General features: G+C 73.6%; 104 protein-coding genes and 1 pseudogene (1 of these 105 only partly in view). 58 read left to right on the forward strand and 47 right to left on the reverse strand.

Going from position 1 to position 105,491, the window contains the following annotated elements:
- Both ACZ6IM_RS18130 and ACZ6IM_RS18135 read right to left on the reverse strand, forming a co-directional pair.
- Window positions 1-457 carry the 5' portion of a Type 1 glutamine amidotransferase-like domain-containing protein gene (locus ACZ6IM_RS18130; protein WP_052840345.1) on the reverse strand. It extends 284 nt beyond the left edge of the window, so only the first 457 of its 741 coding nucleotides appear in the window; its start codon is at window positions 455-457; its stop codon lies beyond the left edge, outside the window.
- 10 nt (window positions 458-467) lie between these two features.
- Complete coding sequence (locus ACZ6IM_RS18135) at window positions 468-1,403, reverse strand: LysR family transcriptional regulator (protein WP_052840346.1); 936 nt, start codon at window positions 1,401-1,403, stop codon at window positions 468-470.
- Between the two features lie 94 nt (window positions 1,404-1,497).
- Here ACZ6IM_RS18135 and mdlC point away from each other — a divergent pair, with 94 nt between their 5' ends.
- The 3 genes from mdlC to ACZ6IM_RS18150 all read left to right on the forward strand — a co-directional run bounded on the left by mdlC (window position 1,498) and on the right by ACZ6IM_RS18150 (window position 5,926).
- Complete coding sequence (gene mdlC / locus ACZ6IM_RS18140; protein WP_469557501.1) at window positions 1,498-3,078, forward strand: benzoylformate decarboxylase; 1,581 nt, start codon at window positions 1,498-1,500, stop codon at window positions 3,076-3,078.
- Window positions 3,079-3,121: 43 nt separating this feature from the next.
- The gene (locus tag ACZ6IM_RS18145; protein WP_052840348.1) at window positions 3,122-4,576 is read left to right on the forward strand and encodes a benzaldehyde dehydrogenase; all 1,455 of its coding nucleotides are present in this window, start codon (window positions 3,122-3,124) and stop codon (window positions 4,574-4,576) included.
- A gap of 87 nt (window positions 4,577-4,663) precedes the next feature.
- A complete protein-coding gene (locus ACZ6IM_RS18150; RefSeq protein ID WP_052840349.1) occupies window positions 4,664-5,926 on the forward strand; it encodes an MFS transporter in 1,263 nt (420 codons plus the stop codon).
- Window positions 5,927-6,002: 76 nt separating this feature from the next.
- Here ACZ6IM_RS18150 and ACZ6IM_RS18155 read toward each other — a convergent pair whose 3' ends face one another.
- A complete protein-coding gene (locus ACZ6IM_RS18155) occupies window positions 6,003-6,770 on the reverse strand; it encodes a PepSY domain-containing protein (RefSeq protein WP_052840350.1) in 768 nt (255 codons plus the stop codon).
- A 110-nt stretch (window positions 6,771-6,880) separates the two neighbouring features.
- Entirely contained in the window at window positions 6,881-7,867 is a 987-nt protein-coding gene (locus tag ACZ6IM_RS18160; protein WP_052840351.1) for a LysR family transcriptional regulator, read from the reverse strand.
- 215 nt (window positions 7,868-8,082) lie between these two features.
- Between ACZ6IM_RS18160 and snpA the strand changes: the two genes are divergently transcribed.
- Together snpA and ACZ6IM_RS18170 are read left to right on the forward strand one after the other, a co-directional pair.
- On the forward strand, window positions 8,083-8,766 hold the full coding sequence (gene snpA, locus ACZ6IM_RS18165; RefSeq protein ID WP_052840352.1) for a snapalysin: 684 nt from the start codon (window positions 8,083-8,085) through the stop codon (window positions 8,764-8,766).
- Window positions 8,767-8,903: 137 nt separating this feature from the next.
- On the forward strand, window positions 8,904-9,164 hold the full coding sequence (locus tag ACZ6IM_RS18170) for a hypothetical protein (protein ID WP_052840353.1): 261 nt from the start codon (window positions 8,904-8,906) through the stop codon (window positions 9,162-9,164).
- Between the two features lie 19 nt (window positions 9,165-9,183).
- Here the strand turns inward: ACZ6IM_RS18170 and ACZ6IM_RS18175 are convergent, their stop codons facing one another.
- Window positions 9,184-9,870, reverse strand: coding sequence for an adenosylcobinamide amidohydrolase (locus ACZ6IM_RS18175; RefSeq protein ID WP_469557505.1), 687 nt, complete (start codon window positions 9,868-9,870; stop codon window positions 9,184-9,186).
- A 174-nt stretch (window positions 9,871-10,044) separates the two neighbouring features.
- Between ACZ6IM_RS18175 and ACZ6IM_RS18180 the strand changes: the two genes are divergently transcribed.
- Window positions 10,045-10,395: a hypothetical protein gene (locus tag ACZ6IM_RS18180; RefSeq protein ID WP_052840355.1), complete on the forward strand. Its 351-nt coding sequence runs from the start codon at window positions 10,045-10,047 to the stop codon at window positions 10,393-10,395.
- 48 nt (window positions 10,396-10,443) lie between these two features.
- On the opposite strand, the gene ACZ6IM_RS18185 is transcribed toward ACZ6IM_RS18180, so the two are convergent.
- Complete coding sequence (locus tag ACZ6IM_RS18185; RefSeq protein ID WP_469557507.1) at window positions 10,444-11,640, reverse strand: globin domain-containing protein; 1,197 nt, start codon at window positions 11,638-11,640, stop codon at window positions 10,444-10,446.
- A gap of 39 nt (window positions 11,641-11,679) precedes the next feature.
- The gene (nsrR, locus tag ACZ6IM_RS18190) at window positions 11,680-12,159 is read right to left on the reverse strand and encodes a nitric oxide-sensing transcriptional repressor NsrR (RefSeq protein WP_469557509.1); all 480 of its coding nucleotides are present in this window, start codon (window positions 12,157-12,159) and stop codon (window positions 11,680-11,682) included.
- Between the two features lie 149 nt (window positions 12,160-12,308).
- Here nsrR and ACZ6IM_RS18195 point away from each other — a divergent pair, with 149 nt between their 5' ends.
- Window positions 12,309-12,749: a hypothetical protein gene (locus ACZ6IM_RS18195; RefSeq protein ID WP_052840358.1), complete on the forward strand. Its 441-nt coding sequence runs from the start codon at window positions 12,309-12,311 to the stop codon at window positions 12,747-12,749.
- A 5-nt stretch (window positions 12,750-12,754) separates the two neighbouring features.
- On the opposite strand, the gene ACZ6IM_RS18200 is transcribed toward ACZ6IM_RS18195, so the two are convergent.
- A complete protein-coding gene (locus ACZ6IM_RS18200; protein WP_052840359.1) occupies window positions 12,755-14,476 on the reverse strand; it encodes an MFS transporter in 1,722 nt (573 codons plus the stop codon).
- The gene (locus ACZ6IM_RS18205; RefSeq protein WP_469557511.1) at window positions 14,473-14,967 is read right to left on the reverse strand and encodes a MarR family winged helix-turn-helix transcriptional regulator; all 495 of its coding nucleotides are present in this window, start codon (window positions 14,965-14,967) and stop codon (window positions 14,473-14,475) included. The genes ACZ6IM_RS18200 and ACZ6IM_RS18205 overlap by 4 nt, the downstream gene beginning before the upstream one ends.
- Before the next feature lie 155 nt (window positions 14,968-15,122).
- On the opposite strand from ACZ6IM_RS18205, the gene ACZ6IM_RS18210 reads away from it, so the two are divergent.
- Window positions 15,123-15,527, forward strand: coding sequence for a hypothetical protein (locus tag ACZ6IM_RS18210; protein ID WP_052840361.1), 405 nt, complete (start codon window positions 15,123-15,125; stop codon window positions 15,525-15,527).
- A gap of 18 nt (window positions 15,528-15,545) precedes the next feature.
- Here ACZ6IM_RS18210 and ACZ6IM_RS18215 read toward each other — a convergent pair whose 3' ends face one another.
- A complete protein-coding gene (locus tag ACZ6IM_RS18215) occupies window positions 15,546-16,703 on the reverse strand; it encodes an enolase C-terminal domain-like protein (RefSeq protein WP_469557512.1) in 1,158 nt (385 codons plus the stop codon).
- 154 nt (window positions 16,704-16,857) lie between these two features.
- On the opposite strand from ACZ6IM_RS18215, the gene ACZ6IM_RS18220 reads away from it, so the two are divergent.
- The gene (locus ACZ6IM_RS18220; RefSeq protein ID WP_052840363.1) at window positions 16,858-17,661 is read left to right on the forward strand and encodes a YihY/virulence factor BrkB family protein; all 804 of its coding nucleotides are present in this window, start codon (window positions 16,858-16,860) and stop codon (window positions 17,659-17,661) included.
- A 20-nt stretch (window positions 17,662-17,681) separates the two neighbouring features.
- On the opposite strand, the gene ACZ6IM_RS18225 is transcribed toward ACZ6IM_RS18220, so the two are convergent.
- From ACZ6IM_RS18225 to ACZ6IM_RS18235, 3 genes are all read right to left on the reverse strand, one after another.
- Window positions 17,682-18,725: an SDR family oxidoreductase gene (locus ACZ6IM_RS18225; protein WP_052840364.1), complete on the reverse strand. Its 1,044-nt coding sequence runs from the start codon at window positions 18,723-18,725 to the stop codon at window positions 17,682-17,684.
- Window positions 18,722-20,524 carry a thiamine pyrophosphate-requiring protein gene (locus ACZ6IM_RS18230; RefSeq protein WP_052840365.1) on the reverse strand — a complete coding sequence of 601 codons (1,803 nt, stop codon included), beginning with the start codon at window positions 20,522-20,524 and terminating at the stop codon, window positions 18,722-18,724. The genes ACZ6IM_RS18225 and ACZ6IM_RS18230 overlap by 4 nt, the downstream gene beginning before the upstream one ends.
- Before the next feature lie 106 nt (window positions 20,525-20,630).
- Entirely contained in the window at window positions 20,631-21,689 is a 1,059-nt protein-coding gene (locus tag ACZ6IM_RS18235) for a LacI family DNA-binding transcriptional regulator (protein WP_469557515.1), read from the reverse strand.
- 186 nt (window positions 21,690-21,875) lie between these two features.
- Between ACZ6IM_RS18235 and ACZ6IM_RS18240 the strand changes: the two genes are divergently transcribed.
- The 7 genes from ACZ6IM_RS18240 to ACZ6IM_RS18270 all read left to right on the forward strand — a co-directional run bounded on the left by ACZ6IM_RS18240 (window position 21,876) and on the right by ACZ6IM_RS18270 (window position 31,074).
- Window positions 21,876-22,802, forward strand: coding sequence for a carbohydrate ABC transporter permease (locus ACZ6IM_RS18240; RefSeq protein WP_052840367.1), 927 nt, complete (start codon window positions 21,876-21,878; stop codon window positions 22,800-22,802).
- 7 nt (window positions 22,803-22,809) lie between these two features.
- Window positions 22,810-23,760 (forward strand): carbohydrate ABC transporter permease, encoded by a 951-nt coding sequence (locus ACZ6IM_RS18245; RefSeq protein ID WP_052840368.1) that lies wholly within the window; start codon window positions 22,810-22,812, stop codon window positions 23,758-23,760.
- Window positions 23,761-23,843: 83 nt separating this feature from the next.
- Complete coding sequence (locus tag ACZ6IM_RS18250; protein ID WP_469557517.1) at window positions 23,844-25,199, forward strand: ABC transporter substrate-binding protein; 1,356 nt, start codon at window positions 23,844-23,846, stop codon at window positions 25,197-25,199.
- 26 nt (window positions 25,200-25,225) lie between these two features.
- Window positions 25,226-27,271 (forward strand): beta-galactosidase, encoded by a 2,046-nt coding sequence (locus tag ACZ6IM_RS18255; protein ID WP_469557519.1) that lies wholly within the window; start codon window positions 25,226-25,228, stop codon window positions 27,269-27,271.
- A 126-nt stretch (window positions 27,272-27,397) separates the two neighbouring features.
- Complete coding sequence (locus tag ACZ6IM_RS18260; RefSeq protein WP_469557521.1) at window positions 27,398-29,437, forward strand: RICIN domain-containing protein; 2,040 nt, start codon at window positions 27,398-27,400, stop codon at window positions 29,435-29,437.
- Window positions 29,438-29,527: 90 nt separating this feature from the next.
- Window positions 29,528-30,172 (forward strand): sugar O-acetyltransferase, encoded by a 645-nt coding sequence (locus ACZ6IM_RS18265; protein WP_469557523.1) that lies wholly within the window; start codon window positions 29,528-29,530, stop codon window positions 30,170-30,172.
- Window positions 30,173-30,282: 110 nt separating this feature from the next.
- Window positions 30,283-31,074, forward strand: a complete 792-nt coding sequence (locus ACZ6IM_RS18270) for an SAM-dependent methyltransferase (protein ID WP_469557524.1) — start codon at window positions 30,283-30,285, stop codon at window positions 31,072-31,074.
- A gap of 28 nt (window positions 31,075-31,102) precedes the next feature.
- Here ACZ6IM_RS18270 and ACZ6IM_RS18275 read toward each other — a convergent pair whose 3' ends face one another.
- Window positions 31,103-31,288, reverse strand: coding sequence for a hypothetical protein (locus ACZ6IM_RS18275; protein WP_052840374.1), 186 nt, complete (start codon window positions 31,286-31,288; stop codon window positions 31,103-31,105).
- Window positions 31,289-31,501: 213 nt separating this feature from the next.
- On the opposite strand from ACZ6IM_RS18275, the gene ACZ6IM_RS18280 reads away from it, so the two are divergent.
- The 7 genes from ACZ6IM_RS18280 to ACZ6IM_RS18310 all read left to right on the forward strand — a co-directional run bounded on the left by ACZ6IM_RS18280 (window position 31,502) and on the right by ACZ6IM_RS18310 (window position 39,886).
- Window positions 31,502-32,065, forward strand: a complete 564-nt coding sequence (locus ACZ6IM_RS18280) for an MSMEG_1061 family FMN-dependent PPOX-type flavoprotein (protein ID WP_469557527.1) — start codon at window positions 31,502-31,504, stop codon at window positions 32,063-32,065.
- A 102-nt stretch (window positions 32,066-32,167) separates the two neighbouring features.
- On the forward strand, window positions 32,168-33,031 hold the full coding sequence (cdtA, locus tag ACZ6IM_RS18285) for a siderophore ABC transporter ATP-binding protein CdtA (RefSeq protein WP_469557529.1): 864 nt from the start codon (window positions 32,168-32,170) through the stop codon (window positions 33,029-33,031).
- Window positions 33,028-34,011: a siderophore ABC transporter substrate-binding protein CdtB gene (cdtB, locus tag ACZ6IM_RS18290; RefSeq protein WP_469557531.1), complete on the forward strand. Its 984-nt coding sequence runs from the start codon at window positions 33,028-33,030 to the stop codon at window positions 34,009-34,011. Before cdtA ends, cdtB begins: the two co-directional genes overlap by 4 nt.
- A gap of 7 nt (window positions 34,012-34,018) precedes the next feature.
- The gene (gene cdtC / locus ACZ6IM_RS18295) at window positions 34,019-36,100 is read left to right on the forward strand and encodes a siderophore ABC transporter permease CdtC (protein WP_469557532.1); all 2,082 of its coding nucleotides are present in this window, start codon (window positions 34,019-34,021) and stop codon (window positions 36,098-36,100) included.
- 57 nt (window positions 36,101-36,157) lie between these two features.
- Window positions 36,158-36,754 (forward strand): 3'-5' exonuclease, encoded by a 597-nt coding sequence (locus ACZ6IM_RS18300; RefSeq protein ID WP_469557534.1) that lies wholly within the window; start codon window positions 36,158-36,160, stop codon window positions 36,752-36,754.
- A gap of 158 nt (window positions 36,755-36,912) precedes the next feature.
- Window positions 36,913-38,250, forward strand: a complete 1,338-nt coding sequence (locus ACZ6IM_RS18305) for a lipase family protein (protein ID WP_469557536.1) — start codon at window positions 36,913-36,915, stop codon at window positions 38,248-38,250.
- A gap of 148 nt (window positions 38,251-38,398) precedes the next feature.
- On the forward strand, window positions 38,399-39,886 hold the full coding sequence (locus tag ACZ6IM_RS18310) for an MFS transporter (protein WP_469557606.1): 1,488 nt from the start codon (window positions 38,399-38,401) through the stop codon (window positions 39,884-39,886).
- Here ACZ6IM_RS18310 and ACZ6IM_RS18315 read toward each other — a convergent pair.
- The 5 genes from ACZ6IM_RS18315 to crtI all read right to left on the reverse strand — a co-directional run bounded on the left by ACZ6IM_RS18315 (window position 39,850) and on the right by crtI (window position 45,027).
- Window positions 39,850-40,785, reverse strand: coding sequence for an EamA family transporter (locus tag ACZ6IM_RS18315; protein ID WP_052840380.1), 936 nt, complete (start codon window positions 40,783-40,785; stop codon window positions 39,850-39,852). The genes ACZ6IM_RS18310 and ACZ6IM_RS18315 overlap by 37 nt on opposite strands.
- A gap of 172 nt (window positions 40,786-40,957) precedes the next feature.
- Entirely contained in the window at window positions 40,958-41,449 is a 492-nt protein-coding gene (locus ACZ6IM_RS18320; protein ID WP_052840381.1) for an MSMEG_6728 family protein, read from the reverse strand.
- 16 nt (window positions 41,450-41,465) lie between these two features.
- A complete protein-coding gene (locus ACZ6IM_RS18325) occupies window positions 41,466-42,518 on the reverse strand; it encodes a DUF5914 domain-containing protein (protein WP_052840382.1) in 1,053 nt (350 codons plus the stop codon).
- Window positions 42,515-43,513, reverse strand: a complete 999-nt coding sequence (locus tag ACZ6IM_RS18330) for a phytoene/squalene synthase family protein (RefSeq protein WP_469557539.1) — start codon at window positions 43,511-43,513, stop codon at window positions 42,515-42,517. Before ACZ6IM_RS18330 ends, ACZ6IM_RS18325 begins: the two co-directional genes overlap by 4 nt.
- Window positions 43,510-45,027, reverse strand: coding sequence for a phytoene desaturase family protein (gene crtI, locus ACZ6IM_RS18335; protein WP_052840384.1), 1,518 nt, complete (start codon window positions 45,025-45,027; stop codon window positions 43,510-43,512). The genes ACZ6IM_RS18330 and crtI overlap by 4 nt, the downstream gene beginning before the upstream one ends.
- 297 nt (window positions 45,028-45,324) lie before the next feature.
- Here crtI and ACZ6IM_RS18340 point away from each other — a divergent pair, with 297 nt between their 5' ends.
- Both ACZ6IM_RS18340 and ACZ6IM_RS18345 read left to right on the forward strand, forming a co-directional pair.
- The gene (locus ACZ6IM_RS18340; protein ID WP_469557541.1) at window positions 45,325-46,563 is read left to right on the forward strand and encodes a lycopene cyclase family protein; all 1,239 of its coding nucleotides are present in this window, start codon (window positions 45,325-45,327) and stop codon (window positions 46,561-46,563) included.
- Window positions 46,564-46,828: 265 nt separating this feature from the next.
- On the forward strand, window positions 46,829-48,400 hold the full coding sequence (locus ACZ6IM_RS18345) for an FAD-dependent oxidoreductase (protein ID WP_469557543.1): 1,572 nt from the start codon (window positions 46,829-46,831) through the stop codon (window positions 48,398-48,400).
- Between the two features lie 67 nt (window positions 48,401-48,467).
- Here ACZ6IM_RS18345 and ACZ6IM_RS18350 read toward each other — a convergent pair whose 3' ends face one another.
- The 3 genes from ACZ6IM_RS18350 to ACZ6IM_RS18360 form a co-directional block, all read right to left on the reverse strand.
- A complete protein-coding gene (locus tag ACZ6IM_RS18350) occupies window positions 48,468-49,346 on the reverse strand; it encodes an SDR family oxidoreductase (RefSeq protein ID WP_052840386.1) in 879 nt (292 codons plus the stop codon).
- Window positions 49,347-49,413: 67 nt separating this feature from the next.
- Window positions 49,414-51,033, reverse strand: coding sequence for a phytoene desaturase family protein (locus tag ACZ6IM_RS18355; RefSeq protein ID WP_052840387.1), 1,620 nt, complete (start codon window positions 51,031-51,033; stop codon window positions 49,414-49,416).
- Window positions 51,026-51,532 carry an SRPBCC family protein gene (locus ACZ6IM_RS18360; RefSeq protein ID WP_052840388.1) on the reverse strand — a complete coding sequence of 169 codons (507 nt, stop codon included), beginning with the start codon at window positions 51,530-51,532 and terminating at the stop codon, window positions 51,026-51,028. Before ACZ6IM_RS18360 ends, ACZ6IM_RS18355 begins: the two co-directional genes overlap by 8 nt.
- A gap of 259 nt (window positions 51,533-51,791) precedes the next feature.
- Here ACZ6IM_RS18360 and ACZ6IM_RS18365 point away from each other — a divergent pair, with 259 nt between their 5' ends.
- Entirely contained in the window at window positions 51,792-52,985 is a 1,194-nt protein-coding gene (locus ACZ6IM_RS18365; protein ID WP_052840389.1) for a S1 family peptidase, read from the forward strand.
- Between the two features lie 166 nt (window positions 52,986-53,151).
- Here ACZ6IM_RS18365 and ACZ6IM_RS18370 read toward each other — a convergent pair whose 3' ends face one another.
- Window positions 53,152-53,595, reverse strand: a complete 444-nt coding sequence (locus ACZ6IM_RS18370; RefSeq protein WP_052840390.1) for a hypothetical protein — start codon at window positions 53,593-53,595, stop codon at window positions 53,152-53,154.
- Between the two features lie 167 nt (window positions 53,596-53,762).
- Window positions 53,763-55,094: a cation:proton antiporter gene (locus ACZ6IM_RS18375; RefSeq protein WP_469557546.1), complete on the reverse strand. Its 1,332-nt coding sequence runs from the start codon at window positions 55,092-55,094 to the stop codon at window positions 53,763-53,765.
- Window positions 55,095-55,984: 890 nt separating this feature from the next.
- On the opposite strand from ACZ6IM_RS18375, the gene ACZ6IM_RS18380 reads away from it, so the two are divergent.
- On the forward strand, window positions 55,985-56,962 hold the full coding sequence (locus ACZ6IM_RS18380) for a terpene synthase family protein (protein WP_469557548.1): 978 nt from the start codon (window positions 55,985-55,987) through the stop codon (window positions 56,960-56,962).
- A gap of 21 nt (window positions 56,963-56,983) precedes the next feature.
- On the opposite strand, the gene ACZ6IM_RS18385 is transcribed toward ACZ6IM_RS18380, so the two are convergent.
- Both ACZ6IM_RS18385 and ACZ6IM_RS18390 read right to left on the reverse strand, forming a co-directional pair.
- Window positions 56,984-57,301 (reverse strand): CAP domain-containing protein, encoded by a 318-nt coding sequence (locus tag ACZ6IM_RS18385; protein ID WP_469557550.1) that lies wholly within the window; start codon window positions 57,299-57,301, stop codon window positions 56,984-56,986.
- Complete coding sequence (locus ACZ6IM_RS18390; protein WP_469557552.1) at window positions 57,280-57,636, reverse strand: hypothetical protein; 357 nt, start codon at window positions 57,634-57,636, stop codon at window positions 57,280-57,282. The genes ACZ6IM_RS18385 and ACZ6IM_RS18390 overlap by 22 nt, the downstream gene beginning before the upstream one ends.
- Window positions 57,637-57,806: 170 nt before the next feature.
- Between ACZ6IM_RS18390 and ACZ6IM_RS18395 the strand changes: the two genes are divergently transcribed.
- The gene (locus ACZ6IM_RS18395) at window positions 57,807-58,055 is read left to right on the forward strand and encodes a hypothetical protein (RefSeq protein WP_052840393.1); all 249 of its coding nucleotides are present in this window, start codon (window positions 57,807-57,809) and stop codon (window positions 58,053-58,055) included.
- Between the two features lie 46 nt (window positions 58,056-58,101).
- Here ACZ6IM_RS18395 and ACZ6IM_RS18400 read toward each other — a convergent pair whose 3' ends face one another.
- The 3 genes from ACZ6IM_RS18400 to ACZ6IM_RS18410 form a co-directional block, all read right to left on the reverse strand.
- Window positions 58,102-58,866, reverse strand: a complete 765-nt coding sequence (locus ACZ6IM_RS18400) for an ABC transporter permease (RefSeq protein WP_469557554.1) — start codon at window positions 58,864-58,866, stop codon at window positions 58,102-58,104.
- The gene (locus tag ACZ6IM_RS18405) at window positions 58,863-59,690 is read right to left on the reverse strand and encodes an ABC transporter ATP-binding protein (protein ID WP_052840449.1); all 828 of its coding nucleotides are present in this window, start codon (window positions 59,688-59,690) and stop codon (window positions 58,863-58,865) included. The genes ACZ6IM_RS18400 and ACZ6IM_RS18405 overlap by 4 nt, the downstream gene beginning before the upstream one ends.
- 208 nt (window positions 59,691-59,898) lie before the next feature.
- Entirely contained in the window at window positions 59,899-60,942 is a 1,044-nt protein-coding gene (locus ACZ6IM_RS18410; RefSeq protein ID WP_469557556.1) for a polyprenyl synthetase family protein, read from the reverse strand.
- Between the two features lie 860 nt (window positions 60,943-61,802).
- Between ACZ6IM_RS18410 and ACZ6IM_RS18415 the strand changes: the two genes are divergently transcribed.
- Together ACZ6IM_RS18415 and ACZ6IM_RS18420 are read left to right on the forward strand one after the other, a co-directional pair.
- Window positions 61,803-62,177, forward strand: coding sequence for an SH3 domain-containing protein (locus ACZ6IM_RS18415; protein ID WP_052840396.1), 375 nt, complete (start codon window positions 61,803-61,805; stop codon window positions 62,175-62,177).
- A gap of 33 nt (window positions 62,178-62,210) precedes the next feature.
- Entirely contained in the window at window positions 62,211-62,585 is a 375-nt protein-coding gene (locus ACZ6IM_RS18420) for a hypothetical protein (protein ID WP_052840397.1), read from the forward strand.
- A gap of 130 nt (window positions 62,586-62,715) precedes the next feature.
- On the opposite strand, the gene ACZ6IM_RS18425 is transcribed toward ACZ6IM_RS18420, so the two are convergent.
- The gene (locus ACZ6IM_RS18425; protein ID WP_052840398.1) at window positions 62,716-63,129 is read right to left on the reverse strand and encodes an SRPBCC family protein; all 414 of its coding nucleotides are present in this window, start codon (window positions 63,127-63,129) and stop codon (window positions 62,716-62,718) included.
- 133 nt (window positions 63,130-63,262) lie between these two features.
- Window positions 63,263-63,574 (reverse strand): hypothetical protein, encoded by a 312-nt coding sequence (locus ACZ6IM_RS18430; protein WP_052840399.1) that lies wholly within the window; start codon window positions 63,572-63,574, stop codon window positions 63,263-63,265.
- 151 nt (window positions 63,575-63,725) lie between these two features.
- On the opposite strand from ACZ6IM_RS18430, the gene ACZ6IM_RS18435 reads away from it, so the two are divergent.
- From ACZ6IM_RS18435 to ACZ6IM_RS18445, 3 genes are read left to right on the forward strand one after another with little or no spacing between them, the layout of a single operon-like run.
- On the forward strand, window positions 63,726-64,436 hold the full coding sequence (locus ACZ6IM_RS18435; protein WP_469557559.1) for a nucleotidyltransferase family protein: 711 nt from the start codon (window positions 63,726-63,728) through the stop codon (window positions 64,434-64,436).
- On the forward strand, window positions 64,433-64,738 hold the full coding sequence (locus tag ACZ6IM_RS18440; RefSeq protein WP_052840401.1) for a BON domain-containing protein: 306 nt from the start codon (window positions 64,433-64,435) through the stop codon (window positions 64,736-64,738). The genes ACZ6IM_RS18435 and ACZ6IM_RS18440 overlap by 4 nt, the downstream gene beginning before the upstream one ends.
- Window positions 64,738-65,463: a metallophosphoesterase family protein gene (locus ACZ6IM_RS18445; protein ID WP_469557561.1), complete on the forward strand. Its 726-nt coding sequence runs from the start codon at window positions 64,738-64,740 to the stop codon at window positions 65,461-65,463. Before ACZ6IM_RS18440 ends, ACZ6IM_RS18445 begins: the two co-directional genes overlap by 1 nt.
- A 23-nt stretch (window positions 65,464-65,486) precedes the next feature.
- Here the strand turns inward: ACZ6IM_RS18445 and ACZ6IM_RS18450 are convergent, their stop codons facing one another.
- Complete coding sequence (locus ACZ6IM_RS18450) at window positions 65,487-66,125, reverse strand: GNAT family N-acetyltransferase (protein ID WP_469557563.1); 639 nt, start codon at window positions 66,123-66,125, stop codon at window positions 65,487-65,489.
- Window positions 66,126-66,234: 109 nt separating this feature from the next.
- On the opposite strand from ACZ6IM_RS18450, the gene ACZ6IM_RS18455 reads away from it, so the two are divergent.
- The 4 genes from ACZ6IM_RS18455 (at window position 66,235) to ACZ6IM_RS18470 (ending at window position 70,568) form a co-directional block, all read left to right on the forward strand.
- Window positions 66,235-68,727 (forward strand): molybdopterin oxidoreductase family protein, encoded by a 2,493-nt coding sequence (locus ACZ6IM_RS18455; RefSeq protein WP_469557565.1) that lies wholly within the window; start codon window positions 66,235-66,237, stop codon window positions 68,725-68,727.
- Window positions 68,724-69,215: a hypothetical protein gene (locus ACZ6IM_RS18460; RefSeq protein WP_052840405.1), complete on the forward strand. Its 492-nt coding sequence runs from the start codon at window positions 68,724-68,726 to the stop codon at window positions 69,213-69,215. Before ACZ6IM_RS18455 ends, ACZ6IM_RS18460 begins: the two co-directional genes overlap by 4 nt.
- Window positions 69,216-69,378: 163 nt before the next feature.
- Window positions 69,379-69,912, forward strand: a complete 534-nt coding sequence (locus tag ACZ6IM_RS18465) for a DoxX family protein (RefSeq protein ID WP_052840406.1) — start codon at window positions 69,379-69,381, stop codon at window positions 69,910-69,912.
- 92 nt (window positions 69,913-70,004) lie between these two features.
- Complete coding sequence (locus ACZ6IM_RS18470) at window positions 70,005-70,568, forward strand: hemerythrin domain-containing protein (RefSeq protein ID WP_052840407.1); 564 nt, start codon at window positions 70,005-70,007, stop codon at window positions 70,566-70,568.
- Window positions 70,569-70,715: 147 nt separating this feature from the next.
- On the opposite strand, the gene ACZ6IM_RS18475 is transcribed toward ACZ6IM_RS18470, so the two are convergent.
- A complete protein-coding gene (locus ACZ6IM_RS18475) occupies window positions 70,716-71,753 on the reverse strand; it encodes an NAD-dependent epimerase/dehydratase family protein (RefSeq protein ID WP_469557568.1) in 1,038 nt (345 codons plus the stop codon).
- Between the two features lie 509 nt (window positions 71,754-72,262).
- On the opposite strand from ACZ6IM_RS18475, the gene ACZ6IM_RS18480 reads away from it, so the two are divergent.
- Window positions 72,263-73,483 carry an MFS transporter gene (locus tag ACZ6IM_RS18480; protein WP_052840408.1) on the forward strand — a complete coding sequence of 407 codons (1,221 nt, stop codon included), beginning with the start codon at window positions 72,263-72,265 and terminating at the stop codon, window positions 73,481-73,483.
- A gap of 46 nt (window positions 73,484-73,529) precedes the next feature.
- On the opposite strand, the gene ACZ6IM_RS18485 is transcribed toward ACZ6IM_RS18480, so the two are convergent.
- Window positions 73,530-74,057, reverse strand: coding sequence for a hypothetical protein (locus tag ACZ6IM_RS18485; RefSeq protein WP_052840409.1), 528 nt, complete (start codon window positions 74,055-74,057; stop codon window positions 73,530-73,532).
- 244 nt (window positions 74,058-74,301) lie between these two features.
- On the opposite strand from ACZ6IM_RS18485, the gene ACZ6IM_RS18490 reads away from it, so the two are divergent.
- Complete coding sequence (locus ACZ6IM_RS18490; protein ID WP_469557570.1) at window positions 74,302-75,642, forward strand: SLC13 family permease; 1,341 nt, start codon at window positions 74,302-74,304, stop codon at window positions 75,640-75,642.
- 40 nt (window positions 75,643-75,682) lie between these two features.
- On the opposite strand, the gene ACZ6IM_RS18495 is transcribed toward ACZ6IM_RS18490, so the two are convergent.
- Window positions 75,683-76,450 carry a maleylpyruvate isomerase family mycothiol-dependent enzyme gene (locus ACZ6IM_RS18495; RefSeq protein ID WP_469557572.1) on the reverse strand — a complete coding sequence of 256 codons (768 nt, stop codon included), beginning with the start codon at window positions 76,448-76,450 and terminating at the stop codon, window positions 75,683-75,685.
- Between the two features lie 86 nt (window positions 76,451-76,536).
- Window positions 76,537-76,872: a carboxymuconolactone decarboxylase family protein gene (locus tag ACZ6IM_RS18500; RefSeq protein ID WP_052840412.1), complete on the reverse strand. Its 336-nt coding sequence runs from the start codon at window positions 76,870-76,872 to the stop codon at window positions 76,537-76,539.
- 170 nt (window positions 76,873-77,042) lie between these two features.
- On the opposite strand from ACZ6IM_RS18500, the gene ACZ6IM_RS18505 reads away from it, so the two are divergent.
- Window positions 77,043-77,477 carry a cupin domain-containing protein gene (locus tag ACZ6IM_RS18505; RefSeq protein ID WP_052840451.1) on the forward strand — a complete coding sequence of 145 codons (435 nt, stop codon included), beginning with the start codon at window positions 77,043-77,045 and terminating at the stop codon, window positions 77,475-77,477.
- A complete protein-coding gene (locus ACZ6IM_RS18510) occupies window positions 77,474-78,331 on the forward strand; it encodes an aldo/keto reductase (protein ID WP_469557574.1) in 858 nt (285 codons plus the stop codon). The genes ACZ6IM_RS18505 and ACZ6IM_RS18510 overlap by 4 nt, the downstream gene beginning before the upstream one ends.
- Before the next feature lie 68 nt (window positions 78,332-78,399).
- On the opposite strand, the gene ACZ6IM_RS18515 is transcribed toward ACZ6IM_RS18510, so the two are convergent.
- Window positions 78,400-78,723, reverse strand: coding sequence for a hypothetical protein (locus tag ACZ6IM_RS18515; protein WP_052840414.1), 324 nt, complete (start codon window positions 78,721-78,723; stop codon window positions 78,400-78,402).
- A 271-nt stretch (window positions 78,724-78,994) separates the two neighbouring features.
- Between ACZ6IM_RS18515 and ACZ6IM_RS18520 the strand changes: the two genes are divergently transcribed.
- The 4 genes from ACZ6IM_RS18520 to ACZ6IM_RS18535 all read left to right on the forward strand — a co-directional run bounded on the left by ACZ6IM_RS18520 (window position 78,995) and on the right by ACZ6IM_RS18535 (window position 82,552).
- Window positions 78,995-79,864 carry a fructosamine kinase family protein gene (locus ACZ6IM_RS18520; protein ID WP_052840415.1) on the forward strand — a complete coding sequence of 290 codons (870 nt, stop codon included), beginning with the start codon at window positions 78,995-78,997 and terminating at the stop codon, window positions 79,862-79,864.
- Window positions 79,865-79,986: 122 nt separating this feature from the next.
- Window positions 79,987-80,655, forward strand: a complete 669-nt coding sequence (locus ACZ6IM_RS18525; protein ID WP_469557576.1) for a TetR/AcrR family transcriptional regulator — start codon at window positions 79,987-79,989, stop codon at window positions 80,653-80,655.
- Between the two features lie 10 nt (window positions 80,656-80,665).
- Window positions 80,666-81,466 carry an SDR family NAD(P)-dependent oxidoreductase gene (locus ACZ6IM_RS18530; protein WP_469557578.1) on the forward strand — a complete coding sequence of 267 codons (801 nt, stop codon included), beginning with the start codon at window positions 80,666-80,668 and terminating at the stop codon, window positions 81,464-81,466.
- Window positions 81,467-81,511: 45 nt separating this feature from the next.
- A complete protein-coding gene (locus ACZ6IM_RS18535; RefSeq protein ID WP_052840418.1) occupies window positions 81,512-82,552 on the forward strand; it encodes an NAD(P)-dependent alcohol dehydrogenase in 1,041 nt (346 codons plus the stop codon).
- Window positions 82,553-82,668: 116 nt separating this feature from the next.
- Here ACZ6IM_RS18535 and ACZ6IM_RS18540 read toward each other — a convergent pair whose 3' ends face one another.
- Window positions 82,669-84,198, reverse strand: a complete 1,530-nt coding sequence (locus tag ACZ6IM_RS18540; RefSeq protein ID WP_052840419.1) for a helix-turn-helix domain-containing protein — start codon at window positions 84,196-84,198, stop codon at window positions 82,669-82,671.
- A gap of 147 nt (window positions 84,199-84,345) precedes the next feature.
- On the opposite strand from ACZ6IM_RS18540, the gene ACZ6IM_RS18545 reads away from it, so the two are divergent.
- The 3 genes from ACZ6IM_RS18545 to ACZ6IM_RS18555 all read left to right on the forward strand — a co-directional run bounded on the left by ACZ6IM_RS18545 (window position 84,346) and on the right by ACZ6IM_RS18555 (window position 87,369).
- Window positions 84,346-84,966 (forward strand): L-threonylcarbamoyladenylate synthase, encoded by a 621-nt coding sequence (locus ACZ6IM_RS18545; protein WP_052840420.1) that lies wholly within the window; start codon window positions 84,346-84,348, stop codon window positions 84,964-84,966.
- A 51-nt stretch (window positions 84,967-85,017) separates the two neighbouring features.
- A complete protein-coding gene (locus tag ACZ6IM_RS18550) occupies window positions 85,018-85,773 on the forward strand; it encodes a dienelactone hydrolase family protein (protein WP_052840421.1) in 756 nt (251 codons plus the stop codon).
- A gap of 93 nt (window positions 85,774-85,866) precedes the next feature.
- A complete protein-coding gene (locus tag ACZ6IM_RS18555) occupies window positions 85,867-87,369 on the forward strand; it encodes a metallophosphoesterase (protein ID WP_052840422.1) in 1,503 nt (500 codons plus the stop codon).
- A 33-nt stretch (window positions 87,370-87,402) separates the two neighbouring features.
- Here the strand turns inward: ACZ6IM_RS18555 and ACZ6IM_RS18560 are convergent, their stop codons facing one another.
- Window positions 87,403-88,368, reverse strand: coding sequence for a TauD/TfdA dioxygenase family protein (locus ACZ6IM_RS18560; RefSeq protein WP_469557581.1), 966 nt, complete (start codon window positions 88,366-88,368; stop codon window positions 87,403-87,405).
- A 112-nt stretch (window positions 88,369-88,480) separates the two neighbouring features.
- Between ACZ6IM_RS18560 and ACZ6IM_RS18565 the strand changes: the two genes are divergently transcribed.
- Together ACZ6IM_RS18565 and ACZ6IM_RS18570 are read left to right on the forward strand one after the other, a co-directional pair.
- Entirely contained in the window at window positions 88,481-89,311 is an 831-nt protein-coding gene (locus tag ACZ6IM_RS18565) for an aldo/keto reductase (RefSeq protein WP_469557583.1), read from the forward strand.
- A gap of 54 nt (window positions 89,312-89,365) precedes the next feature.
- Complete coding sequence (locus ACZ6IM_RS18570) at window positions 89,366-90,007, forward strand: DNA polymerase ligase N-terminal domain-containing protein (RefSeq protein ID WP_469557585.1); 642 nt, start codon at window positions 89,366-89,368, stop codon at window positions 90,005-90,007.
- Window positions 90,008-90,038: 31 nt separating this feature from the next.
- Here ACZ6IM_RS18570 and ACZ6IM_RS18575 read toward each other — a convergent pair whose 3' ends face one another.
- The 4 genes and pseudogenes from ACZ6IM_RS18575 to ACZ6IM_RS18590 all read right to left on the reverse strand — a co-directional run bounded on the left by ACZ6IM_RS18575 (window position 90,039) and on the right by ACZ6IM_RS18590 (window position 93,961).
- Window positions 90,039-92,405, reverse strand: coding sequence for a SpoIIE family protein phosphatase (locus ACZ6IM_RS18575; protein WP_469557609.1), 2,367 nt, complete (start codon window positions 92,403-92,405; stop codon window positions 90,039-90,041).
- 61 nt (window positions 92,406-92,466) lie between these two features.
- Window positions 92,467-92,748 (reverse strand): annotated as a pseudogene (locus ACZ6IM_RS18580) (thioredoxin domain-containing protein).
- A 116-nt stretch (window positions 92,749-92,864) separates the two neighbouring features.
- Window positions 92,865-93,245 (reverse strand): DoxX family protein, encoded by a 381-nt coding sequence (locus ACZ6IM_RS18585; RefSeq protein ID WP_052840426.1) that lies wholly within the window; start codon window positions 93,243-93,245, stop codon window positions 92,865-92,867.
- 65 nt (window positions 93,246-93,310) lie between these two features.
- Window positions 93,311-93,961 (reverse strand): TetR/AcrR family transcriptional regulator, encoded by a 651-nt coding sequence (locus ACZ6IM_RS18590; RefSeq protein ID WP_052840453.1) that lies wholly within the window; start codon window positions 93,959-93,961, stop codon window positions 93,311-93,313.
- Between the two features lie 245 nt (window positions 93,962-94,206).
- Between ACZ6IM_RS18590 and ACZ6IM_RS18595 the strand changes: the two genes are divergently transcribed.
- From ACZ6IM_RS18595 to hemC, 4 genes are all read left to right on the forward strand, one after another.
- A complete protein-coding gene (locus ACZ6IM_RS18595; protein WP_052840427.1) occupies window positions 94,207-95,661 on the forward strand; it encodes an MFS transporter in 1,455 nt (484 codons plus the stop codon).
- A gap of 97 nt (window positions 95,662-95,758) precedes the next feature.
- Window positions 95,759-96,739, forward strand: a complete 981-nt coding sequence (locus ACZ6IM_RS18600) for an ATP-dependent DNA ligase (RefSeq protein ID WP_052840428.1) — start codon at window positions 95,759-95,761, stop codon at window positions 96,737-96,739.
- Between the two features lie 141 nt (window positions 96,740-96,880).
- Window positions 96,881-97,657, forward strand: coding sequence for an NPP1 family protein (locus ACZ6IM_RS18605; protein WP_469557587.1), 777 nt, complete (start codon window positions 96,881-96,883; stop codon window positions 97,655-97,657).
- A 72-nt stretch (window positions 97,658-97,729) separates the two neighbouring features.
- Window positions 97,730-98,665 carry a hydroxymethylbilane synthase gene (gene hemC, locus ACZ6IM_RS18610; RefSeq protein WP_052840430.1) on the forward strand — a complete coding sequence of 312 codons (936 nt, stop codon included), beginning with the start codon at window positions 97,730-97,732 and terminating at the stop codon, window positions 98,663-98,665.
- Window positions 98,666-98,684: 19 nt separating this feature from the next.
- On the opposite strand, the gene ACZ6IM_RS18615 is transcribed toward hemC, so the two are convergent.
- Window positions 98,685-99,209 carry a hypothetical protein gene (locus ACZ6IM_RS18615; protein WP_052840431.1) on the reverse strand — a complete coding sequence of 175 codons (525 nt, stop codon included), beginning with the start codon at window positions 99,207-99,209 and terminating at the stop codon, window positions 98,685-98,687.
- Window positions 99,210-99,511: 302 nt separating this feature from the next.
- On the opposite strand from ACZ6IM_RS18615, the gene ACZ6IM_RS18620 reads away from it, so the two are divergent.
- Window positions 99,512-100,303: a SigB/SigF/SigG family RNA polymerase sigma factor gene (locus ACZ6IM_RS18620; RefSeq protein WP_052840432.1), complete on the forward strand. Its 792-nt coding sequence runs from the start codon at window positions 99,512-99,514 to the stop codon at window positions 100,301-100,303.
- A gap of 12 nt (window positions 100,304-100,315) precedes the next feature.
- Here the strand turns inward: ACZ6IM_RS18620 and ACZ6IM_RS18625 are convergent, their stop codons facing one another.
- Window positions 100,316-100,642 carry an ANTAR domain-containing protein gene (locus ACZ6IM_RS18625; RefSeq protein ID WP_052840454.1) on the reverse strand — a complete coding sequence of 109 codons (327 nt, stop codon included), beginning with the start codon at window positions 100,640-100,642 and terminating at the stop codon, window positions 100,316-100,318.
- A gap of 182 nt (window positions 100,643-100,824) precedes the next feature.
- Here ACZ6IM_RS18625 and ACZ6IM_RS18630 point away from each other — a divergent pair, with 182 nt between their 5' ends.
- Complete coding sequence (locus ACZ6IM_RS18630; protein WP_052840433.1) at window positions 100,825-101,628, forward strand: VOC family protein; 804 nt, start codon at window positions 100,825-100,827, stop codon at window positions 101,626-101,628.
- A 10-nt stretch (window positions 101,629-101,638) separates the two neighbouring features.
- On the opposite strand, the gene glgX is transcribed toward ACZ6IM_RS18630, so the two are convergent.
- Together glgX and ACZ6IM_RS18640 are read right to left on the reverse strand one after the other, a co-directional pair.
- Window positions 101,639-103,786 carry a glycogen debranching protein GlgX gene (gene glgX, locus ACZ6IM_RS18635; protein WP_469557590.1) on the reverse strand — a complete coding sequence of 716 codons (2,148 nt, stop codon included), beginning with the start codon at window positions 103,784-103,786 and terminating at the stop codon, window positions 101,639-101,641.
- Entirely contained in the window at window positions 103,783-104,298 is a 516-nt protein-coding gene (locus ACZ6IM_RS18640; protein WP_052840435.1) for a hypothetical protein, read from the reverse strand. Before ACZ6IM_RS18640 ends, glgX begins: the two co-directional genes overlap by 4 nt.
- 279 nt (window positions 104,299-104,577) lie before the next feature.
- Between ACZ6IM_RS18640 and ACZ6IM_RS18645 the strand changes: the two genes are divergently transcribed.
- Together ACZ6IM_RS18645 and ACZ6IM_RS18650 are read left to right on the forward strand one after the other, a co-directional pair.
- Complete coding sequence (locus ACZ6IM_RS18645) at window positions 104,578-104,850, forward strand: DUF5133 domain-containing protein (RefSeq protein ID WP_052840436.1); 273 nt, start codon at window positions 104,578-104,580, stop codon at window positions 104,848-104,850.
- Window positions 104,851-104,912: 62 nt separating this feature from the next.
- Window positions 104,913-105,491, forward strand: a 579-nt coding sequence (locus ACZ6IM_RS18650) for a maltotransferase domain-containing protein (RefSeq protein ID WP_469557592.1), incomplete at its 3' end; no start/stop codon positions are given.

Below are 105,491 nucleotides of genomic sequence, written 5' to 3' on the forward strand. Positions count from 1 at the left end.
GTTCGGGCCCGAAGGAGTCGGTGGCGCCGCCCCGGAACCAGCACAGGGAGCCCGCGCTCACGCCGCTGAGCACGACGCCCGCCTCCCAGGCCCTGCGCATGATCCGGTCCAGGCCGTGCACGCGCCACACGGCCAGCAGATTGGCCACCGATCCGCCCATGACCCAGACGACGTCCTGGGCGAGCACGGTCTCCTCGACGTCCTCGACGTTGGGCATGGGGAACAGGTGCAGCGGTGTCAGGTCGAACCCGGCGACGCGGGCGGCCTCCGTCATGCGGGCGGTGAAGTGCTCGGCGTCTCCTATGGCGGTGCCCACGTACAGCACGCGGGGGCGTCGGCCGTGCGCGCCCGAGAGGTCCACCGCGTGGTGGACCAGGGCGTCGAAGGCCACCATGGTCCGGCCGCCCGCGCGGTGGCCGCCCGAGGTGGCGAGGATGGTGGGTTCCGGTGCCGTCATGGCGGTGATCCTAACGACGGCTCGACGGCGGCAGCTGGGCCGCGCTCACCTGCTCGCCCAGCACCTCCGCCAGGAACTGCACGAGCCAGCGCTGGGCCGGGCTGCGTGAGGACTCGTGGCGCGCGTACAGGGCGATTTCGATGGGCTCGGTCTCGAACGGCAGCCGCACCAGGCGCACCCGGTGGGAGGTCGTGAAGACCTCGCCGACGTACTCGGGGACGATGGCCACCAGGTCGGTCTGCTCCAGCAGGTAGGGCAGCATCGAGAAGCGGGTGGCGTCCACGGCCACCCGTTCCAGGAGCCCGTGGGCGCCCAGCAGGGCCCTGGGCGTGACGTGGCCGCTCGGTCCGAACACCGTCGCGTGGTGCTCGGCCGCGAGGTCCTCCGGCGTGACCGCGTCGCCGCGCACGCGCGGATGGTCCGCGGCGACCATCAGGACGTAGCGCTCGCGGAAGAGCGGGATGCGCACGGTGAGGTGCGAGGTGATCACCGGGGTGGCCACGAACGCGTCGAGGTCGCCGCGGCGCAGTTGTCCCTCGGCGTCCTCCACGTCGAAGGGGCGGACGGTGAAGGAGACCCCCGGCGCCCGCTCGCGGGCGGCGGCCACGAGCCTCGGCAGCAGCGTGGCCTCGCCGAGGTCCGACAGGGCGATGGTGAAGCGGCCCGACATGGTCCCGGCGTCGAAGACGTCGCCCTGGCGGACCGTCCCGTCGATCTCCGCCAGCGCGCGCTGGAGCGGCAGATACAGCCGCCGCGCGCCGGCGGTGGGGGTCAGGCCGCGTCCGTTGCGGCGGAACAGCTCGTCGTCGAAGTGCCGGCGCAGCTTGCCCAGGCTGTAGCTGACGGTGGGCTGGGTGACGTGGAGCGTCTCGGCGGTGGCCGTGACGCTGCCGGTCTCGTAGAGCAGGACGAAGACGCGGGCCAGGTTGAGATCGAAGGTGCCCATATCGACTGACTCTATATCGGAGTGGAGAAACATCTATTGGTGCCCATGTCGTGGGGTGCCTAGCGTGTGCCGCGTCACTTCGAAAGGAACGTCCGTGCCATCCGTGCGTCGTGTCTCCCACGATTTCCTGGAGCGCCAGGGGCTCACCACCGTCTTCGGCAATCCGGGCTCCAACGAGCTGCCCTTCCTCGCCGAGCTGCCCGACGGCTTCCGCTACGTCCTCGGTCTGCACGAGGGCGCCGTCGTCGGCATGGCAGACGGGTACGCCCAGGCGACCGGCCGCCCGGTGCTGGTCAACCTGCACGCCGCCTCCGGTTCCGGCAACGCGATGGGCGCCCTGACGAACGCCGTCGCCTCCCGTACGCCGCTCGTGGTGGTGGCCGGGCAGCAGGTGCGCCCCGCCATCGGCCCCGAGGCCAACCTGGCCAGCGTCGACGCCCCCGCTCTGATGAAGCCGCTGGTCGGCTGGGCTGCGGAACCGGCGTGCGCCGGGGACGTGCCGCGCGCGCTCGCCCAGGCCGTCTTCGAGGCACGGCTCCAGCGCCGGCCGACCTATCTGTCCGTGCCGTACGACGACTGGTCGGCCGAGGTCGACGACAACGCCCTGGCCGTGCTCGACCGGCGGGTGCTGCGGGCCTCGGTGCCGGACGGCGAGCAGCGCCGGTGGCTCGTGGAACAGGTCGCCGCGGCCCGGCGCCCCGCGCTCGTGCTGGGCGGCGACATCGACTCGGCCGGCCGCTTCGACGACGCCGTGCGGCTGGCCGAGCGGCTGGGCGGTCCGGTGTGGGCGGCGCCCTCGCAGTTCCGGCTGCCGTTCCCGAACCGGCATCCGCAGTTCCGGGGCGTGCTTCCCGCCGGGATCGCGCCGGTCTCGGCGGCCTTCGAGGGGCACGACCTGGTGCTCGTGCTGGGCGCACCGGTCTTCCGGTACCACGAACACCTCCCCGGCCGGTACCTGCCCGAGGGCACCCGGCTGATCCAGGTGACCGAGGACGCCTCCGCCGCCGCGCGGGCGCCGATGGGCGAGGCGCTGGTCGCCGACCCGGGCGCCGTCGTCGACGTACTCCTGGAGGCGCTCGACGCCGCCGACAGGCCCGCGGACCCCTACCGGCCCGTGCCCGAACCGCTCACCGCCGAGGGCCCGGGGCTCCACCCCGAGCAGGTCTTCGCCGCGCTGCGCGACGAACAGCCGCAGGACACGGCGTACGTCGTCGAGTCGACGTCGACCAACGCGGCGTGGTGGCGCCAGATGGACCTGCGCCGCCAGGGCTCCTACTACTTCCCGGCGGCCGGCGGGCTCGGTTTCGGGCTGCCCGGCGCGGTCGGCGTGGCGATGGCCCAGCCTGACCGCCCGGTCGTCGGCGTGATCGGCGACGGGTCGGCCAACTACGGCATCACCGCCCTGTGGACGGCCGCGCAGCACCAAGTCCCGCTGACCGTCGTCCTGCTGCGCAACGGCACGTACGGGGCGCTGCGCTGGTTCGGCGGTCTGCTCGGGGTGCCGGACGCGCCGGGGCTGGACATCCCGGGGCTCGACTTCACCCGCATCGCCGAGGGGTACGGCGTCCGGGCCCAGCACGTGGGCGGGGAGGCGGAGCTGCGTGCCGCGCTCGCCGAGGCCCCGGACCACCCCCGTCTGATCCAGGTGGACACGGCGCTGACCACGCCCTCCTGAACCAGCTCGAACCCGACCGAAGATCCCGACGAGAGGGAAGACGATGACACTCCTGGACAGCGCCGTCTGGGGCGGGAAGTTCCACAGCGACGGCTGGCGGGGCTCCCCCACCGAGCAGCCGGTGACCGAACCCGCCACCGGCGACCGGCTCGGCACGGTGGGCCTGGCCACGGCCGAGGACGTGAACCGCGCCGCCGCCCGAGCCGCCGAGGCACAGCGCGACTGGGCGGCGACCTCGCCGCAGCGGCGGGCCGCCGTGCTGCGCCGCGCGGGTGAGCTGTTCACCGAGCACGCCGCCGAGATCGAGGACTGGCTGGTGCGGGAGGCCGGCTCGGTGCGCTCCAAGGCCGCCTTCGAGGCGGGGCTGGCGATCGGCGAGTGCTTCGAGTGCGCCGGACTTCCGACGCACCCCCAGGGCGAGGTGCTGACTTCGGAGGACGCCCGCTGGTCGCTCGCCCGGCGCCGCGCCGCCGGTGTCGTCAGCGTGATCGCGCCCTTCAACTTCCCGCTCATCCTCGGCCTGCGTTCCGTGGCCCCCGCGCTGGCGCTCGGCAACGCGGTGCTGTTGAAGCCGGACCCGCGCACCGCGGTGAGCGGCGGTGTCGTCATCACCCGGATCTTCGAGGAGGCGGGGCTTCCGGCCGGTGTCCTGCACCTGCTGCCGGGCGACGGGTCGGTCGGCCGGGCGGTCGTGGAGGCGCCCGAGGTCCGGGTGATCTCGTTCACCGGTTCCACTCCGGTCGGGCGGGCGATCGGCGAGCAGGCGGGGCGGCTGCTGAAGCGGGCGCACCTGGAGCTGGGCGGCAACAACGCGCTGGTCGTGCTGCCGGGCGCGGACGTGGCGAAGGCGGCCTCGGCGGGCGCGTTCGGCTCGTACCTGCACCAGGGGCAGATCTGCATGACGACCGGCCGGCACATCGTGCACGAGTCGCTGGTCGAGGAGTACACCGCCGCGCTCGCCGCGAAGGCCGAGGCGCTGCCGGTCGGTGACCCGGCCCGGGAGGACGTGGCGCTGGGCCCGATCATCGACCGGCGGCAGCTGGAGCGGGTGCACGGCATCGTCACCGACAGCGTCGCGGCGGGCGCGAAGGTCGCCGCGGGCGGCGAGATCGAGGGCGCCGGCTACCGCGCCACCGTGCTGACCGGTCTGACGACGGACATGCCGGCCTGGCGCGAGGAGATCTTCGGCCCGGTCGCCCCCGTCATCTCCTTCGCCACGACGGAGGAGGCCGCGCGGATCGTCAACGACTGCGAGTACGGACTGTCCGTCGGCATCCTCGGTGACGTCGGCACGGCGATGAAGCTCGCCGACCGGATCGACTCCGGCAAGGTGCACATCAACGAGCAGACGGTCAGCGACGAGCCCAACGCCCCCTTCGGCGGGGTCAAGGCCTCCGGCACCGGCTCCCGGTTCGGCGGCGCCGCGGCCAACGTCGAGGCGTTCACCGAGACCCAGTGGCTCACGGTCCGCCCGGACATCGCCGACTACCCGTTCTGATCCCTCCGTCACCCGTACCGGTCCCACCCGGCCGCTCCGGCGGTCCGGCTCCGCTCACTCACACCCGTCCCCGGGGGGAGAGTCATCATGGCTTCCACCACCACGTCCGGCGCGCCCGCGCAGACCGGCCGCGCCGTCGGCGGCACCTGGACGGTGGTCCTGTGCTGGATCACCGTCCTGCTCGAGGGCTACGACCTCGTCGTCCTCGGCGCCATCATCCCCACCCTGCTCAAGACCCATCACCTCGGCATGACCGCGGGCGACGCGACCACCATCGCGACGCTCTCGCTCGTGGGCGTCGCCATCGGCGCGGTCTGCGTCGGTCCGCTGGCCGACCGGCTGGGCCGGCGTCGCCTGCTCATCGGCTCGGTCGTGCTCTTCTCGGTCCTGACCATCGTGGTGCCGCTGGCGAACTCCGTCGCCATGTTCGCCGCGCTGCGCCTCCTCGCCGGTCTGGGTCTGGGCGCCTGCATGCCGGTGTCGCTCACGATGATGGCCGAGCACATGCCCGCCAGCCGGCGGGCGCGGGCCAGCACCCTGACGATGACCGGTTACCACACCGGTGCGGTGATCACCTCGCTGCTGGCGCTGCAGGTGACGGACAACTGGGAGATCCTCTTCTATCTGCTCGGTGTCGTCGGCCTCGTGATAGCCGCGATCCAGTGGTTCAAGCTGCCCGAGTCGGAAGCCTTCGTTCGGGCCAAGCAGGACGGGGCACACCGCGTGCCGTTCACCGAGCTGCTGAGGCCGGCGTACCTGCGTGCGGGCATCGGCATCTGGGTGGCCTCGTTCATGGGACTGCTGCTGGTCTACGGCCTCAACACCTGGCTGCCCAAGCTGATGAACGACGCCGGCTACCCCGTGCCGACGGCCGTGACCCAGCTCCTGGTGCTCAACATAGGCGGCGTCGTCGGCCTGGTCCTCGGCGGGTTCGTGGCCGACCGGCGGGGCATCAAGGGCACCACCATGGTCTGGTTCGCGGTCTCGGTGCTCATGCTGGGGTGTCTGAGCATCAAGATGGAGAGCGACCTGCTGCTCAACGTCGTGGTCTTCTTCACCGGCGTGTTCGTCTTCTCCGCCATGGTGCTGGTCTACGCCTACGTGACGCACTACTACCCGGCGTCCGTGCGCGGCACCGCGCTCGGCTCGGCGTCCGGGATCGGCCGGATCGGCTCGATCGTCGGCCCGTCGATCACCGGCGCGCTGGTCGCTTCGGGGGTCGGACATCCGTGGGGCTTCTACTTCTTCGCCGCGGTGGCGGTCCTCGGCTTCCTGGCCGTGCTGACGCTGCCGCGCGACGGCGGGGGCGAGCCGGCCGAGGCCGCGGCGCCCGCGGCACCGGCCGGGTGATGCCCTGACGGCACGAGGAACGGGAGCAGGGGGCCGCACGGCCCACTGCTCCCGTCGGTGTCCGGAGGGGTGCGGCTCAGTCCTTGTCGACCTCCTGGCCCAGCACCTTGCCGTTGGCCGCGTCGACGTCGACGGTGGTCTTGTTCCAGTTGCCCTTGTCGACCACGTCGACGCTCCAGACGACCTGCTGGTCGTCGTTGTCACCGAGTTCGACGTGGGTGACGGTGCCCTTGGCCTTGGCGGTGGCCGCCTTGACCGCCTGCTGCGGCGTCTGCTTGGCCTTGTCCAGCCACTGGGTGACCTGGGTCTTGTCGTCGGAGTCCTGGTCCGGGTCGACCATGGTCCGGAAGACCTTGCCGTTCACCGCGTCGATGTCGATGCGGTGCAGGGTCCCGTCGGACTGGGCGACCTTGGCCTCCCACTCCGGGGCGCCGTCACTGGGGGCGGGGTTCGGCATGCTCGGGCTCGCCGACCCGGACGGCGAACCGCTCGGCGACGCGGTGGCGTCGGCCTCCGTGCGCTTGAGTTCGAGGTCCACGAGCTTGCCCTCGGGGACCTCCTTGACGGCGGTGTCGGCGGCCTTGTCCCAGGTGACCTTCGTCGCCGAGACGAGGTCCTTGCGCTCGGTCCGGTCCTCGTTCATCGAGGCCGACGGGGAACCCGAGGGGGAGGCGGACGCGGTATCGGTGGCGGACGCGGAGGGGGATTCGGTCTGAGCCGCCTCCGCGACGCTGGAACGGTTCGTATCGGCGTTCGTGCAAGCCGTCAGCAGCAGGACGGAGGCGCCCAGGGCACCCGTCACGGCCAGCGAACGCAAGGGGGGGAGTCGTCGTGCAGAGCTCATGATGCTGTCCGTAACCGCTCCGTCACGCAGACACACCGGTCCGGTATGAAAACCACCCTATTGGCCGGAGTGTGACGGCCCCGCGGACAGTGAGGCGCCGACAGGGGCTTTCAGCGGGCCCGCACGAACTCCACCCGACCGGTGCCCGTGGCGGTCACCGGGCACCGGGGCAGCGTCCGGATCCCGCCCCCTTCCAGCCACTCCCGGTACGCGGTGGACTGGCGGGCGACCTCCCAGTACGCGTCCTCCAGCGCCGGGAAGACGGCGTCCAGCTCGGCCCGGGTGCGGGCGGCCAGCAGCAGGCGTACGCCGAGGGGGTCGCCGTACAGACGCCGTACCGCCATGTCGGGGCGGGACTGGGAGCTGGGCTGGCAGACCGTGACGACCTCACCGGTGGCGACCAGCGAGGCGGCGGTGTGGTAGTCGCCGTGCAGCACACGGGGGTTGAGGCCGACGGCACGCAGCATGCGGTGCACACCGTCCCATTCGCCGTCCACGGTGGGATCGACCATCCACCGGTCGTCGGCGAGGTCGGCGAGCCGGACGACGGGCCGGACGGCCGCGGGGTGGTCGGCGGGCAGCATGACGAACTGCGGTTCGCGCTCGACCAGGACGCTCAGCCGCAGGCCCTCCGGGACGTGCAGCGGGCTGCCCTCGACCTCGTGCACGAAGGCGACGTCCAGCTGCCCTTCGGCGACCCGGCGCAGCAGCGCGTTGGCGGAGACGTCCATCTGCAGGGTGGGTTCCAGGCCCGGCCGTCTGAGCCGGCGCAGCCAGCCGGCCAGGGCGCGGCTGGCCGTGGAACCGACCCGCAGCCTGCTGTCGCCGCCGGCCGCCGCGGCACGCGCCTCGCGGACCAGCGTGCTCATGTCGGCCAGCAGCGGCCGGGCCCGGCCGAGGACCGTCCGGCCGAGCGGGGTGGGGCGGCATCCGGTGCGCTCCCGGGTGAACAGGGGGCCGCCCAGGGCCTGTTCGATACGGGTCAGTTGGGTGCTCAACGTGGGCTGCGCGACGCCCAGTTGGCGTGCCGCCCGGTGCAGGCTGCCGGCGTCGGCGATGGCGCACAGCGCGCGTAGGTGCCTCACCTCGAGCTCCATGCAGGGAGCGTAAAGCGGAACAGTTGGTTGCGCCAGGTGAACAAAAGGCGGCGGATCAGGGCGAGTTCTGCACTCTGGTCGAAGCCGCTACGAGTGGCCGGACGGCGGGTGATAGCCCGGCCCTATCACCTGTTGCCATCATCACAGCGGGCTCACGGGCGCCCCACACTCAGCGATGACGACTTCTCCCCACTCCCCCACTCTAGGAGTCATCGATGCGTATCAGCCTGCCCCTGCTGTCCACCGCGGTCGGTCTCGGCCTGACGGCGGCCGTGCTCGGCACCGGCCCCGCCGCGACGGCCGCGGCGCCCCAGGAGCCGGTCCGGGCGGCCCAGCTCGGCTACCAGCCCTCGGCCGGCTCGGGCGAGGACGCGGCCGCCAACCGGGCGTTCTTCGAGGCGGTCGTCAAGTCCGTCGCCGAGAAGCGCGCCGCCAACCCGTCGGCCACCGCGGCCGTCACGGTCTACTACAGCGCCACCAACGCGCCGAGCTTCCGTTCGCAGATATCCCGCTCGGCACAGATCTGGAACAGCTCGGTGTCCAACGTGCGGCTCGCGGAGTCGAGTTCCGGCGCGGACTTCGCGTACTACGAGGGCAACGACTCGCGCGGCTCGTACGCCTCCACGGACGGGCACGGCAGCGGGTACATCTTCCTCGACTACCGGCAGAACCAGCAGTACGACTCGACCCGCGTGACCGCCCACGAGACCGGGCACGTGCTCGGCCTGCCCGACCACTACTCCGGGCCGTGCAGCGAGCTGATGTCCGGCGGCGGCCCCGGCCCGTCCTGCACCAACCCCTACCCGAACGCCAACGAGCGCGGCCGGGTGAACCAGCTGTGGGCGTACGGCTTCCAGGCCGCTCTCGACAAGGCGCTGGAGAAGACCTCCCAGCGCTGACGCCGACGGCGGACCACCGCGGGGGCGGCCCGGCCGGGCTGCCCCCGCGCGCGTACGCGCCCCCTTCCCCTCCGCTTGCGCAACGTCCCCGCGGGTATGCGTGGTTCACCCTGCTGTGAGATCCGAAGGAGTGGGACGTGGACGAGCGGAAGGCACCTGCCGACGGCGGTCTGAGCGCGCTGGAGCCGGGCACGAGGCAGCGCGCGCAGTTGCGCGGTCGCGTCGCCGACATCGCCTGGACGGCCCTGTGCACGGTGCTCGCGCTGTGGGCCGTGTGGAGCGCCGTCGATCTCGTCCGGGGCGCGACGGCGTGGGTGTACTGCGCCGTGGCCTGGGTGCTGCTCGCCGTGACCCTGGGCCTGCGGGTGCCGGCGGTGAGGCGCAGGACCTCCCTGTAGCGGAAACCGGTTCCGGGGATCACCCGGCGGCGGGCAGCGCGGCGCCCACGGCCCGGTGGACGGCCCGGGCCAGCCGGGCGCCCCACTCGGACCGGGGGCCCGCGAAGGCGTTCACGTCCTCGCCGTCGCGCGGGGCCCGGACGGCGACGCACACCCCGTCCGTGGGGGTTCCGGAGCAGTCGAGACCGGCGTCGAGCAGCGCCTGGACCTTGGCCTCGGTCACCGTCATCACCGCGTTGACCAGGGCGGCGTCGCTCAGTGCGACGGGCAGCGCGGCGACGATGTTGATCGTTCCGGGCGGGACGGCCCCGGCGGCGCACTCCTCGGGCGCCGCCGCCCAGCCTCGTACCGAGACGCCGGCGGTCGCCACGGCCTCCGCGCCGCCGTCCCGTGCCCGGCCGTGGGCGGACACGTCGGCGGCGGTCAGCAGGCCCACGCCGGGGCCGCGGGCGCCGGCGGCACGTGCCAGGCCGGCCAGGTGCCGTGCGGGGTCGGTGCGCCGGTAGCCGTGGGCGACCTGGGCGTTGAGCACCCACGCGCGCTCGCCGATCCCGCCGCCCAGCACCGCGCTGCTGACCATCCGCCAGCCCGGCCCCGGGCGCCACAGCAGGGCACCCAGCCGTTCGCCGTCCTCCACCCGCCTCAGGTGTTCCGGGTCCGGCGGGCGGGCGGCCCCGGTGCGGGACGGCGGCAGGAGGGCGGGCACGGGGCGGGCTCCCAGCGGTGATCGGCGAAGGTCGGAGGCGGACCGGACGATCGTACTCAGTGCCGGTGTCCCGGCCGCCGCCGGACCGGTCGGGCGCGGGGCGCGTTGCGGAGCCGGATCAGGGCACCTTCACTGAACACAACTTCGCCGCCAGGCGACGGATCGGAGGCCGCGATGCTGTCCCACACCCTGGAGCATGGGGTCCTGGTCATCACGGTGGACCAGGACCCGGGGATCGCCGGGCGGGCCACGCTGACCACGCACATCACCAACCTGGTCGACGCCCATCAGCCGACCCCCGTCGTCATCGTCCTGACCGAGCGGGCGGGCGGCCATGCCGCGGTCAGCGCGGTGCTCCGGGCGCATCAGTGGTGCGGGCGGCTCGGTGTCCTGATGTCCGTGGTGACGCACAGCGCGCCGGTCCGGCGGCTGCTGGAGGACAACGCCGACACCTCGGGTCCGCGCCTGGTGGTGCACGCCCGCGTCGACACCGCGATCAGCACCGCGTTCACCGCGGCGGCCTAACGCCCCTACCGGAGTTCCGCGGCGGGCCGTCGGCGGCCGCGGACGCCGCTACTGCCGTCCGAGCCAGAGGTCGGGGCCGAAGACCTCGTAGTGGACGGCCTCGGCGGGCACGCCGCGGCGCAGCAGGTCGCCGCGGACCGCGCGCATGAAGGGCACCGGGCCGCAGAGGTAGGCCGTGAGGTTCTCGGGCAGGTCGAGGCCGGTGAGGTCGGCGCGGCCGGCGGACGCCTCCGGCGCCCGGTCGCCGGGCTCCTCGTACCACAGGTGGAGCCGGGCGTCGGGCAGCGCGCGCACCAGGTCGAGCTGCTCCTGCCGGTGGGCGTGGTCCTCGGGGGTGCGGTCGGCGTGCACGACGGTCACCGGGCGGGTGGAGCCGGTGGCGGCCAGGTGGTCGAGCATGGCGAGGATCGGGGTGACGCCGATGCCGGCGGAGGCCAGCAGCAGCGGGCCGCCGTGCTCCGCCAGGGCCAGGTCGCCGGCCGGCAGCGACACGCTGAGCACATCGCCCTTGCGGGCGTTCGCGTGCAGCCAGGAGGAGACCTCGCCGTCCGGCTGCCCGTCGGCCCGGACGCGCTTGACGGTGATGCGCAGGCCGGAACGGCCGGGCGCGGCGGACAGGCTGTACTGGCGGATCTGCCGGGCGCCGTCGGGCAGTTCGACCTGGACGCTGACGTACTGGCCCGGCTGGAAGGGTGCGACGGGACGCTCGTCGGCCGGGCCCAGGACGAGGGAGACCGCCTCCGCGCTCTCCTCGACCCGGTCGACGATCTCCATTGGGCGCCAGACGTCGCCGTCCGCGACGCCCTTGCGCGCGTAGAGCCGCGCCTCCAGGGCGATGAGCGCGTTGGCCAACAGCCAGTAGACCTCGTCCCAGGCCCGGGCGACCTCGGGGGTGACGGCGTCGCCGAGCACGTCGACGACGGCGGCCATGAGGTGCCGGTGGACGATCACGTACTGGTCGGAGGTGATGCCGAGTGAGGCGTGCTTGTGCGATATGCGCGAGAGCATCACGTCGGCGCGTTCGTCCGGGTTCTCCAGCAGCAGGCCGGCGAAGGCGGCGACGGAGCCCGCCAGGGCGCGCTGCTGCTCACCGTTGGCCTGGTTCCCGCGGTTGAACAGGTCCCGCAGCAGTTCGGGGTGGGCGTCGAAGAGCTTGCGGTAGAACAGGTCGGCGATGTCACCGATGGCCGCTCCGACGGCGGGGAGAGTGGCTCGGACCACGGGAACGGACTGTTCGGAGAGCACAGCGACTCCTTAATTGGTAGATGAGATTCGTGTTTTAGGTCACGGCTCGGCATTGCCGCCGGGGCGCCGGCCGTCACCCGGAGGGCGGTCGGTCAGGCCGATCAGGACCGGGCCGGTCGGTGAGGCCACCAGGTCGGACACGGTCAGCGGGTCGAGCGCGGCGTAGAACGCCTCCTGGGCGTCGCGGAGCGCTCCGCGCAGCCGGCAGGCCCCGCGCAACGGGCACGGACTGTCGCCCTCGCAGTCGACCACCTCGGCATCGCCTTCGAGTTCGCGCACCAGCCAGCCCACCGAGGCGTGCCGCCCCAGGTCGGTCAGGGTCAGCCCGCCCCCGCGACCGCGCCGCGCCTCCACCACGCCGAGGTGCTGCAGGCGGGTGATGGCCTTCGCCGCGTGGCTGTACGGCACACCGACGACCTCGGCCACCTCTCGGGTGGCCAGGGGTTCGTCACCGTCTCTCACCACCGCCAGGCGCATGACCGAACGCAGCGCCAGGTCGGTGAACTTCGTCAGCCGCACACCGGGACGCTATCAAATACGCATGCTAGGTTCGCCTTTACCCGCGCGGTCCGCCCTGTGCGGTGCGTCACTGGACGCCCGCACCCGGGACGGGCCGCTCGACGGGGCGGGGGAACGGCACGATCGGGCACACGGAACGGCGGCACCTGATGACAGCGGAGGACGGCGACTTCCGGGGCACGGCGGGTCCTGCCCTCCCCCGGGTGCTGTGCGACACGGCGGAACTCCTCTCCCTGGGGGGCGACGCGCCGGCCGGTGCCCTGTGGAAGCTCGCGGAACCGGGACGGCAGCTCGACGCCAACGTCGTCCGCCTCCCCGCCGGGGGCCGGGTGGGCACCCACACCGAGCCCGACCTCGACGTCCTGCTCCTCGTCCTCGACGGCGCGGCCCGCCTCGACTCCAGCGACGGCGAGCACCCGCTGCGCGCGGGCGTCCTGACCTGGCTGCCGCACGGCTCGGCCCGGGAGGTCCTCGCCGGGCCGGACGGGGTGACGTACCTGACCGTGCACCGCCGGCGTCCCGGCATGCGCATCCAGCCCCCCGAGGCCGCCGACCGGCTGAGGCGGTCCCTCGGCGGCGACGGCGCCTGAACCGCTCACCGTGTCTCGGAACGCAGCTCCGTGAGGGACCGTGCCGTCAGGGGGCGCGGTTCCGCGTCGGGGTCGACGAGGACGACGGTGCAGGTGGCCGCGTGGGTGAGGGCGCTGGTGAAGCTGCCGTCGGCGAACTGGGTCAGCGGACCGCGCGGGGAGCGCCCGACCGCGACCGTGCGGGCCCCGACCTCGGCTGCGTGCCGGGCCAGGACGCGGCCCGCCGCGGCGTGGTCGCCGACGCCGGTGAGGATGTGGCCGGTCGCGGCCACACCGAGGCCGCCCAGCCGGTCGAGGTGCGCGGTGACGGCGGCCTCCGCCTCGGCTTCGGTCTCGGTGTCGGCGGCCTGTTCCTCGACGACGGCGGTCTGCCGTACGTGGACGACGTCGAGCGGGCTCCTGGTGTCGCGGGCGAGGCGTGCCGCGGCGTCCACCACCGCGGCCGCCTCGCGGTGGGCGCCGACGGCCACCACCACGGGCGGCGCGTCGGTCGTGGCCGGGGCGCCGACGGGGGTCAGCGTCGGGGACACGGGCTCCTTCTCGCCGGTGTCCGTCTCGGCCCGACGCAGCAGCCGGTGCCCGCCGGCCAGGACCGGGATGGCGAGGAGGAAGGTGGCGGCACCGAGGTAGAAGGGGACGCTCAGGTCGGTGGCGTCGGCGAGCTTGCCTGCGACGTACGGGGCAAGTCCGCCGCCGATGAAGCGCAGGAAGCCGTACGCGGAGGAGGCCACGGGGCGCTCGACCGGCGAGACGAGCATGACGGCCTGGGTGGTGAGGGTGTTGTTGATGCCGATGAAGGCGCCACTGACGATGACCGCGACGATGACGGTGGTGGGGTCCGTGACACCGGCGGCTATGACGGCCATGACGATGCCGAGGCCGAGGAGGTTGGCGTAGAGGACGGGCGCGGTGCCGTAGCGGGCCTGGAGCCGGGGCGCGAAGAAGACGCTGAAGGCGGCGACCAGCAGGCCCCAGGCGGTGAAGACCAGGCCCAGCTCGTGGGCGTCCAGCTCCATCGGGTACGGGGCGTAGCCGAGCATGGTGAAGAAGCCCCAGTTGTACAGCAGGGCCATGATGCCCATGGTCAGCAGGCCGCGATGGCGCAGGGCCTTCAGGGGGGCGAGCGGTGAGGTGACCCGCTCGGGCCTGGGCAGGTCGGGGACGAAGGCGAGGGTGGCGACCAGGGCGACGGCCATCAGGGCGGCGACGCCGAAGAACGGGCCGCGCCAGCTGATGCCGCCCAGTTCGCCGCCGAGCAGCGGGCCGACGGCGATACCGAGGCCCAGGGCGGTCTCGTAGAGGATGATCGCGCCGCTGAAGCCGCCGCTGGCGGAGGCCACGATGACCGCGAGGGAGGTGGCGATGAACAGGGCGTTGCCCAGTCCCCATCCGGCCCGGAAGCCGACGATGCCGTTGATGGAGTCGGTGGCGCCGGCCAGCGCGGCGAAGACGACGATGACGGCGAGGCCGGTGACCAGGGTCCGCTTGGCACCGATGCGGCTGGAGACCCAGCCGACGAAGAGCATGGCGACGGCGGTGACGATCAGGTAGCTGCTGAACAGCAGGGAGACCTGGCTGGGGGTGGCGTCGAGGCTGTCGGCCAGGGCCGGCAGGATCGGGTCCACCAGGCCGATGCCCATGAACGAGATGACGCAGGCGAAGGCGACGGCCCAGACGGCCTTGGGCTGCCGGAAGGGGCCGGCGGCCTTTCCACGGGGTGCACTCATGCGCGGTCTTCCTCCGAGGGGTGCGGACGGTTGCGGATGACCCGGGCCAGGGCCGGCAGCGCGGTGGCGGTGGCCTGCCGCTCCGGCCCGGTCATGTCCTCCATGAGCTGCCGGAGCGCCCGGGCACGCTCGGCGCGCCGCGCGGCCAGGACCTCGGCTCCGGTAGGCGTCACCGCCACGAGCACGCCGCGACCGTCGCTCGCGTCTGCGGTGCGCCGGACCAGGCCCGCGCGTGCCAGCCGCGTGACGAGCTGGGTCATGTTCGGCTGGGAGACGCCCTCGGCCCGGGCCAGCTCGGTCAGCCGCCGGGGGCCCTCGCGACTCAGCCTGGCCAGCGTCGAGGAGGCGGCCGTGCTCAGACCGCCGGTCCGGGCGCTCTGCCGCACGTACCGGACCAACTCCTCCACGGCGATGATCAGGTCGTCGGGGGCCGCGTCCGGGTCGATCCGGTGCGGGGCGTTCCGGCCGGGTCCCTCCGTCGGCGCATCCATAAGCGCATGATGCATTTAGATGTAACGTGAAACAAGATGCCCCGCGGCGGCCTCTCCGCGTCCCCGTGGCGTGCAAGCCGAACACCGCGTGGGGCGTTTGCTTCCCATCCCTCGGGTAACTCCGGCATTCCGGACACCGATCCCCGGGAGTCGCCATGTGGAAGCGCAAGGGCAGGAAGGACCGCCGGGCCGCCGAGCCGGTCCCCATGGAGCTGTGCGACCTGTGTGCCAGGGTCTTCCCCGCGGACGAGTCCGTGAGCGGCTATGTGCCGGACTCCTCCTCGGTGCACGCCACCAACGAGTGGTTCGACGGGCTGCGGCTCATCACCACGTGCTCCGACGAGCACTTCGACGTGATCAAGGACGGGTACGCGCACCGGCCCTTCGTGGACGAGGAGCTGTGGGCGGCGAAGCTGACCCGGGCCCTGACCACCGGCCCGCCGGCCCTGTCGATGGACCAGCTCGGGTGCCGGACGGGCCTCCAGGAGCCCCAGATACGCGCGGCCGTCGCCTGGCACAACGAGCGGATGCGGGAGGCACAGGAGCGCAGCGACCCCTGAGGCCGGCGAGCCCTGCGGTCAGTGCGGAGGACGGACTCCGTGCACCCGGTAGGGCTCCGCGTCGGCCCACCTGACGTCCAGGCCGAGACCGGGCCGCGAGGTGTCGGGGCGCAGGGCCCCGCCCTCGGGCGACAGGGTGCCGTCGAACAGCAGCCGCTCGACGCGCACGTGGTCGTGGAAGTACTCCAGGTGCCTCAGCCGGCGCACGGCGCAGAAGACGTGGGCGGACACCGCGGGCGCGCAGTGCGCGGACAGGTCGAGGTGCCGGACGGCGGACAGACCGGCGACCTCCAGCACGCCGGTGACCCCGCCGCACCGGGTGAGGTCGGCCTGGAGGCAGTCGACCGCGGGCCCCTCGGTCAGGTTGGCGAAGTCCTGCGCGGTGAAGGCGTACTCCCCCGCGGTGATCTCCAGCCGGGCCGGGCCCCGCTCGCGCAGCATCCGCAGCCCCTGGAGGTCGGCGGAGGAGACCGGTTCCTCGAACCAGCGCACGTCCCACTCGTCGCGGAACCGGTGCGCCCAGTACAGGGCCTCCTTGCGGCCGAGCGCCCCGTTGGCGTCGGTGAACAGCTCCGTGCCGTCGCCCACCGCCCGGCGTACGGCGGTCAGGCGGCGCGGGTCGGCGTCCGGTTCCCGTGACGTCTTCAGCTTCACGCGTCCGATGCCCTGCCGCACCCATCCGGCGAGCTGGTCGGTGAGGCGGTCCAGGGGGTAGTTGGTGAAGCCGCCGCTGCCGTAGACGGGCACCCGGTCGTGGTGGGCCGGCAGGAGCTGGACCAGCGGCAGTCCGAGCAGCCGCGCCTTGAGGTCCCACAGCGCCACGTCGACGGCGGACCGGGCCATGGCCCCGGCGCCGGGCCGGCCGGCGTTGCGCATCGAAGCGCCCATCCGCTCCCACAGGGCGGGCGGCGAGGAGACGGGACTGCCCTCGACGACCGGCCTGAGCACGGAGTCCACGAAGGACGCCACCGAGACGTCCCCGTAGGTGTAGCCGAGTCCGGTGCTGCCGCCGGCGTGCACGCGCACCAGGACCACGGTCGTGGAGCCCCACTCCAGGGTGCCGTCCTGCTCGCGGCCCCCGGGGCCGTCGGTGGGGATCTCGAAGGCGTGCACGTCGACCGCGTCGACCACGCACTCGTCCAGTGCCCTCGCTTCCGGGCCGGTCACCGACGCCATCGCGCACTCCCTCGCCCTCGCGTTCCCGGGCCGGTTCCCCGCGCCGACGGGTCCATGCGCGGGCCGTCCGGGTCAACCGACGTTTGTCCGGGTGCGGGCCGGGTCACTCAGTTCCCCGTCGCGAGCCATCGAAAGGACGCCCGAGGAGCACCCTGTGAACCGGTTGTGGCGGCCGTTCCACCGTGCCTGGGACTGGTTGGCCGCGTCCGCCCTGGTCCGGCGCGGCCGGGACCTGGAGCTGATGCACAGGGCCATGGGCTTCGCCACCCTCGCCCTGGTCACGCTGGCGCCCCTGCTGATCGTGGTGGCCGCGGCCGACCCGCTGGGACGCGGGGGCTTCGCCTCGTGGCTGGCCGACGGCATGGGGCTGTCCGGGCGGTCGGCCAAGGTGCTGACCGACATCATCAGCCCGCCGACCAAGGTCGTCGGCACGACGAGCGTGTGGGGTGGAATCCTGCTCGGCGTGTTCGGCGTGTCCTTCGCGGCGAGCGTGCAGAACGGATACGAGCGCATCTGGGAACTGCCCTCCGGCCCGTGGCACCGCATCTGGCGCCAGATGACCTGGGTGATCATGCTGACCGCCTACCTCTACCAGGAGGTGCAGACGCGGACCGCGCTGCACGGTTCGGCGCGGATCGCGCTGTCGACCGCCGTCGGCATGCTGTTCTTCTGGTGGGGCCAGCACTTCCTGCTGGGCGGCCAGGTCCGCTGGCGCGACCTGCTGCCGGGGGCGTTCGCCACGATGGTGGGCCTGATCGGCCTGCGCGGCTTCTCGTACCTCTTCTTCACACCGCTGATCCTCGACAACGCCTTCAGCTACGGCGCGGTCGGCATCGTGCTGGTGGTGGAGTCCTGGCTGATCGGGGTCGGGTTCGTCGTCTTCGGCGGCGCGATGGTCGGGCACTGGTTCTGCGAGCACCACTGGTGGGCGCGGAACATCGACCGCAGGCCGGACTGACGCGAGCACCCTCGGGTCCGTCAACCGGCGCGCCGGCGCAGTCCGCCCGCGAGTGCCGCGGCCACCGCCCCCGTCGCGGCCGTGGCCAGGGCCAGCGGACGGCGGTTGCGGGACATCCAGAACTGGACGCTGCGCGGATGCGCCTCGTCGTCGAAGATCCCGTGGGCGCCGTAGTCGTCCGGGGCGGTGTCGTCCGGCGGCTTCCAGAGGTTCACCGGCCGCGACGGGTCGACGGGCCGGTCCGTCTGCTGCCCGTCGTAGCCGGTGCGGGCCAGGTAGCGGTCCAGGAGCCCCGGGGCGAACTTCTGGCCCAGCAGGGTGGCGACGGTGGAGCCGCCCACCCAGTACATGCGCCGCTCGGGGTGGTCCGCCGCGTGCAGTACGGCGCGGGCGGCGACCTCGGGCTGGTAGACGGGGGCCACCGGGCGCGGATGGCGGGGCAGCCGGGTGAGGACCCAGCTGAACTGGGGGGTGTTGAGCCCGGGCATCTGCACCATGGTCACCCGCACCCCGCTGCGGTCGTGCAGCAGTTCGCAGCGCAGTGACTCGGTGAACCCCTGGATGGCGTGCTTGGCCCCGCAGTAGACGGCCTGGAGCGGGACGCTGCGCTCGGCCAGGGCCGATCCCACCTGGACGATGGTGCCGCGATCGCGCGGTGTCATGCGCCGCAGGGCGGCCTGGGTGCCGTGGACGAAACCGAAGTAGGTCACCTCGGTGGCCCGTCGCAGTTCCTCGGCCCGGATCTCCGGCACGGGTGCGAAGACGGTCGAGAACGCGGCGTTCACCCAGACGTCGATCGGGCCGAGTTCCTCCTCGACACGGGCGGCCGCCGCGTCCACCGCGTCAGCGTCGGCGACGTCCACGACCAGCGGCAGAGCGCGCCCGCCGGCCTCGCGGACCTCCTCGGCCGCCCGCTCAAGGGCGTGCTCGCCCCGCGCGAGCAGGGCCACCGCGGCCCCGCGGGCGCCGAACGCCCGGACGGTGGCCCGGCCGACGCCGCCGGTCGCACCGGTGACGACGACGACCTCGGTGCCGTTCGTCCCCCGGTGCCGGGCGCCGCTCACTTCCTGCCCCGGCCGGGGAGGTGCTCGGCGTACTCGGTGAGCTTCTGGCGTACGCCCTTGGTGGCGATCCCGGTCAGCTCCGGGTCGTGCAGCGCCGCCTTGATGGCCTTCTTGCCCTGGTCCTTCATGATGTGCGGCGGGATCGGCGCGATCTCCGCGTCGACCTTGAACTCCAGGACCACGGGCCGGTCGGCGGCGAGCGCCTCGTCCCAGGCGGAGCCGACCTTCTTGGGGTCGGCGCAGACGATGCCCTTGAGGCCGAGGAGTTCGGCGTAGGCGGCGTAGGGGACGTCGGGGATGTCCTGGGAGCCGGGGTACTTGGGATCGCCGGCCATGGCGCGCTGCTCCCAGGTGACCTGGTTGAGGTCCTGGTTGTTGAACACGCAGAAGATGAGCGGCGCCGACCCGGACAGGCGGTCCAGGTAGCGCTTGACGGTGATCATCTCGTTCATGCCGTTCATCTGGAAGGCGCCGTCGCCGATGAAGGCGATCACCGGGCGCTCGGGGTAGGCGAACCGCGCCGCGATGGCATACGGCGTCCCCGGGCCCATCGTGGCCAGCGTGCCGGAGAGCGAGGCCTGCATGCCGTCGCGCAGCAGGAGGTGGCGCGCCCACCAGTTGGTGCCCGACCCGGAGTCGGCCGTCAGGATGACGTCGTCCGGCAGCCGCGGCGAGAGTTCGGCGGCGACGGCCTGCGGGTTGATGGTCTTGCCGAAGTGCTCGCCCGCCCAGCGGTCGCACAGGTCGTGCCACTCCCGTACGTCCTTCTCGATCTTCTCCCGCCAGCCGCGGTCCTCCTTGCGCTGGAGCATCGGGATGAGAGCGCGCAGCGTCTCCCTGGAGTCGCCGACCAGGTGGGCGTCCATGGGGTAGCGGATGCCGATCATGCGGCCGTCGATGTCGATCTCGACGCCCCGGGCCTGTCCCTCCTCGGGCAGCCACTCCGAGTAGGGGAAGCTGCTGCCGACCATGAGCAGGGTGTCGCAGCCCTTGATCATGTTGTCGCTGGCCTTGCTGCCCAGCAGGCCGATGGGCCCGGTGACGTAGGGCAGGTCGTCGGGCAGCACCTCGCGGCCGAGGAGGGCCTTGGCGACGCCGGCGCCGAGCAGTTCGGCGACCTCCATCACCTCGGCCTCCGCCTTCGCGGCACCCTGGCCGACGAGCATGGCGACCTTCTTGCCCGCGTTGAGCACGTCGGCGGCCTTGCGCAGTTCGTCGAGGTCGGGCAGCACCCGCGGCCGGCTCCAGCCCACGCTTGAGAAGACCGATCCGTGCTCCCTGGGCGGGGAGGGCTGGGCCTCCTCCTCCTGGACGTCGTTGGGGATGATGATGGTGGCGACGCCCCGGGTGGTCAGCGCGGTCTTGAAGGCCCGGTCGATGACGTGCCGGGCCTGGCCGGGGTGCACGACCATCTGGCAGTACTCGGACACGTCCGCGAAGAGCTGGTCGAGGGCGATCTCCTGCTGGTAGTGGGTGCCCAGCGACAGCCGCTTCTGCTGGCCCACCACCGCGACCACGGGCTGGTGGTCGAGCTTCGCGTCGTACAGGCCGTTGAGCAGGTGCACGGCGCCCGGCCCCGACGTGGCGACGCAACAGCCCACCTCACCGGTGAACTTGGCGTGGCCGCAGGCCATGAACGCGGCCATCTCCTCGTGCCTGGCCTGGATGAACTCCGGGTCGCCGTCGGCCCGGTCGAAGGCGCCGAGCAGACCGTTGATGCCGTCACCCGGATAGCCGTACACCCGCTGGACGCCCCACTCGGACAGGCGCTGGAGCACGTAGTCGGCGACTTGGGTCATGGAGCTCTCCCGGACGTGGGGGGACGACGGTCGGCTTGTGGGGTTACCCTCCCCGCCGCGCCTAAACCGGCCGTCCGTCCCCTTCGTCCGCTCCCGCGCCGAGCCCCTACGCGGGCGGCGGGGCCGTGCTCGCGCGGGTCACCAGCCGGGTCGGCACCAGTGTCGTGCCCCGCTCCGGACCGGCCGCGCGCATCTTGCGCAGCACGGCCCGCACGCACAGCCGGCCGACCTCGGCGAAGTCCTGGTGGACGGTGGTCAGCGGGGGCAGGAAGGAACCGGCCTCGGCGATGTCGTCGAAGCCGATGACGCTGACGTCCTCGGGCACGCGCCGGCCGCGTTCGTGCAGGGCGCGCAGCAGGCCGAGGGCCATCTGGTCGTTGGCCGCGAAGACGGCGGTGCACTCCTCGCGGCCGGCGAGCTCCAGGCCCGCCCGGTAACCGGACTCCGCCGACCAGTCGCCCCGGACGAGCGGCGGCGGGGTGCGGCCCGCCTCGGTGAGCGTCCGCCGCCAGGCGTCGGTGCGGCGCTGGGCGGCGAAGGACCCCTCGGGGCCGCCCAGGTGCCACACCGTGTCGTGCCCGAGGTCCAGCAGGTGGCGCACGGCGGCTCGGCTGCCGCCGGCCTGGTCGGTGTCCACGACCGTGTAGGTGTCGCCGGCGTCGGAGTCGACCACGACGACCTGGACGTGCGGCGGCAGGGTGAGGGACGCCGCGTCCAGGAGGTGGACCTCCATGATGACGATGACGGCGTCGACGGCCAGTTCCTCCAGGCGCGAGAAGGCGCCGCGCACCTCGTCCTGGGTGGGGACGGCGACCGGCAGCAGCGTCACCGCGTACCCCTCGCTCGCCGCGGAGACCGCGATGGCCTCCAAGGTGCGCACGTTGCCCGTGGTGGCCAGCGTGAAGGTGATGACGCCGATGGTGCGGAACTCGCCGCGCTTGAGGGCCCGGGCGGCGCTGTTGGGCCGGTAGCCCAGCTCCTTCATGGCCGCCAGCACCTGTTGGCGGGTCTCCTCGGTCACGCCCGCGTAGCCGTTGGAGACGCGGGAGACCGTCTGCGAGGAGACTCCCGCCAGCCGGGCGACGTCCGCCATGGACGCCGTGCGGTCCCGGCCGCGCCGGGCAGGCGCGGGTGCGCTCGTCGGGACTTCCTCAGCCGTGCTCACTCGCCGTCAGCCGCCTCTCTGTCGCTGCCGGGTCCTGGTGCGAACGGACCCTTGACCGTCGTCATCGGGGCAGTGTAGACATGCCGCCATCAGATGTTTACGTAAACATAACAGCTCGACGCCCTTTCGCGGCGCGCGATGTTTACGTAAACATCAGGTTCCAGGACGTGGACGAGCGAGGACGACATGACGACGCTGCAACCGCCGGCCGCCGCCGAGCCGCGGCCGGCCCCACCCCCGGTGCGGCGGGACCGCCGCTCCTGGACGGGGTGGGGCTTCCTCTCTCCCTTCGTGGCCGTGTTCGCCCTGGTGTTCCTCGCGCCCATCGCGTATTCGGTCTACCTCAGCCTCTTTCGCGACCAGCTGATCGGCGGGACCACCTTCGTCGGCCTCGACAACTACGGCGAGGCGCTGGGGGACGACCGGTTCTGGGCCTCGCTCGGCCGGGTCTCGCTCTTCCTCGCCGTACAGGTGCCGATCATGCTCGGCATCGCGCTGCTCGTGGCCCTGGCGCTGGACAGCGGACGCCTCTACGGCCGGGACTTCTTCCGCATCTCGATCTTCCTGCCGTACGCCGTGCCCGCCGTGGTGGCCACCCTGATGTGGGGCTTCATGTACGGCACCCGCTTCGGCCTGGTCGGTGACATCAACGGCGCGCTCGGCGTCTCGCTGCCCGACCCGCTCTCCCCCGACCTGGTGCTGGCCTCCATCGGCAACATCGTCACCTGGGAGTTCGTCGGCTACAACATGCTGATCTTCTACGCGGCGCTGCGGGTGGTCCCCCACTCGCTGTACGAGGCGGCCCAGATCGACGGCGCCGGCCAGATCCGCGTGATCACCGCCATCAAACTCCCGGCGATCCGCGGGGCCCTGGTGATCGCCACCATCTTCTCGATCATCGGCAGCTTCCAGCTCTTCAACGAACCCAGCATCCTGCAGCCCCTGGCGCGCAACGCGATCACCACGGACTACACACCGAACTACTACACGTACGCGCTGTCCTTCAACGGGCAACAGCACAACTACTCCGCGACGGTCGCCATCGTCATGGGGCTGATCACCATGGTCATCGCCTACGCCGTGCAGCTGCGCGGCATGCGCAAGGGAGTGTGATGCGGCGATGACCAGTCCCGTCGCCACCGTTTCCGGCCGTTCCGCGCCCGCGCCGTCCGGCTCGTCGGGCTCCGCGCCCCGACTGCGTACGCCCCGTCGCCGGCACTCCGCCGACAAGCCCCGGCGCAGCGTGCTGCTGACCGTGCTCACCTCACTCGTGCTGCTGTACAGCCTGGTCCCGCTGGTCTGGCTGGCCATCAGCGCCACCAAGACGCAGGAGGGCCTGTCCCGTTCCGCCGGTCTCTGGTTCGACGGCGACTTCGCGCTGTGGGACAACATCACCGAGACGTTCACCTACGACGACGGCGTCTTCACCCGCTGGCTGCTCAACACCCTGCTGTACGTGGGCCTCGGCGCGGGCGGCGCCACCTTCCTCGCCGTGCTCGGCGGCTACGCGCTCGCCAAGTTCACCTTCCCCGGCCGGCGTGCCGTCTTCGCCGTCGTCATCGGCGCGGTGGCGGTGCCGGGGACGGCGCTCGCGGTGCCGACCTTCCTGATGTTCAGCGAGATGGGGCTCACCAACACCCCCTGGGCGGTGATCATCCCGTCCCTGATCTCGCCGTTCGGCCTCTATCTGATGTGGGTGTTCGCCACCGAGGCCATCCCGGCCGAACTGATGGAGGCCGCCCGCATCGACGGGGCGGGCGAGGTGCGCACCTTCTTCCGGGTCGCCCTGCCGCTGCTGGCGCCCGGCATCGTCACCGTCCTGCTGTTCAGCATGGTGGCGACCTGGAACAACTACTTCCTGCCGCTGGTCATGCTCAAGGACCCCGACTGGTACCCGCTGACCCTGGGGCTCAACAGCTGGAACCAGCAGGCCGCGACCGCGGGCGGCGAGCCCGTCTTCAACCTCGTCGTCACCGGGTCGCTCCTGACCATCCTGCCGCTGATCGCCGCGTTCCTCCTGCTCCAGAAGTACTGGCAGTCCGGTCTCGCCGCCGGAAGCGTCAAGGAATAGCCCTCCCTCTCCCGCCCACCACCGACAACCCCGCCGGCCCTCGAAGGTGCCGGTTCCGGCCACAAAGAAGTGGAAGCACACCCATGCCCACACACCTGACCAAGCACTCGCGCCGCCTCCTGCGCGGCACGGTCCTCGTCTGCGCCCTCGCCCTGGGGGCGAGTGCCTGCGGCGACTCCGACGACGGGGGGTCGAGCCAGAAGGCGGTCTCCGAGGCGGATGTCCAGGCAGCCCTGAAGAAGGGCGGCACCATCACGGTCTGGGCGTGGGAGCCCACCCTCAAGCAGGTCGCCACCGACTTCGAGAAGGCGCACCCGGGCGTCAAGGTGAACCTCGTCAACGCCGGGACCAACAAGGACCAGTACACGGCGCTGCAGAACGCCATCTCGGCGAAGAAGGGCGTCCCGGACGTCGCCCAGATCGAGTACTACGCGATGGGCCAGTTCGCCCTGACCGAGCAGCTCACCGACCTCAAGTCCTTCGGCGCCGACAAGCTCTCCGCCCAGTTCTCCCCCGGTCCGTGGAACGGGGTGAAGGCCGGTTCGGACGGCGTCTACGCGCTGCCCATGGACTCCGGTCCGATGGCGCTGTTCTACAACAAGAAGGTCTTCGACAAGTACCACATCGAGGTGCCCACCACCTGGGCCGAGTACCTGGACGCCGCCCGCGACCTGCACAAGGCCGACCCGAAGGCGTACATCACCGCCGACAACGGCGACGCCGGCTTCGCCACCAGCATGCTCTGGCAGGCCGGTTCGCACCCCTACACGGTCGACGGCACCAAGGTGCGGATCGACTTCTCCGACCAGGGCGCCAAGACCTTCACGGACACCTGGCAGCAGCTCATCGACGACAAGCTCCTCGCCTCCGTCCCCGCCTGGACCGACGAGTGGTACAAGGGCCTGGGCGACGGCACCATAGCGACGCTGGCGACCGGCGCCTGGATGCCCGCCAACCTCGAGTCCGGCGCGAAGGCGGCATCCGGTGACTGGCGCGTCGCCCCGATGCCCCAGTGGACGGCGGGCGGCAAGGTCAGCGCCGAGAACGGCGGCAGCGCGCTCGCGCTCCCGGAGCTGGGCAGGAACGAGGCGCTGGCGTACGCCTTCGTCGAGTACGCGAACGCGGGTGACGGCGTGCAGACCCGGCTGAAGAACGGCGCCTTCCCGGCGACCACCGCGGATCTGCAGTCCACGAAGTTCCAGGACACCGCGTTCCCCTACTTCGGCGGCCAGAAGGCCAACAAGATCTTCGCCGAGTCGGCCGCGGACGTCCCCGACGACTGGTCCTACCTGCCCTACCAGGTCTACGCGAACTCGGTCTTCAACGACACCGTCGGCAAGGCCTACGTCTCCGGCACCACGCTCGCCGAGGGCCTGAAGTCCTGGCAGGAGGCCTCGGTCAAGTACGGCGAGGAGCAGGGCTTCACCGTCGAGAAGTAGCGCACGCCCCCACCGGAAGGACCGCCATGATCTCCACCCTCCACTCCCGCCCGCACCGCGGGACGGACGGTGCGCCCGCCCCCCGCCTCGCCTTCGGCGCCGACTACAACCCCGAGCAGTGGCCCCGGGAGGTGTGGGAGGAGGACGTACGGCTGATGCGCGAGGCCGGTGTCACCATCGTCTCGCTCGGCATCTTCTCCTGGGCCCGCATCCAGCCGGGCCCGGACACCTGGGACTTCGCCTGGCTCGACGAGGTGATGGACCTGCTGCACGAGCACGGCGTCGGCGTCGACCTGGCGACCGCCACCGCCTCCCCGCCGCCCTGGCTGACCACCGCGCACCCCGAGATCCTCCCGGTCACCGACCGGGGCGAGACGCTGTGGCCGGGAGCGCGCCAGCACTGGCGCCCGACCTCGCCCGTCTTCCGCGAGCACGCCCTGCGCCTGGTGCGCAGGCTGGCGACCCGCTACGCCGGTCACCCGGCCCTCGTCGCCTGGCACATCAACAACGAACTGGGCTGCCACAACGTCTACGACTACTCCGACGACGCGGCCCGTGCCTTCAGGGACTGGCTGCGCGCCCGGTACGGAACGACGGACGCCCTCAACCACGCCTGGGGCACTGCGTTCTGGTCGCAGCGCTACAGCGACTGGGAGCAAATCCTGCCGCCCCGGCTGGCCGCCTCACACCCGAACCCCACCCAGCAGCTGGACTTCAAGCGGTTCTCCTCGGACGCCCTCAAGGACCACCTGCGCGCGGAGCGCGACCTGCTGCGGGAGCTGACCCCCGACGTCCCCGTCACCACCAACTTCATGGTGATGCCCGGCACCAGGGGCATGAACTACGCGGACTGGGCCGGCGAGGTGGACTTCGTCGCCAACGACCACTACGTCGTCCCGCACCCGCAGGCCCGCGACGAACTGTCGTTCTCGGCGAACCTCACCAGCGGCATCGCCGGCGGCCGGCCGTGGTTCCTGATGGAGCACTCCACCAGTGCCGTGAACTGGCAGCCCGTCAACCTGGCCAAGGCGCCCGGTGAGATGGCCCGGGACTCGCTGACGCACGTGGCGCACGGCGCCGACGCGGTGTGCTTCTTCCAATGGCGCCAGTCGGCGGCCGGCGCCGAGAAGTACCACTCGGCGATGGTCCCGCACGCGGGCGCGGACAGCGACCTGTTCCGTTCGGTCGTCGCGCTCGGCGACACGCTGAGGACGCTCGCGCCGGTCGCCGGGAGCGAGCGGGAGCCCGCCGAGGTCGGCATCCTCTTCGACTGGGAGTCCCGGTGGGCGAGCGAGCAGGACTCGCACCCCACCTCGCTGCTCGACTACCACAAGGAGGCCCTCGACTGGTACTCGGCGCTGCTCGCCCTGGGCATCCGCGCCGACGTCGTCACCACCGGCTCCGACCTGAGCCGCCACCGGGTGCTGATCGCGCCGGTGCTGCACCTGGTCCCGGCCGAGCTGGCAAAGGACCTCACGCGCTACGCCGAGCAGGGCGGGCACCTGGTGACCACGTACTTCTCCGGCATCGTGGACGAGAACGACCACGTCTGGCTGGGCGGTTACCCGGGCGCGCTGCGGGACCTGCTCGGCATCCGCGTCGAGGAGTTCGGCCCGCTGCCCGACGGGCAGACCGTGGAGCTGGACGGCGCGGGCAGCGGGGACCTGTGGACCGACCGGATCACCGTGACCGCGCCGGAGACGGAGGTCCTGGCCCACTACCGCACCGGCACCCAGGCGGGCCGTCCCGCCGTCACCCGGCGTCCGGCGGGCAGCGGTTCGGCCGCCTACGTCTCCACCCGGCTCGGCGCCGAGGGGCTCGCCGCACTGCTGCCGAGGCTCCTCGGTCCGGCCGGGGTGAGGAGCGAACTGCCCGCCGGTGTACGGGGGCTGGTCGAGTCCACCGTGCGCCGTGGCCCCGGGGGACGCTTCCTGTTCCTGGTCAACCGGACCGACGAGGCCGTCACCGTCCCCGGACTCGCCGGAGAGGTCCTGCTGGGCGACACCGGTGACGAGGGCGCCGTCGTCCTCGCGGGCCGAGGGGTCGCCGTCCTGCGCACGCCCACCGACTGAGTCACACCGACGCGACATCCACGACTCCCCGGAGCGGCACGGCCCGCTCCGGGGCCGTCCCCTCCTGCCCGAATGCGGGCGGGAAGGGGCCACCGCAGCGACCACACCTTCCGTTGGGAGCACACGATGGCACCCCGTAACCGCAGCAGACGCCTCGTAGGGGCAGCCGTCCTGACCGCCCTGGCGACGGGCGCCGCCCTGACCGGCGTTCCGGCCCAGGCCGGGCCGGCCGCGGCCGCCGCCTCCGTCACGGTGCGTCCGGACCCCTCGTACCAGCAGGAGGCGTTCGAGGGCTGGGGCACCAGCCTGGTCTGGTTCGCCAACGCCACCGGCGACTACCCGCCCGAGATCCGCGAGAAGCTGGCCCGCCTGCTGTTCGGCGACGACGGACTGGGCCTCAACATCGCCCGCTACAACATCGGCGGCGGCAGCGCGCCGGACGTCCGGGACTACCTGCGGGCCGGCGGGGCGGTCGAGGGCTGGTGGAAGGCGCCCGCGGGCACCACGCGCGAGGACACCGACTGGTGGAGCGCCGACGACCCGGCCGACTGGAACGAGGACGCCGACGCCACTCAGCGCTGGTGGGTCGAGCGCATCAAGGACGACATCGACCACTGGGAGACGTTCAGCAACTCACCGCCCTGGTTCATGACCGTCAGCGGTTACGTCTCCGGCGGCTTCGACTCGTCCGCCGACCAGCTCGCGCCCGAGTCGGTCGACGACTTCGCCGCCTACGTCGCCGGGGCGACCAGCAGGCTGGAGAAGGCCGAGGGCATCGAGGTCGACACCGTCGACCCGTTCAACGAGCCCAACACCCCCTACTGGGGAACACAGCTGAACGCGGACGGCGAACCCGTCGGCGGCCGGCAGGAGGGCGCCCACATGGGCCCCGAGCTGCAGCGCAAGGTACTCCGGGCCCTCGCCCCCGCGCTGAGGAAGGCGAAGGTCGAGGCGGACATCTCGGCGATGGACGAGACCAACCCCGGCACCTTCGCCAAGAACTGGAGCGCCTACTCCGGGGCCGACCGCGCTCTGGTGGGCCAGATGAACGTCCACACCTACGGCACCGGGCAGCGCACCACCGTGCGGGACCTCGCCAAGGCCGCGGACAAACCCCTGTGGATGAGCGAGGTGGGGGGTGACTGGGGCGACGGCCAGGACTTCGAGGACATGCGGCCCGGCCTCGGTCTCGCCCAGCAGATCGTCGACGACCTGCGGGAACTGGAGCCCCGCGCCTGGGTGTTCTGGCAGCCCGTCGAGGACTACGACAACATGAAGCCCGGCGGCGAGTCCGCGAAGGGCGGCAACTGGGGCAGCATCCAGCTCCCGTTCGACTGCACCGCCCGGGACACCCTGGAGACCTGCCCGGTCCGGACCAACACCAAGTTCGACACCGCCCGCAACTTCACCCACTTCATCAAGCCCGGCGACCGGCTGATCAAGACGGACGACACCTCCAGCGCCGCCGCCGTCACCCGCGACGGCAAGGGCGCCTCACTCGTCCACGTCAACCGCGCCACCGAGGCCCGCACGGTCACCCTCGACCTGTCCAAGTTCCGTGACGTGAGCCGCCGGGCCACCGTCACCCCGGTCGTGACCAGCGCCGACGGCAAGCTGGAGCGACGGGACCCGATCGGGGTGAGCGACCGCGCGGCCACCTTCACCGTGCCCGCCCAGTCCGTCACCTCGTTCGAGATCAAGGGTGTCTCGGGCGTCGCGAAGGACGCCGCCGAGCCGCGCGAGGGGCACGGCTACACACTGACCGGCGTACAGAGCGGCAAGGCCGTCACCGTGGCCGCGGACGGCACGAACCTGGTGCTCGGCGCCGCGGAGGGCACGCGCGCCCAGCGGTGGCGCCTGAGCGAGGTGCGCCACGACAGCGGGGTCCGCGACCGCTACGTCTTCACCCGGCCCGAGGACGGCACGCGGCTCGCCGTACGCGACGACGTCCCGGTGGCCGAGCCCGACACGGGCGGGCGGGACAAGGCCGCCCAGTGGCTCATGTCGAGCACCGGGGACGGCACCTGGACCCTGGTCAACGCGGCCACCGGGCGCCTGCTCGAAGTGGGCGGCCAGGCGACCCACGAGGGCGCGGCCGTCACGACCTGGCCGCCCAACTCCGGGACCAACCAGCGCTGGACACTGACGGACGTGTCCGCCGGCTGATCCCTCCCCTTGCCGCTCATCCCGGGCGCACCGTCGGCCACGGTGCGCCCGGGACCGGCGGCCCGCCCCGTACGGACCCGAGGAGACCGCATGACCACCGACCCCCGTGAGCGCGAGGTCCGCCGCCGAATGGCGGCGCGCGAGCTGTACTCGGACGGCGCCCCCGGCCTGGAGGCCCTGGCGGAGGAGCGGCTGCGCGGCAAGGATCTGGCCGACGCCTACAACCGGACCGGCGCGCGGGACGAGGAGGGCCGTCGGGCTCTCCTGAAGGAGCTGCTCGCCTCGCTCGGCACGGGAGTGTGGATCGAGCCACCGCTGCACGTGGCCTACGGCAACCGGGTGCACCTGGGCGACGACGTGTATGCCAACTTCGGCCTCACCCTCGTCGACGACGTCGAGGTCTTCGTCGGGGACCGGGTGATGTTCGCCCCGCACGTGACCGTCAGCACCACCGGGCACCCCGTCCACCCGGACCTGCGCCGGGACGGCACGCAGTTCTCGGCACCGGTGCGTATCGAGGACGACGTGTGGATCGGGGCCGGCGCGCTGATTATTGCGGGGGTGACCGTCGGCCGGGGCTCGGTGGTCGGCGCGGGCAGTGTGGTGACGGCCCACGTGCCCCCGATGACGGTCGTCGCCGGGACGCCGGCCCGGGTACTGCGCGAGATCACCGACGCCGACCGCGAGTGGGCCTACCGTCCGCCCCGCACCCTTGGCCCGGCCCGCGGCGAGTGACCGGGTCGACCGCCAACTTCCGCCGCACGTCGGGCACATGACAGGCGTCGGCGCAGTACGATGATCCGGGACTGCGGCCGAGCGTCATCTCCCGGAGCACGGAGCCTGCCATGACCACGGACCACACCCGGCCTCCCCACATCGACACCGGCCGGGCCCACCCCGCGCGGGTCTACGACTGGCTGCTGGGCGGCAAGGACAACTACCCGGCCGACGAGGCGGTGGGCGCGACCCTGCCGCCCGAGGCACGGGACGGGGCGCGGCAGAACCGCGCGTTCATGAACCGCGCGGTGGCGTACCTCGCCGCGCGCGGCGTCGACCAGTTCCTGGACATCGGCACGGGCATCCCGACCGAGCCCAACCTGCACCAGATCGTCCAGCGGACGGTGCCGACCGCCCGGGTCGTCTACGCCGACAACGACCCGATCGTGCTGCGGCACGCGCAGGCCCTGCTGGCCGGCAGCCCCGAGGGGGCCACGGACTACATCCAGGCCGACGTCCGCGAGCCCGAGGACATCGTGCGCCACGCCCGCGGCATCCTTGACTTCGACCGGCCCATCGCGCTGTCGCTGATCGCGCTCATGCACTTCGTTCCGGACGACCAGGACGCCCACGGGATCGTCCGGGGTCTGGTCGGGACCCTCCCCCGGGGCAGCCACCTGGTCCTGTCGCACGCCTCGATCGACCTCTTCCCCGAGCTGGCGGAGCAGGTGATCGCCCAGTACGCCAGGGGCGGCATCCGCCTCGGCTTCCGCACCCGGGCGGAGGTCGCCCGCTTCTTCGACGGTATGGAACCGGTGCCGCCCGGCCTGGTCACGGCCACCGAGTGGTACGGCGAGGGCCAGGGGCCGCCCGCGCCGGAGGAGAGCGGTGTCTACGCGGGCGTGGCGCGTATCCCCTGACGGGTGGGCAGGGGTGCGGGGCGGCGGCTCAGCGGCGGCGCCCGCGCGTCGCCCAGCCGCTGCCGATCCCGGCGACGTGCAGGGCCAGCAGGGCGAGGCCGATGAGCATCACGTTGGTGGAGGTGAAGACGTCGTTGGTCGAGACCTCGGCCGCGTTGATCAGCCAGGCGATGAGGAACAGAACCGCCGCGATGATGGCGAGCACGGTGTACATCCCTTCGGATCGGCGGCACCGGAGCGGCGCCGTGTCTCGCGTATGCCCCCGACGGGCCGCCTGACACGACGGAGGGCGCGGCAACGACGGGCAGCCCGCGGGCCCTCCACAGGCATTAGGTAAGGCGAACCTAAGATCAGATAATGTTTCGTGTGCAACAACCTCCGGAAGCAACCCGTCCGGTGGTTCCGCGAGCACACTTGGGAGCCGGCCTTGCCGCACACGACCGACACGACCGGAGACCGGCCGGAGACCGTCACCGAAGAGGGCTGGGTCGAACTCGGCTCACGGGAGGAGCTGCGCGAGCTGCTGGGCGAACCCTGGCCCGTCGTCGTCGACAAGGTGCACGACCGGCTCACGGACGAGGACCGGGACATCCTGGCCCGCTCTCCCTTCTGCCTCCTGGCGACCTGTGACGCGGGCGGCAACTGCGACGTGTCGCCGCGCGGCGACACCCCCGGCTTCACCCACGTCCTGGACTCCAGGACGCTCGCCCTGCCGGACCGCCCGGGCAACCGGCGCGGGGACAGCTTCCACAACATCCTCGACAATCCGCACGCCGGCCTGCTGTACCTGATCCCCGGCGGCAAGCAGGTGCTCCGGGTCAACGGCCGGGCCCGCGTCCTCACCGAGGCGCCGTTCTTCGACGCGATGACACGGGACGGAAGGCGTCCGGACCTGGCGCTGCTCCTGGAGATCGACGAGATCTACCTCCACTGCCCGATGTCCCTGAACCGGGCGGGACTGTGGAAACCCCAGTCCTGGCAGACGAGTTGAGCCGTGCGGGCCGCCGGGGGGCGACGGACGGGGCAGCGGCCGCCAAGTCCGTGTGACCCCCGCCTCTACCAGCAGTTATTAGGTTAGGCTAACCTTCACTGCGTGAGAACTGGTGAAGACGCAGCCGGTACCCCGCGCCTGCGCGGTCATGAGCTGTCGGCAACGGGCGTGACCGTCGCGTACGACGGTGTCGATGTCGTGCACGACGCCGCGGTCAGGCTCAAGCCCGGCGAAGTGACCGTCCTGGTGGGCCCCAACGGCAGTGGGAAGTCGACGCTGCTGCGGACCGTCGCCCGGCTGCAGCGGGCCCGCAGTGCCGTGCTCAGCCTGGACGGCAGCACCGACGGACTGGCGCTGACGTCCCGTGAGTTCTCCCGGTACGTCGCCCTGCTGACGCAGGGTCGTCCCACGCCCGGCGGGCTGACCGTGCGGGACGTCGTCGAGTTCGGCCGCTATCCGTACCGGGGCCGCTGGGGGCGGCCCGACCCGGACGGCCCGGCCGCCGTCGACCGGGCGCTCGCGCTCACCGGCGTCGACGGCCTCGCCGACCGCGGCGCCGACCACCTCTCCGGCGGGCAGTTGCAGCGGGTGTGGCTCGCGAGCTGCCTCGCCCAGGAGACCGGCGTACTGCTCCTGGACGAACCCACGACCTATCTAGACCTGCGCTACCAGGTCGAACTCCTCGACCTCATACGCGACTTGGCGGACGACCACGGCATCGCCGTCGGTGTCGTCCTGCACGACCTCGACCAGGCGGCAGCCGTCGCCGACCGGATCACGCTCCTGGAAGCGGGCCGGATCGTCGCCGACGGCACGCCCGAGGAGGTGCTGACACCGGAGCGGCTGACCGCCGTCTACGGCATCCGGATCGACGTCGACACCGACCCCCTGACCGGCCGGCTGCGCACCCGCCCGATCGGCCGCCATCACATACGAACCCCCGAAAGGCTCGGCACCACCTCATGAGACGCCTCCTGCTCACCGCGGCCGTCACCACCGCCGCGGCGCTCACCCTCGCCGCCTGCGGCACCACCGAACCCGCCGCCGACAAGACGGAGAAGAAGGCCTCCGAGGCGATCACGCTCAAGGACGGCAAGGGCACCGAGGTGAAGCTCGACGGACCGGCCACCAAGGTCGTCGCCACCGAGTGGAACGTCGTCGAGAGCCTCGTCTCGCTGGGGGTCGACCCGGTCGGCGTCGCGGACGTCAAGGGGTACAACACCTGGGACAGCGCCGTTCCCCTCAAGAACGAGCCCAAGGACATCGGCACCCGCGGCGAGCCCAGCATGGACACCGTCGCCTCCCTCGCCCCCGACCTCATCGTCGCCACCACGGACCTCACCCCGGCGGCCGTGAAGCAGCTGCGCGAGGTCGCCCCGGTGATCGAGGTGAAGTCCGCCGACGGCACCGGTCAGATCGACCGGATGCTGGAGAACGTCGACCTCATCGCCAAGGCCACCGGCAGCTCGGACCGGGCCAGGTCGCTGCGCGAGGGCTTCGAGGCCAAGGTCGCCGCGGGCAAGAAGGCCCTGGCCGGCGCCGGGATGGCGGGCAAGGACTTCGCCTTCGCCGACGGCTACGTCGCCTCCAACCAGGTCTCGATCCGCCCGTACACCGCGACCTCGCTCATCGGCGAGGTCAACGAGGCGATCGGTCTGAAGAACGCCTGGACGGTGAAGGGCGACGAGGCCTACGGTCTCGGCACCACCGACGTCGAGGGTCTGACCAAGCTGCCGAAGGACACCCAGTTCGCCTACATCGGCAACGACGACGACCCGAGCGCCACCCCGTTCAGCGGTGAGCTGGCCAAGAACCCGGTGTGGAAGTCCCTGCCGTTCGTGAAGGCCGGCGACGTGCACCGGCTCGACGACGGCGTCTGGATGTTCGGTGGTCCCGGGTCGATGGAGGCGTACATCGACTCCGTCGTCGGCGCCCTGACGAAGTAGCGGGGCCATGGCCGTCACCGCAACCGAACCAGCGACCGATCCGGCGGCCCCTGCGTCGACGGTCCCCACGTCCCGGTCGGGCGCGGCCGCGGTGACGGCCGGAATCGTCCTGCTGGTCGCCGTGCTCGCCGTCGTCGACATCACCCAGGGCACCGCCGCCGTCGGACCGTCCGAGGTCCTCAAGGCCCTGACCGGGCAGGCCGATCCGGGCGACGCGTCCGTCGTCGTCGCCTCCCGGCTGCCCCGGATGACCGCGGGGCTCCTGGTCGGCGCCGTCCTCGGCATGGCCGGCGCCGTGCTCCAGGCGGTCAGCCGCAACGTGCTCGCCTCCCCCGACACCCTCGCGGTGAACGCCGGTTCCTACCTGGCGCTGGGGCTGGCCGGCGCCACCGGCGTCTCGCTGCCGATGCTCGCCTCCTCCGGCATCGCCTTCGCGGGCGGCCTGGCGGCGGCCGCGGTCGTGCTCGGGCTGTCCGGCCTCGGCACGGGCACCGTCCGGCTGGTGCTGGCCGGCACCGCGCTGATGCTGGGCCTGAACTCCATGACGGAGGGCCTGCTGCTGCTCTTCCCGGAGCAGACCGAGGGCCTCTACCAGTGGAACCAGGGCAGCATCGGCCAGAACGGCTTCGACGGCGTCCTGCAGATGCTGCCGATCGCCCTGATCGGACTGGCCGGCCTGATGCTGACGGCCCGTCGGGTGGACGCGCTGGCCCTCGGCGAGGACGCCGCGCGCGGCCTCGGCGTTCCGGTCCGGGCCACCCGGGTCACGGTCGTCGTGCTCGCGGCGCTGCTGTCCGCCGCGGCGGTCACGCTCGCCGGGCCCATCGGCTTCGTCGGCCTGTGCGCACCGGCCCTGGTGCGCCCGCTCGCCCGCCGGTTCCGCGGCTTCACCCGCTCCCGTACGGCGATGCCCGCGGCGGCGCTCACCGGCGCGGCCCTGGTGCTGGGCTCGGACGTACTGCTGCGGGCCCTGGTCGCGGACGCCCGTGCGGTGTCCGTGCCGACGGGTGTGGTCACCAGTCTGGTCGGCGCCGTGTTCCTGGTCGCGATGGCGCTGCGGGTGCGGGACACCGCCGGGGCCGGGGCCCCGGACCGGCTGCGGACCCCCGGCCGGGGAGTCTTCCTGGCCACGCTCGCCGTCCTGGCCGTGGTCCTGGTGGGGCTCGTGATCGCCGCCGTGCTGGTGGGCGACAGCAAGCTGCTGCTCGGTGACGTGGTCAACTGGCTTCAGGGACGGGCCGGGCGGACCGTCTCCTTCGTCCTGGACACCCGGGTGCCCCGGGTGCTCGCGGCGCTGTGCGCGGGCGCGGCGCTCGCCCTGGCCGGCACGCTCGTGCAGGCCGTCACCCGCAACCCGCTCGCCGAACCGAACGTCCTCGGCGTGACCGGCGGCGGCGCGCTGGGCGCGGTGATCCTGGTGACCACCGTGCCCGCCGCCGGGACCTGGGGCGTGGCGGGGGCCGCGTTCGCGGGGTCCGCCGTCACCGCCGTCCTCGTCTTCGGGCTCGCCGCCCGCGACGGTTTCCGGCAGAACCGGCTGGTCCTCGTCGGCATCGGCGTGGCCTCCGGGACGGCGGCGCTGATCAGCCTGCTGATCGTGCTCACCGACCCGTTCAACGCCAACAAGGCGCTGACCTGGCTGTCGGGTTCGACCTACGGGCGGACCATGCCGGACGTCGTGCCGGTCGCGCTGGCCCTGGTCGTCGGCATCGGCGTCGCCGTCGCCCGGCGCACCGAGCTGGACCTGATCTCGCTGGACGAGGACACGCCGCGGCTGCTCGGCCTGCGGCTGGCTCCCGGGCGCCTCGGCTTCCTGGTGCTGAGCGTCGTCCTCAGCGCGACGGCCGTGGCCTGCGCGGGCACCATCGGCTTCGTCGGGCTGGTCGCCCCGCACGCGGCACGCGCCCTGGTGGGCCGTCGGCACGTGCGGGTGGTGCCGGTCGCGATCCTCCTCGGCGCCACGCTCGTGTGCGCCGCCGACCTGCTCGGCCGCACGGTCATCGCCCCGGCCCAGCTCGGCGCGGGGCTGATGACGGCGGTAACCGGGACGCCGTACTTCCTGTATCTGCTGGTACGGAGCCGTCGCTAGGCATCGCAGGGGGATATCCGGGTGCCGGCGGGCCGGGTGCCCCCGTACGGTGCCGTCATGGACCGGCGCGCCGCGGACGGGGGCCACGCGGGCCTGCTGAACGTCATCGACCTCGAGGCCACGTGCTGGGACGGGCAGCCGCCGCCCGGCGAGGTGAGCGAGATCATCGAGATCGGGCTCGCCGTGGTCGACCTCGACGCCGGGGAGCGGGTGGCCCGGCACCGGATCCTGGTGCGGCCCGCCCGCTCCCGCGTCAGCCCCTTCTGCACGGAGCTGACCGGCATCACCCGGGCCGAGACCGACCGGGGCGTGAGTCTCGCCCAGGCCTGCGACACGCTGGTGCGTGAACACGGCGCGGGCGTGCGGCCCTGGGCGAGCTGGGGCGACTACGACCGCAGGCAGTTGGTCCGCCAGTGCGCGGCCGACGGGGTGCCCTACCCCTTCGGCCTCCCGGCCGAGCGCGCGCACACCAACGCCAAGGCCGTCTTCGCCGAGGCCCACGGGCTGCGCCGACGCCCCGGCATGGCACGGGCGCTGGAGATCGCCCGACTGCCCTTGGAGGGACGGCACCACCGGGGTGTGGACGACGCCTGGAACATCGCGGCGCTGGTGCTCCGGCTGGCCGACCGGGGCGACTGGCCCGGCTCTTGTTAGACGCGACGTCAAGTTACTGAACCGTAATGAGTCAGGTGCTACCGCTGGTAACCCCTGCGCGGTTACGGTCCCGTAGCCCCACAGGAGCAGCGCGACCACGGCCCTGACCCCACGGGACCGCGGACGACCGGATCCGGCCCTTCCCCAGGAGGTTCGCCATGCCCCCACGTCCCCGCATGCTCGCCGCGGCGATCGCCGCCGTCCTCGCCCTCGGTGCCCAGGCCGTCGCGGCCGCCGCGGCCGACGGCCCGGCCGGCGACTCGGCGCCCACCACGTCCCGCGGCGTCGAGATCCCCGCTTTCTACACCCCGCCGTCCGAACTCCCCGGCGCCGACGGCGCGCTGATCCGCAGCGAGCCGCTCCCCCTGGCGCTGAGCCTGCCGGGCATCGGCGGACCGCTCCCCGGCCGGGCGACCCGCCTGATGTACAAGTCCACCGACGCGAACGGCGAGGCGGTCGCGGTGACCGGCGCCTACATCGAACCGGCCGTGAAGTGGCGCGGCGACGGGCCGCGCCCTCTGGTCGCCGTCGCGCCCGGCACCATGGGCCAGGGCGACCAGTGCGCCGCCTCGATGGCCCTGGAGCACCCGTTGCGGCTCAACGGCCAGACGGTCTCGGTCGGTTACGAGGACCTGTCGGTCTACCGGCTGCTGCTGCGCGGCGTCGCCGTCGTCGTCACCGACTACGTCGGCCTGGGCACCACCGACCGGCTGCACACCTATGTCAACCGGGTCGACGGGGCCCACGCCGTGCTGGACGCCGTACGCGCCGCGCGCTCCCTCGACTCGGCGTCCGTCACCTCCGACTCGCGGGTGGGCCTGTTCGGGTACAGCCAGGGCGGTGGCGCCACGGCGGCCGCGGCCGAGCTCCAGCCCGCCTACGCCCCGGACGTCCGGTTGGCGGGCACCTACGCGGGAGCCCCGCCCGCCGACCTCACGGAGGTGACGGCGGCGATCGACGGCGGCGACCTCGCGGGCGCCCTGGGCTGGTCGCTCAACGGCTTCCTGCAGACCGAGCCCGCCCTGCGGCCCATCGCCGACCGGTACATCAACGAGGCGGGGCAGGAGGCCCTGAAGGACCTGTCGACCATGTGCGTGGGCGACGCGCTCTTCGGCTACGGCGGTGACAGCAGCACCGACTGGACGAAGACCGGGCAGTCCATCAGCGACGTCATCCGCGCCGAGCCCGTGCTGCAGAACTTCCTCGCCGAGCAGCGCATCGGCACGCTCAGGCCCGGCAGCCCGGTCCGTGTGGCCACGGGCGTCAGCGACGACCTGGTCCCGCACGGCCAGGCCCGCCGGCTGGCCGTCGACTGGTGCGCCAAGGGCGGGCAGGTGACCTACGTCCCCGTGCTGCTGCCGGGCGTGGGCAGCGGCCTGCTCAACCACTTCGCCCCGTTGCTCACCGATCAGGGCAACGCCATCGCCTGGCTCACCGACCGGCTCTCCGGCGAGCCCGCCGGCTCCAACTGCCGGAGCATGCCCGTACAGCCCTGAGCCGTGGCCCCGCTCCGTCTCCGGCATGCGCCGATCCCGAGTTGCGGCACAGAATTCGCTCAGGCGAATCGTGGCGGAGCGACAGAGAGGCGGCGGCGTGGTGGACGCGAAGCCCGACGGCGGGTCCGGCCCTCCGCGCGGGGCGAAGATGCCGAGTACGGTCGCGCACCTGCCGCGGCAGGTGCGCGAGGAGCCGACCCGCCGGCTCCGCCGCACCGGACGGGCCTTTCGCGAGAAGGACGTGCAGGTCGTCGAGGCACCGCTGCTCAAACGCGCGGTCGGGGCCTCGGCGCTCGGGAACTGCATGGAGTGGTTCGACTTCGGCGTCTACAGCTATCTGGCCGCCACCCTCGGGAAGGTCTTCTTCCCCGGCGCCTCCCCGGCCGCCCAGGTCATCTCCTCCTTCGCCACCTTCGCCGCGGCCTTCGTCGTACGCCCGCTCGGCGGCCTGGTCTTCGGGCCGCTCGGGGACCGTGTCGGCCGGCAGAAGGTGCTCGCCACCACCATGATCATGATGGCCCTCGGCACCTTCTCCATCGGCCTGATCCCCAGCTACGCCACCATCGGCATCGCCGCCCCGATCCTGCTGCTGCTCGCCCGAATGGTCCAGGGCTTCTCCACCGGGGGCGAGTACGGCGGGGCCACCACCTTCGTCGCCGAGTACTCACCCGACCGGCGGCGCGGCTTCCTCTCCAGCTGGCTCGACTTCGGCACCTTCGTCGGCTACGCCCTGGGCTCGGCGCTGGTCACCGTCCTGAACCTGTCGCTGACCGACGACCAGATGCTCGCCTGGGGCTGGCGGCTGCCGTTCCTGATCGCCGGCCCGCTCGGCGTCATCGGCCTGTACATGCGGCTCAAGCTGGAGGAGTCGCCCGCCTTCCAGCAGCAGCTGGACGAGCACGAGAAGGGGCTGGCCCAGGAGTCGGCGGGCAGCGAGTTCAAGACCATCGTGCGCGAGCACTGGCGCCCGCTGCTGGTCTGCATGGGCCTGGTGCTGCTCTACAACGTCACCAACTACATGGTGACCGGCTATCTGCCGACGTACCAGACGGAGACCCTGGACCGCTCCAGCGGCTTCTCGGACGTGCTGGTGCTGATCGGCATGGTCTGGATCGTGCTGCTGATCACGTTCCTCGGCCGGCTCAGCGACCACGTCGGCCGCCGGCCGCTCTACGCCACCGGGGCCGCGGCGATGATCGTCCTCGCCGTCCCTGCCTTCCTGCTGCTGAAGGCGGACGGCGTGTGGGCGCCGGTTGCCGGGGTCCTGCTGCTGTCCACCCTGCTGGCCTGCTTCGCCGCGCCGAGTGCCGCGACCCTGCCGGCGCTGTTCCCGACCGCCGTGCGGTACGCCGCCATGGCCATCGGCTTCAACTTCGCCGTCGCGGCCTTCGGCGGCACCACGCCGCTGGTCGCGGAGGCGCTGGTGAGCATCAGCGGCGACGACCTGATGCCCGCCTACTACCTGATGGTCGCGGGCGCCATCGGCCTGGTGACCGTGCGGTTCCTGCCCGAGAGCGCCCAGGTGCCGCTGCGCGGCTCGCAGCCCATGGTCGGCTCCCGGCGGGAACAGAGCGAGCTCATCACGACCTCGAAGGACCTCTACAGCTTCTCCAAGGACCGCTCGGGCGCCCTCTGAAGCCTCGCCGCGGGCCGCCGTCCGCGTGCGAACGAGAGCGCGCCCGACCCGGTGGCGACCCCGGCGAAGACCAGGACGCTGCCCACGGCCTGGGCGGCGCCGTAGGAGCCGGTACCGACGAGCGGTGCCGTGCAGGCGGCGGCGACCGGGATCAGCCCGGAGTACAGGGTGGCGCGTTCGGCCCCGATCCGCTGCATGCCCATGTACCAGCACACGAACCCGACGACGGTGACCACCACCGCCTGCCACAGCAGCGCGCCCGCCTCCGTCGCGTCCGGCGGGCGCAGCCACCCGGCCCCGTCGGCCAGGACGCCGGCCAGCGCCGACTCGGCCGCCGCGATGCCGCACACCACGGTGGACAGCAGCCGCGGACCCAGCGGCCGCAGCACGGGTACGGCCAGCACCGCGAAGCCGACCTCCCCGGCCAGCGCGCACACCGAGAAGGCGATGCCCGCGGCGTCGGTGCGCCCCCAGCCCTGGACCGTGAACGCCCCCACCGCCACGAACAACGCCCCGTACAGGACGGTCCGTTGCGGACGGCGCCTGTCCAGGAGGGGGAGGACGACGGCGACCACCACGGGCGCGCAGCCCACGAAGACACCGGGCACCGCGGGCTCCGCCGTGCGTTCCGCGGCGAGGACGGCCAGGTTGAAGCCGACCATGCCCACGGCCGCGAGCAGCGCGAGGCGCAGCCACCGGTGGGTGCCGAGCGCCCGCAACCGGGTCGCCGCACCGGGCCCGGCCAGCGGGAGGAGCAGCAGGAAGGCCAGTCCGTAGCGCAGGAACTGGCCGCCCGCGTACGGGTAGTCGCCCAGCAGGCTGTTGACGGTGAAGGACCCTCCGACGAGGACACAGGCGAGCGCGGCGAGCAGGGCCCCGCGCGTGGTGGTGGCGTTCATGACGACGACGCTAGAGAGCGCGGCGGCCCGGCACGGGGTCCACTTGGCGTGCGCTGTCGGGGACCAATCGGAGACCGGCTCGCTCCCGTGAGGGGGAGCACCCGGCTGGAGGACGGCGGCACGGTCGGCACCGACGTGTCGGCCGACCGGCGGACCTGACCGTCCTTACGTCCTAGGCGCCGGGGCTCCCCGCCTCCCCGCGCTCCCGGTCCGAATCCGGCCACACGTAGGGCAGGTCGTCCGGGACCCCGGGGAACAGCTCGGCGTACACCGCGGGCTCCTTGCGCACCAGGGCCGAGCGGTGGCTGCGGTGGAAGGCCTCGTCGCCCAGCCAGGGCGGCAGTTCCCCGGCGGCGGCCAGTTCCGGCTGGTCGCGCACCGGCTCGCCCGGACGGACCTCGGCGAGCCCCGCGACGAGTGAGGCCGCGCAGCCGTCCTGGTGCCCGCGCTCGCGCCAGACCCGGCAGACGTCCAGGCCGTAGCGGACGAGCGCCTCCTCGTAGCCCGTCCACATCCGCACCGCCGGGTGGTGGCGCCAGCCGTAGCCGGGGACGGTGAGTCCGCGCAGCACCTGGAGCGCCTCCACGCGCTGTTTGCCGAGGCGGCGCCGGTCCAGGGCCAGTGCCGAGTCCCGGAAGCCGGGGTGGGGGAGGAAGGTCTGCATTCCGGTGCCGCTCCGTTCAGCCGGGGAACCGGCCGCGGGCGCGCAGGTGCCCTCGGCGTTCGGCGTAGGCGAGGTCGTCGCGCCACAGGCGGCCCGCTGCGGCGCGCATCAGCGGGCGCAGGGCCGGGGCCAGGCGGCGGGCCAGAGGAAAGCCGGGCCGGTCCGAGGTGGCGAGCACCGCTTCGACGACCGCGGTGCGGGGCCGGCCGTTCCCGTCCGGGCCGAGCGGGGTGGCGTGGCTCTCCACGACGGACCCCGTGCCCTCGCCCTCGGTGATGCGCATGACCACGGTGCGGGGTCCGGGCGCGGTGAACTCGGCCCGTACGGGGACGACCAGGCGCCCGGTCAGCCGGAAGGACACGTCCACGACGAACCGGTCGGCGGCCCCGTCTCCGCCGCCGTCCCCCGCACCGGTCCCGCCGGAGCGCGGGCTCGCTCCGGGCGCCTCGACGACGGTGAGGTCCACGAAGGAGTACGGGTGGAACCAGGCTCCGTGCCAGGGGTCGAGCCGGTTGGCGACGACGTCCTCGGGCTCGCAGGCCCCCACCCCGCGCCACACGGACGTCAAGGCCGTCGGCAGGGGCGGCCGGGCGGGCAGGAGAGGAGCCGGGGTCGGGGGCTCCTCCCCCACAGCGTCCAGCCGTACCCACACCAGTACGCCGTCGTCGTGGACCGGCAGCGGTTCCCAGCCCGCGAACGGGGCGCCGTCCAGGGCGAGTCCGTGCCAGCGGCACACGAGCGTGCCGCATCGCACGGGGCCGTCGGCCAGCGGGGCCCCGAGGTGGGGGCAGGCGCCGGGGCCGCCCACCAGCCGCCCTCGCGCGTCCCGCCAGACGACGGTCTCGACGCCGGCGACGGTGCCGGACAGCGGGCGCGTGGGGCGCACGTCCGTGCTCGCGCCGAGGACGTACCAGTTGCCCGAGGGGCGGGCCAGGGCGCGTTCGAGGGCGCCCGCGATGACGGCGGGGCGTGCCTCGCGCCAGGTCGGCCGCTGGTGCCGCCAGGGGACCGCGGGGCGCCGCAGCCGCAGGGGGAGGCGGCCGCGGCGCGGGCGGGGGCCGGTGCTCATCCGGGCTCCTTCGCGTCGAGGACGCCGCCGCAGGGCACCGGCGCGGACGTAGGGGCGCGACGGGCACCGAGCCGGGCGTGCAGGACACGTACCAGTCCGTCGGCCGCGACCGCCGCGCGGCGCCGGCGGGACACCACCGCGCGCCGGTGCAGCACCGCGTACCCGCCCTCCGCGACGGCGTCGAGGATGTGCCGGTAGAGCACGAACGCGGTACGGATGCAGGGCCGTGCGACGGGGTCGAGCATGGCGAGGCCGGGCTCGGCCTCGCGGTAGACGGCCCGGGTGAGGTCCTCTGCGGCCCGCAGCGCGGCCGTGATGCGCGGGTCGGGGCGGCCGGTGTGCCTGCTCCAGAGCAGCAGGTCTCGGTGGACGCCGTGCGCGGCCAGCAGGTCGGCGGGGAGGTAGATCCGGCCCCGGTCCAGGTCCTCGCCGACGTCCCGCAGGAAGTTGGTCAGCTGGAAGGCGACGCCCAGTGCGGCCGCGTGCGGGGCGGCCGGGGCGCGGTCGGTCACGGTGCCGAGGACGGGCAGCATCTGGAGGCCGATGACGGCGGCCGAACCGTGCATGTAGGCGCGCAGGTCGGCGTAGGTGGCGTAGTCGGTGACCGTGAGGTCGGCGCGCATCGAGGCCATGAAGTCGGTGAAGTGCGCCGGTGGGATGGCGTACCGGTCGGCGGTGTCGGCCAGCGCGAGCACCACGGGTTCGGCGGCCGGCCGTTGGCCGGTGAGCGCCCGCCGCAGCAGTGCGTCGAGGCGGGTGAGGGCGGCGGCGCGCTCGTGGGGCGTGGTGCCGGACCGGGTGTCGTCGACGATGTCGTCCGCCCGGCGTGCGAACCCGTACAGGGCGTGCACGGCCGGTCTGCGGTCGGCGGGCAGCAGGCGGGTGGCCATGAAGTAGGTGCGTCCGTGCCGGGCGTTGAGGAGCCGGCACCGGGTGTAGGCGGCGCGCAGCTCAGGATCGGTGATGCCGGCGGCGTCGAGCTCGCGCGTCGTCATCGGTGCCCTCCCCCGGCCGCCGCGGGGCGGGCCCGCTTTCCGGTGATGCGGGCGGCGGCCAGTTTCCCGGAGACCAGTACGGTCGGTACGCCGACGCCCGGGGTGGTCCCGCAGCCCGCCAGGACGGCGTTGTCGGTGCCGCGCACCAGGTTGCGGGGGCGGAAGGGCCCGGTCTGCGCGAAGGTGTGGGCCACCGAGAACGGGGTGCCCGCGGCGTGCCCCTGTGCGGTCCAGTCGGCGGGGGTCACCAGGCACTCCTCCTCGACCGCGGCGGCGATGCCGGTCAGTCCCCGGTGTTCCAGGGTGGCGAGCAGGCGGTCGCGGTAGCGGGGCGCGAGGTCGCTCCAGGCGTGGGCGCCTGGGCCGATGTCGGTGTTGGGGCAGGGCGCGAGGACGTAGTGGAGGTGGCGGCCCTCGGGCGCGAGGGCGGGGTCGTGGGCGGTGGGGCGGGTGATCAGCAGGGACGGGTCGCTCATGAGGGTGCCGGTCCTGGTGAGTTCGTCGAAGGTGCCTCGCCACTCGGCGCCGAAGGAGAGCGTGTGGTGGGCGAGGTGCGGCCAGGTTCGGGTGGTGCCGGCGTGCAGGACGACGGCGGAGGGCGCGTGCCGCAGGGCGACGGGCCGGCGCGGGCGGCGGCCCAGCAGCCGGTGGGCCACGGGCAGGTCGGGGGTGAGGACGACGGCGTCGCAGGGGATGCGCTCGTGCTGGGTGACGACGGCGGTGACGCGGCTGCCGGACCGCTCGAGGCGGGTGACGTCGCGGCCGAGGCGCAGGTCGGCCCCGGCCGCGACGGCGGCGTCGGCCATGGCGCGGGGCAGGGCGTGCATGCCGCCGCGCGGGAAGTAGACGCCGGCGACGGTGTCCATGTAGGCGATGACGGCGTATGCGGCCAGCGCGCGGGCCGGCGCGACACCGGCGTACAGGGCCTGGAAGGAGAAGATCCGCTGGAGCCGTTCGTCCGTCAGGAACCCTCCGATGCGGCTCTCCAGGCGGCCGAAGCCGCCGAGGGCGGCGAGCCGGGCGAGGTCGGGGGTGAGCAGGCCGAGCGGCGAGTCGAAGTTGGCGTCGATGAACCGGCGCATCTGCACGGCGTACAGCCGCCCGAGCCAGTCGCGCAGCCGCCGGTACCCGGCCGCCTCCCGTGCTCCGGCGAACCGTTCGACCTCCGCCTCCATCGCGTCGGCGTCGGTGTGCACGTCCAGGGTGGTGCCGTCGGCGAAGCACGCCCGGTAGGCGGGGTGCAGGGGCAGCAGGTCGACGCGGTCGCGCAGCCGTTCGCCGACGGCCGCGAAGGCCTCGTCGGCCAGGTCCGGCATGGTCAGCACGGTCGGTCCGGTGTCGAGGTGGTAGCCGCCGAGTTCACGTCGGCCGGCCCGGCCGCCGGGCAGTGGTTCGCGTTCCACGACGGTCACCCGCCGCCCCGCGCCCAGCAGGTGCAAGGTGGCGGACAGCCCGGCGAGTCCGGCCCCGACGACCACGACGTGGTCGGTGCGGCCGGGCACCGTCCGCGTCATCGCGCGCTCCGGCCGGCGGGCGGTCCACCCGCCCGGTGAGTGCCGTCGTGGACCGTGCTGGGGCACATCGCGGGGTCCTCTCGTGGGGTCGGCGTCATGCCTTCCCCGCTCGCCTCGGGTGCGACGCCGCGGGGGCCGGTTCCCGTCCGGCAGTCACCCGCCCGGCGCAACCTCGGCCCCCGGCGGAGCTCCGCGCCCGCGGCGTCCAGCGCGCCGGGCGACCGCGGACGGCACCGGAGCGGAATACTCCGCCGAACGGGACCGAGCCGGCGGGCGGACCGAAGGGAAGGAGGCAGTGTGTTCGACGCGGATGTGCGGGAGGCGGGCGCGCTCGACGCGGACATCGTGGTCGTCGGCGCCGGGGCCGCGGGGCTCTCCCTGGTGCACCGGCTGCCGTCCGGGGCACCGCACGGTGCGGTGCCCTCTGTGGTCCTGATCGATCCGCCGCCCGGCCCGCTGCGCCCTCCTCGGCGCACCTGGTGCTACTGGGAGACCGGGGCCGGACGCTTCGACCGGGCGACGACGGCGTCGTGGGAGTGGCTGCGGGTGCGCGGCCGGGGCGGGGCGGTCGTCCGGCGGCACATCGCGCCCGCCCGCTACAAGATGATCCGCTCGGACGACTTCGAGGCGCTGATGGAGCGGGACCTGAAGGACCGGCCGGGGCTGCGGCGCCTGTCGGCCACCGTCGGCACGGTGACCGGCCTGCCGGACGGCACCGCGGGGGTGGCGGCCACGGACGCCACCGGCGCCCGGGTCCGCCTGAGCGCCCGCTGGGTCTTCGACTCACGCCCGCCGGAGCGACTGCCGGCCGCCCGTACCCGCCTGCTCCAGCACTTCCGCGGCTGGTTCGTCCGCACCGAGCGGCCGGTCTTCGAGCCGGAGGTGGTCGACCTGATGGACTTCCGCACGGCGCAGCCGGCGCGGGGTCTGTCCTTCGGCTACGTGCTGCCGACCGGACGGCACACCGCGCTGGTCGAGTACACCGGGTTCGGCCCGGCGCCCCTGACATCCGACGCGTACGACGACGCGCTGGAGGACTACACGCGCCGCGTCCTCGGCACCGGCGCCGTGGAGGTCCTGTCGACCGAGCAGGGGGTGATCCCGATGACCGACGCCGACTTCGGGCGGCGGGCCGAGGACGGCGACGGCGACCGCGTCTTCCGGATCGGCGTCGCGGGCGGGGCGACCCGGGCGTCCACCGGCTACACGTTCACCGCCGTGCAGCGGCAGTCCGAGGCCGTGGCCCGTGCGGTGCGCGCGGGCCGCCGGCCGGTGCCGCCGCCCCCGTATCCGGCGCGGGCCCGGCTGATGGACGCGGTGCTGCTGCGTGCGTTGGACACCGGCCGGGTCGACGGCCCCGACCTCTTCTTCCGGCTGTTCGACCGCGTACCCGCCGCACGGCTGCTGCGCTTCCTGGACGGCCGGTCGGGCCCGTGCGAGGACCTCGCGGTCGGCGTGCGCGTCCCCGTCCTGCCGATGCTGCGCACGGCGGCCGAACTGCCGTGGCTGCGGCGCCGCCGCCTCCCCCTCCGCTGAGTGCCGAACCCCGGGAGTCACCGATGCCCTTCCGCCACGACACGGCACCGATCGCCGCCTTCGGCCACGGAGCGGCCCGCCGCGGCCGCCCCGCCGTCCCCGCCCCGGACTACCACCGTCCCGTGAACCGCCCCGGCACAGGCGGGTCGACGGCGCCCCGGGGCGGGACCACGCACACCGGCGGTACGCGGACCACCGCGTCCCGGTGCGGGGGGCTGCGGGGCGGCGGCCCGCAAGGCAACCGGGTCCCCGCCGGTGATGCGCGATGATCCGGCGCGGTGGGACCGGGCAGGGGGGCGAGGAGCGGCCGCCCGGGAGGGACCGGCGGGCGCGGGTGCTGCGCCCGGCGGCGGGCCAGGAGCGGGTCGCGGGCGATCCGCCGTCGGTGGCGGTGGTCGGCGGCGGCATCGCGGGCCTCGCGGCGGCGACCGCCCTCGCGGAACGCGGGGTGCGCGTCGTCCTGCACGAACGCGAGCCCGTGCTCGGCGGCCGGGTCGGGGGCCGGACGGTCGCCCTGCCGGACGGCACACCGGCCACGATGAGCCGGGGCTTCCACGCCTTCTTCCGCCAGTACTACAACCTGCGGAGCCTGTTGCGCCGTTGCGATCCGGACCTCGGCATGCTGACCGGCCTGCCGGACTACCCGCTGCGCCACAGCAGCGGACTGTGCGACAGCTTCCGCCGCATTCCGCGCACGCCCCCGTTCAGCGCCCTGGCCTTCGTCGCCCTGAGCCCCAGCTTCGGGCTGCGCGACCTGACGGCCCTGCGGCCCTCGGCCGCGCTGCCGCTGCTCGACGTCCGTACCCGCCGCGTCCACGAGCGCCTGGACGACGTCAGCGCCCACGAGTTCCTCGACGCGCTGCGCTTTCCCGCGGCCGCGCGGCACCTGGCCTTCGAGGTGTTCTCCCGCAGCTTCTTCGCGGACCCGCGCGAGCTGTCGGCCGCCGAGATGGCGCTGATGTTCCACGTCTACTTCCTCGGCTCCAGCGAGGGACTGCTGTTCGACGTGCCCCGGGAGCCGTTTCCGCGGGCACTGTGGGACCCCCTCGCGGGACACCTGGCACGGCACGGCGTCCGGGTCCGGACGAGCACGGCCGTGGAGTCCGTCCGGCCGGGTCCGTCCGGCGGCCATCTGGTCGTCGACGCCGCCGGGGCGCGGCCGTACGACGCCGTGGTGCTCGCCCTGGACGTCGGCGGGCTGCGGGGGGTGGTGCGCAGGTCGCCGCACCTGGGTGACGCGGCCTGGCGGGCACGGGTGGCACGGCTGCGGAACGCTCCGCCGTTCCTGGTCTCCCGGCTGTGGCTGGACCGCCCGGTAGCCCCGGGCCGGCCGGGCTTCCTCGGCACGAGCGGGTACGGAGGGCTGGACAACATCAGCGTGCTGTCCCACTGGGAGGGCGAGGCGGCCCGCTGGGCTGCGCGCACCGGCGGCTGTGTCGTCGAACTCCACGCGTACGCCGTGCCGTCGGGGACCGTCAGGGAGGTCCAGGAGAAACACCTCGTCGACCAGTTGCACCGGGTGTACCCGGAGACCCGCCGGGCCCGGGTCGTCGCGGCTCGGCACGAGTGGCGGGCGGACTGCCCGCTGTTCGCCGTCGGCGGCTACCGCGACCGCCCCACGGTCCGCACCCCGGACCCGGCCGTCGTCGTCGCCGGTGACCTGGTCCGTACGGATCTGCCCGTGGCGCTGATGGAGCGCGCCGCCACCTCCGGGTTCCTCGCCGCCAACGCCCTGCTGGAGCGGTGGGGGGTGCGCGGCGAGACGCTGTGGACGGTGCCCGACCGGGGCCGCTCCGCACCCCTGCGTGCACTGGCGCGACGGTTCGGGGCACGCTGACCGGGCGCCGACCGCCGCCCGGCCGACGTGACCCGCGTGGCCCGTACGGCGTTGCGGCGCAGGCCCGTCACGCGCCCGTGTCCGCCGCTCGGTCGGCCCGGCCGCCCGCGCCCAGCGGGCCGGTCTGCCCGAGGGCGCCCTCGGCCTCCAGCCGGGGCAGCTCGCGTCGGGACAGCCGCATCACCGCGGGCGGCAGGGACGCACGCCCCAGCTGCGCCAGGCGCAGCCAGCCCGGCACGTACACGGCGGTACGGCGGCGCTCCACGGCGCGGACCAGCCGGGCGGCGACGTCGTCCGCCGGGAAGGTGCGACGGGCCGGGGGCGGCATGTGGGCGCGCAGTTCCCGCAGGACCGGGTAGCGGTCGGCGTCGCGGATCATGTCGGTGTCGATCCAGTTGAGGTAGGCGATGCCCACGGCGACGCCGCGGTGGGCCACCTCGGCGCGCAGCGAGTGGGCGAAGGCCTCGACGCCCGCCTTGGCGGCGCAGTAGCCGCTCATCAGGGGGGCGGCGCCGAGCGAGGCCAGCGAGGCGATCTGGAGGTGGTACCCGGCGGTCTCGAGCAGGTCCGGCAGGAAGGCGCGGGCCGTGTGGGCGCTGCCGGTCAGGTTCACGTCGACGACCCGGCGCCACTCGGCGGGGTCCGAGGTGGCGAACGGTCCGCCGTGCGCGACCCCGGCGTTCGCCACCACGACCGACGGCCGCCCCAGCCGCCGGCGCGTCTCAACGGCCGCGTCGGCCAGCGCGGCGGGGTCGGTGACGTCGGTCTCGACGGCGAGCGCCGGGGTCGGCAGGTCCGCGGCCAGGGCGTCCAGTCGCGGCTTCTCCAGGCCGAGCAGCGCGAGCCGGGCGCCTCGCTGTGCGCAGGCGCGGGCCAGGGCGGCGCCGAGTCCGCGCGCGGCGCCGGTCACCACGACGGTGCGGTTCTGCAGTGGGCTGTCGGTCACGTGGCGGCCCTTTCCTCGGGCTCCTGCATCCTGCGGGTTCCTGGATCCTGGAGGACTTCGCGGGCGTTCACCGCCGGTCTCCCGCCCGGTCCCGCCGGGTCAGGGCACGCTGCACCCGGGCGAGGCCCGCGAACCGGTGCTGGCGCAGTGCGGCGCGCGCGGCGTTGGCACCGGGAGCGCCGTGCACCCCGCCGCCCGGGTGGGCGCCCGCGGAGGCGAGGAAGAGTCCGGTCACCGGGGTCTCCGGCCGCCCGGTGCCGGGCACGGGCCGGAAGACGAGCTGCTGGTGCATGGCGGTGGTGCCGCCGTTGATGGCGCCGCCCTCCAGATTGGCGTCCATGGCCTGGAGCGTCGGCGGGGCGAGCACGCGGCGGGCCCTGACGAGTGCGCGGAAGCCGGGCGCGAAGCGTTCCACCTGGCGTTCGACCCGATCGGCCATCAGTTCCTGGTCCCTGGCGTCCCAGCGGCCGGTGATGCCCTCGTCCCCCGCGTCGGCGCGGACGTCGTGGGGGACGTGGGTGTAGGCCCAGGCGGACTCGGTGCCGCGCGGTGAGCGGGTCGGGTCCGTGGTCGTCATCTGGCCGAACAGCGAGAAGGGGCGGTCGGGGACCTGCCGCATGGCGATCTGCGCGGCGAACCGGGTCAGTTCGTCGAGGCCGTCGGACAGGTGCACGGTGCCGGCCCGCGCCGCCTGCTCGCACCGCCAGGGCACGGGTCCGTCCAGCGCCCAGTCCACCTTGAAGGTGGCGAAGTCCCACTGGAAGCGCCGCAGGTCGGTGAGGACCTGGTCCGGCAGGTCCGCCGGGGCGACGAGGGCGCCGTAGAGGGCGGGGACGGAGACGTCGGCGAGGACGGCGCGGCGGGCGGTGACCCTCTCCCCGTCGGCGGTGCGCACGCCGACGGCGCGCCGGTCGCGGACCATGACCCGTTCGACGCGCTGCCCGCAGTGCAGGGTGCCGCCCCGGGCGCGCAGCCGGTGGACCAGGGCCTCGGTGAGGGCGCCGGAACCGCCGACCGGCACGGGGAAGCCGTAAGTCTGCCCGAGCATCGACATCAGCCAGCCGAAGCCGCCGCTGCCGGCCGCCTCGGGGGCGAGGTCGGCGTGCAGGGCGTTGCCGGCCAGGAGCAGTCTGCCGCCCTCGCCCCGGAACTCCTCCTCCCCCATCCGGCGCACCGGCAGGACCAGGGTGCGGGCGAGCCTGAGCCCGCCCGCACCGCGCAGCCGCAGAGCCAGCCGGGCACCGGCGCGCACCGGCGGGAAGGGGGTGAACAGGGCGTCCAGGATGTCGGCCCGGTAGCGGTCCCACACCTCGTGCAGCCGCTCCCAGGCGGCGCCGTCCCCCGGGGCGAAGGCGTCCAGCGAGGCGGCGGTGGTCGCCAGGTCCCGGTCGAGGACGGCGCAGTTCCCGTCGGTCAGGGGATGGGCCAGTACGTGCGGCGCGTGCGCCCAGCGCAGCCCGTGGTCCTGCAGCCGCAGTCCGGCGAGTACCGGGGAGGCGGCGGCGAGCGGGTAGAAGGAGCTGAACAGGTCGTTGACGAAGCCGGGGGCGACCTCGTCGTCGTGCCGCACCGCGCCGCCCGGTCCGGGCTGCTCCTCCAGGACCGTCACGCTCCAGCCGGCGTCGGCCAACAGGTTCGCCGCCACCAGGCCGTTGGGTCCGGCCCCGATCACGACGGCGTCAGGCACGGCCGGTTCCCGGCCGGTACTCGACGGACCCCACCGCGTCGGGCGGGTCGGGACGGCACCGGTCACCGGCCTCGGACGCGCACAGTTTCGCGAGCCTGGCGAGCATGGCCCGGTGCCGCACCTGGATCAGCGCCTCGACGCCGACGTTGTGCAGCAGCCCGCCCGGCCCGCGCAGGGGGTGTTCGTCCACGATCACCAGGCACTGCTCGCCCCAGGGCCGCAGTTCGACGGCGATCCGGGCCGTGCCGAGGCTGCCCGCCTTCGCCTCCAGTTCCAGCTCGGAGCCCGGTACGCAGCGTCTGACCACCGACTCGTTGTTCAGCCGCAGCGGCCCGAGCCGCACCTCGTACGCGATCGTCGCACCGACCTGCGGCCACTGTCCGTCCCTGGGGGTGACCTTTGAGGGTCCCACCACCCACTCCACGTACAGGTCGCCGTCCGCGAGGACGTCCCAGACCGCCTCCGGGGTCGCCTGGATGAGCCTGTGCCGAACCGCCACGCGTGCCTCCCACGTCAGGTGCCGTCATGCGGCCGTCATTGCTAGGACGCAGCCTGAGTGCCCCGGACGCGACCGGCCAACCAAAGGGGGCGGTCACCGGGCGCTCGGGCCGGTGGCAGGAAAGGCCGTGCATTGGCATGGACCTGATGACAGAGAGCTGGCTAAGCTCGAAGCGACCCGATGAGAGCGCTCTCAAACCGCGGTTGTTCCATGCCATCTGTTCCACCCCCACCTTGCTGGAACGACGAAGGGCAACTCCGTGAGACGCAGCAGACTCAGGCACCTCGGCCTGGCCGGACTCCTCGTGCTCGGCAGCCTCACCGCGGTCGGCACCCTGCCGGCCTCGGCGGCCGAAGCCCCCGCCCACTCCCCTTCCTCCTCCCCCTCCGCCCCCTCCTCGTCCGATGAGCCGGCCTCCGCCGGTCTGCTGGACGCCATGCAGCGGGACTTCGGCCTCACCCGGGCCGAGGCCGAGCACCGGCTCGCGGCCGAACGCGCGGCCACCGGCATCGAACCCGCGGCACGCCGGGCGGCCGGAAAGGCCTTCGGCGGCTCGTGGTTCGACGCCGGGGCCGGACGACTGACCGTGGCCGTCACCTCGGACGCGGCACCCTCCACCCTGCGGGCGGTCCGCGCAACCGGTGCTCAGGTCCGCACCGTGGAGCACAGCGCACAGCGGCTGGACGCGGCCAAGGCACGCGTCGACCGCCTGGACGCACCGGCCGGAGTGAGCGGCTGGCACGTCGACCAGATGGCCAACCGGCTGGTCGTGGACGTGGTCGACGGCGAGCGCGCTGACAACGATGTCCGGCGCTTCGTGGAGCAGGCACGCGAGGCCGGACCCGTCACGGTGCGGACGGTGGCGTCCGCGCCGCGGACCTTCGCGGCGGGCACGGTCGGCGGTGACCCGTACTACACCGGCAACGTCCGCTGCTCCATCGGCTTCTCGGTGCACGGCGGGTTCGTCACCGCCGGGCACTGCGGCCGGGCCGGCGCGGGGGTCAGCGGCTGGGACCGCTCGTACATCGGCACGTTCCAGGGCTCGTCCTTCCCCGACAACGACTACGCGTGGGTCAGCGTGGGCAGCGGCTGGTGGACGGTGCCGGTCGTGCTGGGCTGGGGCACGGTCTCCGACCAGCTCGTACGCGGCTCGAACGTGGCACCCGCCGGGGCCTCGGTCTGCCGCTCCGGGTCCACCACGCACTGGCACTGCGGCACCGTGCTCGCCCACAACGAGACGGTCAACTACAGCGACGGCTCGGTGGTGCACCAACTGACCAAGACCAGTGTGTGCGCCGAGGGCGGGGACTCCGGCGGCTCCTTCATCAGCGGTGACCAGGCGCAGGGCGTCACCTCGGGCGGCTGGGGCAACTGCTCCAGCGGCGGGGAGACCTGGTTCCAGCCGGTCAACGAGATCCTGAACCGCTACGGCCTGACCCTGCACACGGCCTGACCCCACGGCGGCGGGGAGGGCCGGTCCGGTCCGTGGTCCGGCCCTCCCCGCCGCCGGCGGCCGAGGCCGGGTCACCGCCTGGTGCCGCCGGGCGGGCCGACGCCAGGGGCCGGGTGGGTCACCTCCACGTGCCGCCCGGCGGAGTCGCTTCCACCCGCCGGGCGGCTCAGACCTCGCCGGGGCCGGTCCCGGGCTCCGGCGCGTCCAGGCCCCTCGCCGTGGTCAGCCGACGGTAGGCGGCGCGCGCGTGGACCAGACGGGCCAGGGCCGTGCCGACGAGGGCGGCGCCGAGCAGACAGGCCAGCCAGACCGCGTCCCGCCGGCCGGCCCACGTGAGCGTGCCGGCCGGCGGTATGGCGAAGCCGTTGAGGGACAGCCAGCACAGCACGGCCGTCCCGGGTGCGGCCGCGAAGGGGGCGCAGAGCCCGAGCAGGGCCGCCAGCAGGGAGAGCGCGACCAGGGCGAGTCCCGGACGTCCCACGCCCACGGTGCCGTTGAGCAGTGCGACCAGGCCGAGGGCGCCGCCGAACGCCCCCGCCCACACCAGCGGAGCCGAGACCGGCCGGGGAACGGGTCTGGCACCGCTGCCCAGAGGCACCCACTCGATCATGCTGACGGCTCCTTCCGGTCCCGGACGCGTCCGACCACCGTGTCGGGCTACGACCCTGTGGGCAGATTGTCCCACCGGGCACCTCGGTGCCGTGCCGCCCGGGGCGACGTCCGGCCACCCACGGGCACCGTTCCGCGGCGCTCTCGCCCCGGCCGTACCGTCCCCGGCTAGCGCTCTGCCTCGGCGTGCTCCGAGGAGGACGCCGACCCGCCCGAGTGGGCGGCCCTGGCCGTCACCGGCGCCGCGGCGGACTTAGGCCCCCGGTCCGCCTCCGCCCCCTCGCCGGCCCCGCCACCCGCCGCCGCGACCGGTGCCCTGTCTCCGGGCAGCAGCCGGGCGGCGGCTCGCAGCCCGCGGGCGAGTACATGGGCGCGGCCCGCGACCACGGGGCCGAGGACGGCGAGGACGAGCACGTATCCGGCGATGAAGGGAGCGAGCCGGGCGTCGAGTCCTGCACCGGCGGCCATGGCGGCCAGGATCAGCGCGAACTCCCCCCGGGCGACGAGGGTGGTGGCGATCTCCGCGGCCGGTTCGGAGCCGTAGCGGTAGACCCGGGCGACGCACAGCCCGGCGACGACGTTCATGACGACGGTCAGGGCGGCCGCCGCGGCGACCGGACCGGCGACGGAGGCGAGGTCGCCGGGGTCGATGGCGAGCCCGAAGGCGAAGAAGAAGATGGCCGCGAAGGCGTCGCGCAGCGGGTGCACCAGCTCACGGATCCGCGGCCCAGAGGGGGTGCCGGCGAGGATCAGACCGACCATGAAGGCGCCGATGGCGTCGGCGACACCCAGGACTTCGGAGACGCCGGCCACGAGCACCGCGGCACCGAGAAAGCTGATGACCAGCAGTTCGTTGTCCCGCGTGTCGATCAGACGGCCCACCAGCCGGGTGCCGTAGCGGGCGGCGGCGGCCAGTACGAGCAGGAAGCCGAAGGCCTTGCCGGCCTGGAGTGCCGTGTCGGCGACGCCGTGCGCGCCCGAGACGACCGGCTGCAGGGCGGCCAGGTACAGCGCGAGGAAGATGTCCTCCACCACGATGACGCCGAGGATCAGCCGGGTCTCCGGGCGGCCGATCCGGCCCAGGTCGATGAGGATCTTGGTGACGATCGCGGAGGAGGAGATGCCGAGCACACCCGCCAGCACCAGTGCCTCGCGCACACCCCAGCCGAGGACGAAGCCGAAGCCGAGTCCGGCGCCGACGTTCAGGAGCAGGTAGACGCCCCCGGCGGTGAGCAGCCGTTTGCCACCGCTCTTGAGGTCGTCGAGGTGGAACTCCAGACCGAGGTAGAAGAGCAGCAGCACGAGTCCGAGCGCGGAGAGCATCTCGAAGTCGTGCGCGTCCTCGACCAGGACGAAGCCCGGTGTGTGGGGGCCGAGCAGGATGCCGGCGAGCATGAACAGGGGGATCGTCGGAAGTCCGATCCGCCCGCCGAGGCGGGCGAGGAACGCGGCGGCGACGAAGGCACCGCCCATGGCGAGCAGGGTGTCAGCGTGTCCCACGGGTCACCGCCTTCGACCGCGCGGAGGTTCGGGAGGGCTTCACTTGACGGGGATGGATGCGGGTTCTCCTTCTTCGGGGATGCGTCGTCGGACGGACGGACGGACGGGCGGACGGAGGGGCGGACGGGCGGGCGGGCGGACGGCCCGGCGGACAAGCAGACGGGCGGACGGGCAGACGGGCAGGCACACGGTCGAATGCGCCGCCCCAGGGGCGCCGATGCCCCTGACACCGCCCCCGGCACGCGGGTGCGCACGGCACACCCGGAGGGGACGGACCGTGCGGCGACGCCGGTGAACGGGCGGGACGGATCCGCCCGCGCCTCTGCCCCTCACCCCGGAAAGCCCCCGGGCGCGGCGTCGGTCCACGGTCACACGCCGGGCCCCCGCACGGCCATCGGGGACGACACCCAAATGATGCGGCGGCCGACACCCATCGTCCCGGCGTGCGGAGCCGCCCCGGCGGTCCGAGGAGGACGCGCCGCGGCCGACTCGGGGATCCCGGCCGCGGCGCGTCCCGCCGCTCCGGCGGGAGGACGGCGCGCCGGAGCATGACCGGCGACTTCCCCGGCTCCCCACCCTGACACTGCACCAACCGAGTGATCGTCAGGAACCGTCCGCGCGCTCCCGGGTGTGCCTGGCCAGCGGCCCGGAGTCAACCGCGGCTCCCAAGCCCCCCTTTCGACTGACACCCTCCACGGGCTGGCCCGGTCTGCCGACTTTCGATGAGGCCGTTACCCATGATCGTGTGCGAATCCCCTCCCCCAACCGGAAGGTGCGTGTTTTTCATGGGATCCCCCGCGTCCCGCGTGTCCGGAGTGGAATTGCCGCCCGTCTTCTGCCCTTTCGAATCCGCCATTCATCCCCGGGTCCGACAGGTCGAGAAACGGGCCGTGGAATGGATCCGCGACTGCGGCATGTGCGCGTCGGAACGGGAACGGGCCTGGGTGGTGGCCACGCACAGCACCGACTTCTTCGCCCGATTCGCCCCGGTCGCCGACGACGACCGCCTGCTGGCGGCGGCCCTGTGGGTGTACTGGGGCTTCGCCTTCGACGACGCGCGCTGCGACAGCGGGCCGCTCAGCAGCCGGCCCGCGCAGTTCAACGCGCTGGCCGGGCAGGTGCAACGGGCCTGCGAGGCGGACTCGGCCCGGGGCGCGGACCGGTTCCTCGGCGCCCTCCAGGACATCGTGCGCCGCTTCCGCGGCTTCGCCCCGCCCACGCAGGTGAGCCGGTTCACCCACGCGCACCGCGCCTGGCTGTCCGGCGTGGCCTGGCAGATCGGCAACCAGGCGGCCGGTCGCATGCCCGGTCTGGACGACTTCCTGACGATGCGGCTGCTGTCGTCGGGCGGGGAACCCACCTTCGCCCTGCTGGAACTGGCGACAGGCGCGCAGGTACCGGACCGCGAGCTGCACCGCCCGGCCGTCCGCGCGCTGACCGAGATGGCCATCCTCGTGGCCGCCCTGGACAACGACCGGCACTCGCTGCGCAAGGAGTTGGCGGGCGGCCACGCCGACCAGAACGTCTACACGGTGCTGATGCAGGAGCTGTCCTGCCCGCTCCAGGACGCGGTCCGGGCCGCCACCGCTGTGCGCGACCGGGTCCTGCTGCGGTTCGTCGAACTCCACGACCGGGTCCGGCCCACCGCCGGCGCCGACCTGGGCACCTACCTCCAGGGGCTCAGGCACGGCATCCGCGGCAACAACGAGTGGGGACTGCGGGTGCCCCGCTATCTCAGCGGCGGCTACTGGCCGGACGAGATGGATGACACGTCGCTGACCTGGGCCGACGAGCCGTCGGACACGCGTCCCGGCCCGGTGGAGGGCGCACCGGCCATCGCCTGGTGGTGGGACCCGGACCTCGCCTGACGTCCGGGGACCACGGGCGCGTCAGCGCCCCGAGGCGAGGTCGAGGGTCCACCAGGGACCGCCGGAGCCCTTCACCCTGCCCACGCCCGCATGGGTGTAACGGCAGGTCAGGAGGATGTGGCGGTGCGGGGCGCTGCGCATCCACACCGCCACGGCCGCCTCCGCGCCGTCCGATCCGGCGGTCAGGTTCTCGCCCGCCGAAGCGACGCGGTATCCGGCCTGACGCATCCGGTCGGCGGGGCTGCTGCCGTCGGCCCCGGTGTGGGTCAGCCGCCCGGAGCGGGCCATGGCGGCGCTGTGTCCGCGGGCGGCCCGGGTCAGCGCCCTGTGCTGCCGCACCGGCGAGCAACCGGCCTTCCTCCGCTCCCGTTGACGGCGGCGACCATACGGCTGTCCGCCGTGCCGGGGCGGGTCTTGTGCGGCCGGCCCCCTCCCGCGTCGCGGGCACCGGGAGCGGCCGGGCCGGGCGCGGGCTGCCACCGGCCCGGCTCGGGGACCGGCCACAGGGGTGCCCGGTAGGGGGCGGGCGGTCTCGGCTCGGGGGGCGGGCCGGCCCAGGCGGGCACCGCGGCCGTGCACAGGGCCATGAGGACGGTGAGGACCGTGAGGGTGCCGAGGACCGCGCGAGGGGCCGGCGCGGGGTGCCGCGTCCCGGTCATATTGAAATTCGCCATTCCATTTCCGACTTCTGATTCAGTGACGTTCATCGCGTTTTCTTCTGGTGTATCCACCGCCCCGTTCGAGGGAACTCGGCCTTTCATTCACGGCATTGGGTAACTGGCCTCGCTAGGCTTTCAGTCGTTCCCCCCTCCCTTTTTTTCGGAATTCCATCAGGAGGTTTCTCATGTCGTTCTCGCTGCGCCGCGCCGCGGTGGTCTCCCTGGCCGCGCTGGCCCTGACGGCGGGCGGTGCCGTGTCCGCGGCCGCTGCCGCCCCGCTGCCCGCTCCCGCCGTCGCCTCGATGGGCCCGGGCGGCGAGGGCGGCGGCGACGGGTTCGGCGGCCGCCACGAGCCCCCGATGCACTTCGGCCCGTTCGAGATCCCGAAGTTCGGCAGTGTCTCCGGAGGCTTCTCCTGGGGTCTGGCGCGCTAGCCGACCGGGCAGCCGGTACGCGGATGAGGGCCGTCGTGGACGGCCCTCATCCGCGTTTCAGCGTGGCCGCGCTGGCGACGAGCACCAGGACCACGCACAGGAGGATCAGCAGCGCGTCCCTGACGAACAGCCCCGTGACGCCGCTGTGCGTGGCCGCCTCACCCGCCGCCTGCACGGCGTAGGTCATGGGCATCACCCGGGCCACGGCGGCGAGCGCGCCGTGCATCTCGTCGCGGGGCACGAACAGCCCGCACACCAGGAACTGGGGCAGGACTCCGGCGGGCAGGAACTGCACCGCCTGGAACTCGTTGCGGGCGAAGGCGCTCACCAGCAGGCCGAGGGCCAGCCCCAGCAGGGCCCCCAGCATGGCGATGACCATCAGAAGATAGGCGGGGCCCTTGATGTCCAGGCCCAGCGGCCCCACCGAGAGCAGCGTGGACAGCACCGCCTGGAGCAGGGCGAGGAACGCGAAGGCGAGGCTGTAGCCGAGGACGATGTCGAGTCGCCGTACCGGCATGGTCAGCAGCCGTTCCGCGGTTCCCGAGGTGCGCTCCCTGAGGGTGGACACGGAGGCCACGAGGTACATCACGATGACCGGGAAGATGCCGAAGACCTGGGGCCCGACCCGCTCGAAGGTGTCCTCGGCGTCGTGGAACATCAGCTTGAGCAGCACCATGAGCATGCAGGGGATGCCCAGCAGCAGCGCGGTGCTCCCCCGGTCGCGGGAGATCTGCTGGAGTACGCGTACCGCGGTGGCGGCGGTGATGCCGGGCGAGAACGGCAGGCGGTCGGTCAGGTGGGTGACAGTCATGTGAGGGTTTCCGCAGCGAAGAAGGCGCGTTCGGCTTCGGGGGCGCCGGCCTGGTCGAGGAGATGGGGCGACAGGCCGTCGACGGGGTGGCGCCGGCGGGCCCGTGCCTCGGCGGCCGCCGCGGCCGTGACGAGGTGCAGGAACGCCTCCTCCACCTCGTCGCAGCCGGTGTGTTCCAGCAGGCTGCCGCGGTCGGCGCTGGCCAGCAGCCGGCCGGAGCGCATCAGCAGCAGCCGGTCGCAGCGGTCGGCCTCGTCCATGACGTGGCTGGAGACCAGCAGGGTGGTGCCCTCGTCGGCCAGCCGCCGGAAGACCAGCCACAGTTCGCGCCGCACCATCGGGTCGAGCCCGACCGTCGGTTCGTCCATCACCAGCAGGTCGGGCCGGTTGAGCAGGGCGACGGCCAGGGAGACCCGCGAGTACTGGCCACCCGACAGACGGGCGACCGGCTGGTCCGCGTAGGCCACGAGGTCCACCTCCTTCACGACGCGGACCACGGCGTCCTCCCGGTGCCAGCCCCGCAGGCCGAGGGCGGCGGCGAAGTACCGCAGGTTCTCCAGGACCGTCAGGTCCGCGTACACGGAGGGCGCCTGGGTGACGTAGCCGACGCGGGTGCGCAGCGGCCAGGCCCCCGCCGTGTGGCCGAGGACCTGGACGTGGCCGACGCTCGGCTGCTGGACGCCGACCACGCAGCGCAGCAAGGTGGTCTTGCCGCAGCCGCTCGGGCCCAGCAGCCCGACGACCCGGCCGCGGGGGATGGTGAAACTGATGTCGCGCAGCACCGGGCGGGTGCCCCGGGCCACCTGCAGCCCGTAGGCGGCCACGGCCGGGAGGTCGCCCTCGGGCGCTGCGCTGTGCTCGGTGTGCTGCACGGCTCCACTCTGTTTCGTCGGATCGGGTCCGCGGCGGGCGGCCACGGTGCGGCCGGGGTGCGGGAACGGAGCGGTCATCGCCAGGACAACGGTCCGCCCGGCCCCGGGTCACGCGTGGGTGGCCCACTCGCCGCTGCCGGGCGCGGGCGGGCGGACGGGGTCACGACTCGCGGCGGGTCATCGCCCAGGCGATGTCGTGCAGTTGGCGGTAGGCGTCGGCGGTCGGCCGGGCCAGGGACAGGGACCGCAGCGCCGCCGCCAGGTGGCGGCGTGCCTCCTCCTCGGCCGCCTGCCGGCCGCCGGCCTCCTCCACCAGGTGACGGGCCAGGTCCACGTCGGTCTCCCCCGGCCGGTGCGGTGTGCGGTACAGCTCGCGCAGCCGCTCGGCCGCGGGGCCCCGGGCGGCCAGCGCCGCCACCACCGGCAGGGACTTCTTGCGCGCGGCGAGGTCGGCGCCGACCGGCTTGCCGCTGCGCGCGCTGCGGCCCCAGATGCCGAGGATGTCGTCCGTGCACTGGAAGGCCACGCCGAGGCTCCGGCCGAACTCCCGCAGTCCGCCCACCCGGACGCTGTCCGCGCCGGCCAGCACGCCGCCCAGCGCGCAGGCACAGCCGATCAGGGAGCCGGTCTTGCCGGCGGCCATGGCCAGGTAGTCGGCGACCGAGACCTCCTGGGCCTTCTCGAACGCGACGTCGTGGCTCTGCCCCTCCACCAGTTCCAGGAGGCTGCCCACCAGCTCCCGCACGGCCGCCCCGGCCCGGCCCGGGGCGGCCTGGGTCAGCACGCGCAGCGCCGCCACCAGCAGCGCGTCGCCGGTCAGTACGGCCGCGGGGGTCCCGAACAGCGACCAGGCGGCGGGCCGGTGGCGGCGCAGCGCGTCGCCGTCGATGACATCGTCGTGCAGCAGGGTGAAGTCGTGGACCAGCTCGACCGCGACGGCGCCGGGCACCGCCTGGGACGGGTCCGCCCCCACGGCCACCGCCGACAGCAGGGCGAGCGCGGGCCGTACCCTCTTGCCACCCCCGGACGTGGCCGCGCGGGGCGCGCCGTCGGCCTCGCACCAGCCCCGGTGGTACCTGGCCACGAGGCTCTCCGCGGCCGGCAGCGCCTCGACGGCGGACCGCAGGGCGGGTGACAGCACGTCGTCCACCCAGTCCAGTCGCGGGAAGGCACCAGCCGGGGCCGAGTCGGTGATCTGCGACACGTACTACTCCTCACGGTGGCGGGATACGAGGGGAGGGAGAACCGGCGGCGCTCGGTCGCACCGCGCCGCGCCGGCCGTTCCCCAGTCAATCGGCCGCCGGACCACGAGGAGCGGGAGCGCGGCACCCTGCCCATCGAAAGATCACCGAAGCGGCCCAGACCTATGACCATGACCCCAGCCGACAATCACGCCGCCACGGGTACGCCGTCCGCCCCGCCGCGGGATGCGGCGGGGCGGACGGCTCGCGGACGGTCCGTCAGCACGGTGTGGTTGCCATCAACTTCTCGAACGAAGCCATGCAGTCCGGGCAGTGACGCGCCCGTTCACCGTCGGATGCCTCGATACGTTCGCGGAGCTGCTGTCCGCAGAGTGTGGCCGCCGCCTGTTTGGACAGTACGTGCCACACCAACGCTCCGCCCGCCTTCTCCGGGCCCACGCACATTTCGTACATGATCGGCCTCCCAGCCTGGACGCCGCTGACACCCTCCAGGAGACACCGGTTCGGCCGTGACCAGTAGCGCGCGGGGGCCATTCGGGTGACGACCGCTTCGGCCGCCCGGGGCGGGACACACACCCGGAGGGCTGCAAACGATCAGCCAACCGGCCCTGTACGGGTGGTCGCGTGACATGTCGTCGCCGGGCCCGTTGACGCCCGGTCAGGGCGCGTACGCCGGTGACGGCGCAGCCGCTCCGAGGAACGGGGCGGGCGGACGGACGGACACCGGGCCGCTCCCGCCGGGTGCCCGAACGGTGGGCGCCCTGACATTTGTCAGGGACACCGGCGTCCCGGTCGTCCCTAGAGTGCTGAGTGCGAGCCGGGTACCGCCCGGCGGCACGATCGGCACAGGGGGAATCACCACATGACCGTTCGCCCGTTCACCAGGGTCGCGCTCATCGGGGCCGGAGCGCTCGCGCTGCTCGGCCCGCTCACCGCCACGACCGCCGTCGCGGTCTCCGACGACGGCCGGGGCTCCGACCGTGTGCTCGCCGCGCCGTATGCGGTCGAGCCGTACGAGACCGTCAACGTCCGCTCCGGACCGGCCCGTTCCTACGCCAAGGTGGGCTCGGTCGCGGCCGGCCAGCCGCGCGGCGCCTACTGCTGGACACGGGGCGAGACCATCAGCGACCACGGCTACACCAACAACGTCTGGGTGAAGCTCGTCGAGGGCTACGTCAGCGCCGTCTACCTCAAGGGCGACGCGTACGGCGACCTGCCCGCCTCGGCCACCTGCTGACCCGGACCGACCACGACCACGGGGGAACCACACATGAAGCGACTGATGCGTCACTCCGTCACCGCGCTGGCCGCGGCCGCGCTCACCGTCGGCGCGCTCGCCGCCGGCGCCCAGGCCGCCCCGGCCGCGCCGAGCGGCGGGGACCCGGCGCTGACCGACGTCTACATCTGGGCGACGAACGTCCGCCTGCGCCAGCAGCCGACCACCGACTCCAACGTGCTCGCGGTCCGCTCCGCCTACTGGCTGGACGCCGTCTGCCAGAAGCGGGGACAGTACGTGAACGACCCGGCCGTCGGCGGCAACGACTGGTGGACGGCCGTGCAGGAGTTCTCGGGCAGTGACATCGCCTGGGTCAGCAACCTCTATCTCAGGGGCGGCGAGAAGATCGCCGGCGTGCCGGACTGCTGAGGGAGGCGTTCGGCGGACCTTGCGACTGCCGTGACACGGACGGCGGCCAGGGTGAGCACGCCCCGGCCGCCGGCGCGGTCGGGGCCGCGGGCTCCCCGGTCACGGACCCGGCGGGTCCTCGTCGTCCTCCTCAGCCGGCCGCGTTGTCGGTGCGCGTCCTCACCTGTTCCTCCAGCCGCCGCAGGCTGCCGTCGAGGGCCTCGTCCACCGTCCGCCGGCCCGGGTCGTGCCCCTCGTCGAAGAACGACAGGTGCACGGTGACCTCGCTGGCCCCGCTGTCGAGTCCGGCGACCTGCAGCCAGCCGGCGTAGCTGCCCTGCTCGCGGGTGCCCCACTCGAGCCGCATCTGCTCGGGCCGGGCGCTCAGCAGCGCCGAGGTGTCCTGGTCGGTGCGGTCCTCGTGCACGGTGACCGCGGGCGGCTCCTCCGGCTCGACGTGCAGGTCCCGGGGCAACCAGGTCTCCAGCTGCCCGACGTTCGCGGCTTGGTCGAAGACCTGCTCGGGCTGGGCGGGCATGGTGCGGGAACGCTCGTACTCGGTCATGCGGCACCACTCCTCGGCGCTCGGGGTCGTACGAGGTGACGCGTGCCCCTTTCGCCGGGACCGAAGCGCCGGACGGGTGAGCGGCCCGACGGGCGGGGCGGCGCGGGCGGTGCCAGACGCTCCGGTGTCCGCCTCACACGGCGTGCCCCTGGGCGCGCAGCCAGGCGTGCACGGTGTCCTTGTCCGCCGGTGTGATCCGCACCGGGCCCGCCACGTAGGGGCCCTCGTCCTCGGTGAAGCCCGTGTCCGTGACCCTGGCGGTGACCCAGGTGGCCAGGTCCTGGGCGGCCCGTTCGGACAGCGCGCCCCGTTCCCAGCCGTCCCGGGCCTCGCCGGCGGCCTCGGGGTCGTGCCGTTCCGTCTCGGCCAGCCAGGCCGCCACCAGCCGTTCCACGGTCCGGCGGCCGGCGGGGCCGGTCCCCTGACGTGTCCGCTTGTCGCTCATGCCGGGCGAGTGCCCCCGTTCCCGCGTGCGCCACACCGGCACGGGCCGCGGTGTCGGCGCCACGGCGCCGGGTACCCGCCCTTTCGAGGGGGAGGGCCGGTCCGGTCCGTCCCGCGACGGCGACAGCCCGGGAACCGGGAAGGGGACAGTGATGAGGCAGCCCGCCGACGACCACGCCACCGGCCGACGCTCCGGCGTCTCCGAGTTGCGCCCGGCCGCCGGGGAGCGCGGTCCCCTCCCCCGGCGCGAGGCACCTCACGAAGATCTCCCGCTCGACCGCAACCAGGCGATCCTCCAGGCAGCGAAGCAGGTGGGCTCGACCCTGAAGAAGGCGGAGCACCCGTTCGCGCTGGCCGGCAGTGTCGCCGTGTACGCGCACGGAGGCACCCAGAACCTCCAGCACGACGTCGACTTCTGCATCCGGCCCGAGGACGCGGACGCCGTCGCCGCGACGCTGCGGGAGGCGGGGCTGACGGTCTACACACCGCCCGAGGACTGGCTGCTGAAGGCGGACTGCCTGGGGCAGCAGGTCGACCTGATCTTCGAGCTGGCGCACGAGCCCGTCACCACGGAACTGCTGGCCCGGGCCCGGGACCTGTCGGTCGACTCGGTGCTGATGCCGGTCCTGTCGCCGACCGACCTGCTGCACGGCCTGCTGGCGGCCTTCTCGGAGCACCACTGCGACTTCGGTGCGGTGCTGCCGATCGCCCGCACCCTGCGGGAGAAGATCGACTGGGCGGCGCTGCGCCGCGACTGCGGCGACGACCCGATGCCCGCCGCGTTCTTCTTCATCCTCGAACGGCTGGAGATCATTGCTCCGGCCGGTCCACCGGTCACCGCCACGAAGGAGGATCGGCGATGAGCGACCCCGTCGGACACCAGGGCCCCGCGGCGAGCGGCCCCGCCACCGCGGCCGGGACGCCCGAGAACGTCGAGTACCGGGTGGCCCACCTGCAGAACCGGCTCGCCGCGGAGGAACTCGGGGAACTCGGCGTACGTGCCGAGGTCCGGGCCGGGGCGATCGCGCTCACCGGCACGGTGCCCTCGGCGCAGTGCCGGCAGACCGTGCTGCGCGTCGCCCGTGAGGAGCTGGCCGGGCTGACCGTGCACGCCGACATCGTGGTGGCGGACACCACCCGCCCCGACCATGCGGAGGAGCTGTGATGATCCGCGTCGCCGCCGTCGGAGACATCCACATGGGGCCCGACAGCGAAGGACTGCTGCGGCCCGCGTTCGAGACCCTGCCCGACTGTGCCGACCTGCTGCTGCTCGCCGGGGACCTCACCCGGCACGGCACCCCGGAAGAGGCGCGGGTGGTGGCCCGGGAGGTGCGCGACCTGCCGGTGCCGGTGGTGGCGGTCCTCGGGAACCACGACCACCACGACGAACAGCCCGAGAAGGTCACCGCGATCCTCCGGGACGCCGGCGTGACCGTGCTGGAGGGCGAGGGAACGGTCGTGGAGTGCGCCGGGGGCCGGGTGGGGATCGCCGGGACCAAGGGGTTCGGCGGGGGGTTCGTGGGGCGCAGCGCCGGCGAGTTCGGTGAGCCGGTGATGAAGGAGTTCGTGCGGACCACGCGCCGTTCGGCGGACAGTCTGCACGCCGCGCTCAAGGAGCTGGCGGCGGAGGACTGCGCGGCGCGAGTGGCGCTGACGCACTTCTCCCCCGTCGCGGACACGCTCGCCGGGGAGCCGCCGGAGATCCATCCGTTCCTCGGCAGCTACCTCCTGGCGGAGGCGATCGACACGGCCGGCGCCGACCTCGCCGTGCACGGACACGCCCACCTGGGCACGGAGCACGGGATGACGGCGGGCGGAGTCCGGGTGCGCAACGTGGCGCAGCCGGTCATCCGCCGGGCCTTCAGCGTCTACCGCCTGGGGGCGGTCTGACCGCCTGTCCGCCTGTCCGGCCGTCAGGTCCGGTCCGTGTCCTCGGTGGTACGTCCCAGGCAGGTGACATCCGCGGGGTCGAGGCCCGCCGCGGCGATCTCGTGGAAGCCCAGGCGGTCGTAGAAGGCCCTGGCCGGGGTGTTGGCCGTCGCCATCACCAGGTGGACGGCCGGGACGCCGCGTGCGCGCAGGGCCCGCCAGAACGTGCGCATCAGGGCGCGCCCGTGGCCCTGTCCCTGCCAGTCGGGCAGCAGGTCGATGTGCAGGTGGGCGGGGTAGGCGGCCAGTTCCGGGATGATCATGCGCTCCGGGTCGTGCAGCAGTCCGGCCATGACCTCGTCCGGAGTGCCGGGCGGACCCTGCGGCGCCGGGTGGCGGTCCGCGACCCGCGGCAGCCACTTGGTCCGGAACTCCTCGGCGAAGCGCACGGTGTCCGCCGTACCGAGGATGTAGCCGGCCGCTCGTCCCCGGCCGTCGTCCAGCACGAAGGCCAGATCGGGGTCCAGGTGGACGTAGGGGGCGGCGAAGATGGCCGGCAGGACGGCCGGGTCGGCGTACACGGGCCGGCTGTCCCGGCCGTTGTGCGCGGTCCGGATGCAGATGTCGTCGAGGGCCGGGGCGTCGGCGGGGCGGTAGGGGCGTACGTGGGCAGTCGCTGTCACCGCAGCATCCTGCCCGCTTGGGAGCGCTCCCACAAGCGCTTCGCTTCGATCGGTGCCGCTCGGGTACCCGGCGGCGGGCAATGCGACGGACGGTGGCGGGAGGCCCGCGATGGAGGACACGACGGACCGGATCGCGCGGCCGTGGGGCGCACGGGTGCCCTACGGCCGGCACGAGACCTGGCCGGCCCGGGTGGACATGTTCCTCGCGGACGGGGTGGAGCCGGGCGCGGTGCAGCGGTGGGTGCAGTCCGCGTCGATCCTGCACTCGGACGGCGACGCCATGGACATCGCGGTGGCCGACGGCCGCATGGTGGGCGTGCGAGGCCGGGACGTGGACCGGGTCAACCGGGGGCGGCTCGGCCCGAAGGACCTGTTCGGCTGGCAGGCCAACGCCTCCCGTGACCGGCTGACCCGGCCGCTGGTACGGCGCGACGGCCGGTTGGTGGAGACGGACTGGGACACGGCGATGGACCTGGTGGCCGCCCGCTCGCGCGCCCTGCTGGACTCCCGCGGACCGGGCTCGATCGGCTTCTACACCAGCGGGCAGCTGTTCCTGGAGGAGTACTACACGCTCGCCGTCCTGGCCCGGGCCGGCGTCGGCACCAACCACCTCGACGGCAACACCCGGCTGTGCACCGCCACGGCCGCGGAGGCGCTGAAGGAGACGTTCGGCTGCGACGGGCAGCCCGGCAGCTACGACGACTTCGACCACGCCGACGTGATCGCGCTGTTCGGCCACAACATCGCCGAGACCCAGCCCGTGCAGTGGATGCGGCTCCTCGACCGCCTGGAGGGGGCCGACCCGCCGCGGCTGCTGTGTGTGGACCCGCGCCCGACCCGGGTCGCCGCACACGCCGCCGTCCACCTCGCGCCCCGCATCGGCACCAACGTCGCCCTGCTCAACGCGCTGCTGCACGAGACGATCCGGCACGAGCGGATCGACCGGGACTTCATCGCCGCGCACACCGTGGGCTTCGACGAACTTGCCGCCCGGGTCGCCGACTGCACGCCCGAGTGGGCCGCGCAGATCTGCGACGTGCCCGCCGCCCGGATCGAGGAGGCGGCCGAACTCGTCGGCACCGCCGACGCGTTGGTCTCCACCGTCCTCCAGGGCGTCTACCAGTCCCACCAGGCCACCGCCGCCGCCGTCCAGGTCAACAACCTGCACCTGATCCGCGGCATGCTGGGCCGGCCCGGCGCCGGCCTGCTCCAGATGAACGGCCAGCCCACCGCCCAGAACACCCGCGAGTGCGGGGCCGACGGGGACCTGCCGGGCTTCCGCAACTGGCAGAACGACGCGCACGTCGCCGACCTCGCCGCGGTGTGGAACGTCGAGCCGGAGACCATCCCGCACTTCGCGCCGCCGACCCATGCGATGCAGATCTTCCGGTACGCCGAGCAGGGCTCGCTGCGGATGCTGTGGATCAGCGGCACCAACCCCGCCGTCTCGATGCCCGAACTGTCCCGCATCCGCTCGATCCTGGCGCAGGAGAGGCTGTTCACGGTCGTACAGGACCTGTATCTGACGGAGACGGCGCAGCTGGCCGACGTGGTCCTGCCCGCCGCGACCTGGGGCGAGAAGACCGGCACGCTCACCAACGCGGACCGGACGGTGCACCTGTCCCGCAAGGCGGTCGAACCGCCCGGCGAGGCCAGGCCCGACCTGGACATCTTCCTGGACTACGCGCGGCGCATGGACTTCCGGGACAAGGACGGCGGCCCGCTGATCACCTGGGACGGCCCCGAGTCGGCGTTCGAGGCCTGGAAGCGGTGCAGCGCGGGCCGCCCCTGCGACTACACGGGCCTGTCCTACGCCAGGCTGAGCGACACCGGCGGCGTCCAGTGGCCCTGCGACGACCGGGCCCCCGAGGGGACGGCGCGGCTCTACACGGACGGCATCAGCTGGGCCGGTCCCGACCTGTGCGAGAGCTACGGCAAGGACCTGGAGACCGGGGCCTCGCAGGAAGCCGTGGAGTACCGCTCCCTCAACCCCGACGGCAGGGCGATGCTGAAGGCGGCCGCCTATCTGCCGCCGCACGAGGAGCCGGACGAGCAGTACCCGTTCCAGCTCACCACCGGCCGGACGCTCTACCACTTCCACACCCGTACGAAGACCGGGCGGGCGCCCCAGCTGAACGACGCCGCCCCCGACGTGTGGGTGGAGGTCTCCGCCCCGGACGCGGAGCGGCTCGGCCTCGGCGAGGGCGACCTGGTCGAGGTCACCGGCAGGAGCGGCTCCCTGCGCGGACGGCTGCGGGTGAGCGGCATCCGGACGGGGCTGCTGTTCGTGCCGTTCCACTACGGCTACTGGGACACCGAGGGCGGCTCGGGACCCGGTCCGGACACCCCCGGGCGGGCCGCGAACGAGACCACCGTCACCGACTGGGACCCGGCCTCCAAGCAGCCGCTGTTCAAGACGGCCACGGCCGCGCTCACCCTCGTGGAACGCGGGGACGGCCGGCCGTCCCCGGCACCGACCACCACCGCGTCGGCACCGGTCGCCGCCGGTGCCGCCCCGCCCACCTCGGGCGGACCGGCGGCTCGCACGACGGAGCGGGAACCCACGGAGTTCCCGCACGGCCACGAGGAAGGCGCCCGGTGAACGGCATCGACCTGACCCTGCGCACGCTGCACCGCGGCGAGCGGCGGCTGGCCCACGACCTGGTGACCGCCGCCGAGCGGCACCGTACCGAGCACGAGGTCCACCACGTCGCCACCGACCTCGCCCTCTGGTCCCGCGAGCACGTGCGGCGGCTCGCCGGGACCGCCGGGGAGCGCGGCGTGAAGCTGGGCGACCCGCAGGACCACTCCTCGGACGGCGTCTTCGCGACCCTGCGCGAGAAGGCGTCCGAGGCGGTCGTGCACCGGCCGGAGCCGGGCCTGCTCCTCCTGCGCGACCTGCGGGAGCTGCACGTCGCCGCGGCGGAGAACTCACTGCACTGGGAGATGCTGGCCCAGGCCGCCCAGGCGTCGGGGGACAGCGGGCTGCTGGCGCTCGCCTCCTCCTGTCACCCGCAGACACTGCGCCAGATGCGCTGGACCAACACCATGATCAAGAACTTGTCGCCCCAAATCCTCACCAGCCTGTGACCTGCGTGTTCCCCGGGTGGCGAGGCGTCGCACGGACCCGGTGCGCCGCCGGACGCCGAATGGCGCCACCCGGCCGGGGCACCTGAAGATCCCAGTGGGGCACGACCCCGCTGGTGTTCCCGTTGGCACCCCCCTCACCCCCTGGAGAGAGCGAGACAACGTCATGAGTCTTCTGCGTCTGGCCGGCCGGCCGATGCTCGCCTCGATGTTCGTCGCGGGCGGCCTGCAGTCTCTGCGCAGGCCCCAGGACGTGGCGCCGGCGGCCGAGCCGATCGTGCGGCCGGTGGCCGACCGCGTGCCGGCGCTGCCGGACAGCACCGAACAACTCGTACGGCTCAACGGTGCCGTCCACGTGGTCGGCGGGATCATGCTCGGGCTCGGCCGCTGTCCGCGGCTGGCGGCGCTGGCCCTCGCGGTGACGCTGGTCCCCACCACACTGGCGGCGCACCGGTACTGGGAGGCGGCGGACCCCTCCGACCGCGCCCAGCAGCGCATCCACTTCCTCAAGAACCTGTCCATGATGGGCGGGCTGCTGATCGCGGCCGACGACACGGGCAGCGCGCCCTCGCTGCTGTGGCGCGGCCGGCACGCCGCCCAGGACCTGCGGCACGACGCCCACCTGGTGCACCGCTCGGTGCGGGCCGCGGCCGGGCCCGCGGCGCGGGCGGGCGGTGTCCGGGCCAGGCTCGGAGTCTGATTCCGACCGGGCGTTAACCCGCCTCCCGCGGGGGGACCCGGCGCCCGTGGCGGCCGGTCCCGCAACCGCCACGATCCTTTTGGAGGTGGAGCATGGGACACGGAGGAAATGTCATCGACGAGCTGACGACCGATCACCGTGAGGTCGAGGAACTCTTCGGCAGGATCGAGGCGCTGCCGCCCGGTCACAAGGACCGCAAGCTGTACGCCGATCAGGCCACGATCGAGCTGATCCGGCACTCGGTGGCGGAGGAGGCGTATCTCTACCCGGCGGTCCGGGAGCACGTGGCCAACGGGGGCGCTCTCGCGGACAAGGAGCTGGAGGACCACGCCGAGGCCGAGCAGATCATGAAGGATCTGGAGGGCCGGGCGGCGGACGACGCCGAGTTCGACCGGTTGATCGGCAAGCTGATGAGCGAGATCCGTGAGCACGTCGCCGACGAGGAGGGCAACCTGTTCCCGCGGCTGCGCGAGGCGTGCCCGGCACAGGCACTGGACGAGTTGGGCGACAAGGTCCGTCAGGCGAAGAAGACGGCGCCGACCCGTCCGCATCCGTCGGCCCCGGACAAGCCCCCGATGAACAAGCTGCTCGCCCCCGGCGCGGGCATGGTCGACCGGGTGCGGGACGCCCTGTCGGGGCGCGGCAAGTCCGGCTGAGCGGCCGGCGTCGGCACCGTCTGCGAGGGCCCGTCGCCGTGGCGACGGGCCCTCGCAGACGGTGTGCCGGGCGCGCCCGGTGGCGGGCCGGGGGCTCAGGTGGGGTGCGGGCGGTGGCTCAGGTGGTGTGCGGGGCGGTGTGCGCGCTCACGCCCACCACTCCTCCCCCGTGCGCCCGTCCGTCGTCTCCCCGCCCGGCGCGGGGAAGGGCTCGCGGCGTCCGCGGAAGGCGGCGACGGTGCGTTCCAGGCCGTCCTGCCAGGTCACGCTCGGCAGCCAGCCGAAGATCTCGCGGGCGAAACCGGTGACCGGCCGGGGCCCGACGTGCCCGTCCCCCGGGTCCTCGACAAACGCCAGCGGAGAGTCGGAGCCGGTCAGCTCGATCACCAGGCGGGCGATCTCCGCGGCCGTGGGCTCCTCGTCGCCGCCGATGTCCACGGGCCGCACCGAACGTCCGGCCGCGACCAGCAGTACGCCGTCCACCATGTCGTCGACGTAGCACAGGGGGTGCCTCGCGCTGCCGTCCCCGGGGACCGTGACCGGACGGCCGGCCAGCGCCTGCTCGATGAGGGCGGCCGGTGTCGCCCCGCCGTCCGCCCGCATGCCGGGGCCGTAGCCCGCGAACAGCCGGACGATCCCGGCGTTCGCGCCGTGGGCACCCGCGTGCGCGGCGACCAGGGCCTCGGCGAACCGGACGGCCTCGGCGCACGCGCGGTGCGGGCCGACCGGGTCGGCTTCGTCAAGGGCGTCGCCGCGGGCGTCGGGGCTCCCCGGGGGCGAGGAGGCGAGCAGGAACCGGGCGCCGTCCCGGCCGGCGACGGCCAACGCGGTACGGGTGCCCAGGCTGCCCGCGTCGAGGGCCTCGACGGGCCGCTCCGGCCGGGCGGCCGGGGACGCGGGTCCCGCCAGGTGCAGGACGAGGTCGTAGGGGCCGGTGAGCGCGTCAGCGCAGCCGGGTGCGGAGATGTCCAGTTCCAGGAAGCGGAAGCCGGGGCGGCCCGCCAGGTGGGCCACCTTCTCGGCCCGCCCGGTGGAGAGGTTGTCCAGGCAGTCGACCTCGGCCCCCGCGTCGAGCAGCCGGGTGCACAGGTGGGAGCCGAGGAATCCGGCGCCGCCGGTCACCAGGACACGGTCCCAGGGCGTACGGGACTCCCCCCGTGAACTGAACGCCGCCATCGGCATCATGAGGACGACCTTTCTCCCTCGGAGCGCTGAACAGCGTCCCCCGAGTCCCCCACCGGGGCGCTCACATGCCCGGACGCCCGCTGCCGGGACCACGCTCCGTGACGACGGTCACGGCCGACGGGTCCGCCGGCCGCCCGCGGAATGCTGTGATCAAGCACACTCGCGTCACCAAGTGCGGCACGGGCAGCGGTGGTTGCCCCGTCCGGGCCGAGGACGTGGGCGTGCGGCGGCGACAACTCGCCGGTCCCTTCTGCCACGATGGTCGGCGCCGTGTCCGGATCGGTGGAACAGCCGCGCAGCGCAGCCGGCCTGCTCGTTCCCGTCCGCTTCCCCTTCGGGTCCCGCGACCCGCCTTCGAGTGGCGCACTGTGTCTTCTTCCTCCGTCTCCGCCCAGCCGCCCCCTGCCGCCTCGCCGTCCGAGGCGCCCGAACCGTCCGTATCACCCGTGCCATCCGTGCCGTCCGGATCGGCGAGCCGCTCGCCGTGGCGGTCCCTGAGACACCGCAGCATGCGCTGGTGGTCGGTCGCGAACTTCGTGTCGAACGCCGGCACGTGGATGCAGCTCACCGTGCAGAACCTGCTGGTCCTGCAGATCACCGGCTCCGCCGCGGCGACGGGTCTGTCGATGTCCGTCCAGGCCGCGCCCGCGCTGCTGATCAGTGTGTTCGGCGGCGCGGCCGTCGACCGCTGGCCGCGCAGACTGACCGCCGCGGTCAGCCAGGCGCTGCTCGGAGCGGTCGCGTTCGTGACCGCGCTCATGGTGGCGCTCGACCGGCTCGACGTGACCTCCCTGATGGTGCTGGCCGCCGTCACCGGCGTCATCGCCACGGTCGACGGCCCGGCGTGTTCCCTGCTGGGCAACGACCTCGTCCCGCGCGAGGACGTGCCCTCCGCGATCGGGGTGGGGGCCCTGGTGCACCAGTCGGGCCGGCTCGCGGGCGCCGCGCTCGCCGGTGTGACGGTCGGCTTCCTCGGCACGGCCGCCGCGTACGCCGCCAACGGGCTGTCGTTCCTGTTCGTGGCCTCGGTCATCCCCTTCCTGCGCCCGGCCCGCGGTGCGATCCAGCATGCGCGGGCGGCCGAGGACCGCGGCACGAAGGACACCATGAGCGTGCGCGAGGGACTGGCCTTCTTCGCCCGCCGCCCCCGGCTGCTGGCGCTGGCCGGTGTCACCGGGGTCAGCGCGGTCTTCGGACGCAACTACCAGCTGACCCTGGCCGTGCTGGTCACCGGTCCGCTCGCGGGCGGCGCGGGGTCCTTCGGCACCGTCTCCACGGTGCTGGCGGTCGGCGGCATCGTCGGCGCCGTCCTCGGCGCCCGGCTGCGCCGCCCCTCGGTACGGGTGGTGGGCGCGCTGGCCGCGGCCGGCGGGCTGCTGCAGGTGGTGGCGGGGCTGTCGCCGTCGCTGGCCCTCCTGCTGGTGATGGTGCTGCCGATGGCCGTGGTGGAGTCCGTCTCCGACACCGCCGGTACGGCGGTGCTCCAGACCGACCCGCCCGCACACCTGCGGGGCCGGGTGCTCGGGGTGTGGGGCAGCATCGGCACGGTGTGGGGCCTGGGCGGGCCGCCCGCGCTGGGCCTCCTGATGGAGCTGGCCGGGGCCCGCGGCGCGCTGATCGCGGGCGGACTGATCATCGCCGGCACGATCGGCGCGGGCCACCTCCTGCGCGAGCGCCGGGCGACGGTGCCGAGGGTGTCCCCGGTGGCGAACCTGGAGACGGCTGCCTGAGGCCCGCCCGTGCCCGCGCGGGCGTCCTGCGCGGGCACGGCGCCGGTCAGGCGACGAGAGCCTGCCCCGGGTCCAGCCGGGCCATGAGCCCGGCGTGATGGAGGGCGGCGACGGGAGCGACGAGGTCCGGGTGGCGCAGCAGCGCCGCCGCCCGGCGGTCGGCGTCGCCCGGTGCGAGCAGGCGGCGGAACTCCGCCGGTGTCCCGGCCGACGGTCCGCCCTCCGCCAGCGCGGCCACGGCCGGCCCGGCGAGCGCCGGGTCGGCCAGCAGACAGGCCGCCCAGCTGGCGACGACCTCGTCCACCCAGGTCCGCCAGGCGTCCGCGTCCGGGTCGGCGGACGTCGCGCCGTCGGCGCCGGTCACCCGGTCGAGCCGGGCGGAGCCCCCGGGACCGGCCACACCCAGCAGAGCCACGTCCATCGGGGTCGGGTAGCGCAGCCGGGCCGCGACCGTCACGGCCTGCCGGGCCTGCGCCTCGCACAGGGCGTCGGCCAGGGCGCCGCCGGACGCCGGATAGGCGCGGGTGAGCCACTGTGCGGTCGCCGCGATGACGGGGGAGAGATCTGTGTGCACTGCCGGGCCGTCCGAACTGCTCGTCGTGGGGGAACACGGGGTCCGTGGAAACCGTAGCCCGCGGCACGCGGCGCGGAACACGGTCCGGCTCCCGCCCGGGACGTGGCCTCGGCCACACCCCGTCCCGCGGATTCCGTCCCCGCCCGGGAATGCGACCCTGTATGCCGTTCGCCGATCACCGGGTTCCCGCCCGGCTCACCGGTGTGGAGGAGAAGTCCTGAGTACCACCGTCCTCTCCGAGGCCGTGCCCGTCGTCCTGCTGCTGGGCGTCCTGGCCTTCGCGGTGCTGCGCCCCCGGGGGCTGCCGGAGGCGGTGGCCGCCGTGCCCGCCGCCGTGCTGGTCGTGGCGCTCGGCATGGTGTCCCCGCACGAGGCGTGGGAGCAGACCCGCACGCTGCTGCCGGTCGTCGTCTTCCTCGCGCTGGTGCTGATGCTGGCGTACCTGTGCGCCAAGGAGGGTCTGTTCGAGGCCGTCGGCGCGGTCGTGGCCCGCCGGTGCGGGGGAAGCCCGCGGCGGCTGCTGGCCGGGGTGTTCGCCGTGGCCTGCGCGGTCACGGCCGTGCTCAGTCTGGACGCCACCGCGGTCCTGCTCACCCCCGTGGTCCTGGCCACCGCGTCCCGGGCCGGGGCGCGGGCCCGCCCGCACGTGTACGCGACGGCACACCTGGCGAACTCCGCCTCGCTGCTCCTGCCGGTCTCCAATCTGACCAACCTGCTGGCGTTCGCGGCCAGCGGGCTGACCTTCACCCGGTTCGCCGCGCTGATGGCGCTGCCCTGGCTGGCGGCGATCGCCGTCGAGTACGCCGTGTTCCGCCGCTTCTTCCGCGCGGACCTGGCCGTGCCGGTGACCGCGGCCCCAGCGCGGGTCGGGCCGGTCCCCCTCGCTCCCGGGCCGGCCGGACCCGCCGGGCCCTCGGCCGCGAAGGCACCGGGCGGCGGCGCCGGTGGCGGGCCGAGCACGGTGGCCGCGCCGCCCGCGCCTTCCGTGCCGCGTTTCACCGTGGTCGTCGTGACCCTGACCCTGGCCGGGTTCGCCGTGGCCTCACCGGCCGGGGTGGACCCCGCCTGGGCGGCGCTCGGCGGCGTGCTGGTGCTCGGGGTGCGGGCGCTGGCCCGGCGCCATGTCGGGCCCCGGGAGCTGGTGGGCGCCGCCGCGCCGCTGTTCTGCCTGTTCGTGCTGGCCCTCGGCATCGTGGTGCAGGGGGTGGTGGCGGGCCCGGCGGCGACCGGGCTCGGGCGGCTGCTGCCGGACGGGGACGCGCTGCCGGCACTGCTCGCGGTGGCGGCGGTCGCCGCGGTGCTGGCCAACGTGGTCAACAACCTGCCCGCCGTACTCGCCCTGCTCCCGCTGGCCGCGCCCGGCGGGCCGGGCCAGGTCCTCGCCGTACTGATCGGTGTGAACCTGGGCCCCAACCTGACCTACGTCGGTTCGCTGGCCACCCTGCTGTGGCGGCGCATCCTGCACCGGCACGGCGTGGAGGTGGAGCTCGGCCGGTTCACCGCGCTGGGGCTGCTCACCGTGCCGGCCACGGTCGCCGCCTCAACGGTGGCCCTGTGGGGGGCGCTGCGCGTCATCGGCGCCTGATGCCCGGGGCGCCGCCGCGTACGGGAGGTCCGCTCACCGGTCACTGGGTCGCCACGACGAGGCAGCGCCTCAGTCCCGCCACGGCCCGGGGATCGCCCTCGACCGTCACCTCGCGGTCCCCTTCGGCTCCCGCCCGGTTCCAGAGCGAGCGCAGCACGCCCTCCGGGGTGCCGCTCAGCGTCACGTCGGCCGTGCCGTCGCCCGCGCCGTCCGTGACGGTGAACTCCCCCGGTCCGGTCCGCACCCGCCATGCCGCGTCGTCGCCGGCCCGCACCAGGAACGTACGGCCCGGCGAGCCGTCCAGGATCCCGGCGAAGTAGTCGCCCCACTCGGCCACGGCGTAGGCGGCGAAGACCTTGAGCAGTTCGTCGACGCCGTCCACGGCGAGGTCGTCCGGTACGGCGGTGACGGGACGTCCGGTGGCGAGTTCGGCGTCGATGCGGTGGACGACGGTCTCCTGCGCCATCCGCCGGATCCAGAAGCCGACGCTCCGGTCGGGGCCGTACCAGGTGCCGGCCGGGTCCTCGGGGGCGCGGGTGGCGAACTCGGCGCGCAGTGCGGTGTAGCCGCGGTCGAGCAGCGCCGTGGGCGCCACCTCGGCGAACTCCTCGGGCGGCCAGGGCTCGGGCTCCGCGCCGTCGCGCACGGCGGCGGCCTTGTGCAGGTAGACCTCGCCGACGTGGCGGGTCAGGTCGGCGACCGTCCAGCCGGGACAGGTCGGCACCGGGGCGTCGGCGTCGGTCTCCACGACGGCCCGCAGCCGGTCGTGGTCGGCCGCGAGGCAGTCGAGGAAGCGGGTGAACTCCATGCCGTCGAGCCAAACACACGTTCAGGTCCGGGACACGGTGTTTTCCACGCGCGACAGCCCGGTGCGCGCGACAGCGCCCGGGACGTTCAGTCCTGTTCCTCGACGATGTCCTTCAGCACGCTCGTCGCTCCCATGCCGTTGGGCCAGCCGGAGTAGAACGCCAGGTGCAGCAGCGCCTCCTTCAGCTCCTCGTCGGTGACGCCGTTCCGGCGGGCGAAGGCGAGGTGGAACCGCAGCTGGTCCGTCTTCCCGAGCGCGGTCAGCGCGGCGACGGTGACGAGGCTGCGGTCGCGCCGGGACAGGCCCTCACGCTCCCAGACCTCGTCGAAGAGGACCCTGTCGGTGTAATGGACCATCCCCGGGGCGAAGTCTCCGAAGGCGTTCTTCCCGCCGCTCCAGCCGGGGCTCGTGTTCTCGGCCATGGTCTCTCCCTACCTGGGTCGACGTCCGTCGACCCATCCTCGAAGGTGCGAGGCCAAGGACACCACCGGACAGGCCGGACGAGGGAGTCACCGGTGAAGGACGTACTGGCAGGGCACCCCTCACCGCGGCCGCGCGGCTTAGCGTGGAAGGCATGGACGCCAGCAACGAGATGACCGTCGACGGATTCGACCAGATCTTCCCGCTCGGGGAGAAGAACGACGCCTTCGCGCAGTACTTCACCGGCCAGAGCTACCTGGCTCCGCTCGCCTCGGGGAGCGTTCCGGTCAGCAACGTCTCCTTCGAGCCGGGCTGCCGCAACAACTGGCACATCCACCACGGCACGGGCGGCGGCGGTGACCAGGTCCTGCTGTGCACGGCGGGCAGCGGCTGGTACCAGGCCGAGGGCGAGGAGCCGGTCAGCATGGAGCCGGGCACGGTGATCCGCGTCCCGGCGGGCACGAAGCACTGGCACGGCGCGAAGGCCGACTCGTGGTTCTCCCACATCGCCTTCATCACCCCTGGCGAAGACGTCAGCAACGAATGGCTCGAACCCGTCACCGACGAGGCGTACGGCGAGCTGCCGAGGAACGGAGCGCACGCATGACAGTCCTGGACGAGACCTACGCGCTGTCCAACGGCGTCGAGATCCCCAAACTGGGGCTCGGCACCTGGTTCATCGACGACGACCGGGCGGCCGAGGCGGTCCGCGCGGCCGTGGGGATCGGCTACCGCAACATCGACACCGCCCAGGCCTACGGCAACGAGCGCGGCGTCGGCGAGGGCGTGCGCACCGCCGGAGTGCCCCGTGACGAGCTGTTCGTCTCGACCAAGCTCGCCGCCGAGATCAAGGACTACGACCGGGCGGTCGACGCGATCGACGGGTCCCTGGAGAAACTCGGGACCGAGTACATCGACCTGATGCTCATCCACAGTCCGCAGCCGTGGGACGACTTCCGCGGCGGCGACTACGCCGAGGGCAACCGCGCGGCGTGGCGCGCCCTGGAGGAGGCGTACCAAAGCGGCCGGATCCGCTCCATCGGGGTGTCCAACTTCCAGCAGGAGGACCTGGAGAACGTCCTGCGGGACGCGAAGGTCGTGCCGCACGTGAACCAGCTGCTCGTCCACGCCGGCAACACCCCCTCGCAGCTGCTGGACTACTGCGAGGGCAAGCAGATCCTCGTCGAGGCGTACTCGCCGATCGCACACGGAGCGATCCTGGAGAACGCCGAGGTCCGGGCGATGGCGGACAAGTACGGGGTGTCCGTCCCGCAGCTGTGCATCCGCTACACCCTGCAGCTGGGCACGGTGTCGCTGCCCAAGACGGCGAACCCCGAGCACATGCGGGCCAACGCCGAGGTCGACTTCGAGATCTCCGGCGACGACATGGACGCCCTGCGGGGCCTGCGCGACCTGGACTACGGCGAACACAGCGCGTTCCCGGTCTACAGCGGCAAGTGACGCCGGAGGGCACCGGTCGAGCGGGTGCCTGTCCCGCTCTCAGCCGCGCCCCCGCGTGCGGTCCGCGCTCACCACGCCGGGCTGGGGACCGCGGGGCGGCGGACCGCCTCGGCCGCGTCCCGCAGGTGGAGGGCGACGGAGATCAGTGATCGCAGTGCCGAGGGCCGCAGGCTCTGGGCGCTCTCGGCGGCCAGCACCAGCAGACAGCCGGCGGCCTGCTCGACGACCGGCACGGAGAACGCGAAGTCGTCGCCGTCGGCCCCGCGGAAGGCGCGCCACGGCGTGGCGGCACCGTCGATGGCCTTGTGCACCGCCTGTTCGAGATGGTGCGCGGCCTGCTGGCACACGGAGGCGGGCAGGACGATGGTCCGGTGAAACGCTGAACTGGTCATAGTCCCATTGCTCCCCCGCCCCCGGGTTGCCCGATCGGCGCACGGGGCGGATTTCACCGTGTCGGCGGCAGCCGGGCCACGCCGCGGCCACGCGACCTCGCGCCTGACTGCGGCCCCGGCCGACCGCCGCACCTGCCCGGTTCGGTGAGGGCGGCGTCCCGCGTGCGAGGCCGAGCCGGCCGGCCTGGCACGCGCCCGTCCGCTGCCGCGCGGCCCTGGTCGGCCGTGGCGTGGGCGCACTCGGGCGCGGCCGGGTCCTAGGGTCGTGCGTATGTGTTCCCTCAGCTCGTCCTCGGCCGTCGCGGCCCGGTTCACCGGGCGGGCGGTGATCGGTGAGCGCTCGTTGTCCGGGGGGCTCACCGAGGTCGGCCTCGACGACGGGCGCACCGTGGTGGTCAAGTTCGCGGAGGATCCTGGTGCGGCGCGCGCCGAGGCCGCGGGGCTGCGCTGGCTGGCCGGGGCCGGGACGGTGCCGATCCCCGCGGTGCACGGCGTGGACGAGCGCGCGCTGGTCACCGACCGGGTGGCGCGCGGGCCGGCGAGTGCGGAGGCGGCGGTCCGGTTCGGACGGGATCTGGCCGGGCTGCACGCCGCCGGGGCACCGGCGTTCGGTGCCGCGCCGCCCGGCGGGCCCGAGGAGGCGTACATCGGGCGGGCCCCGATGCGCAATGTCACCGGGGACGACTGGCCCCGCTGGTACGCCGCGCACCGCGTGCTGCCGTATCTGCGCCTCGCGGTCGACGCCGGCACCGTCCTGGCGGCCGAGGCGGCCGATGTCGAGCGGGTCTGCGAGCGGCTGCCCGAGCTGGCGGGCCCCGCCGAGCGGCCGGCCCGGCTGCACGGCGACCTGTGGAACGGCAACGTGCTGTGGGGCACCGACGGACACGTCCACCTCATCGACCCGGCCGCGCACGGCGGGCACCGGGAGACCGACCTGGCGATGCTGCGCCTCTTCGGCTGTCCGCACCTGGAGCGGATCCTGGCGGGCTACGAGGAGACCGCGCCGCTCGCCGACGGCTGGTCCGCCCGCGTCGGCGTGCACCAGCTCTTCCCGCTGCTCGTGCACGCGGTGCTGTTCGGCCGCGGTTACGCCGAGCAGGCCCTCGCGGCGGCCCGGGCGGCACTGCGGCACCTCGGATGAGAGCGGCACGCACCGTCTGTGCCGTGCGGTGCTCGGCATCCCCACCTCGGTGTCCCACCGGGTCACATGTCCCAACGGGTCACATGTCCCACTGGGACATTTCCGGGTGTACGCTCGGAGGCATGACGGCAACGGAGCCCTCCCCCGCCACCGAGGACCGGCGGCAGCGCAAGGCGCGGCAGACCCGCGACGCGCTGGCCACCGCCGCCTGCGACCTGATCCTGGAACGCGGGTCGGCGGCGACCACGGTGGAGGCGATCGCCGAGCGCGCGGACGTCACGCGCCGCACGTTCAGCCGGCACTTCGCCGGGAAGGAGGACGCGGCGCTCGACTTCGTCCGCCGGGACGGCGACCGGATCAACGCGCTGCTGCGCTCCCGCCCCGCCGAGGAGCCGCCCCTGCTGGCCTATCGCAGGGCCGTGCGGGACTGGCTGGCCGACCGGGAGGACCCGGCGTGGCACGTGCGTCCGCGGATGCGCCGCCTGCTGGCCCTGGCCGACACCGAGCCCGGACTGTTCGCCGCCTACCAGCGCCTCCGGGTCGACGCCCAGGAGGAGTCGATCCGCATCGTCGCCGCCCGGCTCGGCGGCGACGACGACCGGGACGTGCGCCCGGCCGCCGTCGTCGACGCCGCGGCCGGGGTCCTGATCGCCGCCCTGCGCCTGTGGGCGCGCGGCGACGAGGGGAACTCGGGACCCGCAGACCTCGCCGCCCTCGTGGAGCGGGCCTACGACGCCCTGATCTCGGAGGCCGCGGCCGCGACCCCCGACAGCACCACCACCGAAGAGTGAGAACCGCATCATGAGCACCACCGGCACCACCCCCGCCACCACCCCCGCCAACGGCCACGCCGCCGAGTTCGCCGGGCGTACCGCCCTCGTCACCGGCGCCGCCTCCGGCATCGGCCTGGCCACCGCCCGCCGGCTCGGCGCCGGCGGCGCCCGGGTCGTCGTCGCCGACTACAACGCCGAGGGCGCCGAGAAGGCCGCCGCCGACCTGAGGGCCGAGGGCGTCGAGGCCGCCGCCGTCGAGCTGGACGTCACCCGTCCGGAGTCCGTCGAGGCGGCCGTCGGGTTCACCGTCGACACGTTCGGCGCGCTGGACCTCGCCGTCAACAACGCCGGCATCGGCGGCCCCAGCGCCCCGACCGGCGAGTACGACGTGGAGGCCTACCAGCGCGTCGTGCGCACCAACCTGGACGGCGTCTTCTACTCGATGCGCTACGAACTGCCCGCCCTCGAGGCGGCCGGCAAGGGCGGCGCCATCGTCAACGTCGCCTCCATCCTCGGCTCGGTCGGCTTCGCGGGCTCCCCCGCCTACGTCGCCGCCAAGCACGGCGTGGTCGGGCTGACCAAGGCGGCCGCCGCCGAGTACGCCGCCCGGGGCATCCGGATCAACGCGGTCGGCCCGGGCTTCATCGACACCCCGCTGCTCAAGACCATGGACGAGGCCGCCTACAACGGCCTGGTCGCCCTGCACCCGGCCAGCCGTCTCGGACGCGCCGAGGAGGTCGCCGAGCTGATCGCCTTCCTGCTGTCGGACCGCGCCTCCTTCGTCGCCGGCAGCTACCACCTGGTCGACGGCGCCTACACCGCCGTCTGACCAGCGCCCACCCGCCCCGGGGGGAGAGAACGAAGGAGTTCGATCATGAAGGCACTTCAGTACCGCACCATCGGGGCCCCGCCCGAGGTCGTCACGGTCCCGGACCCGGAACCGGGCCCCGGCCAGGTGCTGTTGAAGGTGACCGCGGCCGGAGTCTGCCACTCCGACATCGCGGTGATGAGCTGGCCCGCCGAGGGCTTCCCGTACGAGCTGCCGCTCACCCTCGGCCACGAGGGCGTCGGCACCGTGGCCGCGCTCGGCGCCGGCGTGACCGGGCTCGCCGAGGGCGACGCGGTCGCCGTGTACGGCCCCTGGGGCTGCGGCACCTGCGCCAAGTGCGCGGAGGGCAAGGAGAACTACTGCCTGCGCGCCGACGAGCTGGGCATCCGCCCGCCCGGGCTCGGCCGCCCGGGCTCGATGGCGGAGTACCTGCTGATCGACGACCCCCGGCACCTGGTCCCGCTCGACGGGCTCGACCCGGTCGCTGCGGTGCCGCTCACCGACGCCGGACTGACGCCGTACCACGCGATCAAGCAGTCGCTGCCCAAGCTGGTCCCCGGCTCGACCGCGGTGGTCATCGGCACCGGCGGTCTCGGCCACGTCGCCATCCAGCTGCTGCGCGCCCTGACGTCCGCCCGGGTGGTCGCCCTGGACGTCAGCGAGGAGAAGCTGCGCCTCGCCCGCGCGGTGGGCGCGCACGAGGCGGTGCTGTCGGACGCGAAGGCCGCGGACGCCGTGCGCGAACTCACCGGCGGCCTCGGCGCCGAGGCCGTGTTCGACTTCGTCGGCGTGGCGCCCACGGTGAAGACCGCCGGGGCCGTCGCGGCCGTCGAGGGCGATGTCACCCTGGTCGGCATCGGCGGCGGATCGCTGCCCGTCGGCTTCGGCGTACTGCCGTTCGAGGTGTCGGTCAACGCCCCGTACTGGGGCAGCCGCAGCGAGCTGATCGAGGTGCTGAACCTGGCCCGCTCGGGTGCCGTGTCGGTGCACACCGAGACGTACTCCCTGGACGACGCCCCGCTCGCCTACGAGCGGCTGCACCAGGGCAAGGTCAACGGCCGCGCGGTGATCCTGCCCCACGGCTGACCGGCCGAGGGGGCGCGACCGGTCCCCCGTTCCGGTCGTGCCCCCGTCGCGTCGAACCTACGTGGACGGTGCGCCGTTGTGAATCGTGCCGATGCCCGCTGCCGGGCCCGGAGGACTCACTCGTGCACAGGTGAGTCCGGATGGCCCGGTTTCGTCCCGTGCAGGACCGGCTGGTCGAGGTCACCGGCCGCCAGGTGGGCCAGCACGACCTCGTACAGGTCGCTGCCTGCGGCGAGCAGCTGACGTTCCAGGACGGGCTCGGCGCTGCGGACGTGGTCGCGGACGGTCTGCGCGTGCATGCCGAGCTTCTGGGCGGCGCGCTCGGCGTTGCCGCCCGCGGCGATCCAGGTGCGCAGGCTGCGCCGCAGGTCCCGGGCGTCCGGGTCGAGGCGGCCGAGCAGGTCGGCGGCCCAGGTGCGCAGCGCCGGCCCGGACAGCAGGTCGGTGAGCCGGGTGGCGCCGCTCCGCGGGCCGGCCCCCGGCGGGGGCTCGGCGAGGCCCATCTGGGTGTTCAGGGCGAGGTGGACGGCGGCCCGGACGGTCAGGTCGGTGAAGTCCGTGCGCAGCAGCGACTCGACCCGGTCCATGCGGGCGCGGACCGTGTTGCGGCTGACGCCGAGGACCTTCGCCGTGCTGACGGCGGTGAACTCCAGGCCGAGCCGGGTGGTGGCGAGCAGTTCGGCACGCGTGTGGTGCGACAGTCGGTCCAGCGGGCTCAGCACACCGGCCGTCCAGTCGTGCAGCCGCGCTGGGTCCATCAGCCGCTCGGGGCGGGTCCGCTCGGCGTACAGGGCCGCCTTCTGCGGGCGGAAGCGGGCCACGGCCAGGGCGCTGACGGCCTGTCCGTAGGCGGCCGCGGTGCGGGCGAGGCCCTGCCGCGCGCTGCCGCCGACGAACACGCCCGGGCGGCGGGCGACCAGCGAGCGCAGCTCCTGCCCGGCCGTGTCGCGCGGGGCGAGCACGATGACGTGGCCGTCCACCGCCGGACACCGCACGACCAGCGCCCGCTCGCCCGTGACCGCCAGGCACTCCTCCGCGAGGCGGTCCCGTTCGGCGGGGCTGCTCTCCACGACGTACACGCACGCCGTGTCGGTGTCGAGGAGTCCGGGCCACAGTCCGGCGGCGACGCGGCGGGCGGAGACGGTGTCCTCCACCATCAGCAGTTGCAAGATGGCCAGGCGCAGGTCGGAGGTGGCGCGCCGCAGCCGGTGTCCGGCCGCGGCCGACTCGTGGCCGGTCAGCAGCAGCTCGACCACCTGGGCGGTGTGCGTGACGATGTCGGAGACGCGCCGGTCGAAGGGCGCTTCGCGCGCCACCGTCAGGACGGCGGCCTGCGCCGGCTGGGCTCCCTCCACGCGGACGAGCCGCAGATGGCGGCCCCGGTCCTGCAGTGCGGCCGACGCGATCCGGCCGGCCGTGACGTCGGCGACCAGACCCTGGTCCAGCGGCACGCGGGTGCCGGCCAGCAGCCGGCCGGTGCCGTCCTGCAGCGAGACGGTCGCGTCCGCGGTGCCGGCGAGCCAGGCCACGACCCGGTTCAGGTCGCGTCCGGCCGGGCGCAGGTGCTCGAGCAGTTCCCGCGCCCAGCCCGCGTGCTCACCGGCCTCGGACGTCCGCTGTCGTCCGCCGTCCTCTCGGCCCGCCACGTCGGCCTTCTCCCCGTCTCGTCTCGTCCCCGGCCCAGGTCCGGGACGTTACCTCATGGCCCTGTGCGCGGGCCCCTTCCGGCCTCGGCGGCCGGGCCGGTGCCGGGCCTGTCGGGCGGGGCGGGCGAGCGGGCATAAGCTCGGTGAATGGCGAAGTACTTCGACGTGCACCCCGACAACCCCCAGCCGCGCAGCATCGCCCAGGTCGCCGACAGCGTCCGTTCCGGCGCGCTGATCGCGTATCCGACGGACTCCTGCTACGCGCTCGGCTGCCGGCTGGGCAGCCGCGACGGGATCGACCGCATCCGGTCGATCCGTCAACTGGACAACCGGCACCACTTCACCCTGGTCTGCCAGGACTTCGCGCAGCTCGGACAGTTCGTGCAGATCGACAACGACGTGTTCCGGGCGATCAAGGCGTCGACGCCCGGCAGTTACACCTTCATCCTGCCCGCGACGAGGGAGGTGCCGCGCGCGCTCCAGCACCCCAAGAAGAAGACCGTGGGCGTGCGCATCCCCGACCACGTCGTCACCCAGGCCCTGCTCGCCGAGCTCGGTGAACCGCTGCTGTCCAGCACGCTGTTGCTGCCCGACGAGGAGGAGCCGATGACCCAGGGCTGGGAGATCAAGGACCGGCTCGACCACGTGGTGGACGCGGTCGTCGACTCCGGGGACTGCGGCACCGAGCCGACCACGGTCGTCGACTTCTCCGGCGGCGAGGCGGAGATCGTGCGGCGGGGCGCGGGCGACACGTCCCGGTTCGAGTAGCGAAGCGTCCACCGAGGGACCGAGGAAGAAGAGAAAGAGGCACACCACACCATGACCGCCACCGCGGGAACCGCCGTCGACGTCCCCACCGACGACGGCACCGCAGACGCCTACCTGACCCACCCGGCCGACGGGGAACCGCATCCCGCGGTCCTGCTGTACATGGACGCCTTCGGGCTGCGCCCGTCCCTGCGGTCGATGGCCGACCGGCTGGCCGGTGCCGGGTACACCGTCCTGGTGCCGAACGTCTTCTACCGCACCGGACGGGCGCCCGTCGTGGAGCTGCCCGAGTTCATCGACTCGCAGACACGGCCGGCGCTCTTCCAGCGGCTCGTCCCGATCATGCGGTCGCTGACCCCGGACCGGGCGATGCGGGACGCCGGCGCCTGTCTGCGCTGGCTGGCCGGCCGTCCCGAGGCTGCCGCGGGCCCGGTCGCGCTCACCGGCTACTGCATGGGCGCCGGACTCGCCCTGCGCACCGCCGGCACGTATCCGGACCGGGTCGCCGCGGTGGCCGGGTTCCACGGCGCGAACCTGGCGACGGACGGTCCGCACAGTCCGCACCTGGTGGCCGGGGACATCACCGCCGAGGCGTACTTCGCCCACGCGGACCACGACCCGGGCATGGACGCCGAGCAGCAGGAGCGCCTGGCGACGGCCCTCACGGCGGCCGGTGTACGGCACCGCTGCGAGGTCTACGCCGGTGCCCACCACGGCTACACACAGGCCGACACCGCGTCCTACGACGCGGAGGCGACCGAGCGGCACTGGGCGGCCCTGCTCGACCTCCTGAAGCGGACGTTCTGAGCCCGTCCACCTCGAAACGGCCCGTACCGGACGGGAGTTGGCGCGCGCCTCCCCCCGTCCGGGCCCGGGTCCGGGCGTTGTTACCGTGCCCGGGTGTCCAACTCCTCACGCGATTCCGCCGAAGGCGCCGGCTGGGGCTCCGCCGAGCCCGGCGCCTACCGAGCGCTCATGCCGGGGCGCACCGAGAAGCTGTCCTGGCTGAGCCCGAGCACGCTGTGGGCCGCCCGCAACGGCGTGCTCGCCTCCTGGTTCGGTGACCCCACGGGCCGCACCCGCTCCCGCTGGACGGCACAGCGGGCGGCGGCCGGGGCGCCGGCCGACAAGGTGATCCGGCGCGAGGACCCCGACCGGTTCTCCTTCCTGGTCATCGGCGACACAGGAGAGGGCGACGACCCCCAGTACGCCGTCGTGCCGGGGCTGTTGGAGGCGGGAAGGGACACCCGGTTCGCGGTCCTCGCGAGCGACGTGATCTACCCGGTGGGCAGTGCCGACGACTACGGCACGAAGTTCTTCCGCCCCTACCGCGACTACCGGGCACCCATATACGCGATACCGGGCAACCACGACTGGTACGAGGACCTCGGCGCCTTCATGCGCGTCTTCTGCGACGACGCCCCGCCCCTGCCGCCGGAACCCGCGCCACGCCCGTTCACCGCCGCGTGGCTGCGCTCCCTGCTGTGGCACCGGCCGCGCCCGGACGACGGCGCCCGCCTGGACGAGGCGCGCAAGCTGCGCGCCGCGCCCTCCCAGCAGGCCGTCCAGCCGGGACCGTACTGGGCCGTCGACGCCGGGCCGGTCAGGATCGTCGGCATCGACACGGGGCTGCTGGGCACCGTCGACGCCGAGCAGGGCGCCTGGCTGCGCGAGGTGTCGGCGGGAGACCGGCCGAAGATCCTGGTCACCGGCTCGCCCCTGTACGTGGACGGCGAGTACCACCCGTGCGCCGTCGAGGGCGGCGGCACGGTCGACGACATCGTGCGCGACCCGGCCCACCACTACGTCGCGGCGATCGGCGGCGACATCCACAACTACCAGCGCTATCCGGTCGACGTGGGCGGCCGCATCGTGCAGTACGTCGTGGCAGGCGGCGGCGGTGCGTTCATGCACGCCACCCACACCATCCCGCGCGTCTCGGTGGCCGGTGTCACCGAGGACGACTTCCGCTCCTACCCGCTGCGCGGCGACTCGCTGGCCTTCTACAGCGCCCTGTACGGCCGCCGGCTGCGGCTGCGACGCCTGTTCACCCTCACGGAGGCCGAGGCGACGGCCGTGATCGCCGAACGCCTCGGCATCCGCACCGGCCGCGCCCCGGGGGACGGCGCGCGGGTCACCCGGCGCACCCGGATCGTGGCCGGACTGCTCGGCACCGCGCGGCGGCCCGAGCGCCGCAAGCGGTTCCGGCTGCCCGTGCGCAAGATCTACACGTCGGTGTTCTCGCCGGGTTCGGCGACGTACAGCCCGCCCTTCTTCAAGTGCTTCCTGCGCCTGGACGTGACGCCGGAGTCGGTCCGGCTGCGCTGTTACGCCGCCACCGGCAACCGGGCGCAGGAGGAGGACCCGCCGGTCGAGGACGAGGTGACGATCCCCCTGGTGTGACCGGCGCCCGGCCCGCCTCCCCGGGGGCCCGTCTCACCAGCGGCCCGCCTCGCTGCCGACGACCGGCTCGGACGGGGTGCCGTCGACCCCGACCGGTACCTCGCCGGTGAGCATCACCCGGTGCATGGTCCGGGGGTGGGCGTGGTCGCCGGGAGCGAGGTGGATGGTGGCGCGGTTGTCCCAGAAGGCGACGCTGCCGGGCTCCCAGCGGAAGCGGACGGTGTACTCGGGGCGGGTGGCCTGCTCGACGAGGAGTTCCAGTACCGCCGCGCTCTCGGGGCGGGAGAGCCCGGTGATCTGTTCGACGTAGTAGCCGTTGACGAACAGCACCCGCTCCCCCGTCTCCGGGTGGACGCGGACCAGCGGGTGCACGGTCGCCGTCTGGTGGTCGAGGAGGTGCCGGAGGTACGCGTCGTCGCCGGGCCGGGGCTGGTAGCCGACGCCGAGGCGGTGTTCGGCGCGCAGGGTGTCGACGAAGGCGCGCAGCGGGGCGGACAGCCCGGCGTAGGCGGCGGCGAGGTTCGCCCAGGTGGTGTCGCCGCCGTAGGGGGGCACCGTCTCGGCGCGCAGGATCGTGGCCGCCGGCGGGTCGACGCGGGCGCCGTGGTCGCAGTGCCAGCCGCGCAGCAGCGTGTGGCGCCGGCGCCGCAGCCACTCCTCGTGCTCCATCCCGAACCGCCCGCCCAGCTCCAGCCGGTCGGCGGTCGTCTCGATCTCCGGGAAGCCGGCCGGTGACGCCTTGCCGCGCCGGGGCAGGACGACCGGTTCGCCGAAGAGGCGGGCGAACGCGACGTGTCCGGCGTGGTCGAGGCGCTGGTCGCGGAAGAACACCACCTTCCAGCGCAGTACCGCCGCCCGCACCGCGGCGACCTGCGACGCGTCGAGGCCCGCCGCGAGGTCGACGCCGCGGATCTCGGCGCCGATGTGCCCGGCGACGGGTTGCACCTCGATTCCCGTCGTCGTGTCCGTTGCCGTGTCCTTCGCGCTGTGGGTCGTCATGCGCAGATCGTGACAGACCCTCCGCCGCGCCGTCCGGTTGATCACCGGTCCTTGCGTGGGCCAGGCTGGACGGGCGGCACACCGCCGCGCACAGTCGAGGAAAGGTCCCACGGTGATCAGCATCCCGGCGTACCCGCTCAATGACGGCAGCACGCTCCCCGCCCTGGGCCTGGGCACCTGGCCGATGAAGGACGACGAGGCCGAGCGGGCGGTCCGCGAGGCCCTCCAGGCGGGGTACCGCCTGATCGACACGGCGACGAACTACCGCAACGAGACCGGCGTCGGACGCGGTGTCGCCTCCGCCGGTGTTCCCCGCGAGGAGATCGTCGTGACGACCAAGCTGCCGGGCCGGCACCACGGCTACGAGGAGACGCTCGCCTCGTTCGAGGAGTCCCGCGCCCGTCTCGGGGTGGAGTACGTCGACCTGTACCTGATCCACTGGCCGCTGCCGCGCGTGGACAAGTACGTCGACTCCTGGAAGGCGATGGTCAGGCTGCGCGAGGAAGGTCTCGTGCGGTCGGTCGGCGTCTCCAACTTCACGGCGGAGCACATCGAGCGGCTGGAGAAGGAGACGGGCGTCCTGCCGTCCGTCAACCAGATCGAGCTGCACCCGCTCCTCCCGCAGGACGAGCTGCGCGCCTTCCACGAGCGCAAGGGCATCCGCACCGAGAGCTGGAGCCCGCTGGGCCGGGGCAGCGACCTGCTGGAGGATCCCGCCGTCGCCCAGGTCGCCGCGGCGCACGGTGTGACGTCCGCGCAGGCGGTGCTGCGCTGGCACACCCAGCTGGGCGCGGTGCCGATCCCGAAGTCCGCCGACCCGGCGCGGCAGCGGGCGAACCTGGACGTCTTCGGCTTCGAGCTGGACGCCGGCCAGCTGCGCGCGGTGGCCGACCGCGCCCACCGGCGGATCGGCGGCGACCCCGAGGTGCACGAGGAGTTCTGAGCGGGTACCCGGTCCGGGTCGGCGGGGACCGAGTCTCCCGGGAAGGAGCGGCAGGTGGACGGCGAGGACGACGGGCTGCGCGGATACCACGGCAAACGGGACTTCGGCCGGACCGGGGAGCCCGCCGGAGTCGGGCCTGCGGCCGGCGAGGGCCGGGCCCCCGGTGACGGCGGGGCGCCGCGCTTCGTCGTGCAGATCCACGACGCGAGCACCCTGCACTTCGACTTCCGGCTGCAGGTGGCCGACGTGCTGAAGTCCTGGTCGGTGCCGAAGGGCCCGTCGGCGGACCCGAGCGACAAGCGGCTCGCGGTGCCGACGGAGGATCACCCGCTGGAGTACGAGGAGTTCGAGGGCGTGATCCCGGCGGGCGAGTACGGGGGCGGCACGGTCATCGTGTGGGACCACGGCACCTACGAGCCGCTGAGCCACGACCGCCGGGGAAGGCCGGTCGACTTCGCCGAGTCGCTGGCGCACGGACACGCCAGGTTCCGGCTGCACGGCGCGAAGCTGCGCGGCGAGTACGCGCTGACCCGGTTCCGCGGCGGCCCGGACGGCGGCGGTGAGGACGCGGCGTGGCTGCTGGTGAAGACGGCCGGCGGCGGACGCGGGCACGGCACCCCGGATCCCCGGCGGGCCCGGTCCGCGCGCACCGGCCGCACGCTGGCGCGGGTGGCGGCACAGGACGGCGCGGAGTAGGGACCCGCGAGTCGGGGCCCGCGCGGCCGGTCTACCGCGCGGGCAGGGCCTGTTCTGCCCAGATGGTCTTGCCGGTGTCGGTCTGGCGGCTGCCCCAGCGCTGGGTGAGCTGGGCGACCAGGAGCAGTCCCCGGCCGCCCTCGTCGAAGGCGTGGGCGCGGCGCAGGTGGGGCGAGGTGGAGCTGGCGTCGGAGACCTCGCAGATGAGGGCGGTGTGGCGGATGAGGCGCAGCTGGATGGGCGGCTCGCCGTACCGGATCGCGTTGGTGACCAGCTCGCTGACGACGAGTTCGGTGACGAAGGCCGTGTCGTCCAGCCCCCACGCCGTCAGCTGCTCGCCGACGGACCGCCGGGTGGCCGCCACTCCGGAGGGGTCGGGGCGGACGTCCCAGGTGCGTACCCGGTCCTCGCCCAGCGCCCGGGTACGGGCCAGCAGCAGCGCCACGTCGTCGCCGGGCTCCTCGGGCAGCACCGCCTTGAGCACGCCGTCGCACAGCGCGTCGAGCGAGGTCGCGGGCGCGGCCAGCGCCCGGCACAGTTCTGCGGTGGCGTGGTCGACGTCGCGATCGCGGTCCTCGACCAGGCCGTCGGTGTAGAGGGCGACGACGGAGCCTTCCGGCAGTTCCAGCTCCGTCGCCTCGAAGGGCAGTCCGCCCACGCCGAGCGGCGGACCGGCGGTCATGTCGACGAGACGGGTGGTGCCGTCGGGGAGGAGGAGGGCGGGCGCGGGGTGACCGGCGGCGGCCAGGGCCAGTCGGCGGGAGACGGGGTCGTACACGGCGTACAGGCAGGTGGCACCCAGCTCCGCGGTCTCCGCCTCGGCGCCGTCGTCCGCGCCGCCGGCCGCGAGGTGGGTGACCAGGTCGTCGAGGTGGGTGAGGAGCTCGTCGGGGGGCAGATCGACGTCGGCGAGGGTGCGCACGGCCGTGCACAGGCGGCCCATGGTCGCCGTGGACGGGATGCCGTGGCCCACGACGTCGCCGACGACGAGGCCGACGCGGGTGCCGGAGAGCGGGATGACGTCGAACCAGTCGCCGCCGATGCCCGCGGCGGACGCGGAGGGCAGATAGCGGTGGGCCACCTCGACCGCGGCCTGTCCGGGCAGGTCCCTGGGCAGCAGGCTGTGCTGGATCGCCAGAGCGGTGGAGCGCTCGCGCGCGAAACGGCGGGCGTTGTCCACGGAGACGGCGGCCCGGGAGACCAGTTCCTCGGCCAGTACGGCGTCCTCCGCGGCGTACGGCTCCCGGGGCGCGGTCCGGACGGCGAGCGCGACGCCCAGGGTGGTGCCCCGGGCGCGCAGCGGAACGGACAGGGTCGAGCAGACGGCTTCGCGGAACGGGCGGTTGTGCGGGGCCTCGGCCTCACGGGTGCGCATCCACCGGTCGAACTCCGGGTCGCCGGGGCCGCTGAGGACGACGCGGCCCTCCCGCACCGCCCGGGCGGGTGGGCTGTCGGGCGGGTGGACCTCGCTCCCGCCGAGGTGTACGGCGGGGGTGGGGAAGCCCTCGGTGGCGGAGGCGTGGGCGACCCGGCGCAGTTCGCCGGTCCCGGGTGGCGCGGCGAGGGGTTCGTCGGTGCCGAGGACCCAGTCGAGCAGGTCGACGCCGGCGAAACCGGCGAACCGGGGCACGAGGAGCCCGACCAGTTCCTCGGCGGTACGGACGACGTCGAGGGTGCTGCCGACCGCGCCGGCCGCGTTCAGCAGGGCCAGCCGCTCCCGGGCCCGGTGCTGTTCGGTGCTCTCCAGCGCCGCCATCGCGACGGCGGTGAGCGTGCCGGAGGCGTCGTGGACCGGCCAGATCTCCACGGTCCAGGCGTGCGGGCGGCTGCCGGCGGGCGCGGGCGCGTAGCTCTCGTACTGGACGGGCCGCCCCCGGTCGGTGACCACCCGCAGGTGGTGCAGGAAGCTGCGCGCGTCGCCCTCGAACTCGGCCAGGGCGTCGGGCAGGCTGCGGCCGACCAGTTCCTCCTCGGATCTGCCCATCAGCCGGCACGCGGAGTCGTTGACGTGCACGAAGCGCAGGCCGGGGTCGAGGACGGACAGGGACAGGGAGGCCTGCCGTACGGCGTCGTCGGTCAGCGAGGGCACGGGGCCGCCGGGTGCCTCGGCGGTCGCCAGGTAGCCGTCCGGTGTGCCGTCGGCGCCCAGCAGCGGGCAGATCCGCAGCCGCAGGCTCACCGGGTGGCCGTCCCGGTGCCGGACCAGGACGGTGCCGGACAGGCCGGACGGGGCGGTGCGGGCCAGGGGGCGGGCGGGCGCGTCCCGCGCGAGCAGGTCCCGCGCGGGGCGTCCCACGGCCTCCTCGGCCGCGTATCCGGTGAGCCGCCGCGCGCCGTCGCTCCAGCCCGTCACCAGTCCGCGGGCGTCGACGATCATCGCGGCGGAGGAGTCCTCCATGCCGTCCAGGATCATCCCAGGACGATGCGGTATCAACCGGGGCGGAGCGCGGGCGGCCCCGTCACGGCCGGTGAGCGCGGAGCGCGGCGAGGGCGCGGTCGGCGCGCGTGTTCATCCTGATCTCACCGCCGACGGCCTCCGGCTTCGACGGGGTCACCGCTGACGCCGACGGGCCGGGCGCCGACCGCGGTGAACTCGGCGGGCAGGGGGTGCGTTCGGCTCAGGCCGGCTCCAGGCGACGGTGCCTTGTTGCCGACCCCGGCAGTTCGGACAGGCGGCGCGGGGTGCCGGTCTCGTCCGGCAGCGTGAAGTCCTCGGCGGGCAGGGGGTGCGTTCGGCTCAGGCCGGCTCCAGGCGACGGTGCCTTGTTGCCGACCCCGGCAGTTCGGACAGGTGGCGCGGGGTGCCGGTCTCGTCCGGCAGCGTCCTCGGCGGTGTCTCCCGCGGCGGGGAGCGCGCTCATGACCGGCCCTCGCCGCCCCGGGCGACGGCGCGGGCCCACAGCACGAGCGGCACCTGCACGGGCAGCCGTCCGAGGGCGGCGGCCTTCTGGGGGGCGGGGCGGTGCCGCCAGTCCCAGGCCATCTTGACGTTGGCGGGGAACACCCCGACGAAGAAGGCGGCGGCGGTCAGCGCGGCGGCCTTGCGGGTGCGCGGTGCGGCGAGTCCGGCGGCCAGCGCGAGTTCGGCGGCGCCGCTGGCGTACGTCCATGCCCGGGGTGTGCCCGGCAGGGCGCGCGGCACGATCGCGTCGAACGTGCGGGGCTGGGCGAAATGGGCGACGCCCGCGGTGGCCAGCAGGCCGGCGAGCAGCAGGGGTGAGCGTTCGGACCGTGGCACGGTTCCTCCTCCGGGGGGCCTGCCGCGCGATATTACTCGACGGTAAGAACCGGGTGCCGAACGGTTCACGTCCGGCGGGTGACGGGAGCCAGCCACATGCCCACGATGGCGTCGACGAGGCCGTCGGCCGCGTCCTGCCAGCTGGCGCGCGGGGTGGGCCGGTTCTCCGCCAGGGCCCGCTCGCGCTCCTCCGCGGTGTGCACGATGAGGTGCCGGGCCATGTCGCCCCGCTCCGCGCGGACCTCGTCCGGCAGCGCCGGCATGCACCGGTTGCGCCCCTCGATGATCGCCCGCAGCGAGCGGGACGCCCGGGACTCCTCGGTCATGATCTGCCGCAGCGCCGGGTCGGTCATGACCTGGGCGCAGAACCGCGCGTACCAGGTGGGGCTGCCCAGCGCCGCCAGATGGTCGAACTGGGGACGGACCAGGCAGTCCACCCAGTCGCGCAGGTCGGACGAGTCGCCGAGGGCGGCGAGCTGCCGGGCGCGCAGTTCCTCGACGCGTTCCGAGTGGCGCTGCGCGATGGCCCGGACGAGGTCCGCCTTGGTGCCGAAGTGATAGCCGACCGCGGCGTTGTTGCCCTGCCCGGCGGCCTCGCTGACCTGACGGTTGGAGACCGCGTACACCCCGTGCTCGGCGAACAGCCGCTCAGCGGTGGTGAGGATCAGCTGCCGCGTCGCGCTGACCTGTTCCGTCCGGACCGCCCTGCCCGCCATGATCACCACCGCGCCGGGACTTTCTCCGTACCGCCCGCGCCGACCAGTCCCTCGAGTCGTCGCAGGTCCGCCGTCGTGCGGCGGGTTCTCACGAAAGCCTACGGCGCGGCGGCTCCGGGTCACCGTCCGGCCCGGACGGGCGTTCGGTCTCCATACCCCGTACGATACTTCAAGCGACTGACTTAAAAGTTCGCGTTCCGGTTTCCCGCACCCGTCGCAAGACTCCTCGTCCGAAAGGCTCCTCCATGCCCGCTTCCCCCGCCTCACCACGGCCGAACGCCGTGGTGGCGGTACTGGCCCTGGCCGGGATCGTCGTCGCGCTGATGCAGACCCTGGTGATCCCGATCATCCCGGAGCTGCCGAAGCTCCTGGACGCGTCGGCCTCGGACGCGGCCTGGGCGGTGACCGCCACGCTGCTCGCCTCCGCGGTGGCCACCCCGGTCGTCGGCCGGCTCGGCGACATGTTCGGCAAGCGGCGGATGCTGCTGCTCAGCCTGGTGCTGCTGATCGCCGGTTCCGCGGTCTGCGGACTGAGCGACGCGCTGGTCCCGATGGTCGCCGGTCGCGCCCTGCAGGGCCTGTCCGCCGCCGTGATCCCGCTCGGCATCAGCATCATGCGCGACGAACTGCCCGTCGAGCGGCTGGCCGGTGCCACCGCGGTGATGAGCGCCTCCCTCGGGGTCGGCGGCGCGCTCGGCCTGCCCGCCGCCGCGCTGATCGCGGACAAGCTCGACTGGCACATGCTGTTCTGGCTCTCGGGCGCGCTCGGCGCCGTCTCCCTGGTGCTGGTCCTGGCTCTGGTGCCCGAGTCTGCCGTGCGCACCGGCGGCCGCTTCGACCTGCTCGGCGGCATCGGCATGGCCGCCGGTCTCGCGAGCCTGCTGCTGGCCATCTCCAAGGGCGGCGACTGGGGCTGGTCCTCGGCCACCACCCTCGGCCTGTTCGCGGCGGCCGGGGTGATCCTGCTGGTCTGGGGCTGGTGGGAGCTGCACACCCCGGAGCCCCTGGTGGACCTGCGTACCACGGCCCGCCGCCAGGTGCTCTTCACCAACCTGGCGTCCGTCGCCATCGGCTTCTCGATGTTCGCGATGTCCCTGGTCCTTCCGCAGCTGCTGCAGTTGCCCGAGGCCACCGGTTACGGGCTCGGGCGCTCACTGCTGACCACGGGTCTGGTGATGGCTCCGTCCGGCCTGGTGATGATGGCGTTCGCCCCGGTCTCCGCGAAGGTCTCCAAGTCCAGGGGCCCGAAGGTGACGCTGATGATCGGCGCCCTGATCGTGGCGGCCGGCTACGGCCTGAACATCGTGCTGATGGCGGAGGTCTGGCACCTGGTCCTGGTCTCCTGCGTCATCAGCGCGGGCATCGGCTTCGCCTACGGCGCCATGCCGTCGCTGATCATGGGTGCGGTGCCGCCGAGCGAGACGGCCGCCGCGAACAGCCTCAACACCCTCATGCGATCCCTCGGCACCTCGGTCGCCAGTGCCATCGCCGGTGTGATCCTGGCCCAGCTGACCATCGACCTCGGCGGCTTCGCCCTGCCGTCGGAGAACGCGTTCAAGGTGGTCATGGCGATCGGCGCCGGCGCGGCCCTGCTGGCCTTCGCCATCGCGTCGTTCATCCCCCGGCACCGCCCGGCCGGCCCGGTGGCGGGCCCGGCACCGGCCGACGGCACCGCGACGGAGCCCGCCTCCGTGCGCTGACCGCGACGGCGCCGGTGCCGCCCGGGGACCGGCGCCGTTCAGGCGAACCTGGCGGGCAACGCGCGTGACGGCGCCCGGACGGGTCGAGTACTGACCCGTGGAGCTGCCGCTGATCCCTCCCATGCTCGCCACCCCCGGCGCCCTGCCGTGTGCCGGACAGGACGCGCGCTGGGCCTACGAGACCAAGCAGGACGGGCAGCGCGTGGTGGTCTACCTGCCCGGCGACGGCAGCGTCCTGCTGCGCGCCCGCTCCGGCCAGGACATCACCGGCGCCTATCCGGAGCTGGCGCCGCTCGGCACCGCGCTCGGCGAGACGCCCGCCGTACTGGACGGCGAGGTGCTGGCCCTGGACGAACAGGGCCGTGCCGACTTCCAGTTGCTCCAGTCCCGGATGGGCCTCGCGCACGCCCCCGGCCGGGCCGCGCACCGGGCGGCGAGGGCCCCCGTCCACCTGGTCCTGTTCGACGCCCTCCACCTGGCCGGGCGCTCCCTGCTGCGCCTGCCCTACACCGGCCGCCGCGAACGGCTGACGGACCTGGGTCTCGGCGGGCCCTCCTGGTCGACCCCGGCCGCCCTGGTCGGGCACGGCGAACAGGCCCTGCGGGCCACCCGCGAGCACGGCCTGGAGGGGCTGGTGTGCAAGCGGCTGGACTCGGTGTACGAGCCCGGCGTCCGCTCCCGGGCCTGGATCAAGATCCGCAACATGCGCAGCGAGGACGTGGTGGTGGGCGGCTGGCTGCCCGGCAAGGGACGGCTCGGCGGCCTCCCCGGCGCCGTCCTGGTCGGCCAGCGCGCCGCGGGCCGGCTGCGCTACGTCGGTGGGGTCGGCACCGGCTGGAGCGCGGGCGAGCGCGCCGAGCTGGCCGCGCTGCTGGCCGCCGCCGCGACGGACGTCTGCCCCTTCGACCCGGTGCCACGGGTGCCGGGCGCGCGCTGGGTCGTGCCCCGGCTGGTCGGCGAGGTCCGCTACAGCACACGCACCCGGGAGGGCATGCTGCGCCAGCCGTCCTGGCTCCGGCTGCGCCCGGACCTGGCCCCCGAGGAGTCGGCCGCGGACGTTCCGGACGACCTGGTGTGAGGGTGTGACGCCGGGTCAGGTGTTGGGCCGGCCTTCACCGCGGGGACGCCTGTGCGCCCTTGGCGCGGGAGGGAAAAGCAGGGAACCTGAACTCCCCTTCCCCCCACAGCCGTTGGGCTGCCCCAGCCTGAGGAGGACGCGATGCCCCCGCGTACCGTCACGACGCCGCGCAGGAGATGGCTCACCGTACCGCTCGGTGCCCTCGCCCTCGTCGTCGCCTTTCCCGCCACCGCGTTCGCCGCCCCGCCGCCGGGGCTGCCCGGCAACGCCGACAGCCTGGAGCGGGCGTACCAGCCCGCCTACGACTACGACACCGACGGCTGCTACCCCACACCGGCCGTCGGCGCCGACGGAGCGGTCAACGGCGGGCTGAACCCGACCGGCGCCCTCAACGGCAACTGCCGTGACGCCTCCGACCTGGACAACACCAACGGCTACTCGCGCGCCAAGTGCGACAACGGCTGGTGCGCCTACATGTACGGCCTCTACTTCGAGAAGGACCAGGCCCTGCCCGGCACGAGCCTCGGCGGCCACCGGCACGACTGGGAGCACGTGGTGGTGTGGGTGAAAGACGACACCGTGCGGTACGTGTCGACGTCCAACCACGGGTCGTTCAGCGTGCACGAGCGCTCGGCCGTCCGCTTCGACGGCACCCATCCGAAGATCGTCTACCACAAGGACGGCATCAGCACCCACTGCTTCCGCCCGGCGACCGCGGGCGACGAGCCGCCGGAGAACCACCAGGGGACCTGGCAGTACCCGGCGCTGGTGGGCTGGAACGGCTATCCGGCGGGCCTGCGCGACAAGCTGAGCGCCTACGACTTCGGCAGCGCCACTTTCGGCCTCAAGGACGGCAGCTTCGCCTCCCACCTGGCCGCCGCCAAGCCCGCCGGCATCGCCTTCGACCCCAACGCCTGACGCGAGGCGGGACCCGGTGCCGGTCGGGCAAAGCGTGCGGCCCCGGGCGCCCCGGGGCACTATCGTGTCCGCATGTCCGCCCCCGAACTGATCCGCATCGTCTCCCGCGACTCCCCCATGGCGCTCGCTCAGGTCGAGCGCGTACGGGCCGAGTTGGCGGCCCTCCACCCCGGCGTGCGCACCGAGGTCGTCCCGGTGAGGACCACCGGCGACAAGTGGCTCGGTGACCTCGCGCAGGTGGAGGGCAAGGGCGCGTTCACCAAGGAGGTCGACGCCGCCCTGCTGTCGGGCGAGGCCGATCTCGCGGTGCACTGCGTCAAGGACGTGCCCGCCGACCGGCCGCTGCCCGCCGGTACGGTGTTCGCCGCGTTCCTGGAGCGGGACGACGTGCGGGACGCGCTGGTCCACCCGGACGGGCTCACCCTGGACGAATTGCCGGAGGGGACGCGCGTCGGCACGTCCTCGGTGCGCCGGGTCGCCCAGCTGGCCGCCACCCACCCGCACCTGCGATGCGTGCCCTTCCGCGGCAACGCCAACCGGCGGCTGGCGAAGCTCGCCGCGGGCGAGGCGGACGCGCTGCTGCTCGCGGTCTCCGGCCTGGAGCGCATCGGCCGGAGCGACGTGATCAGCGAGGTCCTCTCCCCCGAGACGATGATGCCGCCGATCGGCGCTGGCATCCTCGCCCTGCAGTGCCGGGAGGGCGACAGCGGCCTGATCGACGCGGTGAGCGGCCTCGGCCACCCGGAGACCCACCGGGAGGCGACCGCGGAGCGGATGTTCCTGCACGTCCTGCAGGGGCACTGCAACAGCCCGATCGCCGGGTACGCCCACGTGGAGCGGAGCGGTGAACTCTCCCTGCGCGCCTGCGTGTTCACCCCGGACGGCAAGGTCAGGCTGAACGCCCACGAGTGGGCCGGCCGGCTCGACCCGGCGACCCTGGGCACCTCCGTCGCGGTGGCCCTGCTGCGGCAGGGCGCCCGGGAGATCATCGACGGCATCGCGCACTGAGGGGCGGCCGCCGGGCGGGTCAGCCGGAGCCCTCCTCCGACTGGCCCCGCAGGAAGGCGCTCACCTGGTGGGCGAGGCCCTCGTCCCGCACCCCGCCGCACGGCGTGGCGCCGGCCCCGTCGGGCAGCCCGAGGGCGCCGCTCCACAGCCGGCGGTCGGCCCACTCCTCGTCCACCCTCAGCTGCACCTGCACGTCCACCTGGGTCAGGCTCGCCTCCGGGCCCGCCGCGTAGAGCACGGCCGTGGCCCGGCGCAGCGGGTAGACGTCGAACCCCTCGATGAACTGCGAGTTGCGCCAGTCGAGGAAGGCGCTCTCCCCGTCGGGTCCGATCCGCACGTCGATCTGGCCGTCCTCCAGGTGGATGCCGAGCTGCCGCCCGCCCCGGTTCTCGACGGTCACCCGGACCCGGAAGTACGTCAGCCCCTCGGCGGCGTCGTCACGGCCACGCGGCGGCTCGGCCGGCTCAAGACGGTGGACGCGGACCCGCAGGCCGGCGTGCTCGTCGTACTCCTGCCAGTCCCCGACGACGTTCGGCTCGTACACGGTGCCCCTCTCGACCTCTCGACGCTGCTTCCTATCCGCACGCTCAGCGCACTGTCAAATGAGCGGAATGCGCTGTGGCCAGGGACTTCGTCCCTTTTGATCGGTGATCAAGCGTTGCCCAGGGACGATCCGCCGACGCCGGTCCGCGCGATCACCGGGAGCGTGCCGCACATCACGTCCCGCGACGGCGGCGGCACCGGTTCACCGGTACGCAGCCGTTCGAGTGGCCGTTCGGGGCATTCGCGCTCAGTATCCATATATACGAGGACTTGCCAGCACCCCTGCTGAGGGAGGTGCGCGTGATGCGTGTCGCCGGCAGAACCCAGCCCCACCCGCACGACGACGCTCCCGACACCGCCGCCGCGTTCGACCGGCTCGCCGGGCTGCCCGAGGGACCCGAGCGCAAGGCGCTGCGGGACGAACTGATCCGGGTCTGGCTGCCCATGGCGGAGCGGATCGCCGTCCGCTTCCGGGGCCGCGGCGAGAACCTGGAGGATCTCTATCAGGTGGCGGCCCTCGGCCTGGTCAAGGCCGTCGACCACTACGACCCCGAGCGGGGCCACGCCTTCGAGGCGTACGCGGTGCCGACCGTGACCGGCGAGATCAAACGGCACTTCCGCGACCACATGTGGACCCTGCACGTACCGCGCCGCATCCAGGACCTGCGCAACCGGGTCCGCAGGTCGGCGAAGGAGCTGGCGCAGACCACGCCCGGGCGCGCCCCGACCGTCGAGGAGATCGCCGAGCACGCACAGCTCACCACCGTCGAGGTGCGCACCGGCATGGAGGCCCTGGAGTGCTTCTCCGCCCTGTCGCTGGAGGCGGAGATGCCCGGCACCGACGGGTACGCCCTCGGTGACGCGCTGGGCGGCCCCGATCCCGCCTTCGACGCGGTCGTCGACCGGGTGGCCGTCCGGCCCTGCCTGGAGGCGCTGCCCGAGCGCGAGCGCACCATCCTGTACCTGCGCTTCTTCGGTGGGATGACACAGAGCAGCATCGCCCAGCAGCTCGGCATCTCCCAGATGCACGTCTCCCGGCTGCTCACCGGCTGTTTCGACCGGATACGCGAGGAGATCCTGGCGGAGGCCCGCTGAGCGCGGGCCCGCTCAGCGGCCGCCGGGTCCGGGCCGTCCCAGACGGTCCTCCAGAGCGGCCAGGATCTCCGGCTGCATCACTCCGGTGCGCCTCCAGATGAGTATCGTTTCCGCCACATTGCGGAGTTTGATGTTCGTATGCTGGGAAACTTCCTTCAGGACGATCCACCCCTCGTCCGGCGTCACCCCGCCGAGCGCGATGACCACACCGATCGCCTGGTCGACGACGGCGTGCGAGACGACCGCCTCCTTGAGCTGCCGGACCTGCTCCTGCAGCCGGAAGACCTCGTCCGGGTCGAAAGCCGGGCCGGTGCCCGGGCACACGTCGGTGGGGGGCATGGTCACCTCCGGGCCTCCATCCTCACCAGTGGCGCGCCGACGCGCCACTGGGCCGTCCGGGGCGGGTGCGCCACCGTTTCGGCGCCGCCTGCGGGGTACTCGCCAGGCGCCCGCCGCACTCCCGGCCGGACACTGGTGTGGAGCCGGTGGCTGCCGGTGGACGAGACCAGGACACGACTGCCATGAACCACGACACGACCTCCTCTACCCGCGGGGAGAGCCTCCTGTCCACGCACTCCGTGTACGGGGCCCCCTGCTGGGTGAGTCTCACCAGCCGTGATCTGCGGGCCACCGAGGACTTCTACACCGCCGTGCTGGGCTGGCGGTGGCGGCCCGCCAAGCTGGGCGAGCCCTTCCGGATCGCCCTGGCCGACGGGGTGCCCGTCGCCGGGATCGCCGCCGTCGCCGCGATGTGGCAGATGGCGGTGGCCTGGACGCCGTACTTCGCCGTGCGCAGCGCGGACGAGGCCGTGTCCCGGGCGCAGGAGCGAGGCGGCACCACCGCGGTCGGGCCGATCTCCCTGCCGCCGGGGCGTGCGGCCCTGCTCGCCGACCGGGACGGTGCGACGTTCGGGATCTGGGAGGGCGAGCTGTTCTCGGACTGGGACGCCTGGCGCACCAAGCGACCCGCCTTCATCCGGCTGCACACCCGTGACGCCTTCGACGCCGCCATCTTCTACGGCGAGATCTTCGAGTGGGCGTCGGGACAGGGCTGCTGCGAGGTCCGGTACGAGGGCGACGAGGTGGTCCTGCGCCACGAGGGCGAGGTCGTGGCCCGCATCGAGTCGGGAGCGCTGGGGGCGGCCCCCGACCCGGCCGTCCGGCCGCACTGGCAGATCCACTTCGCGGTCGAGGACGTCACGGCCTGCGCCCGCGTCGCGGAGCGGCACGGCGGCAGCGTGCTCTCGCTGAGCGCCGACGAGGCGGTGCTCCGGGACGCCGACGGCGCGCAGTTCACGGTGACCGCGCGCCGTCTCGGCAGCTGACCTCACCGGCTCACCGGCCGGTGCGGGAGGGCCGGGAGAGCAGCACGAGGCTGCGCTGCTCGACGGTCAGCCGGGTGCCCGCCTTGTGCTCGGCCTCGTCGGGGACGCCGTCCGGGTCGGCGGTGTCGACCAGGGCGGTCCAGCGTTCGCCGTAGGTGGCGTCGGGCAGCCGGAAGACGGCCGGCTCCCAGTGGCTGTTGAGCAGCAGCAGGAAGGAGTCGTCCACCACGGGCCGGCCGCGGGGGTCGGGTTCGGCGATGGCGTCTCCGTTGAGGAAGACGCCGACGGTGTGCGCGTCCGAGCGCTGCCAGTCGTCGTCGGTCATCTCCCGCGCGTCGGGCAGCAGCCACACCAGGTCGGGCAGCGGCTGGTCCGCGTGCGTGCGGGTCTCCCCGCGGAAGAAGCGGCGCCGGCGCAGCACCGGGTGGTCGGCGCGCAGCGCGATCAGGCGCCGGGCGAAGTCCAGCAGCGCGCGCTGCTCGTCGCCGAGCCGCCAGTCGATCCAGGAGATCTCGTTGTCCTGGCAGTAGGCGTTGTTGTTGCCGCGCTGGGTGCGGCCCAGTTCGTCGCCGTGGCAGATCATCGGGATGCCCTGCGAGAGCAGGAGCGTGGCCAGGAAGTTGCGCTGCTGGCGGCCGCGCAGCTCCCGGACGGCCGGGTCCCTGGTGTCGCCCTCGACGCCGCAGTTCCAGGAGCGGTTGTGGCTCTCGCCGTCCCGGTTGTCCTCGCCGTTGGCCTCGTTGTGCTTGTCGTTGTACGAGACGAGGTCGCGCAGCGTGAAACCGTCGTGCGCTGTGACGAAGTTGACGCTGGCGCGGGGGCGGCGGCGGCTGTGCTGGTACAGGTCGGAGGAGCCGGTCAGCCGGGAGGCGAACTCGCCGAGCGTGTGCTCCCCGGCGCGCCAGAAGTCCCGTACGGCGTCGCGGTACTTGCCGTTCCACTCCGACCACAGCTGCGGGAAGTTGCCCACCTGGTAGCCGCCCTCGCCGACGTCCCAGGGCTCGGCGATCAGCTTGACGCGGCTGATCACCGGGTCCTGCTGGATGAGGTCGAAGAACGCGGACAGCCGGTCCACCTCGTGGAACTGCCGGGCCAGGGTGGCCGCGAGGTCGAAGCGGAAGCCGTCGACGTGCATCTCGGTGACCCAGTACCGCAGCGAGTCCATGATCAGCTGGAGCACGTAGGGGTGGCGCATCAGCAGGCTGTTGCCGGTGCCGGTGGTGTCGTAGTAGTGCTGCCAGTCGCCGTCCACCAGGCGGTAGTACGAGGCGTTGTCGATGCCGCGGAAGGAGAGGGTGGGGCCCTTCTCGTTGCCCTCGGCGGTGTGGTTGTAGACCACGTCGAGGATCACCTCGAGGCCGGCCTCGTGCAGGGTCTTGACCATCGACTTGAACTCGGTGACCTGCTGACCGCGGGTGCCGAGGGCGGCGTAGCCGTTGTGCGGGGCGAAGAAGCCGATGGTGTTGTAGCCCCAGTAGTTGACGAGGCCCCGGTCCTGGAGCACGCCGTCGTGGACGAACTGGTGCACCGGCATCAGTTCCACGGCGGTCACGCCGAGTGAGGTGAGGTGGTCCACGACCGCCGGGTGCGCGAGGCCCGCGTAGGTGCCGCGCAGTTCCTCGGGCACGTCGGGGTGGGTGCGGCTCAGTCCCCGGACGTGGGCCTCGTAGATGACGCTCTCCGAGTACGGGCGCCGGGGCGGGCGGTCGTCGCCCCAGTCGAAGAAGGGGTCGGTGACCACGCCGAGCATGGTGTGCCCGGCGCTGTCGCCCGGGTCGGCCCGGCCCTTGGCCCGCTCGAAGAGGGAGGCGTGGTTGTCCACCATCCCGTCCACGGCGCGGGTGTACGGGTCGAGGAGCAGCTTCGCCGGGTTGCAGCGGTGGCCGACGGCCGGGGCCCACGGGCCGTGGACCCGGTAGCCGTAGCGCTGCCCCGGGCCGACGCCGGGCAGGTAGCAGTGCCAGACGAAGCCGTCCACGTCGGGCAGCGGGATGCTGCTGTGGCCGCCGTCGTCGTCGACGAGCACGAGGTCGACCCGCTCGGCGACCTCGCTGAACAGGGCGAAGTTGGTGCCCTGTCCGTCGTACACGGCCCCCAGGGGGTAGGGGTGCCCGCTCCACACGGGCGACCCCTTCCAGTTCGGCCTGGCGCGGGTCACCGGGCCTCCTCCAGAATGCCGTCGCGGGTACGTGCCCGGCCGGCCACCTGGGCCACCGGCATGATCTCTCGCGGCACTTCCAGCCCCTCCTGGGTGATCGGCTCGGGCGACCTCTCCACCAGCGGGACGCGTTCGCCGGCGCGGGCGCGGCGCGAGAACCAGATGACCTTCGCCCCGGTGTCGGTGGCGCAGCAGCCCCAGCCGTCGCTGTTGGCGGCGAGGTGCTGCAGACAGGTGCGCAGGTCCTGGTCGACCCGGAGCGCCTGGTCGTTGCCCCCCACGGCCGTGATGAGGTGCTGGTGGTTCCACCACATCTCGATCGACGTGTTCTTGTCGCTGGCGTGCTCGTCGATCGCCCGGAGCAGCATCTCCGCGCCCGAGCAGACGGGGTCGACGAGGTTGTCCAGGTTCCAGAACCGGAGGTGAGCGGCCAGGATGCGCCTGACCTGTCCGACCCGTTCCGGGCTCACTTCCACGTCGAGGTGGTAGTAGCAGGGCACTGCGGTCTTCATCGTCGTGGCTCCTCACCGCGAAGGCTCTCGCTCCTCCTCGTCCCTTGGGGGACGGGCTCCCCGATCACGAAGCGTGAGCGCTGATCGCTTCTGAGTCACTCCAGAGTGGGAGCGGTAGTCCATTCGTGCAACACGAACCGTTCGGGGGCCGGAATCCGGGGCCGGAGCGGGCGGCGGAAAGCAGTTGAAGATCCAACAAGACGGGGCGTCACCACCCGTGCACCATGTGTGAAGAACTCGATCGTCCGTATCACCGGACCGTCCGGAAGGTGACCGGCCATGCTGCTCCCCGCGAAGAGCGAAGTCGCCCGGCAGCTGCGGCATTACCGCGCCTGGGAACGCTCGATGCTGGCGTCCCCCACGGACCTCACCGTCCGGGCCACCTTCGAGGACGCCGGTTACACCCTCTGCGTGCTGATGGGGAAGCGCTGCGCACGCGAGGCCGCGGACGCCGCCGAGAGGTATCTGCGGACGAACCTGGTCACCCATGCGCAGGAACAGCCGGAGCGGCTCGCCCCGTCGGGGCACAAGGCCCCCTCGGGCGCGGTCTGACCCGATCGGCCCAACCCAATGGGCCGGGCCCGCGCCCGGCCCCCGAGCACGGCGGAGGTGAGATGCTGATGAGCGCGACCGTGGGGATCGGACGTATCCCGGTCCGGGACGTCCAGCCGGTGGTGGAGAACGGCAGGCGTCCGGCGAAGGCGGTGACGGGAGAGACGTTCGAGGTCACCGCCACCGTGTTCCGGGAGGGGCACGACGCGGTGGCCGCCAACGTCGTGCTGAAGGACCCCGAGGGCCGGCCGGGGCCCTGGACGCCGATGCGGGAGCTGGCCCCGGGCAGCGACCGCTGGGGAGCCGAGGTCACCCCGGACGCGCCGGGGAACTGGACGTACCGGGTGGAGGCGTGGAGCGACCCCGTCGCCACCTGGCGGCACACCGCGCGCATCAAGGTCCCGGCCGGCATCGACGCCGGCCTGGTGCTCGAGGAGGGGGCCGAGCTGTACCGGCGGGCCGCCGCGGGAGTACCGAAGGACGCCGGGCGGGCGGTGGTGCTGGCCGCGGCGACGACCCTGCTCGACGACACGCTGCCCGTGGCCACCCGGCTGGCGGCGGCGTTGACGCCGGAGGTGGACGCGGTCCTGGCCCGCCACCCGCTGCGCGAGCTGGTCACCTCCTCCGAGCCGCTGCCCCTG

It is taken from the genome of Streptomyces sp. NPDC042336, assembly GCF_055581985.1.

Bases quoted from the DNA above. Each gene is read 5' to 3' on its own strand.
- ACZ6IM_RS18135 (WP_052840346.1), bottom strand. From the start codon at position 1,403: ATGGGCACCTTCGATCTCAACCTGGCCCGCGTCTTCGTCCTGCTCTAC.
- ACZ6IM_RS18145 (WP_052840348.1), top strand. From the start codon at position 3,122: ATGACACTCCTGGACAGCGCCGTCTGGGGCGGGAAGTTCCACAGCGAC.
- ACZ6IM_RS18150 (WP_052840349.1), top strand. From the start codon at position 4,664: ATGGCTTCCACCACCACGTCCGGCGCGCCCGCGCAGACCGGCCGCGCC.
- ACZ6IM_RS18155 (WP_052840350.1), bottom strand. From the start codon at position 6,770: ATGAGCTCTGCACGACGACTCCCCCCCTTGCGTTCGCTGGCCGTGACG.
- ACZ6IM_RS18160 (WP_052840351.1), bottom strand. From the start codon at position 7,867: ATGGAGCTCGAGGTGAGGCACCTACGCGCGCTGTGCGCCATCGCCGAC.
- snpA (WP_052840352.1), top strand. From the start codon at position 8,083: ATGCGTATCAGCCTGCCCCTGCTGTCCACCGCGGTCGGTCTCGGCCTG.
- ACZ6IM_RS18180 (WP_052840355.1), top strand. From the start codon at position 10,045: ATGCTGTCCCACACCCTGGAGCATGGGGTCCTGGTCATCACGGTGGAC.
- ACZ6IM_RS18195 (WP_052840358.1), top strand. From the start codon at position 12,309: ATGACAGCGGAGGACGGCGACTTCCGGGGCACGGCGGGTCCTGCCCTC.
- ACZ6IM_RS18200 (WP_052840359.1), bottom strand. From the start codon at position 14,476: ATGAGTGCACCCCGTGGAAAGGCCGCCGGCCCCTTCCGGCAGCCCAAG.
- ACZ6IM_RS18205 (WP_469557511.1), bottom strand. From the start codon at position 14,967: ATGGATGCGCCGACGGAGGGACCCGGCCGGAACGCCCCGCACCGGATC.
- ACZ6IM_RS18210 (WP_052840361.1), top strand. From the start codon at position 15,123: ATGTGGAAGCGCAAGGGCAGGAAGGACCGCCGGGCCGCCGAGCCGGTC.
- ACZ6IM_RS18215 (WP_469557512.1), bottom strand. From the start codon at position 16,703: ATGGCGTCGGTGACCGGCCCGGAAGCGAGGGCACTGGACGAGTGCGTG.
- ACZ6IM_RS18230 (WP_052840365.1), bottom strand. From the start codon at position 20,524: ATGACCCAAGTCGCCGACTACGTGCTCCAGCGCCTGTCCGAGTGGGGC.
- ACZ6IM_RS18240 (WP_052840367.1), top strand. From the start codon at position 21,876: ATGACGACGCTGCAACCGCCGGCCGCCGCCGAGCCGCGGCCGGCCCCA.
- ACZ6IM_RS18245 (WP_052840368.1), top strand. From the start codon at position 22,810: ATGACCAGTCCCGTCGCCACCGTTTCCGGCCGTTCCGCGCCCGCGCCG.
- ACZ6IM_RS18250 (WP_469557517.1), top strand. From the start codon at position 23,844: ATGCCCACACACCTGACCAAGCACTCGCGCCGCCTCCTGCGCGGCACG.
- ACZ6IM_RS18255 (WP_469557519.1), top strand. From the start codon at position 25,226: ATGATCTCCACCCTCCACTCCCGCCCGCACCGCGGGACGGACGGTGCG.
- ACZ6IM_RS18260 (WP_469557521.1), top strand. From the start codon at position 27,398: ATGGCACCCCGTAACCGCAGCAGACGCCTCGTAGGGGCAGCCGTCCTG.
- ACZ6IM_RS18265 (WP_469557523.1), top strand. From the start codon at position 29,528: ATGACCACCGACCCCCGTGAGCGCGAGGTCCGCCGCCGAATGGCGGCG.
- ACZ6IM_RS18270 (WP_469557524.1), top strand. From the start codon at position 30,283: ATGACCACGGACCACACCCGGCCTCCCCACATCGACACCGGCCGGGCC.
- ACZ6IM_RS18275 (WP_052840374.1), bottom strand. From the start codon at position 31,288: ATGTACACCGTGCTCGCCATCATCGCGGCGGTTCTGTTCCTCATCGCC.
- cdtB (WP_469557531.1), top strand. From the start codon at position 33,028: ATGAGACGCCTCCTGCTCACCGCGGCCGTCACCACCGCCGCGGCGCTC.
- cdtC (WP_469557532.1), top strand. From the start codon at position 34,019: ATGGCCGTCACCGCAACCGAACCAGCGACCGATCCGGCGGCCCCTGCG.
- ACZ6IM_RS18300 (WP_469557534.1), top strand. From the start codon at position 36,158: ATGGACCGGCGCGCCGCGGACGGGGGCCACGCGGGCCTGCTGAACGTC.
- ACZ6IM_RS18305 (WP_469557536.1), top strand. From the start codon at position 36,913: ATGCCCCCACGTCCCCGCATGCTCGCCGCGGCGATCGCCGCCGTCCTC.
- ACZ6IM_RS18310 (WP_469557606.1), top strand. From the start codon at position 38,399: ATGCCGAGTACGGTCGCGCACCTGCCGCGGCAGGTGCGCGAGGAGCCG.
- ACZ6IM_RS18315 (WP_052840380.1), bottom strand. From the start codon at position 40,785: ATGAACGCCACCACCACGCGCGGGGCCCTGCTCGCCGCGCTCGCCTGT.
- ACZ6IM_RS18320 (WP_052840381.1), bottom strand. From the start codon at position 41,449: ATGCAGACCTTCCTCCCCCACCCCGGCTTCCGGGACTCGGCACTGGCC.
- ACZ6IM_RS18325 (WP_052840382.1), bottom strand. From the start codon at position 42,518: ATGAGCACCGGCCCCCGCCCGCGCCGCGGCCGCCTCCCCCTGCGGCTG.
- ACZ6IM_RS18330 (WP_469557539.1), bottom strand. From the start codon at position 43,513: ATGACGACGCGCGAGCTCGACGCCGCCGGCATCACCGATCCTGAGCTG.
- crtI (WP_052840384.1), bottom strand. From the start codon at position 45,027: ATGACGCGGACGGTGCCCGGCCGCACCGACCACGTCGTGGTCGTCGGG.
- ACZ6IM_RS18345 (WP_469557543.1), top strand. From the start codon at position 46,829: ATGATCCGGCGCGGTGGGACCGGGCAGGGGGGCGAGGAGCGGCCGCCC.
- ACZ6IM_RS18370 (WP_052840390.1), bottom strand. From the start codon at position 53,595: ATGATCGAGTGGGTGCCTCTGGGCAGCGGTGCCAGACCCGTTCCCCGG.
- ACZ6IM_RS18390 (WP_469557552.1), bottom strand. From the start codon at position 57,636: ATGGCGAATTTCAATATGACCGGGACGCGGCACCCCGCGCCGGCCCCT.
- ACZ6IM_RS18395 (WP_052840393.1), top strand. From the start codon at position 57,807: ATGTCGTTCTCGCTGCGCCGCGCCGCGGTGGTCTCCCTGGCCGCGCTG.
- ACZ6IM_RS18400 (WP_469557554.1), bottom strand. From the start codon at position 58,866: ATGACTGTCACCCACCTGACCGACCGCCTGCCGTTCTCGCCCGGCATC.
- ACZ6IM_RS18415 (WP_052840396.1), top strand. From the start codon at position 61,803: ATGACCGTTCGCCCGTTCACCAGGGTCGCGCTCATCGGGGCCGGAGCG.
- ACZ6IM_RS18420 (WP_052840397.1), top strand. From the start codon at position 62,211: ATGAAGCGACTGATGCGTCACTCCGTCACCGCGCTGGCCGCGGCCGCG.
- ACZ6IM_RS18425 (WP_052840398.1), bottom strand. From the start codon at position 63,129: ATGACCGAGTACGAGCGTTCCCGCACCATGCCCGCCCAGCCCGAGCAG.
- ACZ6IM_RS18430 (WP_052840399.1), bottom strand. From the start codon at position 63,574: ATGAGCGACAAGCGGACACGTCAGGGGACCGGCCCCGCCGGCCGCCGG.
- ACZ6IM_RS18435 (WP_469557559.1), top strand. From the start codon at position 63,726: ATGAGGCAGCCCGCCGACGACCACGCCACCGGCCGACGCTCCGGCGTC.
- ACZ6IM_RS18440 (WP_052840401.1), top strand. From the start codon at position 64,433: ATGAGCGACCCCGTCGGACACCAGGGCCCCGCGGCGAGCGGCCCCGCC.
- ACZ6IM_RS18445 (WP_469557561.1), top strand. From the start codon at position 64,738: ATGATCCGCGTCGCCGCCGTCGGAGACATCCACATGGGGCCCGACAGC.
- ACZ6IM_RS18455 (WP_469557565.1), top strand. From the start codon at position 66,235: ATGGAGGACACGACGGACCGGATCGCGCGGCCGTGGGGCGCACGGGTG.
- ACZ6IM_RS18465 (WP_052840406.1), top strand. From the start codon at position 69,379: ATGAGTCTTCTGCGTCTGGCCGGCCGGCCGATGCTCGCCTCGATGTTC.
- ACZ6IM_RS18470 (WP_052840407.1), top strand. From the start codon at position 70,005: ATGGGACACGGAGGAAATGTCATCGACGAGCTGACGACCGATCACCGT.
- ACZ6IM_RS18475 (WP_469557568.1), bottom strand. From the start codon at position 71,753: ATGATGCCGATGGCGGCGTTCAGTTCACGGGGGGAGTCCCGTACGCCC.
- ACZ6IM_RS18480 (WP_052840408.1), top strand. From the start codon at position 72,263: ATGCGCTGGTGGTCGGTCGCGAACTTCGTGTCGAACGCCGGCACGTGG.
- ACZ6IM_RS18495 (WP_469557572.1), bottom strand. From the start codon at position 76,450: ATGGAGTTCACCCGCTTCCTCGACTGCCTCGCGGCCGACCACGACCGG.
- ACZ6IM_RS18500 (WP_052840412.1), bottom strand. From the start codon at position 76,872: ATGGCCGAGAACACGAGCCCCGGCTGGAGCGGCGGGAAGAACGCCTTC.
- ACZ6IM_RS18505 (WP_052840451.1), top strand. From the start codon at position 77,043: ATGACCGTCGACGGATTCGACCAGATCTTCCCGCTCGGGGAGAAGAAC.
- ACZ6IM_RS18510 (WP_469557574.1), top strand. From the start codon at position 77,474: ATGACAGTCCTGGACGAGACCTACGCGCTGTCCAACGGCGTCGAGATC.
- ACZ6IM_RS18515 (WP_052840414.1), bottom strand. From the start codon at position 78,723: ATGACCAGTTCAGCGTTTCACCGGACCATCGTCCTGCCCGCCTCCGTG.
- ACZ6IM_RS18520 (WP_052840415.1), top strand. From the start codon at position 78,995: ATGTGTTCCCTCAGCTCGTCCTCGGCCGTCGCGGCCCGGTTCACCGGG.
- ACZ6IM_RS18525 (WP_469557576.1), top strand. From the start codon at position 79,987: ATGACGGCAACGGAGCCCTCCCCCGCCACCGAGGACCGGCGGCAGCGC.
- ACZ6IM_RS18530 (WP_469557578.1), top strand. From the start codon at position 80,666: ATGAGCACCACCGGCACCACCCCCGCCACCACCCCCGCCAACGGCCAC.
- ACZ6IM_RS18535 (WP_052840418.1), top strand. From the start codon at position 81,512: ATGAAGGCACTTCAGTACCGCACCATCGGGGCCCCGCCCGAGGTCGTC.
- ACZ6IM_RS18545 (WP_052840420.1), top strand. From the start codon at position 84,346: ATGGCGAAGTACTTCGACGTGCACCCCGACAACCCCCAGCCGCGCAGC.
- ACZ6IM_RS18550 (WP_052840421.1), top strand. From the start codon at position 85,018: ATGACCGCCACCGCGGGAACCGCCGTCGACGTCCCCACCGACGACGGC.
- ACZ6IM_RS18560 (WP_469557581.1), bottom strand. From the start codon at position 88,368: ATGACGACCCACAGCGCGAAGGACACGGCAACGGACACGACGACGGGA.
- ACZ6IM_RS18575 (WP_469557609.1), bottom strand. From the start codon at position 92,405: ATGGAGGACTCCTCCGCCGCGATGATCGTCGACGCCCGCGGACTGGTG.
- ACZ6IM_RS18590 (WP_052840453.1), bottom strand. From the start codon at position 93,961: ATGGCGGGCAGGGCGGTCCGGACGGAACAGGTCAGCGCGACGCGGCAG.
- ACZ6IM_RS18595 (WP_052840427.1), top strand. From the start codon at position 94,207: ATGCCCGCTTCCCCCGCCTCACCACGGCCGAACGCCGTGGTGGCGGTA.
- ACZ6IM_RS18605 (WP_469557587.1), top strand. From the start codon at position 96,881: ATGCCCCCGCGTACCGTCACGACGCCGCGCAGGAGATGGCTCACCGTA.
- hemC (WP_052840430.1), top strand. From the start codon at position 97,730: ATGTCCGCCCCCGAACTGATCCGCATCGTCTCCCGCGACTCCCCCATG.
- ACZ6IM_RS18620 (WP_052840432.1), top strand. From the start codon at position 99,512: ATGCGTGTCGCCGGCAGAACCCAGCCCCACCCGCACGACGACGCTCCC.
- ACZ6IM_RS18625 (WP_052840454.1), bottom strand. From the start codon at position 100,642: ATGCCCCCCACCGACGTGTGCCCGGGCACCGGCCCGGCTTTCGACCCG.
- ACZ6IM_RS18630 (WP_052840433.1), top strand. From the start codon at position 100,825: ATGAACCACGACACGACCTCCTCTACCCGCGGGGAGAGCCTCCTGTCC.
- ACZ6IM_RS18640 (WP_052840435.1), bottom strand. From the start codon at position 104,298: ATGAAGACCGCAGTGCCCTGCTACTACCACCTCGACGTGGAAGTGAGC.
- ACZ6IM_RS18645 (WP_052840436.1), top strand. From the start codon at position 104,578: ATGCTGCTCCCCGCGAAGAGCGAAGTCGCCCGGCAGCTGCGGCATTAC.